The organism is Stenotrophomonas sp. (genome assembly GCF_032103445.1).
GTDB lineage: Bacteria > Pseudomonadota > Gammaproteobacteria > Xanthomonadales > Xanthomonadaceae > Stenotrophomonas.
This window is the reverse complement of record NZ_DAMDFR010000012.1, coordinates 1-91,401: the sequence shown is the minus strand read 5'-3', so window position 1 is coordinate 91,401 and position 91,401 is coordinate 1. Positions and strand designations below refer to the sequence as shown.

The 91,401-nt window shown below is 64.0% G+C and carries 96 protein-coding genes, 3 tRNA genes and 1 pseudogene; 71 read left to right on the top strand and 29 right to left on the bottom strand.

Annotated elements, in window-relative coordinates; all coding sequences use genetic code 11:
* From infB to RT551_RS06985, 6 genes are all read left to right on the top strand, one after another.
* Window positions 1–2,025 (top strand): translation initiation factor IF-2 (gene infB / locus RT551_RS07010; RefSeq protein WP_313456847.1); only part of this gene is annotated, 2,025 nt, incomplete at its 5' end.
* A gap of 61 nt (window positions 2,026–2,086) precedes the next feature.
* Complete coding sequence (gene rbfA / locus RT551_RS07005; RefSeq protein ID WP_282295075.1) at window positions 2,087–2,476, top strand: 30S ribosome-binding factor RbfA; 390 nt, start codon at window positions 2,087–2,089, stop codon at window positions 2,474–2,476.
* A 45-nt stretch (window positions 2,477–2,521) separates the two neighbouring features.
* Entirely contained in the window at window positions 2,522–3,430 is a 909-nt protein-coding gene (truB, locus tag RT551_RS07000) for a tRNA pseudouridine(55) synthase TruB (protein WP_313456844.1), read from the top strand.
* A 161-nt stretch (window positions 3,431–3,591) separates the two neighbouring features.
* Window positions 3,592–3,852: a 30S ribosomal protein S15 gene (rpsO, locus tag RT551_RS06995; RefSeq protein WP_005417886.1), complete on the top strand. Its 261-nt coding sequence runs from the start codon at window positions 3,592–3,594 to the stop codon at window positions 3,850–3,852.
* 151 nt (window positions 3,853–4,003) lie between these two features.
* Entirely contained in the window at window positions 4,004–6,112 is a 2,109-nt protein-coding gene (gene pnp, locus RT551_RS06990; RefSeq protein WP_282295073.1) for a polyribonucleotide nucleotidyltransferase, read from the top strand.
* A 379-nt stretch (window positions 6,113–6,491) separates the two neighbouring features.
* Window positions 6,492–7,661 carry a glycoside hydrolase family 18 protein gene (locus RT551_RS06985; RefSeq protein WP_313456843.1) on the top strand — a complete coding sequence of 390 codons (1,170 nt, stop codon included), beginning with the start codon at window positions 6,492–6,494 and terminating at the stop codon, window positions 7,659–7,661.
* A 426-nt stretch (window positions 7,662–8,087) separates the two neighbouring features.
* Here RT551_RS06985 and RT551_RS06980 read toward each other — a convergent pair whose 3' ends face one another.
* Genes RT551_RS06980 through RT551_RS06970 form a run of 3 tightly spaced genes read right to left on the bottom strand, consistent with a single transcriptional unit; the run spans window position 8,088 to window position 10,223 of the window.
* Window positions 8,088–9,653, bottom strand: coding sequence for a PepSY-associated TM helix domain-containing protein (locus tag RT551_RS06980; RefSeq protein WP_313456841.1), 1,566 nt, complete (start codon window positions 9,651–9,653; stop codon window positions 8,088–8,090).
* A 10-nt stretch (window positions 9,654–9,663) separates the two neighbouring features.
* Window positions 9,664–9,927: a hypothetical protein gene (locus tag RT551_RS06975; RefSeq protein ID WP_313456839.1), complete on the bottom strand. Its 264-nt coding sequence runs from the start codon at window positions 9,925–9,927 to the stop codon at window positions 9,664–9,666.
* On the bottom strand, window positions 9,927–10,223 hold the full coding sequence (locus RT551_RS06970; RefSeq protein ID WP_313456837.1) for a hypothetical protein: 297 nt from the start codon (window positions 10,221–10,223) through the stop codon (window positions 9,927–9,929). Before RT551_RS06970 ends, RT551_RS06975 begins: the two co-directional genes overlap by 1 nt.
* Before the next feature lie 304 nt (window positions 10,224–10,527).
* Here RT551_RS06970 and thrS point away from each other — a divergent pair, with 304 nt between their 5' ends.
* From thrS to RT551_RS06925, 9 genes are all read left to right on the top strand, one after another.
* Entirely contained in the window at window positions 10,528–12,432 is a 1,905-nt protein-coding gene (gene thrS, locus RT551_RS06965; protein ID WP_313456835.1) for a threonine--tRNA ligase, read from the top strand.
* Between the two features lie 48 nt (window positions 12,433–12,480).
* Complete coding sequence (gene infC, locus RT551_RS06960) at window positions 12,481–13,020, top strand: translation initiation factor IF-3 (protein WP_282296230.1); 540 nt, start codon at window positions 12,481–12,483, stop codon at window positions 13,018–13,020.
* 217 nt (window positions 13,021–13,237) lie between these two features.
* Window positions 13,238–13,435, top strand: coding sequence for a 50S ribosomal protein L35 (gene rpmI, locus RT551_RS06955; protein WP_024868243.1), 198 nt, complete (start codon window positions 13,238–13,240; stop codon window positions 13,433–13,435).
* Window positions 13,436–13,445: 10 nt separating this feature from the next.
* Entirely contained in the window at window positions 13,446–13,805 is a 360-nt protein-coding gene (gene rplT, locus RT551_RS06950; RefSeq protein WP_003484828.1) for a 50S ribosomal protein L20, read from the top strand.
* Window positions 13,806–13,959: 154 nt separating this feature from the next.
* Complete coding sequence (gene pheS / locus RT551_RS06945) at window positions 13,960–14,955, top strand: phenylalanine--tRNA ligase subunit alpha (protein WP_313456831.1); 996 nt, start codon at window positions 13,960–13,962, stop codon at window positions 14,953–14,955.
* Window positions 14,956–15,032: 77 nt separating this feature from the next.
* Entirely contained in the window at window positions 15,033–17,414 is a 2,382-nt protein-coding gene (gene pheT / locus RT551_RS06940) for a phenylalanine--tRNA ligase subunit beta (RefSeq protein WP_313456829.1), read from the top strand.
* Window positions 17,415–17,440: 26 nt separating this feature from the next.
* Window positions 17,441–17,740, top strand: a complete 300-nt coding sequence (locus tag RT551_RS06935) for an integration host factor subunit alpha (RefSeq protein ID WP_005410432.1) — start codon at window positions 17,441–17,443, stop codon at window positions 17,738–17,740.
* Window positions 17,721–18,077 (top strand): MerR family transcriptional regulator, encoded by a 357-nt coding sequence (locus tag RT551_RS06930; RefSeq protein WP_125361692.1) that lies wholly within the window; start codon window positions 17,721–17,723, stop codon window positions 18,075–18,077. The genes RT551_RS06935 and RT551_RS06930 overlap by 20 nt, the downstream gene beginning before the upstream one ends.
* 67 nt (window positions 18,078–18,144) lie before the next feature.
* Window positions 18,145–18,221 (top strand) — tRNA-Pro (locus RT551_RS06925).
* Window positions 18,222–18,444: 223 nt separating this feature from the next.
* Here RT551_RS06925 and RT551_RS06920 read toward each other — a convergent pair.
* From RT551_RS06920 to RT551_RS06885, 8 genes and pseudogenes are all read right to left on the bottom strand, one after another.
* Window positions 18,445–19,600, bottom strand: a pseudogene (locus RT551_RS06920) (IS3 family transposase).
* 143 nt (window positions 19,601–19,743) lie between these two features.
* The gene (locus RT551_RS06915) at window positions 19,744–20,841 is read right to left on the bottom strand and encodes a tyrosine-type recombinase/integrase (RefSeq protein ID WP_313456827.1); all 1,098 of its coding nucleotides are present in this window, start codon (window positions 20,839–20,841) and stop codon (window positions 19,744–19,746) included.
* Window positions 20,842–21,032: 191 nt separating this feature from the next.
* Entirely contained in the window at window positions 21,033–23,708 is a 2,676-nt protein-coding gene (locus RT551_RS06910; protein ID WP_313456826.1) for a hypothetical protein, read from the bottom strand.
* Window positions 23,709–23,830: 122 nt separating this feature from the next.
* The gene (locus RT551_RS06905) at window positions 23,831–24,136 is read right to left on the bottom strand and encodes a hypothetical protein (protein WP_282296223.1); all 306 of its coding nucleotides are present in this window, start codon (window positions 24,134–24,136) and stop codon (window positions 23,831–23,833) included.
* Entirely contained in the window at window positions 24,133–24,429 is a 297-nt protein-coding gene (locus tag RT551_RS06900) for a hypothetical protein (RefSeq protein WP_313456825.1), read from the bottom strand. Before RT551_RS06900 ends, RT551_RS06905 begins: the two co-directional genes overlap by 4 nt.
* Before the next feature lie 431 nt (window positions 24,430–24,860).
* Window positions 24,861–25,091, bottom strand: a complete 231-nt coding sequence (locus RT551_RS06895; RefSeq protein ID WP_313456823.1) for a hypothetical protein — start codon at window positions 25,089–25,091, stop codon at window positions 24,861–24,863.
* Entirely contained in the window at window positions 25,088–25,480 is a 393-nt protein-coding gene (locus tag RT551_RS06890) for a hypothetical protein (RefSeq protein ID WP_313456820.1), read from the bottom strand. Before RT551_RS06890 ends, RT551_RS06895 begins: the two co-directional genes overlap by 4 nt.
* A 141-nt stretch (window positions 25,481–25,621) precedes the next feature.
* Window positions 25,622–26,326 carry a helix-turn-helix transcriptional regulator gene (locus RT551_RS06885; protein WP_313456818.1) on the bottom strand — a complete coding sequence of 235 codons (705 nt, stop codon included), beginning with the start codon at window positions 26,324–26,326 and terminating at the stop codon, window positions 25,622–25,624.
* 72 nt (window positions 26,327–26,398) lie between these two features.
* Here RT551_RS06885 and RT551_RS06880 point away from each other — a divergent pair, with 72 nt between their 5' ends.
* From RT551_RS06880 to RT551_RS06755, 26 genes are all read left to right on the top strand, one after another.
* On the top strand, window positions 26,399–26,839 hold the full coding sequence (locus RT551_RS06880; RefSeq protein ID WP_313456816.1) for a hypothetical protein: 441 nt from the start codon (window positions 26,399–26,401) through the stop codon (window positions 26,837–26,839).
* A 238-nt stretch (window positions 26,840–27,077) separates the two neighbouring features.
* Window positions 27,078–27,605, top strand: coding sequence for a hypothetical protein (locus tag RT551_RS06875; RefSeq protein ID WP_313456814.1), 528 nt, complete (start codon window positions 27,078–27,080; stop codon window positions 27,603–27,605).
* Window position 27,606: 1 nt separating this feature from the next.
* On the top strand, window positions 27,607–27,837 hold the full coding sequence (locus tag RT551_RS06870) for a hypothetical protein (RefSeq protein WP_313456812.1): 231 nt from the start codon (window positions 27,607–27,609) through the stop codon (window positions 27,835–27,837).
* Between the two features lie 181 nt (window positions 27,838–28,018).
* Window positions 28,019–30,430 (top strand): DUF5906 domain-containing protein, encoded by a 2,412-nt coding sequence (locus tag RT551_RS06865; protein ID WP_313456810.1) that lies wholly within the window; start codon window positions 28,019–28,021, stop codon window positions 30,428–30,430.
* A 339-nt stretch (window positions 30,431–30,769) separates the two neighbouring features.
* Window positions 30,770–31,393 carry a hypothetical protein gene (locus RT551_RS06860; RefSeq protein ID WP_313456808.1) on the top strand — a complete coding sequence of 208 codons (624 nt, stop codon included), beginning with the start codon at window positions 30,770–30,772 and terminating at the stop codon, window positions 31,391–31,393.
* The gene (locus RT551_RS06855) at window positions 31,390–33,357 is read left to right on the top strand and encodes a phage terminase large subunit family protein (protein WP_313456806.1); all 1,968 of its coding nucleotides are present in this window, start codon (window positions 31,390–31,392) and stop codon (window positions 33,355–33,357) included. The genes RT551_RS06860 and RT551_RS06855 overlap by 4 nt, the downstream gene beginning before the upstream one ends.
* Window positions 33,357–33,689 carry a hypothetical protein gene (locus tag RT551_RS06850; RefSeq protein ID WP_313456805.1) on the top strand — a complete coding sequence of 111 codons (333 nt, stop codon included), beginning with the start codon at window positions 33,357–33,359 and terminating at the stop codon, window positions 33,687–33,689. The genes RT551_RS06855 and RT551_RS06850 overlap by 1 nt, the downstream gene beginning before the upstream one ends.
* Window positions 33,690–33,781: 92 nt before the next feature.
* On the top strand, window positions 33,782–33,997 hold the full coding sequence (locus RT551_RS06845; RefSeq protein ID WP_282296208.1) for a DUF6148 family protein: 216 nt from the start codon (window positions 33,782–33,784) through the stop codon (window positions 33,995–33,997).
* Window positions 33,997–35,529 carry a phage portal protein gene (locus RT551_RS06840; protein ID WP_313456803.1) on the top strand — a complete coding sequence of 511 codons (1,533 nt, stop codon included), beginning with the start codon at window positions 33,997–33,999 and terminating at the stop codon, window positions 35,527–35,529. Before RT551_RS06845 ends, RT551_RS06840 begins: the two co-directional genes overlap by 1 nt.
* A gap of 2 nt (window positions 35,530–35,531) precedes the next feature.
* Window positions 35,532–37,766 carry a ClpP-like prohead protease/major capsid protein fusion protein gene (locus RT551_RS06835; protein WP_313456800.1) on the top strand — a complete coding sequence of 745 codons (2,235 nt, stop codon included), beginning with the start codon at window positions 35,532–35,534 and terminating at the stop codon, window positions 37,764–37,766.
* A 70-nt stretch (window positions 37,767–37,836) separates the two neighbouring features.
* On the top strand, window positions 37,837–38,202 hold the full coding sequence (locus tag RT551_RS06830; RefSeq protein WP_313456798.1) for a DUF2190 family protein: 366 nt from the start codon (window positions 37,837–37,839) through the stop codon (window positions 38,200–38,202).
* Window positions 38,203–38,280: 78 nt separating this feature from the next.
* Window positions 38,281–38,712: a structural protein P5 gene (locus tag RT551_RS06825; RefSeq protein ID WP_313456797.1), complete on the top strand. Its 432-nt coding sequence runs from the start codon at window positions 38,281–38,283 to the stop codon at window positions 38,710–38,712.
* On the top strand, window positions 38,712–39,050 hold the full coding sequence (locus RT551_RS06820; protein ID WP_282296815.1) for a hypothetical protein: 339 nt from the start codon (window positions 38,712–38,714) through the stop codon (window positions 39,048–39,050). Before RT551_RS06825 ends, RT551_RS06820 begins: the two co-directional genes overlap by 1 nt.
* The gene (locus tag RT551_RS06815) at window positions 39,047–39,607 is read left to right on the top strand and encodes a lysis system i-spanin subunit Rz (RefSeq protein WP_313456795.1); all 561 of its coding nucleotides are present in this window, start codon (window positions 39,047–39,049) and stop codon (window positions 39,605–39,607) included. The genes RT551_RS06820 and RT551_RS06815 overlap by 4 nt, the downstream gene beginning before the upstream one ends.
* Window positions 39,608–39,616: 9 nt before the next feature.
* Window positions 39,617–39,940 (top strand): hypothetical protein, encoded by a 324-nt coding sequence (locus RT551_RS06810; RefSeq protein WP_313456793.1) that lies wholly within the window; start codon window positions 39,617–39,619, stop codon window positions 39,938–39,940.
* A complete protein-coding gene (locus RT551_RS06805; protein ID WP_313456791.1) occupies window positions 39,933–40,424 on the top strand; it encodes a hypothetical protein in 492 nt (163 codons plus the stop codon). Before RT551_RS06810 ends, RT551_RS06805 begins: the two co-directional genes overlap by 8 nt.
* A gap of 10 nt (window positions 40,425–40,434) precedes the next feature.
* Window positions 40,435–41,238: a hypothetical protein gene (locus RT551_RS06800; protein ID WP_313456789.1), complete on the top strand. Its 804-nt coding sequence runs from the start codon at window positions 40,435–40,437 to the stop codon at window positions 41,236–41,238.
* Window positions 41,239–41,320: 82 nt separating this feature from the next.
* On the top strand, window positions 41,321–41,926 hold the full coding sequence (locus RT551_RS06795; RefSeq protein WP_313456786.1) for a hypothetical protein: 606 nt from the start codon (window positions 41,321–41,323) through the stop codon (window positions 41,924–41,926).
* Entirely contained in the window at window positions 41,926–45,693 is a 3,768-nt protein-coding gene (locus RT551_RS06790; RefSeq protein WP_313456783.1) for a Laminin subunit alpha-2, read from the top strand. Before RT551_RS06795 ends, RT551_RS06790 begins: the two co-directional genes overlap by 1 nt.
* Window positions 45,690–46,106 (top strand): hypothetical protein, encoded by a 417-nt coding sequence (locus tag RT551_RS06785; protein WP_313456781.1) that lies wholly within the window; start codon window positions 45,690–45,692, stop codon window positions 46,104–46,106. The genes RT551_RS06790 and RT551_RS06785 overlap by 4 nt, the downstream gene beginning before the upstream one ends.
* Before the next feature lie 3 nt (window positions 46,107–46,109).
* Complete coding sequence (locus RT551_RS06780) at window positions 46,110–49,715, top strand: hypothetical protein (RefSeq protein ID WP_313456779.1); 3,606 nt, start codon at window positions 46,110–46,112, stop codon at window positions 49,713–49,715.
* Window positions 49,712–50,704, top strand: a complete 993-nt coding sequence (locus RT551_RS06775) for a hypothetical protein (RefSeq protein WP_313456776.1) — start codon at window positions 49,712–49,714, stop codon at window positions 50,702–50,704. The genes RT551_RS06780 and RT551_RS06775 overlap by 4 nt, the downstream gene beginning before the upstream one ends.
* 3 nt (window positions 50,705–50,707) lie before the next feature.
* Window positions 50,708–51,094 (top strand): hypothetical protein, encoded by a 387-nt coding sequence (locus RT551_RS06770; RefSeq protein WP_313456775.1) that lies wholly within the window; start codon window positions 50,708–50,710, stop codon window positions 51,092–51,094.
* A gap of 790 nt (window positions 51,095–51,884) precedes the next feature.
* Window positions 51,885–52,910, top strand: a complete 1,026-nt coding sequence (locus RT551_RS06765) for a hypothetical protein (RefSeq protein WP_313456773.1) — start codon at window positions 51,885–51,887, stop codon at window positions 52,908–52,910.
* Window positions 52,900–53,136: a hypothetical protein gene (locus RT551_RS06760; protein WP_313456770.1), complete on the top strand. Its 237-nt coding sequence runs from the start codon at window positions 52,900–52,902 to the stop codon at window positions 53,134–53,136. Before RT551_RS06765 ends, RT551_RS06760 begins: the two co-directional genes overlap by 11 nt.
* 143 nt (window positions 53,137–53,279) lie before the next feature.
* Window positions 53,280–54,071 carry a DNA adenine methylase gene (locus tag RT551_RS06755; protein WP_313456849.1) on the top strand — a complete coding sequence of 264 codons (792 nt, stop codon included), beginning with the start codon at window positions 53,280–53,282 and terminating at the stop codon, window positions 54,069–54,071.
* A 5-nt stretch (window positions 54,072–54,076) separates the two neighbouring features.
* Here the strand turns inward: RT551_RS06755 and RT551_RS06750 are convergent, their stop codons facing one another.
* Entirely contained in the window at window positions 54,077–54,742 is a 666-nt protein-coding gene (locus RT551_RS06750) for an SOS response-associated peptidase (protein WP_313456768.1), read from the bottom strand.
* 97 nt (window positions 54,743–54,839) lie between these two features.
* Between RT551_RS06750 and RT551_RS06745 the strand changes: the two genes are divergently transcribed.
* From RT551_RS06745 to RT551_RS06720, 6 genes are all read left to right on the top strand, one after another.
* The gene (locus RT551_RS06745; RefSeq protein WP_313456765.1) at window positions 54,840–55,268 is read left to right on the top strand and encodes a BLUF domain-containing protein; all 429 of its coding nucleotides are present in this window, start codon (window positions 54,840–54,842) and stop codon (window positions 55,266–55,268) included.
* A gap of 213 nt (window positions 55,269–55,481) precedes the next feature.
* On the top strand, window positions 55,482–55,784 hold the full coding sequence (locus RT551_RS06740) for a hypothetical protein (protein ID WP_313456763.1): 303 nt from the start codon (window positions 55,482–55,484) through the stop codon (window positions 55,782–55,784).
* 109 nt (window positions 55,785–55,893) lie between these two features.
* Window positions 55,894–56,310: a hypothetical protein gene (locus RT551_RS06735; RefSeq protein WP_313456761.1), complete on the top strand. Its 417-nt coding sequence runs from the start codon at window positions 55,894–55,896 to the stop codon at window positions 56,308–56,310.
* 282 nt (window positions 56,311–56,592) lie between these two features.
* A complete protein-coding gene (locus RT551_RS06730; protein WP_313456758.1) occupies window positions 56,593–57,306 on the top strand; it encodes a hypothetical protein in 714 nt (237 codons plus the stop codon).
* A 469-nt stretch (window positions 57,307–57,775) separates the two neighbouring features.
* Window positions 57,776–58,303: a hypothetical protein gene (locus tag RT551_RS06725; RefSeq protein ID WP_313456756.1), complete on the top strand. Its 528-nt coding sequence runs from the start codon at window positions 57,776–57,778 to the stop codon at window positions 58,301–58,303.
* Window positions 58,304–58,897: 594 nt separating this feature from the next.
* The gene (locus RT551_RS06720; RefSeq protein WP_313456755.1) at window positions 58,898–59,275 is read left to right on the top strand and encodes a hypothetical protein; all 378 of its coding nucleotides are present in this window, start codon (window positions 58,898–58,900) and stop codon (window positions 59,273–59,275) included.
* 35 nt (window positions 59,276–59,310) lie between these two features.
* Here RT551_RS06720 and RT551_RS06715 read toward each other — a convergent pair whose 3' ends face one another.
* Complete coding sequence (locus tag RT551_RS06715) at window positions 59,311–59,601, bottom strand: hypothetical protein (RefSeq protein ID WP_313456753.1); 291 nt, start codon at window positions 59,599–59,601, stop codon at window positions 59,311–59,313.
* Window positions 59,602–59,734: 133 nt separating this feature from the next.
* Between RT551_RS06715 and RT551_RS06710 the strand changes: the two genes are divergently transcribed.
* From RT551_RS06710 to RT551_RS06700, 3 genes are all read left to right on the top strand, one after another.
* The gene (locus RT551_RS06710) at window positions 59,735–60,736 is read left to right on the top strand and encodes an HWE histidine kinase domain-containing protein (RefSeq protein ID WP_313456751.1); all 1,002 of its coding nucleotides are present in this window, start codon (window positions 59,735–59,737) and stop codon (window positions 60,734–60,736) included.
* Between the two features lie 14 nt (window positions 60,737–60,750).
* Window positions 60,751–61,137 carry a response regulator gene (locus tag RT551_RS06705; protein ID WP_313456748.1) on the top strand — a complete coding sequence of 129 codons (387 nt, stop codon included), beginning with the start codon at window positions 60,751–60,753 and terminating at the stop codon, window positions 61,135–61,137.
* A 336-nt stretch (window positions 61,138–61,473) separates the two neighbouring features.
* Complete coding sequence (locus RT551_RS06700; RefSeq protein WP_311191962.1) at window positions 61,474–61,647, top strand: DUF1328 family protein; 174 nt, start codon at window positions 61,474–61,476, stop codon at window positions 61,645–61,647.
* 34 nt (window positions 61,648–61,681) lie between these two features.
* Here the strand turns inward: RT551_RS06700 and RT551_RS06695 are convergent, their stop codons facing one another.
* Genes RT551_RS06695 through RT551_RS06685 form a run of 3 tightly spaced genes read right to left on the bottom strand, consistent with a single transcriptional unit; the run spans window position 61,682 to window position 63,125 of the window.
* Complete coding sequence (locus RT551_RS06695; RefSeq protein WP_313456744.1) at window positions 61,682–62,104, bottom strand: hypothetical protein; 423 nt, start codon at window positions 62,102–62,104, stop codon at window positions 61,682–61,684.
* A 23-nt stretch (window positions 62,105–62,127) separates the two neighbouring features.
* Window positions 62,128–62,352, bottom strand: coding sequence for a hypothetical protein (locus tag RT551_RS06690; protein WP_282298244.1), 225 nt, complete (start codon window positions 62,350–62,352; stop codon window positions 62,128–62,130).
* A 2-nt stretch (window positions 62,353–62,354) separates the two neighbouring features.
* Window positions 62,355–63,125 carry a MipA/OmpV family protein gene (locus RT551_RS06685; RefSeq protein ID WP_313456742.1) on the bottom strand — a complete coding sequence of 257 codons (771 nt, stop codon included), beginning with the start codon at window positions 63,123–63,125 and terminating at the stop codon, window positions 62,355–62,357.
* A gap of 114 nt (window positions 63,126–63,239) precedes the next feature.
* Between RT551_RS06685 and RT551_RS06680 the strand changes: the two genes are divergently transcribed.
* From RT551_RS06680 to RT551_RS06655, 6 genes are all read left to right on the top strand, one after another.
* A complete protein-coding gene (locus tag RT551_RS06680) occupies window positions 63,240–63,914 on the top strand; it encodes a response regulator transcription factor (protein WP_311191959.1) in 675 nt (224 codons plus the stop codon).
* A complete protein-coding gene (locus RT551_RS06675; protein WP_313456740.1) occupies window positions 63,911–65,248 on the top strand; it encodes a HAMP domain-containing sensor histidine kinase in 1,338 nt (445 codons plus the stop codon). The genes RT551_RS06680 and RT551_RS06675 overlap by 4 nt, the downstream gene beginning before the upstream one ends.
* A gap of 83 nt (window positions 65,249–65,331) precedes the next feature.
* Window positions 65,332–66,045, top strand: a complete 714-nt coding sequence (locus RT551_RS06670; RefSeq protein ID WP_313456737.1) for a hypothetical protein — start codon at window positions 65,332–65,334, stop codon at window positions 66,043–66,045.
* Window positions 66,046–66,068: 23 nt separating this feature from the next.
* Window positions 66,069–67,130, top strand: coding sequence for a linear amide C-N hydrolase (locus RT551_RS06665; RefSeq protein WP_313456735.1), 1,062 nt, complete (start codon window positions 66,069–66,071; stop codon window positions 67,128–67,130).
* Window positions 67,131–67,423: 293 nt separating this feature from the next.
* Window positions 67,424–67,627 carry a hypothetical protein gene (locus RT551_RS06660; RefSeq protein WP_313456734.1) on the top strand — a complete coding sequence of 68 codons (204 nt, stop codon included), beginning with the start codon at window positions 67,424–67,426 and terminating at the stop codon, window positions 67,625–67,627.
* A 131-nt stretch (window positions 67,628–67,758) separates the two neighbouring features.
* On the top strand, window positions 67,759–68,292 hold the full coding sequence (locus tag RT551_RS06655) for a DUF3011 domain-containing protein (protein WP_313456732.1): 534 nt from the start codon (window positions 67,759–67,761) through the stop codon (window positions 68,290–68,292).
* A gap of 166 nt (window positions 68,293–68,458) precedes the next feature.
* Here the strand turns inward: RT551_RS06655 and dxs are convergent, their stop codons facing one another.
* From dxs to RT551_RS06630, 5 genes are all read right to left on the bottom strand, one after another.
* On the bottom strand, window positions 68,459–70,357 hold the full coding sequence (gene dxs / locus RT551_RS06650) for a 1-deoxy-D-xylulose-5-phosphate synthase (protein ID WP_313456729.1): 1,899 nt from the start codon (window positions 70,355–70,357) through the stop codon (window positions 68,459–68,461).
* Between the two features lie 113 nt (window positions 70,358–70,470).
* Window positions 70,471–71,130, bottom strand: a complete 660-nt coding sequence (locus RT551_RS06645; protein WP_313456727.1) for an HNH endonuclease — start codon at window positions 71,128–71,130, stop codon at window positions 70,471–70,473.
* 120 nt (window positions 71,131–71,250) lie between these two features.
* Window positions 71,251–73,041: an acyl-CoA dehydrogenase C-terminal domain-containing protein gene (locus RT551_RS06640; RefSeq protein WP_313456724.1), complete on the bottom strand. Its 1,791-nt coding sequence runs from the start codon at window positions 73,039–73,041 to the stop codon at window positions 71,251–71,253.
* A 51-nt stretch (window positions 73,042–73,092) separates the two neighbouring features.
* Entirely contained in the window at window positions 73,093–73,578 is a 486-nt protein-coding gene (locus RT551_RS06635; RefSeq protein ID WP_313456722.1) for an LEA type 2 family protein, read from the bottom strand.
* Window positions 73,579–73,692: 114 nt separating this feature from the next.
* On the bottom strand, window positions 73,693–74,229 hold the full coding sequence (locus RT551_RS06630; protein ID WP_313456720.1) for a lipocalin family protein: 537 nt from the start codon (window positions 74,227–74,229) through the stop codon (window positions 73,693–73,695).
* Window positions 74,230–74,439: 210 nt separating this feature from the next.
* Here RT551_RS06630 and RT551_RS06625 point away from each other — a divergent pair, with 210 nt between their 5' ends.
* Both RT551_RS06625 and RT551_RS06620 read left to right on the top strand, forming a co-directional pair.
* Complete coding sequence (locus RT551_RS06625) at window positions 74,440–74,703, top strand: DUF1902 domain-containing protein (RefSeq protein ID WP_313456719.1); 264 nt, start codon at window positions 74,440–74,442, stop codon at window positions 74,701–74,703.
* 634 nt (window positions 74,704–75,337) lie between these two features.
* On the top strand, window positions 75,338–76,243 hold the full coding sequence (locus RT551_RS06620) for an ADP-ribosylglycohydrolase family protein (protein ID WP_313456716.1): 906 nt from the start codon (window positions 75,338–75,340) through the stop codon (window positions 76,241–76,243).
* A 145-nt stretch (window positions 76,244–76,388) separates the two neighbouring features.
* Here RT551_RS06620 and RT551_RS06615 read toward each other — a convergent pair.
* Window positions 76,389–76,464: transfer RNA gene (locus RT551_RS06615), tRNA-Phe, on the bottom strand.
* 236 nt (window positions 76,465–76,700) lie between these two features.
* Window positions 76,701–77,879: a YbfB/YjiJ family MFS transporter gene (locus tag RT551_RS06610; protein ID WP_313456713.1), complete on the bottom strand. Its 1,179-nt coding sequence runs from the start codon at window positions 77,877–77,879 to the stop codon at window positions 76,701–76,703.
* A gap of 73 nt (window positions 77,880–77,952) precedes the next feature.
* Here RT551_RS06610 and RT551_RS06605 point away from each other — a divergent pair, with 73 nt between their 5' ends.
* Window positions 77,953–78,762: a helix-turn-helix transcriptional regulator gene (locus tag RT551_RS06605; protein WP_313456711.1), complete on the top strand. Its 810-nt coding sequence runs from the start codon at window positions 77,953–77,955 to the stop codon at window positions 78,760–78,762.
* A gap of 61 nt (window positions 78,763–78,823) precedes the next feature.
* On the opposite strand, the gene RT551_RS06600 is transcribed toward RT551_RS06605, so the two are convergent.
* Genes RT551_RS06600 through RT551_RS06585 form a run of 4 tightly spaced genes read right to left on the bottom strand, consistent with a single transcriptional unit; the run spans window position 78,824 to window position 81,537 of the window.
* Window positions 78,824–79,861 carry a cupin domain-containing protein gene (locus tag RT551_RS06600; RefSeq protein WP_313456709.1) on the bottom strand — a complete coding sequence of 346 codons (1,038 nt, stop codon included), beginning with the start codon at window positions 79,859–79,861 and terminating at the stop codon, window positions 78,824–78,826.
* Window positions 79,861–80,379 carry a DsbA family protein gene (locus tag RT551_RS06595; RefSeq protein WP_313456706.1) on the bottom strand — a complete coding sequence of 173 codons (519 nt, stop codon included), beginning with the start codon at window positions 80,377–80,379 and terminating at the stop codon, window positions 79,861–79,863. The genes RT551_RS06600 and RT551_RS06595 overlap by 1 nt, the downstream gene beginning before the upstream one ends.
* On the bottom strand, window positions 80,376–80,972 hold the full coding sequence (locus tag RT551_RS06590; RefSeq protein ID WP_313456704.1) for a peroxiredoxin: 597 nt from the start codon (window positions 80,970–80,972) through the stop codon (window positions 80,376–80,378). Before RT551_RS06590 ends, RT551_RS06595 begins: the two co-directional genes overlap by 4 nt.
* Window positions 80,973–81,003: 31 nt before the next feature.
* Window positions 81,004–81,537 carry a DNA starvation/stationary phase protection protein gene (locus RT551_RS06585; protein WP_313456701.1) on the bottom strand — a complete coding sequence of 178 codons (534 nt, stop codon included), beginning with the start codon at window positions 81,535–81,537 and terminating at the stop codon, window positions 81,004–81,006.
* Between the two features lie 244 nt (window positions 81,538–81,781).
* Here RT551_RS06585 and RT551_RS06580 point away from each other — a divergent pair, with 244 nt between their 5' ends.
* The 11 genes from RT551_RS06580 to RT551_RS06530 all read left to right on the top strand — a co-directional run bounded on the left by RT551_RS06580 (window position 81,782) and on the right by RT551_RS06530 (window position 89,804).
* A complete protein-coding gene (locus tag RT551_RS06580; RefSeq protein ID WP_313456699.1) occupies window positions 81,782–83,224 on the top strand; it encodes an ATP-binding protein in 1,443 nt (480 codons plus the stop codon).
* A complete protein-coding gene (locus tag RT551_RS06575) occupies window positions 83,221–83,844 on the top strand; it encodes a response regulator transcription factor (protein WP_311191940.1) in 624 nt (207 codons plus the stop codon). Before RT551_RS06580 ends, RT551_RS06575 begins: the two co-directional genes overlap by 4 nt.
* Before the next feature lie 109 nt (window positions 83,845–83,953).
* Window positions 83,954–84,307: a response regulator gene (locus tag RT551_RS06570; protein WP_313456694.1), complete on the top strand. Its 354-nt coding sequence runs from the start codon at window positions 83,954–83,956 to the stop codon at window positions 84,305–84,307.
* Window positions 84,308–84,399: 92 nt separating this feature from the next.
* A complete protein-coding gene (locus RT551_RS06565) occupies window positions 84,400–85,230 on the top strand; it encodes an alpha/beta hydrolase (RefSeq protein ID WP_313456691.1) in 831 nt (276 codons plus the stop codon).
* Window positions 85,231–86,091: 861 nt separating this feature from the next.
* Entirely contained in the window at window positions 86,092–86,442 is a 351-nt protein-coding gene (locus RT551_RS06560) for a hypothetical protein (RefSeq protein ID WP_313456689.1), read from the top strand.
* Window positions 86,439–86,747: a hypothetical protein gene (locus tag RT551_RS06555; RefSeq protein WP_313456688.1), complete on the top strand. Its 309-nt coding sequence runs from the start codon at window positions 86,439–86,441 to the stop codon at window positions 86,745–86,747. Before RT551_RS06560 ends, RT551_RS06555 begins: the two co-directional genes overlap by 4 nt.
* Before the next feature lie 20 nt (window positions 86,748–86,767).
* Window positions 86,768–87,112, top strand: a complete 345-nt coding sequence (locus tag RT551_RS06550; protein WP_313456687.1) for a HigA family addiction module antitoxin — start codon at window positions 86,768–86,770, stop codon at window positions 87,110–87,112.
* A complete protein-coding gene (locus RT551_RS06545) occupies window positions 87,109–87,519 on the top strand; it encodes a hypothetical protein (protein WP_313456685.1) in 411 nt (136 codons plus the stop codon). The genes RT551_RS06550 and RT551_RS06545 overlap by 4 nt, the downstream gene beginning before the upstream one ends.
* An 82-nt stretch (window positions 87,520–87,601) precedes the next feature.
* The gene (locus tag RT551_RS06540; RefSeq protein ID WP_313456683.1) at window positions 87,602–87,757 is read left to right on the top strand and encodes a hypothetical protein; all 156 of its coding nucleotides are present in this window, start codon (window positions 87,602–87,604) and stop codon (window positions 87,755–87,757) included.
* Window positions 87,758–87,924: 167 nt separating this feature from the next.
* Complete coding sequence (locus tag RT551_RS06535; RefSeq protein ID WP_313456681.1) at window positions 87,925–89,007, top strand: alpha/beta fold hydrolase; 1,083 nt, start codon at window positions 87,925–87,927, stop codon at window positions 89,005–89,007.
* Window positions 89,008–89,519: 512 nt separating this feature from the next.
* Window positions 89,520–89,804, top strand: coding sequence for a hypothetical protein (locus RT551_RS06530; protein ID WP_313456678.1), 285 nt, complete (start codon window positions 89,520–89,522; stop codon window positions 89,802–89,804).
* A 168-nt stretch (window positions 89,805–89,972) separates the two neighbouring features.
* On the opposite strand, the gene RT551_RS06525 is transcribed toward RT551_RS06530, so the two are convergent.
* A complete protein-coding gene (locus tag RT551_RS06525; RefSeq protein ID WP_313456675.1) occupies window positions 89,973–90,434 on the bottom strand; it encodes a hypothetical protein in 462 nt (153 codons plus the stop codon).
* A 90-nt stretch (window positions 90,435–90,524) separates the two neighbouring features.
* A tRNA-Ala gene (locus tag RT551_RS06520) sits at window positions 90,525–90,600 on the bottom strand.
* Between the two features lie 364 nt (window positions 90,601–90,964).
* On the opposite strand from RT551_RS06520, the gene RT551_RS06515 reads away from it, so the two are divergent.
* The coding region (locus RT551_RS06515) for a Cache 3/Cache 2 fusion domain-containing protein (RefSeq protein ID WP_313456673.1) at window positions 90,965–91,401 on the top strand (437 nt) is incomplete at its 3' end.

The following is a 91,401-nucleotide window of genomic DNA, read 5'->3' as shown; positions in this document are numbered from 1 at the left end:
TCGCGTCCGGCACCGCGCAGTGACGACCGTGGCAGCCGCGGCAACGACCGTGGTGGCAATGACCGTGGCGGCAACAAGCGCGACGACGACGGTGGCAACCGTTTCGCCGGCCAGCTGCACCTGTCGGCCGCCGATCGTGCCCGCCGTGGCAACAACAGCAACTCGCGTGGCCGTCCGGCGGCGCGTGGCCAGCAGGGCCGTCGTGGCAACGAGCAGTCGCGTGGCGGCTCGGGCAGCCATGGCTTCGAGCGTCCGACCGCACCGGTCGTGCGTGAAGTCGCCATCGGCGAAACCATCACCGTGGCCGATCTGGCCCAGAAGCTGGCCCTGAAGGGCGGCGAAGTGGTGAAGGCGCTGTTCAAGATGGGCGTGATGGCCACCATCACCCAGACCATTGATCACGACACCGCCGCCCTGGTGACCGAAGAACTCGGCCACAAGGCCGTGCGTGCCGACAGCAACGATGCCGAAGACGCACTGCTGGCGGCGACCGACAGCGCGCAGGGCGAAGCCGTGCAGCGTCCGCCGGTGGTCACCATCATGGGCCACGTCGATCACGGCAAGACCTCGCTGCTGGATTACATCCGCCGCACCAAGGTCGCCGGTGGCGAAGCCGGTGGCATCACCCAGCACATCGGTGCGTACCACGTTGAAACGCCGAAGGGCGTGATCAGCTTCCTGGATACCCCGGGCCACGCCGCGTTCACCTCGATGCGTGCCCGCGGTGCCAAGCTGACCGACATCGTGGTGCTGGTCGTGGCCGCCGACGACGGCGTCATGCCGCAGACCAAGGAAGCCATCCAGCACGCGCGTTCGGCCGGTGTGCCGCTGATCGTGGCGATCAACAAGATCGACAAGTCCGGTGCCGACCCGATGCGGGTGAAGAACGAACTGCTCGGTGAGCAGGTCGTGGCCGAAGACTTCGGTGGTGACATCCAGATGGTGGAAATCTCCGCCAAGGCCGGCACCGGCATCGACAATCTGCTTGACGCGATTTCGATCCAGGCCGAACTGCTGGAACTGAAGGCCGTGTCCGAAGGCCGCGCCAGCGGCGTGGTCATCGAATCCTCGCTGGACAAGGGCCGTGGCCCGATCGCCACCGTGCTGGTGCAGCAGGGTCAGCTCAAGAAGGGCGACTACCTGGTGTGCGGCATCCAGTACGGCCGCGTGCGTGCGCTGTTCGACGAAACCGGCAAGCAGCCTGACAGCGCCGGCCCGTCGATTCCGGTGCAGGTGCTGGGTCTGTCCGGCGTGCCGGATGCCGGCGATGACTTCGTGGTCGTCGACGACGAGCGCCTCGCCAAGGACGTCGCGCAGCAGCGCGATACCAAGCGCCGTGAATCGCGCATGGTCCAGTCTGCCGGCAGCCGCATGGAAGACATCATGGCAACCCTGGGCAAGGGCAATGGCCAGCAGGTGCTGAACCTGGTGATCAAGGCCGACGTGCAGGGTTCGGTGCAGGCCCTGAGCCAGGCACTGGTCGCGCTGTCCAACGAAGACATCCGCATCAACGTGATCCACTCCGGCGTGGGCGGCATCACCGAGTCCGACGCCAATTCCGCCGTGGCTTCCAAGGCCACCGTGATCGGCTTCAACGTGCGTGCCGACGCCTCGGCGCGTCGCATCATCGAAGCCAATGGCGTGGACCTGCGTTACTTCTCGATCATCTATGACGTGATCGATCAGGTGAAGCAGGTGGCCTCCGGTCTGCTCGGCGTGGAAATCCGCGAAGAGATCATCGGTATCGCCCAGGTCCGCGACGTGTTCCGCAGCTCGAAGTTCGGTGCGGTGGCCGGCTGTATGGTCATCGAAGGCGTGGTCAAGCGCAGCAAGCCGATCCGCGTCCTGCGCGACAGCGTGGTGGTGTTCGAAGGCGAACTGGAATCGCTGCGTCGCTTCAAGGAGAACGTCGAGGAAGTCCGCAACGGTACCGAATGCGGTATCGGCGTGAAGGCCTACAACGACGTCAAGGCCGGCGACCAGATCGAATGCTTCGAGCGTATCGAAGTGCCGCGTACCCTGTAATGCCCCGGGGCCCGACCAACGGTCGGGCCCCTTTTACCTGCTATCGAATCAAGAGATCCCCGTGCCCAAAACCTTCCATCGAACTGACCGTGTTTCCGCCCAGCTCCGCCGTGAACTGGGAACCCTCGTGCACAACGCGGTGCGCGAACACGGCCTGCCGTCGGTAAGTGTTTCGGACGTGGAAATCACCCGTGACATGGCCCATGCCAAAGTCTTCGTCACCGCGCTGATGCCGGAACGTTCGGCGGAAGCGGTCAAGGGCCTGAAGGAAATCGCCTGGGGTCTGCGCATGGAGCTGGCGCGTGCGATGAAGCTGCGTCACGTGCCCGAGCTGCACTTCCACTACGACGATTCGGTGGATCGCGGCGAGCATATCGACAACCTGCTGCGCGACCTGCCGGATACCGTTGCGGCGGAAAAGAGCCGCAAGGCGGAAGACGAAGAAAACTGATATCACGCCGGGCACCGCCCGGCGTTTTTGTATTGCACCTATTCTATGAATCGAATCACGTTCCGCCGCCTGGACGGCATTCTGCTGCTCGACAAGTCGACCGGCATGAGCTCCAACGCCGCGCTGCAGGTGGCCCGCCGCCTGTTCCGCGCCGAGAAGGGCGGCCATACCGGCAGCCTCGACCCGCTGGCCACCGGCCTGCTGCCGCTGTGCTTTGGCGAGGCGACCAAGATCGCCGGCCTGCTGCTGGGCTCGGCCAAAGCCTATGACGCCGACATCGTGCTCGGTCAGACCACCGACACCGATGATTCGGACGGCAGCGTGCTGCGTGAACGCCCGGTGCCGGCGATCTCGCCGGAGCAGCTGGAGGCGGCGCTGGCCCCCTTGAGGGGTCGTATACGACAACGCGCTCCGATCTATTCCGCGCTCAAGCAGGGCGGCGAGCCGCTGTATGTGAAGGCCCGCCGCGGGGAGGCCATCGAGGCCCCGGAACGCGAGGTCGAGGTGCATGCGATCGAGGTGCTGGACCAGCAGCCGACGCGGTTGCGCCTGCGCGTGACCTGCGGTTCAGGTACCTACATTCGCAGCATTGCCCGCGACCTGGGTGAAACCCTGGGCTGCGGCGCGCATATCGCCGGCCTGCGTCGGCTGTGGGTGGACCCGTTCCGCGACGCGCCCATGGTGACGCTGGACACCCTGCGCCAGCTGGTGGAGCAGGGTGACGAAGCGGCCATGGACGCGCTGCTGCTGCCGCTGGCAGAAGGGCTGGCGCATTACCCCCGCGTCGAACTGGATGCTGAACAGGCGCATCGCTTCTGCATGGGCCAGCGCCTGCGCAACACCGACTGGGCGCAGGGCGGGGTGGCTGTGTACGGGCCGGGGGGCCAGATCCAGGGTCTGGGGCAGGTCGATGAGGCCGGTCTGCTGGCTCCGCAGCGACGCTTCAACCTGTGACCTGACGCACCCGGCGCTTGTCCCGAAGCCCCCCGACCGTTACAATTTCGCGGCCTTTTCAAGGCAGCCCGCATCTGCGGGTTCATCTTTCCGTTCACGGCGAGTCACGCGGTACGCCACTGCGGCGTTTCTGCGGGCCACGCATCTAAAGAGAAAAAGACATGTCGATCGACACCCAGAAGGTTATTGAAGACAACAAGCGCAGCGCCGCCGACACCGGTTCCCCGGAAGTCCAGGTCGCCCTGCTGACCGCCCGCATTGAACTGCTGACCGGCCACTTCAAGACCCACAAGAAGGATCACCACAGCCGTCGCGGCCTGCTGCAGATGGTCAACCGCCGCCGCAGCCTGCTCGACTACCTGAAGAAGAAGGACGTCGAGCGTTACAAGGCCCTGATCGAAAAGCTCGGCCTGCGTCGCTAAGCAAGAATCCCGACCGCGGCGCAGGAATGCGCCGCGGTTTTGTTTTGGTAGTACCGCATCACATTGCCTGGACCGGAACAGCCGGTCACCCGCAGGCGGCAAGGGTCGCCGGCGGTCCATTCGCAGACAGCATCATCCAAGGAAATCCCCCGTGGCAAAAATCACCAAAACCTTCCAGTACGGCAAGCACACCGTCACGCTTGAAACCGGCGAAATCGCCCGTCAGGCCAGTGGTGCCGTCATCGTCAAGATGGACGACACCGTGCTGCTGGTCACTGCCGTCGCCGCCAAGAGCGCGCGCGAAGGCCAGGACTTCTTCCCGCTGACCGTTGATTATCAGGAAAAGTTCTACGCCGGTGGCCGCATCCCGGGTGGCTTCTTCAAGCGCGAAGGCCGCGCGACCGAGAAGGAAACCCTGATCTCGCGTCTGATCGACCGCCCGATCCGTCCGCTGTTCCCGGAAGACTACCGCAACGAAGTGCAGATCATCGCCACGGTGATGTCGCTGAACCCGGACGTGGACGGCGACATCGCCGCCCTGATCGGCGCCTCGGCCGCCCTGTCGCTGGCCGGCACCCCGTTCATGGGCCCGATCGGCGCTGCCAAGGTCGGTTACAAGAACGGTGAGTACATCCTCAACCCGACCGTGACCGAACTGAAGGATTCGGAACTGGAACTGGTCGTGGCCGGTACCTCCAACGCCGTGCTGATGGTCGAATCCGAAGCCGCGCTGCTGTCCGAAGAAGTGATGCTGGGCGCTGTGACCTTCGGTCACCGCGAAATGCAGAAGGTCATCAACGCCATCAACGAGCTGACCGTGGAAGCCGGCACCAAGCCGTCGACCTGGGTCGCCCCGGTGAAGAACGACGTGCTGATCAGCGCGCTGAAGGAAGCCATCGGCCCGCGTCTGGGCGAAGCCTTCCAGGTCCGCGACAAGCTGCAGCGCCGCGACGCCATCGCCGCGATCAAGAAGGACGTCACCGAATCGCTGGCCGGCCGCGTGGCCGCTGAAGGCTGGAACGGTGCCGAGCTGGCCAAGGAATTCGGCGAGCTGGAATACCGCACCATGCGTGACTCGGTGCTGGACACCAAGGTCCGCATCGACGGCCGCGCCCTGGACACCGTCCGCCCGATCACCGTGAAGACCGGCGTGCTGCCGCGTACCCACGGTTCCTCGCTGTTCACCCGTGGCGAAACCCAGGCCATCGTTGCCATCACCCTGGGCACCGCCCGTGACGGCCAGGTCATCGACGCCGTTGCCGGTGAGTACAAGGAAAACTTCCTGTTCCACTACAACTTCCCTCCGTTCTCGGTGGGCGAGTGCGGCCGCTTCGGCGCGCCGAAGCGTCGTGAAATCGGCCACGGCCGTCTGGCCAAGCGCGGCGTGCTGGCTGTGATGCCGTCGCTGGAAGCCTTCCCGTACACCATCCGCGTGGTCTCGGAAATCACCGAATCCAACGGCTCCTCGTCGATGGCCTCGGTCTGCGGTTCCTCGCTGGCCCTGATGGACGCCGGCGTGCCGGTGAAGTCGCCGGTTGCCGGTATCGCCATGGGTCTGGTCAAGGAAGGCGATCGCTTCGTCGTCCTGTCCGACATCCTGGGTGACGAAGATCACCTGGGCGACATGGACTTCAAGGTGGCCGGTACCGCTGAGGGCATCTCCGCCCTGCAGATGGACATCAAGATTGAAGGCATCACCGAAGAAATCATGAAGCAGGCACTGCAGCAGGCCAAGGCTGGCCGTCTGCACATCCTGGGTGAAATGGCCCACGGCCTGACCGCCCCGCGTGCCGAGCTGTCGGACTACGCGCCGCGCCTGCTGACCATCAAGATCCACCCGGACAAGATCCGCGAAGTGATCGGCAAGGGTGGTTCCACCATCCAGGCCATCACCAAGGAAACCGGCACCCAGATCGACATCCAGGACGACGGCACCATCGTCATCGCCTCGGTCAACGCGATCGCGGCGCAGGCTGCCAAGTCGCGCATCGAGCAGATCACCTCGGACGTCGAGCCGGGACGCATCTACGAAGGCAAGGTCGCCAAGATCATGGACTTCGGTGCGTTCGTCACCATCCTGCCGGGCAAGGACGGTCTGGTCCACGTCTCGCAGATCTCCAGCGAGCGCGTCGAGAAGGTCGGCGACAAGCTGAAGGAAGGCGATGTGGTCAAGGTCAAGGTGCTGGAAGTGGACAAGCAGGGCCGCATCCGCCTGTCCATGAAGGCCGTGGAAGAAGGCGAAGGCGCTTCGGCCGAATAATCGGCTGGCGTCATTGCTGCAATGAAAAAACGGGCTTCGGCCCGTTTTTTCTTTTTGGGCACGTCGCGGCGATGGACCGCCATCGCATCGGCCATTGGACGGACGGCTGGACCGCCATCGCATGGGCCATTGGACGGGCGGCTGGGAACTGGTAGGGTCGGTCGATAGACGACCGCCGATAACGGTGATCCGTTCTTTAACGCATGACCACGGAACGAAGCGACGCTGTTCCGTCCAAAGGTCATGCGTTACCGGACGTTGAACACTTCACGGCGGTCGTCTATCGACCGACCCTACCTCGCATTTCATGATCCCGCATTTCGCGATTCCCCATTTCGCGATCCCGTATTTCGTCATTCCGCATTCCGTGGAGCCCGCCATGTTTCGTGCATCGCCGCTTTCAGCTCTGCTGTTCCTCACCCTCGCGCTGTCATCGACCCAACTACACGCAGCCGATAAGCCGGCAGCCAAAGTGATCGGTGCCTACTACCCCGGCGGCTCCGCCGAGCGCTACCCGATCGCCACCATCCCGGCAGACACGCTCACCCACCTCTTCTACGCCTTCGCCCGTATTGAAGATGGAAAATGCGTGGTGGACGCCAACGCACCAGAGCACTTCAAGGCGCTTGCAGCGCTCAAGCGTGCACATCCCAACCTCAACAGCATGATCTCCATCGGCGGCTGGAACGCCGGCGGCTTCTCAGACGCCGCGCTGACCGAGGAGAGCCGCCAGCGCTTCGTTGCCTCCTGCGTGGAGCTGTTCTTCAAAAACCACGCCGGCAGCTTCGACGGCGTCGACATCGACTGGGAATTCCCGGTCTACGGCGGCCCACTGGAGATCGCCGACCGTCCCGAAGACCGCCACAACATGACCCTGCTGGTGCAGGAATTCCGTCGCCAGCTGGATGCGCTCGGTGGCCCGCACCGGCTGCTCACTGCGGCACTGCCGGCCGGTCGTGTGCAGACCGATGGCCCGTATGACCCGGCGCTGAGCTACGAATTGAAAGAACTCGGCCATGCGCTCGATTTCATCAACCTGATGACCTATGACATGGGCACCGGCTTCTCCAAGGTCTCCACCTTCAACGCGCCCATGCGCGAGGTCCCGGAAGATCCGCTGGACCCGGCGCAGCGTCGCTGGAACAGCGTGGAAGGTGCGGTACGCTACTACCGCGAGCATGGCGTGCCGGACGACAAGCTGGTGCTGGGCGTGCCGTTCTACGGGCGTGGTTTCAAACTCAACGCCAATGCCAGCAACGGCCTGCACCAGCCCTACAGCGCCCCGGCCGACGCCGGCGACTGGCGGCGCATCCGCGCCGACCTGCTCGGCAAGCCCGGCTGGCAGCGGCACTGGCATCCCGTGGCGCAGGCACCGTGGCTGTACAACCCAGCTGAGAAGGTGTTCATCAGCTACGAGGATGAAACCTCGATCGGCATCCGCGCCGATTACGCGAAGGCGCAGAACCTGCGCGGCGTGTTTACCTGGGAGCTGACCGGCGACGATGACGAAGGCAGCCTGCTGAAGGCGATGGCAGCACCCTATCGCTGAGGGAGGCGCGCCTTTCGCTGCCCGTGCGGGCGGGAATGGACGGAACGCACGGGATGGATGGCGGTAGAGTCGGTCGATAGACGACTGCCGATAGGAATTCAACGCCCGGGAACGCATGACCGGGGATCGGAGAGGTGTGCCCGACAGGGTCCATGCGTCAATGCGCCGATCACCTTTATCGGCAGTCGTCTATCGACCGACTCTACCGCCCCATCATCGCGCGCGATCGATCATCCGCGGGTGCCCCGGCATCGCGCACGATCATTCATCGGCGCATGGCCCGGCATCGCGCACGATCATTCATCGGCGCATGGCCTGGCATCGCGCACGATCATTCATCGGCGCATGGCCCGACATCGCGCGCGATCAATCATCCGCGCACACCCCGGCATCCGCGTAGCGACACGCCATGCGTGTCGTCGCCTGTCACCGCGCGATGGCCCACACGCTGTTCGGATCCCCCAGCACTGCACGTCGCCGCGTCGCCCGCGCCATCGCCGCAAACCCGACCGCCATCGCCACGGCGACACCATCCACCCAGAACAACGGCCAGTAGCCATGCTGCGCACTGGTCCACAGCCAAAGCCCACTCATCGCACCATGCGCCACCGGCACCAACGCGGTCACGATGGCAGCCGCCCACAACAGCTCCACCGCGGCCTTGGCAGGCGCACGCAGTGCAGCCCACAGCGCGCAACCACCCCAGACCAGGAAGCACGTCCAGCGCATGCCGGCCTCGGCCTGGGCCGGAGCCAGGTGTTCCAGTACCTGCACGCTCACGAACGCCGCCGACACCGCCACGCACAAGCCGATGCACACGCCCACGGTAGCCCGCGCCATGTTGATCTGCGCGCGGCCCTGGACCTGCTGGCGACGCTTGCGCCGCGACTCGATCCACAGCAGGTTGCCGGAGTAGAACAAGAACGCGCCGCCCAGCCCCAGTGCGAAGTACAGCCACGGCACCAACCCATTGCCGAACTCGCCAAAGTGCAGCGCATAGGCGGCCGCCAGGGTCGCGTGATTGGCATCGCGCTGGCCCGGCAACTGGGTGTGCAGCACTTCGCCGGAGTTGGCGTCCATCGCCACCGCGCCCAGCGGGCCCAGCGCCTTGCCGCCGTCACCGGTGATCTCGATGGTGGCGTTGGCATCGCCGGCGTTGGCCAGCTTCAGGTACGCGGGCTCGAACTCGGCCTGGCCCATCTCATTGGCCACCGCAATCGAACGTGCATGCAGCATCGCCAGGCTGCCGGGGCGTACCGCCTCGTTGGCCGGCGCGCGGATCGGCGCGGTGTCCATCGCCGCCGGCAGCGCCTGCATCAACTTGCCGTCGTAGATCAGTGGATTCAGCGCCGCCAGCTGCAGGAACACCAGGCAGAGCAGGGCGCCGGTCACCGCGAACAGCAGATGGAACGGCAGGCTGAGCACGCCGATCACGTTGTGTGCGTCCTGCCACATCTGCTTGAAGTTGCGGCTGGGTCGCAACGCAAACAGGTCGCCCAGCAGCTTGGGCAGGTGGATCACCAGCCCCGAGAACAGCGCCAGCCCGTACAGCAGGCTCACCACACCCATCAGATAGATGCCGGCCACCGGCAGCCCCAGCGTGTAGTGCAGTTCGTTCACCAACTCGGCCAGCCCGGCCTGCGGCGGGGTAGGGCTGCCATCGACGTGATCGGCCCAGGCGAACAGCCACGTGCCCTGCGCGTTCTGCCAGTACGCCACCGATTGCGGTGTTTCCGCACCGGGGAAGGTCATGCCGATGTGCTTGCGGGCGTCGGGATGCTTTTCCAGCACGCCATCCAGCAGACGCTGCGCGTCGTCCAGCGTTTGTGCCGGTTGCGACATGCCCTGCGGCGACTGCCATAACGGCAGGTCGTGGTGGAACACGGTGATGGCCCCGGCATAGAACGCCACGAACAGGGCGAAGCCAGCCACAAGACCGACCCAGGTGTGCAGGGTGGTGAAGGTGCGCAGGGTGAGCGAGCTGAATTTCATCGGTCGGGCCTCACTGCACCCAATGGAAGTGGCGCAGCAGCCACAGCAGAGCAAAACCGCCGGCGGCGCTGATGCTGAGCCAGGCCCAGGCGCGCGTACCGGTACGGAAGGCAAACGCCCACAGCGCGGCCAGCATCCAGAACGGAATGAAGGCGATCATGCTGGCCACGATGGCGCTCTGCCACGGGCCCGGCGGCAGCCAGGCGACCAGGCCGGCCGCGGCCGCGGCGACGAAGAAGCCGGCAAACAGGCCGGCCAGTGCACGTGCCCACATCAGCGCCGTGCCTCCGCGTCCGGGCGCGTCCAGGCCGCCAGATAGGGCAGCACCAGCGCGGTCAGCATCCAGCCACCCAGGGTCACGCACAGCCCGGTGGCCAGCCCGAGCTGGCCCATCCACAGCCACAACGAGGTGGCAAAGGCGACCAGGCCGATCTGCCGGCCCAGGCGGCCAGCGCGACGCAGGCGCGGCCAGCGGCAGTGCGGGGAAGCGGCGTAGAAGGCCAGCGCGGAGAACACGGACGCGCCGCCGGCCAGCACGCAGTACAGCGTGGCCAGGGTATCGGCGCTCATTCGGGCAGGCTCATGTGGGGCAACTCGTGGGAAGCGGGGCGGGGCGTAAGCTGCGCATGGTAATCATTGCCGTTTTCATCTGCCACAGGCGCGTATTCAGCCGGGCAAGCCCGGCTCTACCGGCGAAGTCCCGGTTTGGTTTACCATCAACGCATTCCAACCCAGGCAATCCAGGTGGCCCGCGCCAACGCGCCGGCCCAGCGTGCGACATGAGCACTACCACCGCCCACTGCTGACGTCCCCCGACGGCCCCTTGCCCAGGCGCCTTCGTGGCGCTTTTCTTTTATCTACGTATCCCAAAGACATGATCGCGATCACGCTTCCCGACGGCAGCCGCCGTGAATTCGAACACCCCGTCAGCGTCATGGACGTGGCCCAGTCCATCGGTGCCGGCCTGGCCAAGGCCACCATCGCCGGTTCCGTCGATGGCGTGCTGGTCGATGCCAGTGACGTCATCGACCGCGATGCCAGCCTGCGCATCATCACCGCCAAGGACGAGGAGGGCGTGGAGATCATCCGCCACTCCTGTGCCCACCTGGTCGGCCATGCGGTCAAGCAGCTGTACCCGGATGTGAAGATGGTCATCGGCCCGGTCATCGCCGAAGGCTTCTATTACGACATCTACTCCGAGCGTCCGTTCACCCCGGACGACATGGCCGCCATTGAAACGCGCATGGGCGAGCTGATCGCGCAGGACTACGACGTCATCAAGAAGATGACCCCGCGCGCGGAAGTGATCGAGATCTTCAAGGCCCGTGGCGAGGACTACAAGCTGCGCCTGATCGAGGACATGTCCGACGACATCCAGGCCATGGGCATGTACTACCACCAGGAATACGTGGACATGTGCCGCGGCCCGCACGTGCCCAACACGCGCTTCCTGAAGGCGTTCAAGCTGACCCGCATTTCCGGTGCCTACTGGCGCGGCGACGCGCAGAACGAGCAGCTGCAGCGCATCTACGGCACCGCCTGGGCCGACAAGAAGCAGCTTGAGGCCTACATCAAGCGCATCGAAGAAGCCGAAATGCGCGACCACCGCCGCATCGGCAAGCAGCAGGACCTGTTCCACCTGCAGGAAGAGGCCCCGGGCCTGGTGTTCTGGCACCCGAAGGGCTGGGCGCTGTGGCAGGTGGTCGAGCAGTACATGCGCAAGGTGTACCGCAACAGCGGCTACGGCGAAGTGCGCTGCCCGCAGATCCTGGACGTGTCGCTGTGGCAGAAGTCCGGCCACTGGGACAACTACAAGGAGAACATGTTCTTCACCGAATCGGAGAAGCGCACCTACGCGGTCAAGCCGATGAACTGCCCAGGCCACGTCCAGGTGTTCAACCAGGGCCTGCACAGCTACCGCGACCTGCCGATCCGCTACGGTGAGTTCGGTTCCTGCCACCGCAACGAGCCGTCCGGCGCGCTGCACGGCATCCTGCGCGTGCGTGGTTTCACCCAGGACGACGGCCACGTGTTCTGCACCGAGTCGCAGATCGAATCGGAAGTGACCGCGTTCCACCAGCAGGCACTGGCGGTGTACAAGCACTTCGGCTTCGACGAGATCCAGATCAAGATCGCGCTGCGCCCGGAATCGCGCCTGGGCGACGACGCCACCTGGGACAAGGCCGAAGGCGCGCTGCGCTCGGCGCTGGCCAGCTGTGGCGTGGAATGGCAGGAGCTGCCGGGCGAGGGTGCCTTCTACGGCCCGAAGATCGAGTACCACCTGAAGGACGCCATTGGCCGTACCTGGCAGCTGGGCACCATGCAGGTCGACTTCATGATGCCGGGCCGCCTGGGCGCGGAGTACGTGGACGAAAACAGCCAGAAAAAGCACCCGGTCATGCTGCACCGGGCCATCGTCGGCTCGATGGAGCGCTTCATCGGCATCCTGATCGAGCACCACGCCGGCCAGTTCCCGGCCTGGCTGGCCCCGACCCAGGTGGTGGTGGCCAATATCACCGACGCTCAGGCTGAATACGTAAGTGATGTGAGGAAAACCCTTGCGGATCAAGGCTTCCGCGTGAACGCCGATTTGCGCAACGAGAAGATCGGCTATAAGATTCGCGAGCATACGCTGCAGCGGGTCCCGTACCTGCTGGTGGTGGGCGACCGGGAGAAGGAAAACGGCGCCGTGGCCGTGCGTACGCGCTCCGGCGAGGATCTGGGCAGCATGTCCGTCCAGGCCTTCATCGAGCGGTTGCAGGCAGAACAGTCTGTATAAACAAGTCCCGGCCCTATGGACGCCGTGTCCAGGGCCGGTTTGATTCCTCTGGGAGATTGCAATATCAGTACCCCTGACAACAAACAGAACCGCCGTAACCAGGAAATCCGAGTGCCGCGCGTCCGCGTGATCGGCAGCGACGGAGAGATGGTGGGCGTGTTGTCGCGCGACGAAGCGCTGTCCATGGCCGAAGAAGAAGGCCTGGACCTGGTCGAAATCCAGCCGCAGGCCGATCCGCCGGTCTGCAAGATCATGGACTTCGGCAAGTTCAAGTTCGAAGCGCAGAAGAAGGCCAACGAGGCCAAGAAGAAGACCAAGCAGGTCGAAATCAAGGAAGTGAAGTTCCGACCGGTCACCGACGAAGGCGATTACCAGATCAAGCTGCGCAAGATGCGCGGGTTCCTGGAAGAAGGTGACAAGATCAAGGTCAACATCCGCTTCCGTGGCCGTGAAATGAGCCATCAGGAACTGGGTCGCGAAATGGCCAACCGGATCGAAGCCGATCTGGGCGAGGACATCGTGATCGAGTCCCGTCCGCGCCTGGAAGGGCGTCAGATGGTCATGATGATCGCGCCGAAAAAGAAATAACCGGATGAACGGGGGCGGCACGCCCCCAATCCCACCCAAATCAACCATTTGCATCCCTCCCCAGGGTCGTGCATAATGGGCGGCCCCGTATTGCGGGGTGAAGGACCCGCCGGGTTCCCATCGGGGAATCTGGCTTAAAAGCAGGCAAGGGCACGGACGGAAAGCGTGGCACAGCCACCGCCCTGGTCAGTAAAAAAACATCATCAAGGACATAGCAATGCCCAAGATCAAGACCAACCGGGCGGCGGCCAAGCGTTTCCGCAAGACCGCCTCCGGCAAGTTCAAGGCTGGCCACGCCAACCGCAGCCACATCCTCACCAAGAAAGCGACCAAGCGGAAGCGTAACCTGCGTCAGACGAACCACGTCCGCGCAGAAGACGCAGGCCGTTTGACCCGTATGCTTCCCTACCTCTGAGGACTGAACCATGGCTCGAGTAAAGCGTGGTGTACAGGCACGTCGCCGCCACAAGAAAATCCTGACCCTTGCCAAGGGTTACTACAACGCACGCCGCAAGGTCTTCCGCGTTGCCAAGCAGGCCGTCATCAAGGCACAGCAGTACGCCTACATCGGCCGTAAGCAGAAGAAGCGCAACTTCCGTTCGCTGTGGATCACCCGTATCAATGCGGCTGCCCGCATCAACGGCCTGAGCTACAGCCGCTTCATGAACGGCCTGCTGAAGGCTGGCATCACCCTGGACCGTAAGGTTCTGGCTGACATCGCCGTGCACGACGCTGCCGGTTTTGCGGCACTGGCTGAAAAGGCCAAGGGCGCACTGGCGGCATAAGTCCATTCCCCTGCCGTTGCCGTTCACGCGCAACGGCTGTGGGTAAGGCAATGCATGGGGAAGGGCGCAAGTCCTTCCCCATTCTTTTTTGTGGCGACGGGAGTCGGCCCGGCGTCCATCGCGAAGATCGACCGACGCGAGGTCCCGTTTATCCATGAGTGACATCCAATCCCTCACCACCCAGGCGCTGGCCGACGTGGCCGCCGCGCAGAGTCCCGACGCGCTGGAAGGCCTGCGCGTGGCGCTGCTGGGCAAGAATGGCAGCATCACCTCGCAGCTCAAGCAGCTCGGTGGCCTGCCGGCGGACCAGCGCAAGGCCGCTGGCGAAGCCATCAACCTCGCCCGTGACGCCGTCAGTGCCGCGCTGGGCGAGCGCAAGGCCGTGCTGGACAACGCCGCGCTTGACGCGCGTCTGGCCGCTGAAGCGATCGACATCACCCTGCCGGGCCGTCGTGGCGACCGCGGTGGCCTGCACCCGGTCACCCGCACTCTGGAGCGCATCACCGAAATCTTCGGCCGCCTCGGCTATGAGCTGAGCGAAGGCCCGGAAATCGAAGACGACTGGCACAACTTCGAAGCGCTGAACTTCCCGCCGCACCACCCGGCGCGTGCCATGCACGACACCTTCTACTTCGGCGACGGCCGCCTGCTGCGCACGCATACCTCCGGTGTGCAGGTGCGCTACATGGGCGACCACGCGCCGCCGCTGCGCATGATCGCCGCCGGCAAGGTCTACCGCAGCGACAGCGACCAGACCCATTCGCCGATGTTCCATCAGGTCGAAGGGCTGCTGGTGGACGAACATTCCACCTTCGCCGACCTCAAGGGCACCTTGTCCGAGTTTGTGCGTGCTTTCTTCGAGCGCGATTTCGAAATGCGTTTCCGCCCCAGCTACTTCCCGTTCGTGGAGCCGGGTGCGGAAGTGGACATCGCCTGGCAGCAGCCGGATGGCAGCACCCGCTGGCTGGAAGTGCTCGGCTGCGGCATGGTCCACCCGAACGTGCTGCGCAACGTCGGCATCGATCCGGAGCGCTACACCGGCTTCGCTTTCGGCCTGGGCGTGGAGCGTTTTGCCATGCTGCGCTACGGCGTGAATGACCTGCGCGCGTTCTTCGAGAACGACGTGCGTTTCCTCAAGCAGTTTGCGTAGAGCCGGGCCATGCCCGGCTGGAATGCGACAAAGACCATCAAAGCCAACGGCGCATGCGCCGGCTTACAAGGTGAACCATGAAATTCTCTGAAAACTGGCTGCGCAGCCACGTTCCCACCACGGTCTCGCGCGATGAACTGAGCGCGGTGCTGACCGCCATCGGCCTGGAAGTCGAAGAGGTCACCGACCTCGGGGCGAAGCTCGACCACGTGGTCGTGGCGCGCATCGTCTCGGCTGAGCGCCACCCCGAAGCCGACCGCCTGCAGATCTGCCAGGTCGATGCAGGGCAGGGCGAGCACCTGCAGATCGTCTGCGGCGCGCCGAATGCGCGCGCCGGGCTCGTTGCTCCGCTGGCGATGATCGGCGCGAAGTTCGGTGACTTCCTGATCAAGGCCGCCAAGCTGCGCGGCGTCGACTCCAACGGCATGCTGTGCTCGGCCAAGGAACTGGGCCTGGACAGCGACGCCTCGGGCCTGTTCGAACTGCCCGGTGACGCGCCGGTCGGCCAGTCGCTGGTCGAATACCTCGGCCTGCCCGACGCCAGCATCGAGATCAAGCTCACCCCGAACCGCGCCGACTGCTTCAGCGTGCGCGGCATCGCCTTCGACGTGGCCGCCGCGTGCGCCAGCGAAGTGGTGCCGTTCAATGCTGCGCCGGTCGCTGCCGTGGGCAACCGCGAACTGCAGATCGCGCTTAACGCCGGTGCCGAAGCGCCGCGCTACCTGGGCCGCGTGATCGAAGGCGTCAATCCGCGCGCCGCCACCCCGCTGTGGATGGCCGAGCGCTTGCGCCGCAGCGGCGTGCGTCCGGTGTCGCTGCTGGTCGACATCACCCAGTATGTGATGCTCGAACTGGGCCAGCCCATGCATGCCTACGACCTCGGCACCCTGCAGGGCAGCATCGGCGTGCGCCGCTCGCGTGCCGGCGAGCAGCTCAAGCTGCTGGACGGTCGCGACGCCGCGCTGGATGACAGCTTCCTGGTCATCACCGACGCCGACCGCCCGGTCGGTCTGGCCGGCCTGATGGGCGGTTGGGACACCCGCGTCACCGACGACACCACCGCTGTGTTCCTGGAAGCCGCGCACTTCGCCCCGGCCGCCATCATGGGCCGCGGCCGCAAGCTCGGCCTGCACACCGACGCCGGCCACCGCTTCGAACGTGGCGTCGACCCGGCGCTGCCGCGCACCGCCATCGAGTACGCCACCCGCCTGGTGCTGGACCTGGCCGGCGGAACCCCGGCCCCGGTCACCGAAGCGGTGAACGCCGCCGACCTGCCCGTGGCCGCCGTCATCACCCTGCGTCGCGCCCGTATCCAGCGTGTGCTGGGCATCCAGATTGCCGATGCCAACGTCGAGCGCATCCTGCGCGCACTGGGCATGGACGTGGCCGCCGCCGGTGAAGGCTGGCAGGTCACCGCGCCGAGCCGCCGTTTCGACATTGCCATCGAAGAAGACCTGATCGAAGAGCTGGCCCGCATTCACGGCTACGAGCAGATTCCGACCACGCTGCCCGGCGGTGCCGCGCGCGTGGCCATGCCCAGCGAAACCCGCCTGGACGAGCTCAGCACGCGTCGCCAGCTGGTCGCCCGCGACCTGCAGGAAACCATCAACTACGCCTTCGTCGACGCCGCCCTGCTGGGCAGCTGGCAGCTGGACCAGAACGTGGTAGCCCTGGCCAACCCGCTCTCGGCCGAGCTGGCGGTGATGCGTCCGGCGCTGCTGCCGGGCCTGGTGGCCACCCTGGGCCGCAATGCCGCCCGCCAGCAGGGCCGCGTGCGCCTGTTCGAACTGGGCCGGGTGTTCCACCCGCAGGCCGGCGACGACCGCCCGGCTCCCATCGAAACCACCCGCGTGGCCGTGGCCGTGTGCGGCGAGGCTGATCCCCAGCAGTGGGGCCTGGCCACCCGCAAGGTCGACTTCCATGACCTCAAGGGCGACCTGGAGTCGCTGGCCGCCGCCTCCGGTGCCGTGCTGACCTTCGTGCCCTCGACCCGTCCGTACGGCCACCCGGTCCGCTCGGCCGAGGTCCTGCGCGACGGCCAGACCATCGGCTGGATCGGCCAGATCCACCCGCGCCTGGCCCAGGCCATGGACATCGACGTCGACGTGTACGCCTTCGAGCTGGACCTGGCCCCGCTGGCTGCCCGTGAGCTGCCGCGTGCCAGCGAGCTGTCCCGGTTCCCCTCGGTGCGCCGCGACCTGGCCTTCCTGGTCCCGGAAGGGGCCGCCTGGGCCGACCTGGAGGCCACTCTGCGCCGTGCCGCCGGCCCGATGCTGCGTCAGGTGACCCTGTTTGACCGCTATGTGGGGCAGGGCGTCGAGCCCGGTTTCAAGAGTCTCGCTATGGGCTTGATTTTGCAGGACAAGTCGCGCACTCTGACGGACCGCGACGTGGACGCGGTGGTCACCGAGGCGGTGGCTGCCATGGAGCGTGAACACCACGCCCGGATCCGCGGATGAGCGGGAAGCATGGGGGGTAGCAGGCAATGGCATTGACCAAGGCGGAGATGGCCGAAAAGCTGTTCGACGAAGTCGGTCTGAACAAGCGCGAGGCCAAGGAATTTGTCGACGCGTTTTTCGATGTGCTGCGTGAAGCATTGGAACAGGGACGTCAGGTGAAGCTTTCCGGCTTCGGCAATTTCGACCTGCGGCGCAAGAACCAGCGCCCGGGCCGCAACCCGAAAACCGGGGAGGAGATTCCGATTTCCGCCCGTACGGTGGTCACCTTCCGTCCGGGCCAGAAGCTCAAGGAGCGGGTGGAGGCATATGCTGGATCCGGGCAGTAACCGCGAACTTCCGCCGATACCGGCCAAGCGCTACTTCACCATTGGTGAGGTAAGCGAGCTGTGCGACGTCAAACCGCACGTGCTGCGCTACTGGGAAACCGAGTTTCCCAGCCTGGAGCCGGCCAAGCGCCGCGGCAACCGTCGCTACTACCAGCGCCATGACGTGCTGATGGTGCGGCAGATCCGCGGCCTGCTGTACGAACAGGGCTACACCATCGGCGGTGCGCGCCTGCGCCTGGAAGGGGCGGGTGCCCGCGAAGAGTCGGCGCTGAGCAACCAGATCATCAAGCAGACCCGCATGGAACTGGAAGAAGTGCTGCAGCTGCTGCGGCGCTGATCCATTTTCTTCACAAAACGGGTATACTCGTCGGCCCGCTGCAAGGCGGGGACAACACCAGCATCATCGGGGCGTAGCGCAGCCTGGTAGCGCATCTGCCTGGGGGGCAGAGGGTCGTCGGTTCAAATCCGGCCGTCCCGACCATGCTGGTAAAGAAATCAAAGGCTTACGCAGGGATGCGTGAGCCTTTTTTCTTTATCACCCTATTCTCACCCTATTACCACCCTATAGAAGTACATCGGGGAGCTCTAGGACTGCCAGCTGCGCTCCCGTCTATGGCTTCCAAGACGTTTTGAAGCCCAGGGTGGCCATCATCTGGAAAGGAGTGCAGAACTTTACTCCGACCGAGGTACAAGCGTCCGGGGTTCTACCCCGATATCACGGACGGTTCTAAAAGAGCTGCAACTTTCTGATCCTGCTTGGCGACCCTTCTGCGCATCCTCGGGTTGTGGCGTCGCTCGATGAAGTCAAACACATCCGCTCGTGCCGCATCCAGTGTGCAGTAGCTCGTTCGATAGATCCGCTCACGCTTGAGCAGCCCGAAAAAGCCTTCGCAGGCTGCGTTGTCACCGCAATGCCCCACCACGCTCATTGAGCAGATCAGGCTGTTGGCGGCCAGATATCCCTGGTAGTCACCGCTGCGGAACTGGCTGCCACGGTCCGAATGCAGAATCACCGCACAACTTCCTTGCCGCTGCCACACCGCCATCTGCACCGCTCGGACCACCATCTGACGGTCCTGCCGATCGTGCATTGACCACCCCACAACGCGTTGGTCGTAAAGGTCCAGCACGATGCACAGATACAGCTTGCCCTGCTGGGTTTTGATCTCGGTGATATCTGTCACCCACTTGGTCTCCGGCTCCAGCGCGACGAAATCGCGTTCGAGCAGGTTGACCACGCCCGGTGGCGTCACGGCCGGACTGCCACGCTGCCCCCGGCGTTTGCGCCGAGGCCAACCCTGCAGGCCGTCGGCCGCCATCAGGCGTGCTACCCGGTTCAGGCTGGCAGTCTCGCCCTCCTCAGCCAGGTCTTCGCGCATGCGGCCAGCTCGGAGCGTACCCCGGCTGTCCTCATGAAGCTCACGCATTCGTACTACCAGGCGCTCATTGTCGAGCTGCCGGGCGCTGGCAGGACGCTTGCTCCACCCGTAATAACCGCTGACCGAAACCTTCAGGCAACGGCACATCAGACGAATCGGAAACTCATCGCGGCAACGTTCGATCACTTGATACCTCAGGATGATCCCTTTGCAAAGAACGTCGCCGCTTCTCGCAAAAAATCCCGTTCCTTCTTTACCCGCGCCAGCTCGCGCTTGAGGCGGGCCAGTTCCTCATCCCTGGGTGTCCCGGTGCCGCCGAAGGCGGTAGCTCCCGGGCTCGTGCCTCACGCTTCCAGCGGGTCAGCAGGGTGTCGCGAATCCCCAGCTCCCGGGCCACCTGGGCGCAGCTGACGCCGGGCTGGCTGGCCTGCTCAACCGCGCCACGCTTGAACTCGGCACTGAACTTCCTACGCTTTGACATGAACACTCCTCATGGCCTGGATCGGCCTTCTCGTAAGTGTCCGTGAAAACGGGGGTGAACCCGTGTGGTTGACAGCGCTTTAGTGGTCTCGGTAATCGCGCCGCGTCCTAATTGGCGCGATTTTGGAGTTGCCTCCGGACGCTCTATCGCAGCAGCACAGCGCCTGGCTCCACGCTGTGCCATGGCGCATCGTGCCCCTCCAGGTAGTGCTCCGTCATGCTTGCAGAGGTGTGGCCCATAAGGCGCTGGACCTGCTCGATCTGCCAGCCAGCCTCGGTAAGTAGCGCGCCGCCCAAGCTACGAATCTCGTGAAAGCTGGGAGGGTTATCCCCGGTGATTCCAGCCGCCTCTCTAGCGTCTTGAAACGCCCTAGTAAGTTGCTCTGGCATGACCTGGGTGTGGTGCTGGCGAGCGGAGGCCCGCATGTTTGAGGGCCTTGCCTTCTCCGGTAGCCGGTGGATGATGTAGGGCGAGAGGACACTATCGCGGGCCTGCGCCAGCAGGGCTCCCAGCTGATCCCCAATGCGTATCTTCAGCTTCACCAAGCTGCTTCCTTCGGTCTTCTGCGGGATGACCCACAACGCACCATCACGCATGTCGGTGAACTTCAGTGACACTACGTCGTCGCGCCGGAGGAGGGTGACTAGCGAAATGTCCATTGCCAGGCGCAGCCAAGGATCAGCCTTGTCCCAGACGGCGGCGTACATCTCTTTGGTAAGACGGGCTCGCTTGCGCTCATGCTGGAACCTACGAGTTGCCAGCACAGGATTGGAGTCGATCCAGCCTTCCTGTACCGCGCAGGCCATAATCCAGCCCAGCACCAGGCGGAACTGTTGCCTAGCGCGGTCCGACACGGTCACTGCACGAATGAACTCCGCGCAATCCTTCACCGTGACCTCCTCGACCGGCCGGCTTCCTATCCCGGCATTAATGCGCCGGATGACGCTTTCGTACACCTCAGCGGTCTTGGGTGCCCAATCACGAGCAGGGATGTCGTCGCGACGGAACACCTCGATTGCATCGGCGACGGTCTCGCGTGAGCCGACTACCCGTCCGACCAAGTCGTTGCCGGGAATCAGCACGGCGTTGAGCTTCTTCGCCGCAGCGAATGCCTTCGCCTTGTCGCGGCCCATGAACGTCTCGCGGCGAGTGACCGGGTGGCGGTACTTGAAGCCGTCCCGGTTCGGGTAAAGGTTGTCGGGCCACCCTTGGCGGCAAGCGCTACGCTTTCGTGGTGTCATTTCTTATCCTGCTTCCAATACTCGGGCAACGAGCTCGTCGCCGTCGGCCAGCCAGGCGTGCGCGTCAATGAACCACGTCCCGCCCACCTTCTTTCCAGGGATCTTCCCGTCCCTCAGCCATCGGTGCAGCTGCTGGATGCTTGGCTGGCTCGTCTGGTCAAAGTAGGTCTCCAGCCACCGTTGGGGGGTCATCAGATGCATAGTGCCGCTTCCCCGGACGTCCTAATGCCGTGCAATTTTTTGCTGATTTCGGCCGAATCTGTGGCGGAATTGCCCGGCCTCCGGTGCCAGCCCGGGCCAACCCAAAGTTGACATCTGGCCTGGCCTCCTTTCCTGTTGACCGTAGGCCGGTTTGCCTCGATGATCTTGGGTGCAAGGGGGAGGGTGATATGGCTCAAGAATTGAAGTTTGATTCTCTGGTAACGACTTGCTACGGCCACAACATTTATGTTGAAGCCTGCCAGCCGGAAGGTGGTAAAGCTGTCGTGTGTTACGTGGAAGTTGGGGAACTTCCCGTGGTTGACCAGCCCCGGTGTGGGCAGCACGAGAATTTGGTGGATGCGCTCGATGCTGGTCTGCGTTGGGCGATTGCTCGTCTCACCAAACTGCGAGTCGGCGAGGCGAGCTAGCAAGGGGCGTGAGAATGCGTGAGTGACGGTGTGGCGACGTATTGGCACTATCGAAGGTAAAGAAACTGAGTCTGTGGAATGCCCTTCAGGACAGAATTGAACTCCTACGGAATAGTTGTATCGGCAGTCCATTACGGTTGGTATTGGCGGGGCGTCGCGCATATTTTTCGGTCGGACAGTACGCACGTGCGAACCCTTGAAGCGACCGCACGGAGCAAGAGCATGGTTGAGGCCGAAGGAGAGGCCGAGCGGCTCGGAGGCTCCTACGTCAGCTCCCTGATAGGTGGCGCGACCAGCACCTGACAATTGGTCATGCGGCGCGCCAGGCAATTGCACGCCGTTTGTGTCGCGATCACCAGTGACCCTTGACGCCACCGGCGCATCGTCGCAGCGGCGTTGCAGGAGCGGCCTGTAGAAGCGCTCAGACCCGATTGACCCATCCACCGCCCGTGGGCAGATTGGGATCGGAAGAACACCCTCTTGAGCAGTTTCGTTTCCGGGAGCAGACTCCGCTGGTAGGCAGCGGCGGAGCGACGTATGGGTCTGCGAAGAGTCACGCTTTCCATTGGTCGGTACTCCTACACGTGTGAGCTTGTACGAGAGAGCGACACGAGTTGGAAGCTTCAGAAGGTCCAGGTCCACAATGTAGGAGTTGTCGGGCATATCGATTTCCATGCCGGCTCTTGCCTTGAGGCCCTTCAACAAGGGGAGGTTATTGCCAATGACATCATTGCGTCCGCCGGGGCGAAGTCGCCCGATCCAAAGCTGAATGGTTAAGATTTGGCCGGTTCTGCAGGGATACTGACACCGCTGCACCGCATTGACAGCATGCTGCGCGAGGAACACGATCCTGGGTGTGCGCCCTATGGGATTCGTGGGATGGGCGGGCGTTTCATACAAAAGGAATACATAGATTGCTCGTTGTTTGGCATCGCTTTCTCGGTGGAAGCGTGGCAGCCGAATGGAGAGCGTGCTTTCGTGCACGCCATCGAGATCGACGGACGGCCAGCTATCGAAGTCTCGGACCTGCCGGATGCGTCTACCCTGCAGCAAGCCTTGGATATCGGTGTGGGTTTCGCGGTAGAGCAGATCGACAGCTAGCAAGCGCGGACGCTGCAGTTCGTGAGAGAACGTTGCAGATGGTGTTGGCGAGGTGGCGATTTTCCTGGCGGTGCGCAGTGGCAACCAGCCAACTGCACAACTGCTCTCTTCAAGCTGCGTGCTGAGCCGAGGATGCGCAAAATGCGCATGATGCATAGGGATGTTGAATTGCACCTGGTCGTTGATCCGGTGGCTAGCGGCTTTCTGGCCACCGTGGTTCTGAAGTGGCCCGGTGGAACTGAGGGAAAAACGCAAGTTAAGGAGTTCGGACCTTTCGAAAGCATCATCCAAGCCATCACCGAAGGCGCACGCGAGGCGCGCGCCTGGGCTGACACGCTGCTGGATTCCGGTATCGCGCCTTGACGCGGTCTTGCGGCCTTGCAGCCACAATGCGCTCATAGCAGAATCGAATTGAGTGCAGTCGGAGTGCGAAAGATGGCAGTAGCAGTTGCTCCAGAATCGTTTCACAGCGTCGACTTGTCTGTAGATGGGAGGGCATACACGGTTCACTTGTGGCGCGGCGGTGCTCATCAGTGGCGCGTGCTGTCTGTTGATGTAGAGGGGATCGCAAGATCTGAGCGGCCCATGCCCGATGAGACTTCCTGCCAAGCCGCATTGGAGTCTGCCGAGCAGCTGGCGCGGGATTTGATAGAAAGCAGGGTTGCTCTGGCAGAAGTACGTCCCGGGCGCGTAGTTCGTTTTCGTTGAAGTGCACGGGTCCATCCGTCCTATGCTGAACGCGTTAGGGAAGGTGGCGGTGGTGGTAGGCAACTTGAAACGATCCACTTGGAAGGTGATTTCGCGAGCCATCAGGCTGCTCGATGTGCGGCCTTGGACGCCGCGAGAGAAATTGCCAGCCAACTGGACCCCGATGACTCCCTGGCAAGGCGGGCCATCGGCCGTTGAGGACGAACCCCGCACCTCCGGTGGCGTCATCAAACAACGTAGTGCAGATGCGACTTCCCGCTGAATGCATTCATCTGTAAAGTATGGCTGCCCATTCAGACAGCCTTTTCGATGCCTGCGGATTCCTCGCGCAAAACTCTCCGTGGCCTCATCAATGGGCATACGTTCGTTGTTACCGTGACCGAAATCGGCGAGGGGCTCTTTGACTACGCCCTCCAGGTGGATGGGCATGCCGTTTCCACCCCGAAGGTGAGCGTGATCACTAGCAAGGGTGATGGCTTTCAGCTCGGTGTGAGCGCAGCCGAACGACATATTGAGGGGCTTCCGCGTAAGCCCTGACGACGTGCAGCGCGTCATGCCGCCTTCCTCGCCGTGGCGTCCGGTGTAACCCGCACGCGCACGCCGTTCCTATCCAGCCAACGGCGGATGGTGTGCAGTGATGCGTTCGAGACGGCGAAGTTGTGGCCGCCCACGTTCAGCGTTCTGCGACCGACCTTGGCAGTGAGACGGGCCGACGCTGCAACTTCCGCCGGTGAGCTGCTATACGGGCTCGCGTACAGCCCCGCCCACAACCAGCCTGCACAGATCATCAGGACCAGAGTGGTTCCGTGGGAACCGGTGGCGAATGTCTTCTCGATTGGCAGTGCAGACGGATTCATGCCAGGCCCGCCTTGCTCAGCCCCTGTGCGACCAATGCATCCGCCTCAGCTTCGCCTCGGGCAGTGAGGGTGGCTTTTCCGGGGCAGTCCGGGTCGTCGAAATCAAGAAGCGCACGCTCGTAGAGCCAGTTCATCACGCGGCGGCTGAAGATGCGCGATGGCTGTTTGGCGGAGCAGAATCCGCCGCGCGTTCGCTTGAGGGTGCTGTTGCTGGAGCCACGGGCAACGATCAACGCTGCGCGTTCCATAGGCTTTAGTTCTGCGGCCATAATGTTCTCCACGTCAGGCAGCATTCTGAGAAGGCATCCGTGCCAGGACGCTTGCGCGAGCCCGAGCGAGGTGGGAAATGGCAATGAGCTCATCCCGCAGGCTCGGGTCGGTCCACCGCAGCTCGGCAATCGCGAGAGAAGCGCTTGGGACAGTGGCCAGCTGGCACTGGTGGCACTCGAAGTGAATCAGCGGCGGGCACGGTGCTCCGAGCTGGTGCCCTAGGGGAGCGCCAGTGGTTGTCACGATCTGCGGCCGATGCCCGGGGCGGCAGAGCGGAATGTCGGGCGGGGTAGGGCGGGCGGTCTGCATGGCAATCACCTGTTGGCCGGCACGGAAGCGACAAGCGCCTTGGTTTGGCGGGCTTCGTACGCCTGATGGATCTCTGTGATCCGGAGAGGGACTACGACGGCGGCTACAAGCGCCAGCACTGCCCACGCGGTTCGCATGCGGGCCTTCATGGCGCACTTCCTTCGCGCTGTTGCGCCTGGTACCTGAGCACCCCCAGGTCGTGCAGTTGTGCTGTCAGTAGCTCCTGCATCCACGAGCTTTTGGCAATGGACGCCGCGCAGAGCTCGCCCCACACCAGGATGATGTGGCGCTCGAGCTCGTCCAAGTTCGGGCAGAAAGTGTTGGGGTAGGGCAGATGCGTCTGGCTGCTGTCATCGAATGCCTGCGCCATGTTCATGCCCCCACCAGGTCGGCATTGCCCAGCTGCAGCATCGGTGAACGCAAATGCGCCCTGAGTGTGTCGCCTTGCAAAGCCAAGGCTGCGTCGGAGCCCTCAATGGAGAGCTGGGTCCACGTTTCGACGGGCAGCTTAAGGATTGCTTCCCCGCCAACGGACAGGACAACCGCGCCTCCGCTGGTGTCAGCCGCTGCGGCGACGGTTGCGCCTTCCGAGGAGTTGATCGAGACGGCTGCAGAGATAAGCCCACGCGCCAGCGCGAAGGCTTCCTGCGCGGAAAGGGACAGCAGGCCTTCGCCAGGCGTGCCGATTCGGACTACGACGGTGCCGTTGCTCGGGCGGGCGTCTGCCACCGGAACGCCAACAGCGCTGATGGTGAGATAAGCCATGAGTCTCCGTGCCCCGGCCCGGATGGGCGGTTACTGGGGCGACGAGGAGAGATTAGGAGTGGCTAATCTCCGTGTCAATAGGAGAGGCTAATATCTTTATTGAGAGAAGCTGGCGCTGTATGTTGTATCGGGGCTGTGGGGCTAGAACCGGCGGAGGCCAGCGTGCATCAGCGCCTTGCCCAGGATCGCCACTTCGCCTTCATCAGCGCGATAGGTTGGGAAGTCAGGGTTGATGCTGACTACGTACATGCCGTCGCCGCGCTTCTGCAGCATTTTGATCTGCGTCTCGCCGCCGATGTTGATCAGGTAGTAGTCGTCGCCGTCGAAGAAGTCGCAGGTGACATCGATCCAGACAATGTCACCGTCTTCGAGCTTGGGGCGCATGGACGGGCCGCGTCCGGTTATGAGTTGGATACGACCAGGTGCCGGCAGGTAGCCGAGCTTCTTGCGCACTTCCCATTCCGCGATCTCGATGGTGCGGACTACCTCTGGGAAGTCCTGATTCACCAACCCAACCCCCATTCCCGCACCCCCTTCGAACAATTCGAAGCGAACATAGCCGGGCGGGGTCTCAGTCTCTAAGATTGGTGAGATTGCGAAAGCTGCCGGGCTATCGTCCACGCGCCCGGCCGGCACCATTGCTCCCTTGCCGGTAGCCAGCCAACCTTCGTCTACGTCTAGGGCCTTGGCTGCAGCGAGCAGGTTCTCCCCTCGGAGGTACTTAGCCTTGCCGCTGAACCATCCGTTGATGCTGGGCGCGCTAATTCCGACTCGCCGCGCGAGCTCGGCCTTAGTGATCCCTGCGCGGGCGATGGCGGTGGTCAGGCGGTCGGCGAGTGTATTCATTAGGCAAGGCTAACTGTCATTGAGTTAGGACTGGCTATTGACTCAGTTATTAGCGAGTCCTAATCTAGCCGCATGGACAAGCCAACCGACTCAGAGATCATCGACCGCCTGGGTGGCACCACCGAGGTGGCCCGCATCTGCCAGATCAAACCGCCCTCCGTGAGCGAGTGGCGATCGACAGGCATCCCGCCGGCGCGCCGCCAGTATCTCGAACTGCTTCGCCCGGACGCTTTCGGGGTCGAATCGGGCGAAGCCCGGCAGGCCATCGGCGCGCTGGTCGATAGCCGCATGAGTAAGCGCGCGCTGCGCGCCCGTCTGGGCCTGAGCAGCGATGCACACCTGGCAAAGGTGTTGGGTCTCCCAACTGAAGATGTCGCGGCTTGGCCGGAAGAGAGCAGCGTGCCGGCGGTGCCGCAGGTGCTCAATCTGTTGGGCACCAGCGGACTGACCCGTGCGCCCGATCAACCTTCGGATCCAGATGCGGATCGTATTGTCGGGGTGGATGCGGCATGACCGTCGCTCCTTATCAGCTTCAGCTTCGAGCTCCGCGTTCCGCGCTGTGTCGGAGACAGAAGCGGAGTGAAGAGCACCGCCTCCACGCCTCCTATCCCGTTCGTCGCGCAATAGGCGCAGATGGCGGTAAATCGCATCTGTCGCTCGAATCCAATCAGTTCGCTCATGCTTCCAATCGTGCAGCGAGATGGGGCGCGAGAGGAACGATGAAACTCTGCGTCTCTCAGGGGATAGCCGTATGACCTGTGCCCGCTCGGACATCTACTGGCGCGATGCGGCCTACAACGCCGTCTCCCGCATGCCCGGCAGCGTCAACGCTGCTGCCGCCTATCTCACCAAGCGTCGGGGTGCCGCCATCAAGGGTGAGTCCCTGCGCAAGAAGCTGCGCGGCCTGGAGGGCGAATCGCTCTCCATGGAGATGATGGAGATGCTCACCGACTGGATGGTGGAGCAGGCGGCGGGCACGTCCGTGGCCACCGACTGGATTCTGTCCCTAGCCGCCCAGTTCAACCTGACCATCGACCACGTGCCAGTGGCACCGGATGCCGTGGCCGATGAGATCGCCGCCATTCGCGACAAGCTGCTGCACGTCTCCAAGTTCTGCGGACAGCTATCCGCCGTAGCCCTCGACGTACTGCAGGACGACAAGGTCACCCTGGAAGAAGCCGACCGCATGCTCGATGCCCTGCAGGATCTGCGTTCCATGTGTCACCGCATCGAGCGCAACCTGCGCCGGGCTTTGAAGAAGAGCAGGGCGCGGGTATGACATGGTCACCTATCGCGCGCCCCGGGCACCACGTGCACACGGCAAGCGCATCGTCAGCGCAGCGGCGCGTCGTGAGATGGAACGGATCGAGCAGCTGCTGTCCGGGTCTGAGCCTGGGCCAGTCGGTGATGCCGCGCTGGCCGAACGTGAGCGCACGTGGGCGGCGCTGGAATCTGTGGAGCAGAGGCAATGTTCCCTACAGCTTGAGGTCTGCCGCGATGGCGAGCCCTGATCGCGCCCCTTCCCCCCGGGGAGCAATGGAAACGCGGTCGCGTCGATTCAGTTCGGTCGCGCCTTCGAAGCTGAACGTCGAACCTGAACGAGCGCCGGTCGATGGGTCCTCCTGGGTCATGCGTTTTGCGGGTGATCAAGCGCGCACTGCTCGGGTACACAGCGGGTCTGGAACTTACTGAATGTCTGCGAATTACAATGATGTGCTCGGCCAGCTCACCGCTGCCGGCCTTATCCTCGACACCTTGGACGCCAGCGGGCGCATGGTGCGATGCCGGGTCGAAGGGTCACGCGAGCGCCGCGGCTGGTACGTGCTGCATGAACTCAACACCAGCAGCGGCGACACGCTGATCGTCGGCACCTTCGGCGTCTGGCACGGCAACGACAACGGCGCGCAGAAGGTCGAACTGCACAAGCGTGACAGCGCTTTCAGCCAGGAGCAGCGCGAGGCGCTCAAGCGTCGGCTGGCCGAGGACCGCCGCAGGGCAGAAGCGGCGCGGCTGGAGCAGAACAGACGCGCGGCAGCGCGGGCGGCAGCCGCTTGGAACAGAGCACTGCCCGAGGGCGAGGCCGAATATCTCATCGACAAAGCGGTGCAGGCATTCGGGCTGCGCTACGGGCGCAGCGGTGTGGCCCTGGTGCCGTTGCTGGATCCCAACGGTTCCGTGCACGGCCTGCAGGTGCTGCGCAGTGCCAAACAGGCCAAGGCCAGCAACAAGCCGGCCAAAGAGTTCTGGCCGCCTGGCCTTGCCAAGAAGGGCCACTTCCACCTGATTGGCGGCACGCCGCAATGGATACTGCTGGTGGCCGAAGGATATGCCACGGCCTCGACGCTGCACATGGCCACCGGCTACCCGGTCGCGGTTGCCTTCGATGCCGGCAACCTGATGCCGGTGGCCGCATCCTTGGCAAAGCGCTATCGCAGCGTCAAGGTGCTGGTCTGCGGCGATGATGACGTGCTGCAGAAGTGCCGGCGCTGCAAGTCGCGCCTGGTGTTGGCCGAGGCACCGGAAATCTGCCCGACTTGCGGCGAATCGCACGGCGCATCGAACGCCGGTTTGCTCGGCGCGGAAGCGGCTGCGATGGACGTGGGCGGCGCGGTGTTGTTGCCCAGCTTCGCGGACGACGAAGACCGGCGCGAGCGCTTCATCGATACCGGCCGCAAGATCAGCGACTTCAACGACCTGCACGTGCTCGAAGGACTGCACGTTGTGCGCAGCCAAGTCGAGGCCCGCATCACGGAGCTTTCGTGGCGTCCCCGTAGCGAAATTCGCGAGCCGTCGGCCACCACCACCGGGGGCGCGGGGCAGGCCAAGCTCAAACCCATCGATTCCCTGGACGAACTGCTGGAGCGCTTCGCACTGGTTTACGGGCAGGGCGGCACGGTGTTCGACCATAAAGAGCACATGCTGATCGCCTTAGCCGACATGGGCCATGCCTGCGTGCGTCGCGAGCTGCACCGGGCGTGGATGGAGCACCCGGGCAGATCCATCGTGCGGGTGCGTGAGGTCGACTTCGACCCATCCGGCACGAAGGAGGGCGTCACGTGCAACCTGTTCGCCGGCTGGCCGACGACACCCAAGGCCGGCGAATGCTCCAAACTGCTGCACGTGCTCTGGCACATGTGCGGGAACGAGTCCAATCAGAAAGCCCTGTACGACTGGGTGCTCAAATGGCTGGCGTACCCGCTGCAGCATCCCGGGGCCAAGATGAAGAGCACCATCGTCATCCACGGTCCGCAGGGCACCGGCAAGAACATGTTCTTTGACGAGTATATGAAGCTTTTCGGTGACTACGGCCGGGTACTTGATCAGGCCGCGCTGGAAGACAAGTTCAACGACTGGGCCAGCCGCAAGCTGTTCCTGCTGGCCGACGAAGTGGTGGCCCGCACCGAGGTTTACCACCTCAAGAACAAGCTCAAGGCGCTGATTACCGGCGACCGCATCCGCATCAACCCCAAGAACATCCAGGCCTACGAGGAGGACAACCACGCCAACCTGGTGTTCCTGTCAAACGAGGCCATGCCGGTCGTGCTCGAAGAGGATGATCGTCGGCACGCGGTGATCTGGACGCCGGACAAGCTGACGCAGGCGTTCTACGAAGAGGCGCTGGAGGAGATCCACAGTGGCGGCACTGCCGCCTTGCACGACTACCTGCTGCGGCTGGACCTGACCGGGTTCACCAACGGCACCAATCCGCCCATGACCGACGCCAAGCGCGAGCTGATCGGTCTGAGCCAAGACAGCCCACAGCGGTTCTTGGATGAGCTGTATGGCAACGACATACCCGGGGTGAAGCCCCGCCCGGCGCTGTCGAAGGAGTGGTATGAGCTTTACAAGGTCTGGTGCAACAAGGAGGGGGTGCGGCCTGCGCCCAACCCCAAGTTCGTCAATGCCCTGGTGCGCAAGCGACAGATCCTCCACCCGGATCGTGCGCGCAAGCGCTACACGGTGGGCCAGAACACCCTCGGCCCGCACGGGTTCTTGATGCTGGGACCGACCAAGCCGGAGGACGACCGCAGCGAACAGGCCTTCCTGGGCGATGAACTGGTTGCGTTCCGCAATGCCTTCAACGATTACCGGGGGCGTGCATGAGTCGCTCGCCTATGGACGTGCGGGACGTGCGGGACGATGTGCGGGCATCTGTGCGGGCATTTGCCCTAGTGGCAGTAGGGCTGTGCGGGACGTGCGGGGCTGCCCTAACGCACCTGCGCGGGCGTGCGCGTAGCGATGGCCCGACTACCGCCTGCCTTCATGCATGCGCCCGCGCGTATAGCTGCCCGCACGTCCCGCACGTCCCGCACAACGCAGGCGGCGCAAGCGATTCGCGGAGTTCGTTGCCCGCACGCCGCGCCGCACGTCCCGCACCCACGCTCGCGCGCGCGTTTTCTTCTGTCACTGCTCTTTTGAAAAAAAAGGAAGGGGAGGCTGTCGATGGCTTCTGAGGACGTACAGGTCACGGGCAAAGAGCTGGCGGTGCTGATCGGTTGTCGGCCGTCCTACATCGTGGAGCTGAAGAAGAAGGGCCGCCTGGTCAGCGCTGAAGACGGCAAGGGCTACCTGCGCGACGCCTCCCTGGCGCTGTACGGCCAGACTCAGGACCCCGCCTACAGTGCCGTCGCCGCCCGCCATGCGCAGGCGCGCGGCTCTTCGCTGGCAGGGGCGGGGGACGGGGCCGGCGTGGACGGCGATGACCTGGACGATGACAGCGACAGCGAGGCCAGCGGGGAGAGCACCGCTGCCCCAGCTACCCCGGATGCGAAGCGCAAGGCGAAGGCGCTGGCAGACAAAGCCGAGATTGATGCCAAGGCTGCCGCTCGCGACTACGAGGTCAGCATGGGCAAGCTGCTCGACGCCAGCCAGGTGGAGGCCGTGCTCGCTGAAGCCGCCACCGCGATTCGCGTTGAGCTGGAGCGTATGGCCGATGCCTTGGCACCGCAGCTGGCCGCAACGGCCGATGAAGCTCGGTGCCGGGAGCTGATCTGGAACGAGGTCAGCCATGCCCTGGAAGAGATGAGCCGGGGCTTCCGCTCTGCATCTGCGGTGGTGGTTGAATGACTGCACAGGCTCGCCTTCACACTGTGCTCGCCCGCTCGCTTCAGCCGCGCCGTCCCCTCACCGTGTCGCAGTGGAATGACGAACACATGCGCCTATCCAGCAAGGGCAGCAGCAAGCCCGGTCGCTGGGTGACCGCCCGCAACCCTCCGCTGCGCGAGCCGATGGACAACATGTCCGCGCGCAGCCCGGTGCACGACCAGGCCTGCATGTTCCCGATTCAGTTCGGGAAGAGCCAGATCGCCACCAACTCCATCGCCTACTGGATGGACTACGCGCCGGCCCCGATCATGTACGCGCTGCCGGGCGAGGCGTCCATGAACAAATGGGTGAATCAGAAGCTCAACCCGATGATCGAGGTGTGCAAGGCGGTGCGCAAAGCGCTGAGCAGCACCGCCAGCCGCGACAGCTCCAACCAGCGCACATTCAAAGACTTTGCCGGTGGTCAGCTCTATGTGGAGCACATGGGCAGTCCCCAGCGCCTCAAATCCACCACCGTCAAGAACCTGGTCGTGGATGAGATTGATGAAGCCCCGCAGGTGCTACTGACCGGCGATGACCCGGTGAAGATGCTGGACGGGCGAACGTCCTCTTTCCCTACCACCTACAAGCGCCTCTACATCAGCACGCCCGGCATCACCGGCTTGAGCCGGATTGCCAAGCTTTATGAAAAGTCCGATCAGCGCCGATACCATGTTCCTTGCCCGCACTGCGGCCACTTCCAGCACCTGCAGTGGAGCGGGCTGCACTGGTCGCCCGATGCGAAGCATGCCTGGTACGCCTGTAGCGAGTGCGGTGCATGTATCGAAGAGCACCACAAGGCCGACATGATCGCCGCCGGCCGCTGGGTGCCCGCCAATCCCGATTCGTCCATTCGCGGCTACCACATCAATTGCCTGTACTACCAGTTCGGCTTGGGGCCGCGCTGGATCGACCTAGTGGGTGAGTGGCTGGATGCGCAGAACGATCCGGCCTCGCTGAAGACCTTCGTCAACGACCGTCTGGCCGAGACGTGGGAAGACCCGAAGATGCGGGCGGTGAAGCACAACGTGATCGCCGACCGCGCTGAGGGCTACCGGCTGCGCCACGCGCCGCGCGGCGTGCTGGCGATCACGGTGGGTGTGGATACCCAGGACAATCGCCTTGCGGTTCACATCGTGGGGTGGGGAAGGGGGATGACCGCCTGGACGCTGGACTATTTCGAGCTGGCCGGCGACCCGGCTGAAGAAGACGTGTGGGTGGCACTGACCGATCTGCTTAACCGTCCCGTTGAACGGGAGGACGGGGTGCAGCTGCGGGCATCGGCCACGGCTATCGACGCCGGCGGCCACCGCACCGAGGCGGTGAAGAACTACGTGCGTCAGCGCAAGATAACCCGGGTCATGTGCATCTTCGGCGCGGTGCCCAACAACGCCCCAATCCTGTCCAAGGGCAAGCTGGCGGACGTGACCTGGAAGGACCGCACCGACAAGCGCGGCATCACCATTCATCACGTCGGCACTGTGGCGGCCAAGCACTACCTCTACAGCCGCTTGGCGGCTGATGCCGAGCGGCAGGCCGAGGCGCGACTGGTGCGCTTCAGTGATGAGTTGCCGCAAGAGTTCTTCCCTGGACTGGTCTCGGAGGTCTACAACCCGGTCAAGAACCGGTTCGAGAAGCGGGTCACGCGCAATGAACCGCTCGACACATGGGTGTACGCCTATGCCGCCGCGCATCACGCGGAGGTGCGTCTGCACCGATTTACCAAGTCCGACTGGGACGCTTTGGAGGCAAAGTTGGCAGCAGCGGTTGCAAGCGCGGGTACGGATTCCCGTGGAACACACGCGGGTGCCGAGAGCGGCCATGGCGATGCGCAAGGGCAGGGCACTATTGATTCCCGTGGAACAGGCGGTCAGCGGCCGGCACATGGCGGCTCCGGTGCGCGGCCGCGCACCGCAGGTTTCGGGCGTGACGGATGGGGGCTGTAATGGCAAAACGGCGAGAAACGCGTGACGAACTTCGGGAGCGCATTCTGGCGGCGATGCTCGCGGACATCGGCATCAGTGAGCGTATGGCCCAGCCCTTTGTAGACTCGGTAATGCAGTGCTTCGCTGGCGAACAACCGTACTTTCCTGCGGTGCAGAAGACCTATCCGGTGGACTCGATTCGCGCGGAGCTGAGGAAAGGGATTCCCGTGAAACACGTCATGAGACAGTTTGATGTTTCGCGTTCCAAGCTCCACGCACTGTTCCCAGGCGGCCTCCCAAAGCCGGAAAGTGCGAACGTGTCCGCCGACTCAATGAATGTGGAGACAAATTAGTTTCCGCGCGTTGAGAAATCAGCAACTTAGAGGCGTCGCTGTCCTCGACTTTATTGAAGTTCTGGACAGGCCAGCCTCTAGCCTATGCAGTCATGAAGACTGCTCAACAAATGCTGGATGCCTACATTGCCGCCGAGCAGGCTGTCCTACTCGGACAGACCTATCGTTTCGGTGAGCGACAGCTGACGCGAGCAGACCTGGCTGAGATCCGCGCAGGTCGAAAGGAGTGGCAGGCGGCAGTCACGAGGGCCGCGAGCGGTGGCCGGCGTGCGCGTTGGGCCAATGCTGATTTCGGTGGTACTACCTGATGTCGTCCGCGCTTACCGCGAAGACGCGACTGGCGGCTGCGCTCAGTGCCGACCGCGCGGTTGCAACTGCGCGCGCGCAGCTCGCTCACGTTCTGGCACGTGCGCATGAGGTCACCCGTCCGTCGCGCAATCGGAAGCTTGCCCGCGACTGGGGCAGCGGTAATGCCATCGCGAGCATGGATGCTCGCCAGCTACGCGACCAAGCACGCCACCTTGAGCGCGATCTCGATCTGGCCGATAACGCCCTGAACGTGTTAGTGCAGAACACTGTCGGCTCCGGTATCGATGTCTTGTCCGCGCCTCGCCTGCCAGGTCAGGCCATCAATCGCGAGCTTGCTCTGCAGCTGGATGAGCTTTGGGACGAATGGTGGGATGCCCCTGAAGTCACGGGTACTCACGACTACGGCATGTGCCAGCAACTGCTGGCTCGAAGCTGGTTCCGCGACGGAGACTCCTTCTACCAGGACCTGATCGGTCCGGTGCAGTATCTGGAGCACGGCACTGGCGTTCCCTACAGCATTGAGATGCTGGAGGCTGATCTTGTCCCGTTGGACTTCAACGATCCGGCGCGCAACATCAGCCAGGGCGTCGAATGCAATGCGTGGGGCAAGCCGATTGCCTACCACGTATTCAAGCGTCATCCGGGCGACCCGACCGGGAATCGCACCGAGACGAAGCGTGTGTCAGCCGAGTTCATGCACCGAATTGCCCTGGTCAAACGACTGCACCAGGTTCGCGGGTTGAGCGTTTTCGCCAGCGCGATGTCACGCTTTGAGGACGTGAAGGACTACGAAGAGTCCGAACGCATCGCGGCCAAGGTCGCCGCGTCCATGACCTTCCAAATCAAGAAGGGATCGGGTGAGGCCTACACCGGTGACTTGGGTGGAAACGCCCTGATTCAGCACGGAGTTCCGGTGCGCGAGCTGCGCCTGGCTCCGGGTGCGATTTTTGATGACCTGCTGCCCGGCGAGTCCATTGAGAGCCTCGGAACCGACCGGCCGAACCCTAATGCAGCGACGTGGCGAAAGGAGCAGTTGCGTGCCGCCGCCGGCGGCATTGGCGTCAGCTACTCCAGCCTTTCGCTGGACTACAACGGCACATACTCGGCGCAGCGCCAGGAGCTGGTGGAGAAGTGGGGTAGCTACTTGATGTTGGCTGAGCGCTTTATCGCGCTCAGTGTGCGGCCTCAGCGCGTGCGCTTCGTCCAGGCCTGCGTTCTGGCCGGACGGGTGAAGCTGCCTCGCGGCTGGACGTTGCGCAACCTCGCAGCGTCTACCTATGTGCGGCCGGTCATGCCATGGATCGACCCGCTGAAAGAAGCCTACGCCCGAGGCGAGGCAGAGGATCGCGGCTGGGTTTCGCCGCAGCAGAATACTTTGCAGTACGGCAACAACCCCGCAGAGGTCCTGCGCCAGCGCGAAGACTGGCAGGAGCAGAACCGCGACCTGATGCCGCCGGCATCCACCACCAGCGCTGAAGCCCGTGCCCGAGTAGTGGCCTCGCTACAGCACGATCTTTCGAGGAGCGAATGACCATGCACGCACGCCTGTTGGCTGCTGCCATTGCACGCTGCGTCCGAGCTGACGCAGGTAACAACCCCGAGCTGGGGCCGGCGCTGTATCAGGTGCGGGCCGAAGCCGATACGGCAGAGGTCATGATCTACGGCGCTATCGGCGGATTCCTGTTCGAGGAATCGGTGTCGGCCAGTGAGCTTGTGGAGCAGATCGGGCAGATCACCGCGTCCACCATTCACGTCAGGCTGAACAGCGTGGGTGGTGTGGTCGCCGATGGGCTGGCTATCCACAATGCGCTCAAGGCTCATGCGGCCCGCAAGGTCGTGACCGTAGAAGGCCAGGCGGCTTCCATTGCCTCTCTGATCCTGCAGGCGGGCGATGAGCGCCGGGTGTATGCCAGCTCCCTGGTGATGGTTCACGCCCCCCGCACCATTGCCGCAGGCAGTGCCACCGCCTTCCGCCAGAACGCTGATGCGCTCGATGCTCATGCCACTGCGATGTTGGAGGCGTACGCGGCCCGTTCCGGCCGCCGCGAAGAGATGGAGCGCCTGCTCACCGACGATGTGGATCACTGGTACTCCGGCCCACAAGCGGTCGATGCCGGGTTGGCTGATGTGGTGATCGATGCCGACGGCGGTGCCAGCGCTCGCCTGGCTAGCGCATCGGCGGTGGCCATCAGTGGCTACCTCCAGTCCATCGACGGCGCGGCAACCCCGGTCGTCGCTCAGCTGCGCCACCACATTGTTGCGTCCCTTTCTCCCACCGTATTCGCCTCTCTTTCTGAGGTCAGCCAGTCGGCCGTGATCGGCCATATCGAGGATCCCACCATGAACCAGCAGTACCGCCACATCCTCGCCAATGCCGGCCGCTCGACTCCGGCACCGGCAGGCGTCACCACCACCGCGCCGCCGGTCGCTCCCGTTGCGGTGAGTCCGGTACCGGTAGTTGCCGCTGCCGACCCCGTACAGGCAGCCATGGCCGCGCTGCGCGAGCGCAACACGCAGATCCAGGCGATGGCGACCCCACACATGGGCAATGCTCAGGTGCGCGAGTATGTCGATGGGGTGATGGCGCAGGCCGACTCCAACGTGACCGCTGACGCAGTGGGTCGTCACATCTTGGCCCTGCTGGCCAGCAACGCCGGTCCGCTCAACGGTGGCGCGCAGATCACCGCTGGCACTGATCAGCGCGAGCTGACCCGCGCTGCCATGTCCAATGCCATTCAGGCGCGAGCCGGACTGGAACAGCCGACCGATGGCAACCCGTATCGCGGCATGAGCATGACGGAGATTGCCCGCGCTTGTGTGCAAGCCACCGGCACCAATGTCGCTGGCATGGACCGCATGCAGATCGTGGGTCTGGCCTTCACGCACAGCACTTCGGATTTTCCGTCGTTGCTGGGCGATGCGTCGCGTCGCGCTGTGCTGCAGGGGTATCAGGAAGCGGAAGAGAACTTCGATCAGTTCACTCGCGCCGTCAATGTGTCCGACTTCAAGCCGACCAACCTGGTCGGTCTTGGGGCCTTCTCCGATCTGGACATCGTGCCGGAAGGCGGTGAATACAAGCAGGGAACCTTCAGCGAGCAGTCGCAAGCAATGAAGATCGTGACCTACGGCAAGCTGTTCACTATCACCCGTCAGGCGATCATCAACGACGATCTCGGCATATTCAGCGATGTCCCGCGCAAGATGGGTCAGGCCGCGCGCCGTACGCTGGCGAAGGCCGTCTTCGATCTGATCAACAAGAACCCGATCCTAGCCGACGGCAAGCGCCTGTTCAGTCCTGAGCATGGCAACTTGCTGCCGGCGGCGCTGATCAGCACCGCAAGCGTCGGCGCAATGCAGGCTGCAATGCGGCTGCAGAAGGATAAGAACGACAATCTCATTCAGGTGCCGATGAAAGGGCTGCTCACCCCCGTGGCGCTCGGACTGCAGGCTCGCGCTGTGCGCGAGGCAGAGTTTGCGGTCGGGACGGGAACGGGCGAGCGCGACCCCAACACCGTCCGCAACACCTTCGACGTATGGGATCACGGGCGTCTTGATGAGAAGGACGCGAAGGCGTGGTACGGCCTGGCCAACCCGTCGTTCGTGGACGGCATCGTGGTGGGCTACCTGGACGGCAACCAGTCCCCGTACCTGGAACAGGAGCAGGGCTTCACGGTGGATGGCGTTGCGTGGAAGGTCCGGCTGGACGCTGCGCCGGCCATTGCCGACTACCGGGGCATCTACAAGAACCCGGGCAATCCCCAGGCCTGACCTTTCGCTTGAACGGGCGTAGCAACTGCGCTGCGCCCGTCACCTTCCATCCTGTTTTGAGGAACGAACCATGAAGAACGCACATCAGGACGGCCGCGTGCTGGATGTGACCCTGACCAGCGACGCCAAGAGCGGCGAACTGGTGATCGAGGGCAAGCTCGTCGGTGTCGCCGTCACTGACGGCAAGGTCGACGATCTCATCGCCGTCCACGTTGAAGGCGTGTTCCTGCTGCCGAAGCTTCCTGCGGCAACTTTCGCCGTAGGCGCATCGGTGAACTGGGATACCGCCGCAAAGCAGGCGATCTCGGCAGAGGCCGGGGCGGACGAGGTCGCCAACATCGGCTTCGCCGTCAACCCCGCCGACGCGGGTGATCTGAACGTCTTCGTCCGCCTGACCCCTGGTACGGCGGAAGCCGGCGACGCCGGCGGGGCGTAACAGCTTGGCCGGCATCGCCCACATGCGCCGGGATGGCGTGGGCGATGCCGGCACTCCACTACGGTCAAGGGGATCACAATGAACAGCGCCGATACGCCGCGTGGCGTGCGCAACAACAACCCGGGCAACATCGACCGCACCGGCGTGGTGTGGCAGGGCGAAGACCGCTCCGCCGCCGCCCTGGCGAAGGAACGCCGCTTCTGCGTATTCAACACGCCCGAGGCTGGCTTCCGCGCCCTCGCAAAGACCTTGCTCACGTATCAGAAAAAGCATGGCCTGCGCACCGTCCGGGACATGATCAACCGCTGGGCACCGCCGGTCGAAAACAACACCTCGGCGTATGTACGCCAGGTTGCCAACGAGGTCGGCGTCGGTGCTACCGAGATCGTGTCTTTGTCGCGCCCGGTGACCCTTTTCCGCATGGTCCGCGCGATTGCCCGGCACGAGAACGGTGGACTGTTCTGGGCCGATTCCGTGATCGAGCAGGGTGTCAACGAGGCGCTGAACTGATGGCCGGCCCGGACGTAGGTGAAGGTGCGCCGTGGTGGTTGGCCGGTGGAATGGTCGCCTTCTGGCTCGCGCGCGAGGCGTGGGGAGCGCTGCTCTCGCGCCGGAAGGAGCGTTCCGAGACGGATGCGAACGTCGTCCTGATCGAGGGGCTGACCGGGCGCGTGAAGGCGCTGGAGGAGCGACTGACCAATCAGGACGCCCGACTGCAGCAGGAGATGGAGCTGAGACTGAAGGCTCAAGAAGATGCGAGCGCTCTGCGCACCCGCATTCGCCTCTTGGAATCCACGCTGCGCCAGCTTGGTGCTGTGATCCCCGATCCGGAAGGGGTGTCTGCATGATCCGCGCCCTCGCCATCGCCCTGGTTCTGCTGCTCGGCGTGATCGCCTGGCAGCGCGGCAGCGTCTGGAAGGCGCAGGCCAGCGCCACTTCTGCTGCTGCCGGCCAGAAGTCGGCCGAGGACGACTTGTCAGCAGCGCAGTCCGAGATCGGCCAGCTCACCACCGTGGTCGCGAAGGAGCGGGCCGACGCCAAGGCCGCCAACGCGCTGGCCGCCCGCTACGAGAAGGAGAAGACAAATGCCCAGACCGAATCCGACCGCCTGGTCGCTGAGCTGCGTGCTGGCAATAGCCGGCTGCACGACCGCTGGCAGGCCGCCGTCCACACCGCCGCACTGTCCCAGGCCGTCGCCAGCGCCAGCCAGCCTGATGGTGGAGCCGACGACCGGTACGAAAGTGCGGGCCGAATTATTGGAGCCGCCGACCAATGTGACGAAGGGCGCTGCAGGCATACGCACGACAGTGCGGAGGTGAGCCTTGATCGTCTTCCTCCAGATCCTGGCTTTCGTGGTCCTCGCCGTGGCGCTGGCGCTCTCGGTGGCTGGTCGCCGTGCCGATGAGGTAGGTCGATGAGCCAGCGTGAATTTCTGGCCGATCTGGACGCAGCCCTGCATGCGGGCTTTGCCAGTGTGGGCATGGCGGAAGTGGCTGAGTACACCGCGCCAGGTAGTTCCACGGCTGTTCCCTGCGAGGTCTATGTCGATAGAGATGTGGAAACCATCGGCGGGTTGCGGCAGTTCGTCGCCAACCGGGTCGAAGTTGCCTACGTGTGCAGGGACGGCCTCGTACTGGTTCAAGGGGGCAAGGTGAAGATCGACGGTATCACCTACACCAATTCCAAGATCGTCTCAGACGATGGCTCGCTGAGCCGCTGGACGGTGCGTCATGGCTGACCAAGTGGCGGTGCTGGCTGAGCCGGAGACCTGGCAGCTGGTCGAGTTCCTGGCTTCCCGCATCAGGTTGATCAAAGGCGACGGCTTCCGCACCACTCTCGGCGAAGGCTTGATCATCCTGGACGATGAAGATGCGCCGGCGAACATCGACACGGCTGCGACCGCGATCATCGTTGACCGCATCAGCGGCGCGTCTGCAAACCGCGTCCAGGCGACGTCGGACGTGGGGGTGGTCATCGAGTTCAGCGTGCCCCGCAATCAAGACGAAGCCCGCCCAACCCGCTTGGTACACCGCGCGCGTAAGGACCTGATGCGCGTCTTGATGATCGACGTCCGCGAACTGCCCAAAGGCTTCACCTCGTTCGAGGTTGTGGATTCCCAACTGGCCGAGGTCACCGACGACGCCGGTCATTCCAGTGTTGTCGCTCAGATCACCGCGCGGGCCGGTCTGACCGAACTGTTCCAGCCCGTGACCAACCCCTAGGAGATTCCCCATGGCTACCCAGCCCAAGGTTCGCAAGTTTGCCGGCGATCTGCGCCTGTATGAGTTCGGTGCCGGTGCGAACCGGATTCCCGTCATCCCTGACACTGACGACAAGTTCGGCAACAAGCCGCTGGAGCAAAGCTCGCTCACGTTCGGCTATGAAGCAGGCGATACCACCGAGATTAAGAGCAAGCGCCGGGATGATCGCTACAACCAGATCATTCATACCGACGCCAACCCCGGTGCCACCAGTGTGACCATTGGCGCGCTCGAAGTCCCGGCGGCCATCTTGGCACGCATGTTGTACGGCAGCGCGGTAACCGCGTCCGTGGAAGCCGGCTCCGTGAATGACCGGCCCATTACCGTCCACAGCAAGGATGCCCCTGTGAAGCTGCCCCACCGCTTCGTCACGGCGTCGCCTGTTCCGGTGGTCAAGAAGGGCAACGTTGAGCTGGAAGCTGGCACGGATTACGTGATCGACAACCGCCAGGGCATCCTGATTCCGGTGGCTGACGGGGAGATCGCGCATGGGGATGCGCTGACCATCAGCTACTCGTTCGACAGCTACCTGCACACCGCCATCAACGGCGGCGCGGTGCCCAACAAGTCGTTCATGATCCTGGGCGACGTGCAGGACCGCATTAGCGGCGAGAATGGCCTGCTGCGTATCCCGCAGGTCGATCTGACCGTGGACGGCGACGTGGACTGGTTCAGCGACGAACCGCTTCAGGTGACGCTGACTGGCCCGGTCATCTTCCGCTCGGAAGAGGACGCGCTGTACACCTTTGAGGTGTACGAGCAGACGGCGGGTTGATGGGCGCGCAGGCCGACAGCGGTCTGTTCCGGGCGGCACCCATCGTGGTGCCGTCCTGCTTTGACGTGAGCGGGGGCCGATAGTGGCGAAGTTCAACAGCTTCGGACAGACCGATATCGGCGCGTTGGCGCGGCTGGCCGCCCGAGTGGATGGCCTCTCGAAGACCGCCATCTCCAAGGCGGATTCACGCTCGATCGCGTCTGTTCGTCGTCGCTTTGAGCCGGCGGCGAAGAAAGCCATCCGGGAGGTCTACACGGTCCGTGCCGGTGACCTGAAGGGGCGCTTCAGCGTGCGGTCGGGGAAGGTTGAAGGCTCCGAGTATCTGTCGCTTCGAGCGTCCACGCAGAAGCTCTCCCTGATCGCATTCAACGGTCGTTGGGGTGGCCGAAAGACGCCGGGCGCGACCGCTGGCATCCAGGTAGGAAAGCGCAAGGTCTACACCTCGGCATTCATCGCACGCATTGGCGGCCAGCGCCGCATCGTGGTGCGCCAGTTCTCCCGAGACGCCACCGCTCCGTCTGGCCGTGATGGCCGTCGCAAGCTGCGGATTCTGGGTGGTGCGAGCGCTTTCCAAATGGTGATGGGTGAGAACGAGATCGTCGCCAGCAAGTTGGCGCGCGAGATGAACGAGTACCGCAGTAGCGAGTTGATCCGTCAGCTGCAGCTGGCACGAAAGAGGAAGCGTTGATGGCAGGCACGGCGGCATTCGAGGAAGCACTGCGGCTGGTCCTTGAGACCAGTGGCACCGAGGGCGTCGATCAGCTGCGGGTTGCCCTCGAGCAGATGGGCATCGCAACGGAGGATGCAGGCGCAGACACGGCCAAGCTGGTTGACAGGTTGGTCGAACTGAACAGCACCGCCGGCAAGGCCAATGCCTTTGACGGGATGATGCAGTCCCTGGCCGAGCTGGAGCAGCGCTACGACGCTAACCAGCGCGCCGCCTATTCGCTCAGCCTTCAGATCGCCGAGATGGCGCGGCCGTCGCGCGAACTGCTGCAGGAGCAGAAGTCGCTCCGGGCGGAAGGCGACAAACTGCAGGCGTCCCTCAACAAGCAATGGGAAGCGGTCGCCAAGGCCGATAGCGAACTGCGGGAGCTGGGCGTAGATACTGCCCAGCTGGCCGCCGGTCAGCAGCGCCTGCGCACCGAGGCAACCCGGACTGCGCAGGCGTTCACCGAACAGGCGAAGGCGTCGGCCCAGGCCGCCGCAGAGACGCGTCGGCGCAACCAGCAGATCCAGGACAGCGACGAACAGTTCCGGGCGCAGGCGCGTTCCAGCACCGCCGCGGCCGAATCACTGAAGGCTTACCGCGACCGTGCCAACCAGGCCACGCGGGACACTGTGGAGCTGGGAGCGGCCGCCGGTGCCACCAGCTCGGTGATGGACAAGCTCAAGGGCGTGGCAGCTGCTGCGCTGGGCTTCATTGGGTTCAGCAAGATCGTTGATGGCATCCGCAGCATCGTTACCGAGGGTAGCGATGCGGAGCAGGAACTTGCGCAATTGGAGGCGGCCCTGGCCGCGACCGGTCGCCAGGGTGAGTTCACCGCCGACCAGCTGGCCCAGATGCGCCGGCAGCTACAGGGCGGGCTGTTCGATGACGGCGAGATATCCAAAGCGCAAGTGCGCATGCTGTCCTACACCAACATCGTCGGCGAGCAGTTCCCGCAGGCGATGCAGATCACCATCGACCAGGCGCAGCGCCTGGGCATCAGCCTGGAGCAGTCGGCTGAGGTGGTGGGCAAGGCGCTGCAGACGCCTTCCAAGGCCATGGAGTCCCTGAGCAAACAGGGGTTCACGCTGACCGCCAGCCAGAAACAACTGATTACCCAGTTGGAGGCCACCGGCCGCGTGGCTGAAGCCCAGACCATCATTCTGGAGCTGCTGACGGAATCCTACGGTGGCGCGGCGGCAGCGGCGAAGGTGGGCACCATCGCTGGTCTGTGGAAGGCCGCAACCGAGCGCTTCAAGGACTGGAAGCAGGAGGTCGCCGACCAGGGCGTGCTGACGTACTTCAAGAGCCAGCTGCAGGAGATGCTGGAGCTGGCAGACCGGCTGGCGAAAGACGGCACCCTCACTCGCTGGGCAAGGCAGACGGCCGATGCCATCGTGGCGATGGCGAGTGCTGCCCGCACTGCGACCACGTGGGTAGTCGAGCACAGCAGCGCCCTGATTACCCTGGGCAAGGCGTTTGCCACATTCGCCATTGTCCGCGCGATTGTGCAGATGAACACCTGGCGCATCGCACTGATTGCGTCTACGAAGGCGCAGCTTGCAAGTGCTGCGGCCATGGATGCCACCGGTAAGGGCGCGCTGACCCTGGGCAACATCCTGCGCCGGTTGCCAGCTGCGGTACCGATCACCGTGGCGCTGCTGGGCGTGGAGCTGGTGACCAAGGGCCTGCAGAGCATGGGCGAAGCTCTGGGCGAGGAATTGGGTAAGAACAGCCAGGCCAGTAAAGAGGCCGGCGAGTTCATGCGCCAGATGCGGGAGCAGATGTATCTCCAGGGCATCGCCTACAAATCCTTGGCCGTGGAAGTAGCGTCGTTCGGACAGGTGTCGGTGAAGTCCATGGCGGAGGTGGCGGCCCTGGGTGAGCAGGAGCGCCAGTCCTATCAGACCCGTCTGGATGGTCTGAAGCAGTACCTGAGCGCCCAGTTCGGCTACCTGTATACCCAGCAGCAGATGGGGCTTGCCACTCAGGAGCAGCTGGCTCAGCTGGAACAGGTGCGTGCACGGCTTGCGGAAGTGGCTACTGGGTTCCAGGCACTCGCGGCCGGCTCGAAAGTCGCGGGGGATGCGCTCAAGGCAGGGATCGGTGCGGGTGCTCAGCTGGTGGTGGACCAGCTCCAGGGCATCGGCCGTGACTCGAAGCTGGCCGTCACTGAGATTGGCAAGCTCTTCCAGAGCCTGAACTACACCGACTCCAACGCGCTCGGCGACGTTGCACTGGCGCTGGCTTCCATCGCAGAAGAGGGAGCCGGGGCGGCCCGCAATGTCCGTGACGGCCTGATGGCCACTTTGCAGCAGCTCAGCGGCGAAGAGCTGTCCCGCTTCCAGGCCGCAGCGCAGGCGGCGTTCGCCTCGCTGCCATCGGCGGCCACTAACACCACCGTGGTGCTGGAACAGACCCTGTTGGCTGCAATGACGAAGCTGGGGGTTTCTGCAGAGCGGATGGGCATGAGCTTCACCGCCGCTGGGCGGAACGCCAATGCCGCGTTCGCGACGGTGGTGGAAAACGCGCTTGCCACCAGCGCCCAGATCGAGACGGCCTTCAAAGCCGCGCTTGGCAATGTCGCCACGCTGGACGAAGCCAAGGCGCTGGGCGCGCAGCTGCAGGCGGCGGGGCAGCAGGGCAAGTTGGGGTTCGACCAGGCGGAGCGTTCGGCAGCGGCGCTGAATGCCCGCATCCGCGAAATCACCAACGCGATGAATCCGCTGAACGATGAGTTCGGTCGGTTGGGGATCCAGTCCCAGGCGTCGCTGGACGCGGCGCGTGACGCGGCAAAAGACGCGTTTGAGGCCATCCGCAATGGCGCGGCGCGGGGGCAGGCCGCGATTGAAGACGTGCGGCGCGCGTTCGTCGCTTACTCCAATACGGCTCGCGCAGCAGTGGCAAACAGCGACAAATGGAAGCGCGACCAGGTGGATGCTCAGCTGGCTGTGCAGGGTGCCACCTATGCCACCAACCAAGAGCTGTCGCAGCAGGGCGAAGCCGGCGTGGCCGCAGGCCAGGCTGTCGCCCAGGGCGGTGCCCAAGCGACGCAGGCGATGGAGCAGGTGCAGACGGCAGCTGCGGAGGCGGCCAGCAGCGTGGCGTCGGTAGGGGCGGCGGCCGGCGGTGCCAGCGGCACGTTGACCAAGGCATCCGCCGCTGCCAGCGGCTTCTCGATGAACATGGGCACGATTTCCGCAAAGACCCGGGAACTGCTCAGCCAGATCGGCGGGCCACGGGGTTTGCAGCAGTTCGCCAACATTTGGAACAGTCTGGCTGCGCAGCGCCGTGAGCTGGAAGCCTATAAACAGGAGCAGGCGGAAGTTCTGCAGGGCATGGACGAACTGTCCAAGCAGCGCCGGCAGTTGGCGCAGCGCTTTGACTTGGTGGGCGAGGGGGAGCTGGAGGAAGTCCTCCAGATCGAGCAGCAGATCGAGGCCAAGCACGCCGAGCGCCGCCGCGCCGCTGCGGAAGAGCGCCGGGCCAGGCTGGATGCTGCCCAGGAAGAGGCGGCATTGCAGGCAGAGGCGGACGCCAAGCGCGTCAGCAAAGGCAGTGGTGGCAGCGCCGGCGGCGATGTCCTGCGAATCGAATGGTCAGCGCCCAGCCGGAGCGTGGCTGCAAGCGCCTCTGCGGCGGATCGTGAGCAGGCTGAGCGCATCGCGGGCCTGGTCGTGCCCATGGTCATGGACAAGCTGGCGCGCAGCAAGAGCGTGTCTGTCCGCGCCGGAGGCCACCGATGAGTCGCATTTTGTTGGCTGGAATCGTGCTGCCGGCGGACCTGCAGTGGATGGATGAATTCACCGCGTGGCGGGTGGGGCAACAGGTAAAGACCAGCCTGACCGGGGCGCGGATCGTCCAGGAATCGGCACTTCAGGCGGGCCGGCCGATCACCCTGCAGACCCAGACCGAGGGCAACACCTACATCGGCCCGGTCACCTTGGATGTGCTGCGCCAGCTGCAGGCGAGCGAGGAACAGCCCCGGGTTGGTTCCCTACAGCTGATGATGCCTGACCACAACACCGGGGAGCGGACGTTCGAGGTGCGCTGGCGGCGCTCGGAGGGCGCTGCGCTCGAAGCCGTCCCCATCAACTATGCCGTGCCCGCGTTGGACGGCGACTACTTCTCCATCACCCTGCGATTGATGACGGTGTAACCCATGACGATTTCCGCAACAGATATCAAGATGCGTCAGTCCCAGCGCCTGACCGATAACCCCGATGGGGGTGGTCGGATGGTGCAGGCCGAAGTGGTGGACGGGCAGATGAACAACCTGTTCCCCGACATCGGCGACGAAGAGCGCACCACCGGCCGCGCCACGCTGCGCAAGATGTTCGTGCACGTGGACACCCCTGGCACCGATGTGCTCAAGGATGTGATCGGCGTGCTGCTGGATCCGCCGGCGGACCCGAAAGTGCAGGTGAGCATGTTTGCCACCGGCAGCTACAGCGACGTGCGCCGCGATGCGCGTAACCGGGTGGAGGGCTACATCACCCGCAACGTCGAATCCCGCTACGTGCTGCTGAGCAACCATTACGCCGGGCAGATGTCCGTGCAGTTCTACTGCATGAAGGACGCGCCCAGCCCAGATATCAACGACAACCTGTGCCTATTTGTCAGTGCCCCCGGCTACACGGCCAACGAGCAGTACATCCGTGTAAAGAGTGTCCTCTCACGCACCACCAGTACCTTCCACGATGATCAGGGGGCGTTTGATCGCGACGTGATCATCATCGAGACCGTCACCGCACTGCTGTTTGACTTCCCGGGGCAGGAGGCCATTCGCCAGACCAGCATCAAGCCGCCGACCCGCATCTATGAAACCAACGTGGTTGACGCTACCAGCTATCACAGCGTCAAGCGCCTGACCGCAGCGGCCAAGCCGGGCGATCTGTCGGTCCAGGTCGATACCCCGTATGTGACCATCGTCCCCACCTCGACTGCTGAGACGCCCGTCAGTGACGTGCTGGCAGGTCTGGGGACGATCAGCTACGTACCGGCCGGTGCCGCCGGTGCGCTGACCCTTAACTTCTCCTCGGGCTTCTCCGCCGGTGTAGGTGTTACGCGTTTCCTCGGCACGCCCATGGTGCTCGGCTCGGTCAGGGTTGTGGCCGGCAGTGTCGAGTTGAGCGACGACGGCAGGGGGGCACTGGCCTCCACCGGTTCATCGCCCTGGTCGGGATCGGTGGATTACCAGGCCGGCTCCATCACGCTGGTCAGCGCCAATAACGTGGGTTCCACAGCCGTCAGTGTGACTGCGCGACCGGCTGGTGCCATCGTTGCTCAGGGCTTCTCCGACCAGGTGCAGGTCACCCGCAACAACCAGGGCTACAACTGGCTGTTCCAAATTGCCCCGCTACCGGCCCCTGGCACGGTGGTTGTGGATTACCGCGCCTTGGGGAAATGGAACCGCCTGCAGGACAACGGGCAAGGCCAGTTGGTGGGCAAGCCGGGGCAGGGCAGTGGCTCGATCAATTACGCGACCGGCGCGGTGGTGCTCACCGCCGGCGCGCTGCCGGATCTGGACAGCAGCGTGCTCACCAGCTGGGGCACGCCGGTGCTGGCTGAGGCTCGCGCCGGTGATGCGGCCATTGAGCCGCCCGCGCTGCACTTCCTGCTTGGCAACGACGGCGTGGTGCCGGGCACGGCGCGGTTCACCCTGCGCGTGGGTGGCAGTGACGTCCTGGTGACCGATGACGGTGCTGGCCGGTTGTTGATCGGGTCGTCCGTGCGAGGGTCGATCACCTACGCCACCGGCGAGGTGATGATCCGTCCGGTGTCGCTGCCTGACGCGGACAGTCAGCTCGCATGTGAGTACGACTATGGGCAGGCGTTGGCCCTGACCGTGCAGCCCGTGCCCGACGCGTCCGGCGTTGTTCCGATCCAGATTCCGGAGGGGCCGGTGTCGGCCGGCAGTCTCCGGTTGGACTGGTTGATCTCGGTCAACAAGGGCGCTGACGGCCTTCCCGGTGCGCCCCAGGTCATGCGTGTCACGGCACGTGACGACGGGCAGGGTAATGTCGTCGGGGTTGAGATTGATGGGCAGTCCCTGACGGCAACGCTCGGGTCGATCAACTACGCCACCGGTGCGCTGAACCTGCAGGCTGGCAAGTTCACCGTGCACGCTGTCTCGATACCGATTTATGAGGTGGTGACCGGACGCGGCCTGAAGGTCATCGGCTACTACCGCAAGGATGTGGAGGCGATCTTCTCGGCAGGCACTCTGATTTCGCTGGGCTGGATGGTCGCCGGTGAAACGCAGACGACCTCCACCGAGGCGCTTCCGTTGCCGCCGGTGCAGCTGCTGCTCACGCCAACGATCAGCGACAGCATCGTGCCTGGCAGCGTCCGCTTCACCTACAAGGGGCGGACCTACGTCGACCGCAATGGCGGCCTGTACTACAACATCGATCCGGTGTCCGGAGCGGGCACGTATGGTGGCTCCATCGACTATGCCGCAGGGGCGGTGAACCTCACCCAGTGGTCGGCCGGCGGTGCCAATACGGTGACCATCCAGTCGCTGCTTACGCGCGTAGCCGATCCGGGTACGGCCAGTGTGTACTTCCGCGCCCCAGGCTCGCCGCTGCGGGCGGGGGTGTTCACGATGCGGGCGGTCACCGTCGATGGGCAGCAGCTCATCGCCACGACTGACGTCAACGGCAATATCAGCGGGGGGCAGATCAGCGGAACGGTTGACTGGGAGACCGGTGTCGCCAAGGTTTCCTTCGGGCAGATGGTGCTCGCGGCTGGTAACGAAGGTCAGCCCTGGTTTGACCCGGCGACCGTGGTGGGCGATCAGGTCTGGAAGCCCACCTTGGTGCTGCCCGGCACGATCTTCATCGGCGCTGTGGTGTTCCGCTCGATCCCGCTCTCCGCCGTGGTGATCGGGTTGGAGTCGGTCCGACTCCCCGCCGATGGCCGCGTGCCTGCCTTCAAGGCGGGGCAGACGGTGCTGGTCCACCACACCGCCAAGCACAGCATCGCCTCGCCGCAGGCGAATCAGGTGGTGGCCTTCGGGCGCACGCGTGTCGCGGCCGTGGAGGTTGTGGACGCCCTGGGCGTCCCCGTAGACAGCGCCTGGTACACCTACGACCTGCAGCAGGGGAGGTTGACCTTCAGCAGCCCGCTGAACCTGTCCGCCTACCAGCTGCCTATCGTGGTGTCAGAGCGCATTGAAGACCGTCGCCTGGTGGTGCAGCCGCAGATCACCGGCGAGATCGAGCTGAACAACGGACTTAGCCACGACTATCCGGCCGGCGAAGCCATGATCAGCACGGCCCTGCGTCTGGGGGAGGCCAATGGTTCACTGGATCTGCAGGCCCGCGTCGTCAACCTGTTCGACCAGGCCGCGTGGAGCAACACGTGGAGCGACCTGCTGGCGGGCAGCTCCGCGCCCGGCACCTACAACGACACCGACTTCCCGCTGGTGCTCACCAACAGCGATGCCATCACGGAACGCTGGGCGATCCGGTTCACCAATGCCACCAGCTTTGAAGTGATCGGCGAGACGGTGGGTACCATCGCCACCGGCAGCATCAGCGTGGACTGTGCCCCGATTAACCCGCGCACCAACCGCCCCTACTTCACGATCCGCCGGCAGGGCTGGGGCGGCGGCTGGTCCACCAACAACGTCGTGCGGTTCAACACCATCGGCGGCTTGGCCCCGGTGTGGCTGGTCCGCACGACCCTTCCCGGCGCTCCCGAGGGCGTTGTGGATTCCACCCGCTTCCTCGTAGTAGGCAACGTTTCCGGAGATAACGCATGAGCTTGATTCCTACCGTTTATAAGAGTTCTGACCCTGGCGCGCCGCTGCTGTCCGGTGATCCCGGTGCGCTGGTGGCGTTGCTAGATCTGCTGCTGGTGGATGGGTATGGCAGCGGGGCAAATCGCAAAGCTGGGATGGGATGGACCAAGGCATTCACCGGCACAAACGTACGCGCATACCGCAATTCCGTTCTCAATGGGACGGGCTACTACCTGCGCGTGGATGACACCGCGCAACGCTCGGCGCTGGTTCGTGGCTTCTCTGCCATGACCGACATTGATACCGGCACTGATGCTACCCCCTCGGTGGCCCTAAAGGCGGCGGGATCGCGCTGGGAGAAATCCTTTGTCGCGAGTAGCGAGGGGCGCGCGTGGGTTGCGGTGGGCAACGAGAAGTTCTTCTATCTCTTCATCGATACCAGTAATGCATTTTCAAGTGCTGGATCTGCTGCTATGCATCCACACTATGCAGGCGATATCACTTCACTCAAGCCGGGTGACCGACACAACTTCGTGGTTTCGTACAAAGGCTCCGACACGGAAGGATCGAACAGCATTGGCTTCAGCTTACGGGCTGTTTCGACCATGAACACCGCTCCAACCTCGGACGCTACGACGTACTTGTTTCTGGCACGGAACTATCAGGCAGTGCCCGGCTCTATGCGGTCCTCGCTCTACTTCGATGGGCAGACTCAGACGCGAGGAATTGGAACAGACACCAACATGCCTACGTACCCATTCCCTGTGAACAACGGCCTGCTGTATTCCCCGGTGGTTGTTCTAGAGACAAATATGACGCCGCGTGGGTATCTGCCCGGTCTGTATGCCCCGTTGCACCTTCGTCCCTTCCCGGAGATGGCGTTGTTGCGTGACGTGGCGGGGTTCCCGTCCGGGACCGAGCTGCTCGCAAAGGGCTTTCAGGCCGATCAAATGACCTATAACCAAAGCTACTGCGGTCAGGTGCTGATTGACATTTCTAGCGAGTGGTAAGACATGCCGATTTCTGCAGCAAGAATGGGCTTCAGAACATCTCTCGTCCGATTGGTGCCGGCGACGCTAGGCGCTCGCTTCGGCATGCGCGCTTCGACTCGGCAACTGTTTGCCGGGCCGGGGTTCCTTGCAGGCGAGGGACCGGCGGGCACCGAACCAGACGAGATCGACGGGCGCTTCCGGATTCTGAATCAGCCGGCTCGTGGTCGGATCCACGTGCTGGAGCGGAGCACCGGTATCTGTATCGCCAGCACGATGAGTAATACCGACGGCACCTGGCGGATTGACCGCCTTGACCCAAGTCTGCCAATGACTGTGATCGGCTACGACGATACGGGGATGCAGAACGCGGCTATCCAGGACTGGGTGCTCCCAGCCGTCGAGGAGTAGCGCGGTGGCCACGGACGTGAAGCGCGTCTCCCTCAACCTTGGGCCGCTCTCGCTGGCCGCCGGCTCACACGTCGCACTCAACCTCGGCGTGGAGTGGAGCAGCGTGGATCCGCCCGAGCAGCCCGACGCTACCCTGCGCCGAGCGGTCGGTCTGTATTGGCAACCCGGCCACCGCATGGGCCGGGTTGCCACAGTTGCATGGTCGCAGGCCGGCTCAGGCCGCGCTTCTGCTTCGGTGGACTGGCGGTTGCAGCAGCCGTCGGCACGGTCGTCCGTGTCGTTGGCGTGGACGTTCGCCCCTTCTTCTGCTGGCGTCACCGGACTTCACTGGTCCGCCCGCATGGAACAGCGGCGCACGGCGGTGTCGGTCCCGTGGCAAGCCATGGACCGGCACCATGCGGCGGTAGGGTTCGCATGGCGCTCCAGCGGCCGAGTGCGGCAGGCGGTGCGCCTCCCATACCGAACCCTGCGCGCCACGGCGCAGCAGCTGCTGCTGCGGTGGGGCGGTGCCTCCATCACGTCCCGAGGGCATCAGGTGCCCTGGCAGTTGGCGTCTCGCTGGGAGAGCAAGCGAGACGTGCCGTGGGGGCCGGCGGAGCCCCTCCCGTGGATCGTACGGCCGCCGGTTATCCCGCCGGAGCCTGAGCCGGAGCCGCCGCCCTACGGCACTCCAGGTGCGCGCGTGGGACTCAACCTCAGCTGCCTTCCGCTTCGCACACGCGGCTTGGCGGCCCTGAACCTTGGCGTCGCTGCGTGCTACGTGGTGCGCCCTCATCAAAGGACATACGTTGTGATCAACAGTATTTCAGTGGTCCGCCTGCCGGACCGGCTGCCTATCGAGATGGCCGGGGTTGCCATCAACACCAGCTGCGATGCTTGGGGATCCACCTTCGACTTCGAGCTGGCCGACACCGCGCAGCTGCCGCTGCTCAAGCCCTCAGCGGCCGGCCCGCGTCAGGTGGAGGTCACCCTCAATGGCTATGTCTGGACGGCGCTGGTGGAGAGCTACAGCACTCGTCGCGAGTGGGGCGGCAGTGGCATCAGTCTGACCGGCCGGTCCCGCACAGCGCTGTTGGCCGCGCCCTACGCCCCGGGCCGGGTGAAGGTGACCACAGAAGACAGGTCGGTGGCCCAGTTGGTCAACGAGGAGCTGGCAGACACCGGGTTCACGGCGTCCTACGACACTGTTGACTGGCTGGTGCCGGCCGGAGCCTGGTTCTATGACGCGACCACCGCGCTGGATGCCATCAGCCGCCTCGCCGAGGCCAGCGGTGGGGTAGTGCAGTCAGACCCCGCTGCCCAGACGCTCCAGGTGCGCGCGCGCTATCCCCACAGCCCCTGGCACTGGAAGGAGCGCACGCCTGACCATGTGATCTATGAGGACGTGGTAAGCAACGAAAGCCTACAGATGCGCAGTGCGCCGCTCTACGACGCGGTTGTGGTCACCGGCGAGCTGGCCGGCAAGGGCGTCACCTGCAAGGTGCGCCGCAGCGGTGAGGCGGGGCAGCTGTACGCGCCGCAGTCCAGCAGTCCGCTCATCAGTACGGCGGCGGCCGGTACCGAGCGCGGTCGCAACATTCTGTCGGACAGGGGCGAGCAGGCGTTGGTCGAGCTTGTCATCCCGCTATTCGGCGGCCCGCTCCGGCCGGGTGAGGTGGGGCGAGTGAGGCCGCTCGACCTGGTGGAGGTGGTTGGGGAAGAGGGCACGTGGCACGGCCTTTGTATCGCCGCACGGACCGAGGCGCGAACCAACGATAAGGCCATCGTGATCGAGCAGACCATCACCCTGGAGAGGCACTACACCGATGCGGACTGAACTGTGGGACAACTTCAATGGGCTGCTGGGTGGTCAAGCGCGGTTGCTTGGTACCGTCACCGCGCACAATGCGGACGGCACCAGCAGCCTCACCACGTACGACGGCGCGCAGATGCGTGTAGTTGGCCAACTCAGCCAGGCGATTCCGTACAATGCATGGGTACGCGAAGGCCGAATGATCGAGGCCGCGCCAAACCTCCCGCTGATTGAGGTGGAGGTCGGATAGAAGACAGGGCTGTGGTCGAATGCCTGCAAGCAATTGACCACCGCCGCAACACAGGTGTTCTCACCACCTGGCTTTGGCTGAAGCCCTGCGCCCTCGAAGGAGCGCAGGGATTGTCGCCGTTACACATCGCAAAGGTTGAGAACATGCCAAACCCCATCATTTCGTGGCCGGGCGGTAAGCGTCGGCTGCTGAAACACCTTTACCCGCACTTCCCGGCGCACTCCACGTACGTCGAAGCATTCGCCGGTGGAGCGGCCGCACTCCTCATGCGACCGACCCCTGCACCGCTCGAAGTTCTGAACGACATCAACGGTGACCTGGTCACGCTCTACCGCTGCGTGCGGCACCATCTGGACGAATTCGTGCGAATGTTCCGGTGGGCGCTCGTCTCGCGCCAGATGTTTGAGTGGGCGCAGATGGAGCGGCCGGAAACACTTACGGACATCCAGCGCGCCGCGCGCTTCTACTACCTGCAGAAGCTCGCGTTTGGTGGGAAAGTGCAGGGGCAGAGCTTTGGCGTGGTCGCGTCCGGCTTGGGGCCTCGCCTCAACCTGCTCCGTATCGAAGAGGAACTGAGCGCAGTGCACCTGCGTCTCGCCTGTGTCGTCATCGAGCGCCTACAGTGGCATGAGTGTGTCGCGCGCTACGACCGGCCTGAAACGCTCTTTTACCTCGATCCGCCGTACTGGGAGACGGAAGGTTACGGCGTTGACTTCCCGTTCTCGGAGTATGAGCGCATCGCCGACCTGATGAGGTCCGTCCAAGGGAAGCTCGTGGTGTCGATCAACGACCACCCGGAGATTCGCCGTGTGTTCGAAGGCTTTGAGCTGGTGCCGCTGCAGATCGGATACACGATAGGTGGAGGGCAGGGCAGCAAGCTCGCAGGCGAGTTGATCATCAAGTCATGGGATGACCGGCAAGCCCGGCTGGTGTAGCGCCGTCACGCAACGGCCTGGAGGAGGTCATCTCGGTTGTTGCGAGGGGAGTTCACCGCGCGGCTGACGCGATAGGCCTCCATGGCCGGAGGCTCGGAGGCCAGAAGCATGCTCATGGCGTCGTCAGGATCAGCCGTAATCCATGCTTCGGCCAGGTCGAGTCCCAGCCACACCGGCATCCGGTCGTGGATATCGGCCGAAACGCCGCTGCTGTCCCCGGTGATGATCGTGAAGGTGCCCAGATTATCGGCGTCCAGCAGCGGGCTGGCGTCCTCCCAGAGTCCGGCCGCCCACAGCGGCTCGGACGCATGGATGAACCACGGGTCTTTCTTCCCGTCCTCGGCGTTGACCGACCATTCGTAGTAGCCGGCCATGGGCACCAAGCATCGACGCTTCTTGAACGCTGCCCGGAAGGCGGGCTTGGTGGCCACCGTTTCGATTCGGGCGTTGATGGTAGACCCCTGCAGGCTCTTGGCCTTGGCCCACAATGGCAGCAGTCCCCAGGCCATCCGGGTGAGCTGCGGCCCCGTTCCCCGATCCAGAAGCACCGACGCGCGTTGTGTGGGCGCAAGGTTGTAGTTGGCCGGCATGGCGACCAGGTCGCCCACCAGTTCGGGGAAGGCGAAGCTGCCTTTTGCCTTGATCGGGGTCTGGACGAACCGGCCGCACATGGCGGAACCATACCCTACCGTCTATCCAGATTCCGTCACATTGGCCCTTTAGGCCTGATAGCCTTGGCAGACAGGGGCGTTTAGATAGGGAGGAGGCATGATGCCTCTACGGTCGCTTGTCTATTGCAGTGAGGCAGTGCCAGGGCTGACCGTTGACCAGATTGACTATCTGGCGCGGGATGCCGCAGCCCATAACCGAATTGCTGGGGTGACAGGTGTCCTTCTGAGTGACGGCCGCCGGTTCCTTCAGTACATCGAGGGTCCCGAAGATGGGATGGCACTCACCTACTCACGGATTCTGAACTCGCGCAGCCACCGGGAGATCGTAGAGTTGGGCCATAGCCGAGGCAGTACACGGCGCTTTCCGTACTGGTCGATGCGCTGGATTCCAGTCAAGGAACGGGATTTCAGGATGGCCGCGCACAGCGAATGGCGGGGTCTCACTCAACGCCGGGAAGAGTCGGTATTTCAAGTACCGACGGGTATTGACCGAATGCAGGCCCTGGTCCGCCCGCACATAAACTGAGGTCTTGGGCATCTTCGCGCCGGCTTCACCGGGCCAGTCGCAGATTCAGCAGCAGCGCGGGGAGACATCCGCCTACGGGCCTAGTGCCCACCCTGGCAGGCTTCACCCGGATGCGTGGACACCCCCGCCGACTCCCTCGGCTTGACCACGGATCCGGGGCCAGGCTTTTCTCCCTCGCAGGATATGAGACGGCCGTCCGTAGGATTGCGCGCCATGCTCCCTCCCGACTTCCGCTGGCGTGCGATAGGTGCCGCCGACCACGACCAACCAAACCAATTGTTGCTCGACTCGGTCGAGGTAGCACGCCTGTACCAGCGAGTGGACGACCACACTTGGTGGATCAGCCTCAACAATCAGCGGGGCCGAGAGTTGAGAAAACAGAAGCTTTGTAGCGGTTATGAGCGTGGGAAGGCCGGCGCAGAACTTTGGGCTGAGCGGCATCAGGCGCGCCTGCGAGCCGAGGTCGACCAATACCTTCAGCGGCTCGAGGACCGGCGCTCGCAGGTGAGGCGCTGAACCGTGTCGCCTTCCAGCTTCCGGTCAAAGTGGCCATTCGGCCAGTTGAACTGAGAAGGTGTAGGATTCGGATTGGCCTGGACGTGCCGGGCTGACCAAGGAGATGGCGATGTTTACAGACCAGCAGTTCGTAGCGTTGCCGGCAGCACACGCGAAGCCGGGCGATTTGGTTCAGAAGGATGGTTACTGGCTGCTGGTGGTCGAGGGCCCCTTCTTTCTGGTTCTACATGGATCGGGCCGTGGGAGACTGCTAAACCTAGGGGAAGACTACATACTGGGGCTGAAGAAGGTCGGAAAAATTGAGATCGGCTTCAACGATATGCAACATGCGACTGGTCGAGCAGGCGCGGATAGCATTGCGGTCTTCACAGACCAGGGTCTACGTCTGGCGGGCCGCCATGAGGGTGACCCTTGGCTTCTCTTCGACGAGAGCGGAGTGCAGCTCGCGGAAGAGGGACGGATTCGGGGCGGCGAGTTTAACGTACGTGTAACACTCACGGATGGGTCAACGCAGCAGTTGATCTAGATCCCGAGCCGGTGAGCCGCATGGCCTAGGTTTGGCAGGTGCCAGCCCCTCCCAGTGGTCCAGGAAGCACCGTACCCCGGTGCGGATGCTGAAGGCACAGCGCTGAACCCCCATCCTTTGATGTGACCGGTCAAGTTGTGCAGGCCGTTGAAATGTCAAGGGATTGTGGGGTAGGGTGCCTCCAATGAACCTCTGGATTGCCCACCAAGGGAACCCGTGTGCGTTTCCCTTGTCCTACAATAGACCCAACCGAACAGAGAGAAAGCACGTGGAGTTCATGGAATGACTAAGAGTCTTGAAGGGATCCAGCTGGCTCTGTTCTTCGCCAAATCTCCCGACATCAACGTTGACGACCTTTGCCGCGCCGCGACCGGTAACGATCCGGACTCGACCGAGCGACAAAAGGCCACGGGCATAGTAACTGCGACGTTGCTAGAGGATAAGGTTCAGATCAGATTTGTTCTGTCCCCAGTGCGCTGTGACATATATTTCTCTCCTGAGATGGAGCCGAGCCAAGAATTTCCTCCGAAGAGTTCTGTGCCATTTGAGCAGGTTTTTTCTTTCGCGTCGCGGGTATGCACCGCTGCGTCCGCGTACTTGAAAGAAGCGCAACGTGTGGGGCTGGTTATAGCTACCGTCCAGGATTATCCGTCGCCGGCAGCGGCGTTGGTAGGGTTGAAGAAGGCATTACCCTTCAGTTTTGACGCCCCACCATCTTCGGAAGATGTGGTTGTCCAGTACAACGTGAAGCGGTCGGTTACGGCAGGGAAGAACACGTTTGAGCTTAATCAGCTATTTAATAAGCAGACTGGTGTTGTTCAGATGGTGCATGTCGGGCCCCATGGCGCAAATTTAACTATGAAGAGCGCCTTGAGGGAGACGGTCGATGTGAATACATATCCGCACCCAGACGCGCCGCCGCTCGCTGGTGGGCGTCTCGAGAGTGCTACTGGAGCGGTAATTGCTCAAGCTAAGTCTGTCCTGCAAACGGGCTGAATATGGACGAATCCTCGAAATCACTTCAGCTATGGCTATCAGGCGCTATCGGGCGTGATCCGCGGCAGAAGTTGCTGGCCAAGACAGGGCCTGCACTTCGCGTCATGTCTCGCGACCCAGAGGTGAATGCGGAGTCATTGCATGTGGCGGCGGCGTTTCTCACTTTGTTGGACGCCAGGGGCGTCACTGTTGCTCCTATCCCGTCAATCGACGCAGATGGAGATGTGGTTCTTACCTGGATCATAGGAGACACACAGGGAAGTGCATTCTTTAGCGGCAGGGCAATATCAAACGTTATCAGTCAGGGACGCCGCATAGCGCACGTGAGTGAGGAGATGCCGGCTAGCCAGGATTCGATTGAGCAGAATTCATTTATTGCGTTGGGAGGGGCGGGGCAAGGATGGCAGCCGAACATCAAGAATTCATCAGTGATGGCGATAGAGTCTGCAGGCAGATCTTTGAGCCCCGCATGCGAGAGCCCTATCCCAATGTCTCGGCCGCAGCTTATCCGTCTCAGTTCCAGTTCAAACAGGGAAGCAGCGGCAGGCGAGTCGAGTCGGTTCTCTGGGAGCGGCATTGCGACCAGGAAGCCTGCGCCGAGCTCGGCAGGGTAAAGGCGCAGGCGGACCGAGAGCGCAGGCTGTCCAGCCACCCCGAGACTCTTGAGGAGGACCTACCCACCTATGTAGGCTTTTTCGGCACGGAGGCAGGTCGAGTTCGCGGAACTTTTTGCGATGACGATTATTATTGCGAGCCGGGAGTCTTTTCCGTTGAGCACGAGCCTGAGAACGGCGTATTTGCGCACGCGCATATCGTTTTGAACGATGGATTCCTCGATTCTATGCGGCAGTCGGTGTCGCTCGATCTCGGGCCAAACGTTGCGGCCCGCCTTAGCGAAAAGCAGGCACGCCAGCATGCGATTCATATGCTTGTCAGGGTGTTTGAGCGTTTGGGGCTCTCTCAGATTGGTGGGCAGCTTGTACCTCTCGCGGGATAGCCGGCATGTGCAAATTGAACAAGCGCTACCGCTTCAGTGTGTGTCAGAATCCGTGGCAGGTTGCAATAAGCCGTTGAAATTGTTGAAATTGGTGCGGATTGCAAAGCCGTCTACGCCAGCCTATGCACACAGGTTCGCGGGTCGAGGGTCCTTGTCGCGAAGGCATCAGGAGCCTTCACCCTATGTGTGCGTAACCTCTTGATGCGTATAGGCCGAAATTTGCTATCTCGGCTGCGCCGTTAAGATGCGGAACTCCTTACGCATCAATGGCATGGCCCAGTCAGAAACGATGCCTGGGGGGCAGAGGGTCGTCGGTTCAAATCCGGCCGTCCCGACCATTGTTGGTGAAGATCAAGGGCTTGAACCTCGCGGTTCGGGCCCTTTTTCGTTGGGTTGGGAAATTCTTACAAGAATTTGAGGTTGACTGACCCGTCCGAACATCTAGTATTCGCCTTGAGGTCGGGTGTTCCGCCGTAGCGGGGCCCGAGAGCGAATGACTCTCCCGGCCTCCTTTCAGCGGTACACGCCGTAGACCACCACCGCCCGTTTGGGCAGCATGACTGGATCCCGGATCCACTTTCCGGCGGGTGAAAAATGGACCGTCGAGTTCCCCGCGCCTTGATGCTGTCAATTGCATTGCTGGTAGCAACACATGCGATTGCCATTTGGCAACTGGTCGAGGTTTCCAACACGTTGGGGGTAGCGCTTTGGCTGCCTTACACCGCGCTTGCTGTCATCTACCTGCTGGTGTTTGCCTGGCTGGCTCTGATTCTGTTGGGAAAACGCTGGGCACGTACGGTGTACACCGCCGTCGCGATCCTGGGTTTGTTTTCCTACATTCCGAGCCTTGATCAGCTCGACGTTCTCGACTGGTGCGTAGGTGCGATCAAGCTCGCGGCGCTGGGGCTGCTGCATCTGCCATCGAACGACTTCTGGTTCGGCAAGGCACAAGAGACTGAAGCCCTGACATAGCGCTCCAACTGCGATTCGCCTCGTACGATCAGGTACTACTCCCGCACCATCCGCATCCATCGGTATACGCCGTAGGCCACCGCGGCGACCGCTGGCAGCACGCCAACCCAGATTGGCAATCGCAGCGCCAGCACCATGAACGCACCGCAGATCAAGGCCAGCAGGCCCAGTCCGAGAAGCTGAAGGTCCAGCACGGCAACCTTTGTCGCATCTTCGCCGACCGAGCGGGCCGGTCGCCCGCGATTCGCCCGCAGCCGGCGTGCCACCCATACGTTGGTGACGAAGTCGACTATTCCTTCGATCAGCTCGCCGATGAGTCCCGACATGGTCCAACCTTGGCCCAGTTTATGAACAGAGTCATCTTCAAAGACGGCGGTCGTCCGGTCAAGTGGGCTGTGACCCTGATGCCCCGTTCACAGCCACCGCTCTAGATTCGGCCCATCCAAGGGGACCGAACACGTGCTCCAGCCGGAACAGGACACTCCAACCTGGCGCATCTACGAGACGCTGCTGCAGGCGACGCCCGATCTGTCGTACGTGTTCGATCTGCAGCACCGGTTCATTTACGCCAACAAGGTCCTGCTGACCATGTGGGGGATGAGCTGGGACGAGGCGATCGGCAAGACCTGCCTGGAGATCGGCTACGAGCCGTGGCACGCGGCCATGCACGACCGCGAGATCGAACAGGTGATCGCCACCCGACAGCCGATCCGCGGTGATGTGCCGTTCCCGCACGCCACGCTCGGCGTGCGCATCTACGACTACATCTTTACCCCGGTGATCGGGCCGGATGGGCAGGTCGAGGCCATTGCCGGCAGCACCCGCGACGTCACCGAGCGCAAGCGCCATGAACAGCACCAGCAACTGCTGATCAACGAGCTCAATCACCGGGTCAAGAACACCTTGGCGACCGTGCAGTCGATCGCGCGGCAGACCCTGCGTAGTGCGGCCGGGTTGGAAGATGCGAACGCGAAGATCGAAGAGCGCCTGGTCGCATTGGCCAGTGCGCACGACATCCTGACGCGTGAGAACTGGCACAGTGCCGATATCCGTGACCTGGCGCAGTCCACGGTGGATGCCTACGGTGCCCCCGGTCAGTTCCAGCTGGAAGGCGACAGCTGCCGGCTGGATCCGCGCCGTGCGCTGGCCCTGGCGATGGCGCTGCATGAGTTGGGCACCAACGCCGCCAAGTACGGCGCGCTGTCCTCCCGCGAGGGGCGGGTATGCCTGCATTGGTCCAGCACCGATCTGGACGGCGATCCACGCATTGAAGTGGTGTGGGAGGAGCACGGTGGCCCCGCCGTGCACGAGCCGGCGCAACGTGGCTTCGGATCTCGCCTGCTTGAACGGGGACTCAAACACGATCTCGGCGGTGGGGTCGAACTGGCATTTGCACCGGACGGCGTTCGTTGCCACCTGTGGATGCCGCAGCCGAACCTGGAGGAGGGACAGCTGATATGAGCAGGAATGTACTGGTGGTTGAAGACGAAGCGATGATCATGATGCTGATCGAGGATCAGCTCGTTGATCTGGGTTACGTGGTCCATACCGCGCCGAGTGTGCAGGCAGCCATGCTGATCCTGCGCGATCAGAGGGTCGACTTTGCATTGCTGGACGTCAATCTGTCCGGCACATCGTCAGAGCCGGTAGGGCATGAACTGGAGGCGCGCGGCATTCCGTTCGCGTTTGCGACAGGGTATGGGCAGCAAGGAGTGGGGGAAGCGTTCCGCGACCACTTGTGCCTGCAGAAGCCCTTCCGTGTGGTGGACCTGAAGCGCACCCTGGAGGCTCTGGAGCACCAATGCGCCGAGATGGGTCCTCAGGTCAGCGCGCGCACCACTTCCTCGATCAGGATGATGTAGCAGGCCAGGAAATAGACCTTCAGCAGGGCGGGGTGCTGCTTGGCAACGAAAGCGCGCATGGCGGTCTTGCTGTTGTGTGGGACGTCATCATTGTGACCACGGGGTGAAACTGAGGCAACGGTCACACATTCAGTGAAATGACGACGCATTTCACCAAAAGTCAATGCAATTCAAACACTTAATTCCGGCGCTCGATGAAGGGCACCTTACCGTTTGTCGGAAAATTCCTACATGACTTTCTTCACATGTCGCTGGCAACCGACTCACCGGGGCAGCACGGGCGACTGGCTACGGTAACGGTCACTTCTTACTCCCCGCAGAGGGAAAGGTTTCAGCATGATCAAGTGGGCCATCATTTTTGCCATCATCGGCCTGATTGCCGGTGCGCTGGGCTTCGGCGGTATTGCCGGCGGGGCCATCGGCATCGCCAAGTTCCTGTTCTGGGCCGGCATCATCATTGCCGTGGTGCTGTTCCTGCTGGGCATGACGGTGGCCAAGAAGGTCACCTGAGTTCGGCGTCCCCTGGGACACGCATGGCGTGTCCCTAAGCCGGGCGCGTCAACGCCAGCAACCCTTCCAACAACCGCTCGGCCCGCGGACCGCCATCATCGTCCAGCGGGTACGCCAGCGACTGCAGCCAGAACCCATGCGCGGCGCGGCGCGCGGCGGTCATGCGGTGATCCCGCCGCTCTTCGGGAAACTGCTCCAGCTTTTCAATAATCCACACCTTCAGCGCCTGCGCGATCTGCGGATCCGGTCGGCCGCCCGGCGCATCCGGGCCGGGCAGGCGCGGGGCCAGGCAGGCACGGAAGATCGCCGTGACATAGGCGCGCGAAAAGCGCCCATGCGGCACAGGGTCCAACCCCATCAGCACTGCAACAGCATGATCGAAATCGACCAGGGCCACGTCCAGCGCAGGGTCATTCGCTGCTTCGGCAATGCGCAACAAAGGGAAGGGGCGGGGCATGGGGGTCTCCTCAGGTGAAGGGCTCAATGCATCGCGGGCAGCTGTGCGGGGCGTTGGCCGGGCTGTGCCAGCAGCCCGTGCAGCAGCATCAACACGCGTTCGCCCTGGCCATTGCAGGCCAGTTCGAAGGTGGTCTTGCCCCCTCGAACCGGCAGCCGGGTATACACAATCCATTGCAGTACGCGCTGGCGGTCCGGCTCTATCTGCAGCGCCAGTTCCGCCACGCGGCGTACGATTCCCCGGCGCATGCTCAGAACCCGTAGCTCAGTGCGATCAGGGCACTGTCCATGTGCTTGCCTTCGGTCATCGGGCTGTCGGTGATCGCGTCGGACAGGCGCGTGCGTCGCAGCGACCCGGTGGCCACCCAGTGCGCACCCAGCGGCATGATCGCGGTCAGGTCGATGTACGGCGAAACGCCGCTGCCGGCCTTGTACGTGGCCAGGCCGCTGCGCGCGGATTCGCGTGCGCTCACGCCGAAGTAGTAGTCGTTGAGGTCGGCGCTGGCATAGCCGGCCCCGATCCCCGGAATCAGGGTCACCTTGCCGGTCGGAATGGGATAGGCGTACTTGGCATCGGCCGCGAAACCGCCACCGTGGCCGCTGACCTCGGCCTGCACATTGGCCTGCACGATGCCCCACGGCGCGGTGTGCCGCACGGCCACGCCGGCCATCGCCGACAGGCTGCGGTTGGACAGCTGGCGCAGCTGCACGTCGTCGGTGTCCTTGTGCTTGAAGCGCATCATGTACGGCGAAGCCAGCAGCGAAACCTCGGTGCTTTCGCTGTTGAACAGCTTCCAGCCGAGGCTGCCGCCACGCAGGTGGAACGACTTGCCTTCGTAGTTCACCACCGGAATCGGCAGCACGTCGGTGTCATAGCCGGCGTACGGCGATTTCTGCGCCGCCACCGCCAGCCCGACGCTGCTGCGCGGCTTGGCACCGGGTGCCACCTGGGCCTGCGCGGCGGTGCTGGCCAGCAGGGTGACGACCGCCACGGCGGGTAAAAGAAGGGGTTGAACGCGCATACACCTCCCACTTTGAGAATGCCAAGCCGCCATCCTGCCGGCCGGACATTGTGGGAACGTTGCGCCGCCGGCCGCGCTACCATGCGCGCCGGAACCCCCTGTACGCTCTGCCCCATGCGCATCCTGCTGCTTGAAGACGACCCCGAACTGGCCAGCGCCATCCAGGCCAGCCTGGGCCGGCACGGCATGGTGGTGGACCTGGTGACCTCCATGGCCCATGCCGCCGAGGCGCTCAAGGCCAATGTGCACCAGATCCTGCTGCTGGACCGCCAGCTGCCTGATGGCGACGGTGCCAACTTCGTCCGGGTGGCGCGCAGCCATGTCCCCAACCTGCCGGTGATCATGCTCACCGCGCGGGATTCAGTGGCCGACCGGGTGGTCGGGCTGGACGTGGGCGCGGACGATTACCTCACCAAGCCGTTCGCGGTGGAAGAGCTGCTGGCGCGCATCCGCGCCATTTCGCGGCGGCCCTCGCAGATCGCATTGCCCACCCTGACCCTGGGCCGGCTGCAGTTTGATTTCGTGGCGCGCGAGGCCACCGTGGATGGCACGCTGCTGGTGTTGCCGCGGCGTCAGTTGCTGGTGCTGGAAGCACTGGCGTTGCGCCAGGGCCGCACGGTGGCGCGTGAAGCGCTGCAGGAAGCCGTGTACGGTTTCGACGACGCCATTCAATCCAACGCGCTCGACGCGCACGTTTCAAAGCTGCGCAAGGCGCTGGCCGAAGCCGATGCGCGGGTGGAAATCCACGTGATGCGTGGCATCGGTTATCTGCTCAAGGACGTGCCATGAAATTCCTCAAACCCGGCTCGCTGAGTTTCAGCCTGGCCTGGAAGATCTGCCTGATCCAGGTGGCGATGGTGATCATCGCGCTGACCGGCATTGCGCTGGTCTATGGTGACCGCAGCACCGCCTACATCGACTGGAACACCAGTGAACTGGTCGCCGATGCGATCACGCTGCAAGGCGACGCCCTGCAGGTGGACTGGCCGGCCGTGGATGAGGCGGTGCCCGATCGAACCACAACCTTCTGGTTTGCTGCTGCCGACGAGCAGGGCCATCGCATAGAGCACGGCAACGTCCCCGAGGTGTACCGCCCGCTGGTCGAGCAGTTGGCCCATGTGGAGCCCACCGACGTGCGCACCCGCAGCCGCGGCATGGACCTGGCGATGCGCGTGTGGGTGTCGGATCGGGACGAAGGCCGGGTGCACGTCATGGTCGGCGGTGTGCCGCAGCGCGGCTTCTGGCGGCAGTTGCTGGTCATCATTGGCTATCTCGGCGGCTGGATCACCTTGCCGCTGATGGCCATCACCCTGGTGGTAGCCCCATGGGCCATTCACCGTTCGCTGCAGGGCGTGAACCGGGTCGCCGCGCAGGCCGCCGCCATCGAAATCAGCGAACGCGGCCGTGGGCTGGATACGCATGCAGTGCCACGCGAGATCGTGCCGCTGGTGGATGCGTTCAACGCGGCCGTGCGCCGCATCGGCGAAAGCTACGATGCGCAGGACCGCTTCCTGGTCGGTGCCGCGCACGAGCTGCGCATGCCGATTGCCATTCTGGCCACCCGCATTGGCGACCTGCCGCCGGGTACGGTACGCGCACGCCTGCAGCGCGACCTCGGGCGGCTGAGCAATATCGCCGAACAGCTGCTCGACCTGCGGCGGCTGGATCATCACCGCAGCCAGCAGCAGCGTATCGATCTGGCCGCGCTGACCCGCGAGGTGGCCGCCGACGTCGCGCCGCTGGTGGTGGATGCGGGTTACGAATTCGAAGTGGATGCACCGGAAGCACCCGTGTGGGTGCGCGGCGATCCCGACGCGCTGCATCGCGTGATCAGCGGCCTGCTGCAGAACGCCATCGCGCATGGCGGTGGCCACGGGTTGGTTGCGGTGGCGCTGCAACCGGGCGGGGTGCTGTCGGTCAGCGACGAAGGCGATGGCGTACCCGAACAGGCACGGCAATCGATCTTCGAACCGTTCCATCGCCTGCGCCCCAGTGGCAGCGGGAGTGGCCTGGGGCTGTATCTGGCGCGGGAAATCATGCTGCGTCATGCCGGCAGCATTGCGGTGGAAGAGGCCGCCGGTGGCGGCGCACGCTTCGTGGTGACGCTGCCGGTGGAGCGCTGACACGCACGGTTCACCCTCTCATCACCGTGCATGCGTTGTGATGATCCGGCACTGCCTTCGTTCCTTCCCCCCGAGGACCGCTGATGCGCCGGTATGGATTGCTGCCGTGGTTGCTGCTGCCTTCGGCGGCGTTTGCACAGGATGATGCATGGCGCGTCAGCGTCGTGCCTTACGTGTGGGGAGCCAGTCTGGAAGGCGACGCAAAGCTCGGGCCGCTGCCTTCGGTGTCGGTGCACCAATCCTTCAGTGACACCCTCGAACACCTGGACATGGCCGCAATGGCCGTCATCGACCTGCGTCGGGGGCGTTGGGGCCTGCTGTCCGACCTGACCTGGGTGGATACCAGCGAAACCGCACAGGTACCCCGCGTGGGCCTGGACGCAGAACTGCAGACGCGCATCGTGACCGGCTCGCTGATGGGCCAGTACCGCTTCATTGACGACCCCGTCTTCCGGATGGACGCCATCGCCGGCGCGCGTTACTGGCAGCTGCGCGGCGACGTCGACGTGCCCGCGCTGGGCCGCGATGCTTCCGTGTCACGCGATTGGGTCGATCCCGTGCTGGGTGTGCGCATGGCCTGGGTGTTCACTGAGCGCCAGGGCATCACGGTGTGGGCGCTGGGCAGCGCGGGCGACGAGGTCAGCTGGGACCTGATGGCCAGCTACGGCCTGCGCATGACCGAACACAGCTGGTTGCGGCTGGGGTACCGCTCGCTGTCGTTGCGCGAGATCAGCCCCGGCGTGGATCTGGATCTGACCCTGGCCGGTCCGGGCCTGGGCGTGGAGTGGCGCTACTGAGTTTCCCCCAAAGGAGGTTTGCGATGCGTTCGATGTGGTCGTTGCGGCCGGCGTTGCTGGCGTTCTCGTTGTCTCTGCTGGCCGGTGAGGCTGATGCCTGCACACGCGTGGTGTACCTGGGGGCGAATGACGATGTCATCACCGCCCGCTCGATGGACTGGAAAGAGGATGTCGCCACCAATCTGTGGGTGTTTCCGCGCGGCATGCAGCGCAATGGCGAGGTCGGGCGCAATTCCATCGAGTGGACCGCGAAGTACGGCAGCGTGATTGCCAGTGGCTACGACATTTCCACCACGGACGGCCTCAACGAAAAGGGCCTTTCGGCCAACGTGCTGTGGCTGGTGGAGTCGGAGTATCCGCAGCGTGGCAACGGCAAACCCGGGCTGGCGATTTCCCTGTGGGCGCAGTACGTGCTGGACAACTTCGCCACGGTCGATGAAGCGGTGAAGGCGCTGGAGCGTGAGCCCTACACGCTGGTGACGGACAAGCTGCCGGGAACGGATCGAACCGCCACGCTTCATCTGTCGATGTCCGATGCCAGCGGTGACAGTGCCATCGTTGAGTACATCGGCGGCAAACAGGTCATCCATCACGGCAGGCAGTACCAGGTGATGACCAACTCGCCGAAGTTCGACCATCAACTGGCGCTCAATACGTACTGGCAGCAGATTGGCGGGACGGTGATGTTGCCTGGTACCAACCGCGCCTCGGACCGTTTCGCGCGCGCCAAGTTCTACATCAATGCCATTCCGAAGAGCGAGGATCCGGTCGAGGCGCTGGCCAGCGTGTTCAGCGTCATCCGCAATGCGTCGGTGCCGTTCGGCATCACCACGCCGGAGGAGCCGAACATTTCCTCCACGCGCTGGCGCACCGTGGCCGACCACAAGCGCAAGCTGTATTTCTTTGAGAGCGCGCTGACCCCGAATACGTTCTGGGTGGATCTGAACAAGGTGGATTTCAGCCAGGAGACCGGCAAAGTGCTGAAGCTGGACCTGGGCAAGGACCAGCGCAATGTGTTTGCCGGTGATGCGTTGGCGCAGTTCACGCCGTCGCAGCCCTTTGCGTTCCTGGGCACCGGAGACTGACGGATGGCCTGGCACCGCGTTGACACGCATGGCGTGTCACTACAGGTCGCCCGACCAAGTGGCACCGGGCGACCCCCATTCCGGCCGACCAAGGATCGTAGTGACACGCCATGCGTGTCAAAGCCATGTTCCTGCGCACGCAATCCCGCCCTGCGTGGCTTCGCGGTGCCCAACCCGTTCGCAGCCACGCAGGGCGTGGCTCTACGGCGTATCTGACACCAAACTCAGATAAATCTGATAGCCCGACGGCCGTGGCAGACGTACTGTCCACTCATCCACCCGGAGATGCGCCGATGTTGATCACCGTGCAGCACCACGACCACCGCTGGCAGGTACTGCCGCCCGGCAGCGAAGACGCCGTGACCTTCGCCGAGGGCTCGGTCGCGTTCGATTTCGCCGATACCCTGGCCCGCGAACACCATGCAGAGACCGGCCGCAGCAGCCGCGTCCGGGTCGCCGTTGAAAACGCTTTCGTCGACGCCGTGCATTACGGCTGAGCCGGGCAGGGCGGTCAGCGCCACGTCGGGTAGTTGAATCGACCCTGAAATCAGGCCATCCGGCCTATAGGCGAACGCCAGCGTTTCGCAGATGCTGTGCCCATTCATCCAACCGGCACGAGGAGCATCGCATGACGCACGGAAAGCAGAACTGGCTGTGGGGTTTGCTGCCGGTGGCGGTACTGGCCCTGGCGGGCAATGCGCAGGCGCAGCGCTATGACGATGGCTACTACAACGATGGCCCGGTGCGCTGCGAATCAAACAAGAACCGCACGGCGCAGTGCCCCTTCGAAGGCCGGGCGCGCCTCGTGCGCCAGCTCTCCGGCTCGCCCTGCATCGAGGGCGATACCTGGGGTCAAAGTCGCGGCGGCATCTGGGTCACCCGTGGCTGCCGCGCCGAGTTCGTCGCCGAACGCGGGCGGCCCTCCCATGGCGGTGGTCACGGCTGGGGCGGCAACGGTGGGTACGGCGGTGGGCGCGGCGAAATCATTGGCTGCGATTCCAACGACAACCGTATGCGCCGCTGCAACGTCAGCATCCGCCGTGACGTACGCATGATCCGCCAGCGTTCGAATACGGCCTGTATCGAAGGGCAGACCTGGGGTTGGGACCGCAACGGCGTGTGGGTCAACCGCGGTTGCCGCGCCGATTTCGAAGTCCGTTGACGGCATCTGCGTCCGGGTTTCACATGGACACGCATGGCGTGTCCCTACAGATCGCCCGACCAACCAAACCCGTGCGACCCCAAAATGCGGGCGACCAAGGATCGTAGTGACACGCCATGCGTGTCAACGCCATGATCCTGCGCACGGAATCACGCCATGCGTGGCTCTACGCCACCTCGGTGCGTTCGCCCAGCTTCGGCCAGCGCTTCAACACCGCCGCCCGAATCCCCGCCGCATCAATACCGGCTTCCGCCAGCAGATCCTCACGGCTGGCGTGATGCTGGAAGCTGTCCGGCAGGCCCAGGTGCAGGAACGGGCGCAGCACGTCTTCGTTGTTCAACAACTCAGACACGCCAGACCCGGCACCACCGGCCACCACGTTGTCTTCCACGGTGACAAAGCCTTCGTGGGTGCCGGCCAGCTGCAGCAGCAGGGCACGGTCCAGCGGCTTGATGAAACGCATGTTGACCACGGTCAGGCCCAGCTCGCGGCCCACCGCTTCCGCGGCCGGCACCGTGCTGCCGAACGCCAGCACGGCGATCCGGCTGCCCTGTACGCGCACGTCCGCCTTGCCGATCTCCAACGTGGACAGATCCGTGCCGGCGGCCACGCCGGTACCGCTGCCGCGCGGGTAACGCACCGCGGCCGGACCTTCGTAACGCAGGCCGGTGGTCAGCATCTGCCGGCATTCGGCTTCGTCGGCCGGGGCCATCACCACCATGTGCGGCACGCAGCGCAGGAAGCTCAAATCAAGGTTACCCGCATGCGTGGCCCCGTCCGGGCCGACCACGCCGGCGCGGTCAATCGCGAACAGCACGTCCAGCTTCTGGATCGCCACGTCGTGCACCAGCTGGTCATAGGCGCGCTGCAGGAAGGTGGAGTAGATCGCCACCACCGGCTTGGCCCCCTGGGTGGCCATGCCGGCCGCCAGCGTCACTGCATGTTGTTCGGCAATGGCGACGTCGTAATAGCGCTCCGGGAATTCCTTGCTGAAGCGGACCAGGCCCGAGCCCTCGCGCATCGCCGGGGTAATGCCCAGCAGGCGCGGCTCATCGGCAGCGGCGTCGCACAGCCAGTCGCTGAACACATCGGTGTAGGTCGGCTTCTTCACCCCGCCCTTGGCCACCAGGCCCTTGTCCGGGTCGAACGGACCCACGGCGTGGTAGCCGATCTGGTCGCCCTCGGCACGCTCGTAGCCCTTGCCCTTGGTGGTCATCACGTGCAGCAGCTTCAGGCCCTTCAGACCCTTCAGCGTTTTCAGCGTGGATACCAGTGCCGGCAGGTCGTGACCGTCGATGGGCCCGGTGTAGTGGAAGCCCATTTCCTCGAAGAACGTGGACGGCACGAACATGCCCTTCCAGTGTTCTTCCCAGCGCTTGACGAAGCGCGCCGGCGGCGACTTCTTCTTGTCGCCCAGAATCCGCTTGCCACCTTCGCGCAGCGCATTGAGCGTGCGGCTGCCGGTGGCGCGGCCGAGGATCTTGGTCAACCCGCCCACCGCTTCGGAGATGGACATGTTGTTGTCGTTGAGGATCACCAGCAGGTTCGGCTCCTGGTCCATGCCACCGGCATGGTTCAGGGCTTCATAGGCCATGCCGGCGGTCATCGCGCCGTCACCGATCACCGCGACCACGCGGCGGTCATCGCCCTCGCGCTGACGCGCGATCGCCATGCCCAGCGCAGCCGAGATCGAGGTTGACGAATGGCCCACCCCGAAGGTGTCAAACTCGCTTTCCTCGCGCTTCGGGAACGGGGCCACGCCGTCCTTCTGCTTGACTGTGTGGATCTCGTCGCGGCGGCCGGTGAGGATCTTGTGCGGGTAGGTCTGGTGGCCCACGTCCCACACCAGCTGGTCGGTCGGGGTCTGGTACAGGTAGTGCAGGGCGACGGTGAGTTCGATCACGCCCAGCCCGGCCCCGAAGTGTCCGCCGCTCTTGCCCACCGATTCGATCAGGTAGGCACGCAGCTCGCCCGCGATGGCGGGCAGTTCGGACTCTTCAAACCGACGCAGGTCATCCGGATTCTGGATGCGCGACAGGCGGGGATAGCGGGCGGAATCGATCATGTTTTCTGCGCTTCTTCTCAAGCGCCTATTTTCGCCCCCAAACCGGGGTGGAGCAAGCAAACCGCGCCGGCGGTGAGCAATCGGTGAGGATGCCTGCGACAACCTGACGCAGGTCAGGCCGACAGTTTCGAGCGTTTGGGCAGCTGCGCCTTCAGGAACGCCATCTGGTCGGCCAGGATATTGCGGTTGGACAGGATCATGTGTTCGATCCAGCTGGGCCGGTAGGGCACCGCCAGCAGCGGCATGCTGGCTTGCTGCGGAGTCCGGTCGCTCTTGCGCGAGTTGCAGTGGAAGCAGGCGCTGACCACGTTTTCCCACACATCGCGGCCGCCCTTGGAAATGGGCATGACGTGGTCGCGGGTCAACTGCGGCCGGTTGAACTGCTGGCCGCAGTACAGGCACAGGTGGGCGTCACGCGCGAACAGCGCCTGGTTGGTCAGGTTCGGGGTGGGATCCAGCGCCCGCGATCGGGCATGGCCGCGCGCGGCGATGATCGGGTGCAGGTCCATGCCGCTGCGCAGCCCGGTGGTGCGGCAGGTGCCGCCATGGATGTGCAGGCAGGGGTCGCCCAGGGTCCAGGCCACGGCTTCGCGGGCGTACAGGCAGGCGGCGTCCTGCCAGGTGATCCAGTCCAGCACCCGGCCGTGGGCATCCAGCGACAACAGGCGCACGGTGCCAGGGCGATACAGGGTGGGCGACGGCGAAGCGTCGGCGACCGGCGCGGAAGACGCTCCGGTATCGATCAGACCTAAGCTTTTAGTGTCTGTCTCCATCGGGAAAACAGCTTATACCGGAACGGTGACAGTTTGTGTAGAGGCATCGCCTCTACGCAAACTGTCACCGTTCCGGTCCGCGAACCGGTAGGTGCCGACCGTTGGTCGGCACCGGGGGCTTTACGCCCCGAAACGCGCGTCTTCCATCGCCATCAGCGGCTCGGCACCGGCCTGGATGGCGGCGGCGTGGCTGAGCGTGCGCGGCAGCATGCGGCTGAAGTAGAACCGCGCGGTTTCACGCTTGGCCTGCTTGAACGCCTCGCTCTGCGCGGACGCATCCGCAGCGGCCACGCTGCGCGCCCACCAGTAAGCCAGCACCACGTAGCCGGAATAGAACAGGTAGTCGTAGCTGGCCGCGCCCAGTTCTTCCGGGTTGGCCGCCGCGCGCTGCAGGGTGGCCATGGTCAGCTGGCCCCATTCCTGCGCCTTGGCGCGCAGCGGAGCAATGAACTCGGCCAGCGCCTCGTTGCCTTCATTGGCCTTGGCGAACGCCTCGATCTCGGCCAGCATCAGCTTCAGGCCTGCGCCCTGGCTGGCGGCCGTCTTGCGGCCGATCAGGTCCAGTGCCTGGATGCCGGTGGTGCCTTCATACAGCGTGGTGATGCGTGCATCGCGGGCCAGCTGCTCCATGCCGTGTTCGCGGATGTAGCCGTGGCCGCCGAAGCACTGCAGCGCGTTGTAGGTGTTCTCGATGCCCCATTCGGTCTGGCAGGCCTTGGAAATCGGGGTGAGGAAGCTCACCAGCGTTTCCGCGCGTTCGCGCTCGCCCGCATCTTCAGCGTGGTGGGCCACGTCGATCAGGGTCGCCGCGTGCAGCGCCAGCAGGCGGCTGCCTTCCACCAGCGATTTGATCGACAGCAGCATGCGGCGCACGTCCGGGTGCACCAGGATCGGGTCGGCCGGCTTGTCCGGGTTCTTCGGGCCGCTCAGCGAACGCGACTGCAGGCGCTCGCGGGCGTACTTCAGCGCGTTCTGATACGCACGCTCGGACAGGCCGATGCCCTGCAGACCCACGCCCAGGCGTGCGGTGTTCATCATCGTAAACATCGCCTGCAGGCCCTTGTGCGGCTGGCCCACCAGGTAGCCTTCGGCACCATCGAAGTTCATCACGCAGGTCACCGACCCCTTGATGCCCATCTTGTGCTCGATCGAGCCGCAGCGCAGTGCGTTGCGCTCGCCGACGTTGCCGCTGCGATCCACCTTGAACTTCGGGGTGACGAACAGCGAAATGCCCTTGGCCCCGGCCGGTGCGTCCGGCAGCTTGGCCAGCACCAGGTGCACGATGTTGTCGGTGAGGTCGTGCTCGCCGGCGGTGATGAAGATCTTGGTGCCGGTGATCGCGTAGCTGCCGTCGGCGTTCGGTTCGGCCTTGGTCTTCAGCAGGCCCAGGTCGGTGCCGCAATGCGGCTCGGTCAGGCACATGGTGCCGGTCCAGCGGCCTTCGATCAGCGGCTTCAGGAACGCGTCCTGCTGCCACGCCTCACCGTGCTGCTTCAGCGCTTCAATCGCGCCGTGCGAGAGCAGCGGGAAGTTGCCCCAGGCCAGGTTGGCGGCGTTGATCATTTCGTTCAGCGGCACGCCCAGGGTGTGCGGCAGGCCCTGGCCACCCAGTTCCGGCGCAGCGGTCAGCCCGGTCCAGCCGCCTTCCACGAACTGGTCGTAGGCCTGCTTGAAGCCCGGCGGGGTGGTCACTTCGCCGCTGGCCTGGTCCAGCACGCAGCCGATCTCATCGCCCACGCTGTTCAGCGGTGCCAGCACGCCGGCGCTGAAGCGCCCGGCTTCTTCCAGCACCGCATCGACCACATCGGTGGTGGCATCGGCAAAGCCCAGTCGCGCGAACAGCGACTCGGCCTTGAGCACGTCGTGCAGGGCGAAACGGATATCGGAAAGCGGGGCGGTGTAGCTGCTCATCGTTGGGTCTCGATCACATGCTGGAAAGGGTGGGGCGGCGAGGGCCGTGGGTCAGCGCAGCACGCCCGGCAGGCCCGGAGCCTGGTTGAGCGTGCTGCGGCCGGTGATATCGAAGCTGCGTTGTTTCTTTTCTTCCGGCGTGGCCGCCACGGTGCCCTTGAGGCTGTAGCTCAGGGTGCGGTTGCCGGCCAGCGCGTCTGCGACCACGATGCGCGCGGCCGAGCTGGGCGTGAGTTGAACGTTGATCACATCGGCCGATACCCCGCCGATCGAGATGCCCGGGCTGGCGGCGAGCGTGCCGGCGTCCTGGTCGCCGACCTGCATCTGCAGGTTCACGTTGTCGAAGGTCATCGGCATCGAACTGAAGTTCTGCAGGCGCAGCGCCAGGGTCCAGCTGCCATCGGCCTGCACGGTCAACTGCTGCACGCTGGCGGCGGGCGGCGACACGCGCTTGACGGTCTTGTTGCAGGCGGTCAGCGCCACGGCGGTGGCGGCCAGCAGGGCCAGGGTCAGCAGGGGGCGAAGGCGGCGGAACATGGGCGCGAATCCTCGTGCAGGGTGAAGAGCATACTACGGCGTATGGTGCTTGTGGGGGTGTACGACACCCGGCCCATCCTAGGGCGGCTTCATGACGTTCACCATCCCCGCGCCTCACTCCACCGGTGCCATCACCTTCAGCGGCCCCAGGTCATACCCCATCGCCTCAGCCTTGCCCTTCAGCTCCGCAAACAAGCGCGCGTCCATCGACGGCGACCGCGACAGAATCCACAAATACTTATGCCCCGGATCCCCCACCACGACCCACTGGTAGTCCGGATCCAGCGCGATCACCCAGTAATCCGCCCACACAAACGGCACCCACGACAGCCAGTCCGGCGCGAACCGCACCTGCAATTGCCCGGGTTCCCCTTCCACCGGCCGCGCCACGCCTTCGGCGGCAATCCTGCCCTCGGCGGTACGGCAGGCGTTGTAGACACTGATCCGGCCATCCCCGCGCAGCGCGTACGTCGCGGTGATGTCGCCCAGGCACTTCTTCTGGAACGACACCGGCAGGTGCGCGATCTCATGCCACTGCCCGGCATAGCGGCCCATGTCCAGCGCCGGCACCGAGCGCACCGGTTCAACGGCACTGGCGGCAAATGTCGTCAACAAAAGGCTGAAGGACAGCAGGGCAGGGCGAAGGCGCATGAAGGTCTCCCGGCAGGAGGCCAGAGCTTAGGGGGCAGGGTGGAGCAGGATGTAAAAATTCTGTGTGCGTAGAGCGGGGCTTGCCCCGCTGCTTCACCAACACCGGGCCAATACCGCCAACACGTGTCGCGATCCCCAATCGTGATGCCCGCAGCTTCTACCTACCATCTCTGCCAGGGAGCAGCGATCTGTTCGCTGCAGGAGGCCGAAATGAATCTGCATTACCGGTTGGGCTGGCCACTTGGCCATTTCCTCGCGCGCTGTGGTTTCCCCACAACCATCCGCCTGGACATCACGCACAACGAAGAAGCCAACGTGTACGTCGGCACCAGTACCGATCTGCCTGGGCTGTTGGTTGAAGCAGCTACATACGAGGACGCCGCGCGTGAGGCAACGATGCGGGTTCCCGACATGCTGAAAGCGGTGGGTGTCTGTCGGCGCGGCGCGCCCACTGACTTCGAGCGCAGTCTGTAAGTCACTACGAACAATAAACGGCACGTAGGCCCGGTAGCGTCGGTCGACAGACGACGGCCGTGAAATATCCAACATTCGATAACGCATGACCCCAAATCCACACCGCTGCGTACGAATCATGTCGCGTTTCACTCTGGACGATACGAAGCTGCGGAGAGACTCTCTGTCGTCAATCGGACAAGGGAAACAGGAGAACAGTGATGTCGGTCAACAGGAGCGGAAGCTCATTCGTCAGAGGGTTTCGCTCGGCATTCGAACTCATGCCGACCGAGGCCAGGAAAGCGCATCGGAACACCATTCTTGAGGCGCATTCCGAGGGCATACGCAATCTTTGGGCGCAGGTGGGCGAAATGGTGAGAGGAGAAGAGCATGAAATCTCAGGGAAGAGCGCGGGTTCGAGGCAAGTCCAAGCGAAAACGGAAGCCCACACCAATCCCTACCTCTGGTGACTCGACCTGCGCACATTGCCGATGGCCACGGAGCCTGGTAGCGTCGGTCGACAGACGACGGCCGTGAAACAACCAACGTCCGGTAACGCATGACCCCAAATCGACGCCGCCGTTGATCAGCGCCAACAGCAGCCGGGCAAGCCCGGCTCTACAGATCCACGCGCCATTCGGTCCTAGAATGCCCCATGGACATACAAGACAGATATCGCGGCGCGCTCCTCGGCCTGGCCTGCGGCGACGCCGTCGGCACGACCGTGGAGTTCAGCCCGCGCGGCAGCTTCACCCCACTCACCGACATGGTCGGCGGTGGGCCGTTCGGACTCAAAGCCGGGCAGTGGACCGACGACACCTCGATGGCGATGTGCCTGGCGGAGAGTCTCGTGCGGTGTGGTGGCTTCGACGCGCGCGACCAGATGAACCGCTACGCCAACTGGTACCAGCATGGTTACTGGAGTTCGACGGGAACGTGTTTTGACATCGGCAACGCCACACGCGGTGCCCTGCACAACTTCCTGACCACCGGCCAACCGCTCGCCGGCAATGACGACCCTGGCAGCGCCGGCAACGGCTCGATCATGCGGCTGGCTCCGGTGGTGCTGCGCTACCTGGACGCGCCGGACATGCTGGAGATGGCGGTGCTCAGTTCACGCACCACTCATGCCGCCGCCGAATGCCTGGATGCCTGCCGTCTGTTCGCCACTGCGCTGGCGCGCGCGCTGCACGGGCAGAGCAAGGATGACGTTCTGAATCTGGGAACCGTCAGTGTGAGCAGCGAAGGCCTGCGCGGTATCGCCGAAGGCAGTTACCTCAGCAAGTCCCGCGATCAGATCCACGGTACCGGGTACGTCGTGCAGAGTCTTGAAGCCGCGTTGTGGTGTTTCGCCACCACCGACACGTTTGCCGATGCGGTACTTGCCGCCGCCAACCTTGGTGATGACGCGGATACCACGGCGGCTGTAGTGGGGCAGGTGGCAGGTGCGTTCTACGGTGCTTCCGGAGTGCCCGCGCACTGGCTCGAACGCCTGCATCAACGTGCGGACATCGAACAGCTGGCCGATGCGCTGTATGCGGCGGCAGGTGAAACACCGTAGAGCCGGGCTTGCCCGGCTGCTCTTGGCTCTCTCGATGAAAAGCAGCCGGGCAAGCCCGGCTCTACGAAATCTTCCGCATCAGATCGAGCGCGAACTGATCTGAAAAAGAAAAAGGGCTCGCATTTCTGCGAGCCCTTCAAAATTATGGTGGCCGAGGACGGAATCGAACCGCCGACACGGGGATTTTCAATCCCCTGCTCTACCAACTGAGCTACTCGGCCACTTCATCGCTGCGTTGCCGCTGGCGAGGAGGCGAACTATACGGAGGTCTGCGGATTTGGGCAAGCATTTCGCAAAAAAAATTTCACATTGATGGCTGGGCACTGCTCAGACGCGGGTAAGTGATTGATCGTTCGTTGTGGATGGCGCGGACGGCTCTCTTCGATCCGGGGTCATGCCTTCCCGGGCGTTGTACCGCTATCGGCGGTCGACTGTCGTGCGACCCCACCGGGCCTGTTCAGTGCGACGCGTGGTCTCGCGCATCATCCGGCATCGCCGCCAGCAGGAAGATGCCCACCGTCATCGCAATCGCCGCCAGCAGCAGCGACGCCTGGTAGGAACCACTGCTGCGTGCCAGGGTGCCGGCAATCGCCGGGGCCAGGATCTGCGCCACGCCGTAGCTCAGGGTGAGCGTCGCCATCGCCTTGGCCGGGTTCTGCGGGTAATGCCGACCGATCACGGTGAGGGTGAGGCTGACGATGCCGGCGAAGGTCAGCCCGAACAGCAGCGCGCTGCCCAGCCCGGCCCACAACCCATCGTCCAGCAGCGGCAGCACGAACGACGCCGCCTGCAGGGCGAAGGCCAGCATCAGGGCACGGATCAGGCCCATCGCCGACGCCACCCGATCCCAGGCGAACGTCGACGGCACTGCCGCCAGCCCGACCAGGATCCACACTGCACTGCCGTGCCCCCGGAAGGCCGGGGTCTGTTCCAGAATCGCCACGATGAAGGTGGCGCTGACCACGAAGCCGATACCCGCGCAGAAGTACGCGGCAATCAGCAGCTGCCGCCAGCGCCGGCTGGGTGGGGAAGGGGCGCTGGCTGCCTGTGAGGACGAGGCGGGTGCCGGCGCTGGCATCCACGCCCACGCTGGAATCAGGAACAGCGCGCCCACCGCGCCCAGCCAGCCCCATTGCGCGCTGGAGGTGGCATGCCCGGCCAACAGCCCGGTCGCGACGCCCGACACCACGATGCCCAGGCCCAGCCCTGCGAAATGCAGGCCCAGCCGTGGCCGGTGGCGGTGGGCCAGCAGCCAGTTCAGTACCAGCCCCGAGGCCAGCAGCAGGCCGGCGGTGCTGGACAGCCCCGCCACGAGGCGTAGCGCACTCCACAACGCGGGCGTCGTGGTCACCGCCATCAACGCGGTGCTGGCCACCGCCAGCAGCAGGCCGACCCGGTAGAAGCGGAATTTCAGCTGCATGTCGCCCACCCGGGCCACCAGCAGGGTGCCCAGCAGGTAGCCCACGTAATTGAAGGTGGCCAGCCAGCCGCCCATCGCCGGGCTCAGCCCGGCATCCACCCGCATCAACGGCAGCAGGGGGGTGTAGGCAAAGCGGGCAATGCCCACGCTGAGCACCAGTGCGCTGATGCCGGCACAGATCACCTGCCAGGGGCGCAGGGTGGGGGAAGCGGGCATGGTCGGTTCCATGGAAGGGTACGGCCATGCTCGGGCAGGCCGGGGCGGCTGTCTTTCGATAGAATGACCCATCATGTCGATCAGTCGCCACGCCGCTGACCATTCCCCCACCTGGCGCGAAGTGCCTGTGCCCACGCAAGGGGCGTTGTCGTGGCCGGTCGTGGCGCGCAGCCAGGAACTGGCGGCCGGGGAGCGCTTTCCCCCGCATGTGCATGCCTGGAACCAGCTGGTGTTCGCGACCGAAGGCGTGCTGCAGGTTACGGTCGCGCACGCCCGACACGTGATCTCGCCGCAGCAGGCGCTGTGGGTGCCCACCGGCACCGTGCACCACACCGGTGCCCTGGGGCCGGCGGCGTTCCGCAATCTGTACATCGGTGACGATGCCGCGCTTGGCATGCCAACGGAATGCGTGGTGCTGGAGGTGTCGCCGTTGTTGCGCGAGTTGATCGTGGAGCTGGGCCAGGTGCAGCCGGATCACGATGTCGCGTATTACCTGCAGTTGTGCACACTGGTGATCGCGCAGCTGCGCCGGCAACCGCAGCACACCCGGCATCTGCCGTGGCCGCAGGACGCGCGCCTGCAGCGCTGGTGCCAGGCGTTGTACGACCAGCCGGCGGATGCTCGTGGGGTGGAAGAGTGGGCGCGGCAACTCGGGGCCTCGGCGCGCACGCTGGCGCGCCAGTTCGAGCGCGAGACCGGGATGAACCTGCGTGCGTGGCGGACGCGGCTGCGGCTGCTGCGGGCGATCGAGTGGCTGGCGCAGGGGCGCTCGCCGACGGTGATTGCGCATGAACTGGGGTATGCGTCGGCGTCGGCGTTCAATTACATGTTCCGGGTGGAGACCGGTATGAGCCCGCTGCAGTGGCGAAAGGCCCGGGCGTAGAGCCACGCCCTGCGTGGCTTCGACCTTATTTGGGCACCGCGCAGCCACGCAGGGCGTGGCTCTACGTTGGGTCTACCGGATTGCGCCGGGCCACAATCAACGGATCCTCCACCACCTTCGGAAACGCCGGCAGCGCCGCCGCTTCCACCCCGAACGTGGCCGCCAGCACCCCCGGCGCGAACGCCGACGCCGCCAGCCGGTAACCCACATCACCCGGCGTGGGCTGATCAAAGAACACCAGGAAATGAATGTCCTCGCCCAGCGCCTCGATCTGGTGCGGATATGCACGCGGAATGAAATACACATCGCCAGGCTGCAGCAGATAGGTATCCACCGAACCGTCCGGATCGAGAATGCTCATCCGCGCATGCCCGCGATGCACATAGCCCAGCTCGGCGGTATCCGGGTGCCAATGCGGCTCGCGCATGCCGTCATCGGCAATCCGCAGCGAATACATGGACAGATTGCGCAGCGTCGGCCAGAACTGGGTGCGCGATACCCGCGCCTGGCCATAGGCGAAATCGACCGGCGGTGATTGCGCCTCAATATCAAAACGATGCGGATCGGCGCGGTCGGCACAGTCCGGCACCACGGCCGGCCCCACGCGCCGCACCAGATACGGTGAGGTGGTGTCGCGCGTGAGGTGGGCGAACGCGTCCGAGGCCAGATCGTAAGTGTTGCCCAGCACCGCGTTCGACATCGCCCCGAACGCCGCATGCAGCGAGAAGTCCTGCGGACGCTCATGACTGAACACGATGATCAGTTCCGCCTCGCCATCACCCACGTTCTCGATGGCATGCAAGGCGCCGCTGTTGATGTGGAACGTCTGCCCGGCCGTCACCCGTATCGTGCTGATGGCATCAGCGTTGTCCACAATCGTGATCAACACGCTGCCGGCCAGCACGTAGCCCAGTTCATTGGCATTGGCGTGCCAGTGCGGCTCGCGGATGCTGCCGGGTGCCAGCAGCAGGCGTTTGATCGACAACCGCTCCAGCAACGGCAGCTCATCAGCGGTGAGCCGGCGGATGGTACCCAGCGCATCGTCATGTACCGGCGTCGCGCCCCATAACGAGCGTACATGGCGCGAGGCGGCGTTCATCACGCCACCACGCCCAAGGCGTCGATCAGGCTTTCCACATCGCGCGGACCGTCATAGCGCCGGCCGTTGATGAACAGCGAAGGGGTGCCGTTCACGCCGCTGCGCACGCCGCCCATGAAGTCGCGCTCTATGCGTGGGTCGAAGTTGCCCTCGGCGGCCGCCTGCAGCAGGGTGTGGTCCACCCGCAGCTGGGCGGCGTAACGCAGCAGGTCATCGGGTTCCAGTGCCTGCTGGTTCTGGTAGAGCATGTCGTGCGCTTCCCAGAAGCGGCCGGCGATTGCCGCAGCTTCGGCGAAGCGCGCCGCCGGCAATGCGTTGGGATGGATTTCGCTGATCGGGAAGTTGCGGAACACGAAGCGCATGCGGTTGCCGAGCATGCGCTGTACTTCCTTGATCACCGGGTACGCTTCGCCACAGTACGGGCATTCATAGTCGCCGTATTCCACCAGGGTGATGGCCGCATCTTCCGGGCCCTGGATGTGGTCGAAGCTGCTGACGGGAACGAGAAGGCGGCTCATGAGAGGGCTCCGGTGGCATTTGTAGAGCGGGGCTCTGTCCCGCTGAGGGTGTCCGTGCGCGTCGGCGGGGCAGAGCCCCGCTCTACAACAGCAGGATCGATCGCATCGGTGTGCACGTTGCCACGCAGCGCCTCCAGCGCTTCGAGAATCCCATCCGCCCCAGGATTGATCCCCAGCGGCGACACATAGCTCCAACGCACAATGCCCTGCGCATCAATCACGAACAGCGCACGCTCGCACACGCCGTCCTGCTCGCGATACACGCCATACCGACGCGCCACTTCGCCTTTCGGCTGGAAATCCGCCAGCAGCGGAAAATGCAGATGCCGGGTCTCGGCAAATGCCGCGTGGCACCACACCCCATCCACCGAAATGCCGACCAGCTGTGCGCCGTACCGACGGAACTCAGGCAGCAGCTGGTTGTACAGCGCCAGCTGGTCGCCGCACACCGGGCTCCAGTCGGCAGGGTAGAACGACAAAATCACCGGGTGACCGCGCAGCTCCATCAGGCTCAGGCGCTGGTCGGCGGTGGCCGGCAGCGAGAACGCGGGCGCTGCACTGCCGGGCGGAACGGGAAGACGGGAGGCACTCATGGCACAGCTCCGTGGGGGAGGAGGTGAGGTATCAGCGACGGCTGCGGGTGGTCTCAAACAGGAACCAGCTGCGACGCTCGGCTTCGTCGATCCAGTTCTCGATCAGGCTGGCGGTGGCCACATCGTTGTATTCGCTGCACACGCCGTGGGTGCCGCGCAGGAAGCCGGTGAGGCGGCGGTTGTCGTCGGCCAGTTCGGCCAGCATGTCCTCGGCGGTCACGTAGTCCGCATCGTTGTCCAGCAGGCGCTGGATGCGGTGGATCTGGCCGATCGAACGCAGCGTGGTGCCGCCGACCTTGCGGGCACGCTCGGCGATGGCGTCGGTGGTGGCGAAGATCTGCTCGCCCTGTTCATCCAGCATCAGGTGGTAGTCGCGGAAATGCGGGCCGGACAGATGCCAATGGAAGTTCTTGGTCTTCAGGTACAGCGCGAACACGTCGGCCAGCAGCACGGTCAGCGCGGCCGCGATGTCCTTGGTGGCCTTGGGCCCCAGGTCGGTGGGCGTATTCAGCGCGGCGCGCTGGCGGGCAAGCGGCGAATCGGGGGTGTTGGCGAGGCTGTTCATGGGCATGCTCCGGGAAGGCGGGGGAGGGAGCGCTGGCAGGCAGCGCCGACATCGCCAGACTAGTCAGCCGCGGCCCCCCGCAACATTGCGCCATCGTTTCTCCGCCTCATACCAAAGTGTGTATCGGCCCGGCCCGGTGCAGCGGAGAATCACCCGATGGAGGGATCAGTCCGCCGCGCCCGCGGGGGATACTGCCCTGCGACTGCCGCACGGGTGGCGGTTGGCGCGCCCGGAGGCAAGGACCGTGTTTCCCACATCCCCCGCAATTGCCGTTGCCCTTGGCAAACCCCACCGCACCGCGTTCCGCGTGGCGGCGGCGCTGCTCACGTTAGGCATTTTCCTGATCGACGTGCTCTCCACCCTGGAAGGGGCGGTGGCCGTGCTGTACGTGGTGAGCGTGCTGCTGGTGGCACGCACCGGCCGGCGTGGCGACATCATGACCGCGGCGCTGGCCGGCATCGTGCTGACCGTGCTGGCCTACGTGGACTCGCACGGGCTGAACCACGTTGGCGTGCAGACCTTCCGCGCCGTGGTCAGCCTGGCCGCCATCGGCATCACGGCGATCCTTGCGCTGCAGCACCAGAACGCGATACAGCGCCTGAGCGCGCAGGCGCGCTTGCTGGATCTTTCGCACGACATGATCTTCGTGCGTGACCGTTTTGGTGTGATCACCTTCTGGAACCGCACCGCCGAGCAGGTGTACGGCTGGTCGTCCGAGCAGGCCGTTGGCTGCGTGGCCGACACCTTGCTGTCCACCCGCTACCCGCAGGCGCGCGAGTCGGTGGAATCGACCCTGCTGTCGCTGGGCAGCTGGGAAGGCACGCTGGAACAACGCACCCGTGAAGGTGAGTGGCGGGTGCTGGACAGCCGCTGGGTGGTGCAGCGCGATGGCCGTGGGCGGATCACCGGGGTGCTGGAAACCCATACCGATGTCACCGAGCGCCGGCGCGCCCAGGATGCGGCCATGCGTGCGCAGTCCGAGCTGGCGCATGCCATGCGCGTGGCCACGCTGGGCGAACTCACCGCCACCCTCGCACATGAAGTGAACCAGCCGCTGATGGCGGTGGTGACCAACGGCGAAGCCGGCCTGCGCTGGCTGCATCGCGCACAACCCGACCTGCAGGAAGTGGATGCGGCCATCACCCGCAGCGTGGCCGAAGCGCGCCGCGCCAGCGAAATCGTCAAGCGCGTGCGCGCGTTCCTGGCCAAAAGCAGTACGGTGCGCGAAGCCCTGGCGGTGCCGGCGCTGATCCACGAGTCAGTGCGCCTGGTGCAGCACGACCTGAACCGTGACGCGGTGCAGCTGCGCGTGGAGGTGGGTTCCGGCCTGCCGTCGGTGCACGGTGATGCCATACAACTGCAGCAGGTGCTGGTGAACCTGATGATCAATGCCAGCCAGGCCATGGCCGGGCAGCCGCACGCGCGCGAACTGCACGTGGACGCGCAGCGTGGCGAGCAGGGCGCGGTGGTCATCAGCATCCGCGACAACGGTCCGGGCATCGATGCGGCGCACCTGGAGACGCTGTTCAAACCGTTCTTCACCACCAAGCCGCACGGCATGGGCATGGGCCTGGCGATCTGCCGGTCCACCGCCGAAGCGCATGGCGGCCAGCTTTCCGTGCACAGCGCACCGGGGCAGGGGGCCACCTTCCGGCTGGTGCTCGGCCTTGCAGGAGATGCCGCATGAACAACCCCGCGCTCGCGGTCGTGGTGGACGACGACCCGTCCGTGCGTGATGCTCTGGACAGCCTGCTGCGCTCCATCGGGCTGCAGACGCAGGTGCTGGGCTCACCGGCCGAGCTGCTGCAGGCGGCGCTTCCGGATCTGCCTGGATGCATCGTGCTGGACGTGCGCCTGCCGGGGATCAGCGGGCTGGACCTGCAGGACCAGCTGGCGGCACAGGGCATTCACCTGCCCATCGTGTTTATGACCGGGCACGGCGACATTCCGATGACCGTGCGGGCGATGAAGGCGGGGGCGGTGGACTTTCTGTCCAAGCCCTTCCGCGACCAGGACATGCTGGATGCGGTCAGCGCGGCGATCGAGCGTGATCGCCAGCGCCGGCAGGAGAGCGCGGCCCGGGACAGCCTGGACAGCCGCTACGCCACGCTGACCCCGCGCGAGCGGGAGGTCATGGCGCACGTGGTGGCCGGGCTGATGAACAAGCAGGTGGCCGGGGTGCTGAACCTGAGCGAGATCACCGTGAAGATCCATCGGGGCAATGTGATGCGCAAGATGGGCGTGCGTTCGCTGGCCGACCTGGTGCGCCACGCCGAGGCCCTGGGCGTGCACGTCACGGGGCGCTGAACCGCCCGGCTACAAACCTGTGTATGGTTCCGCTGCCCGCCACCCTGGGGCATAAAGGCAGCGTCGGCCCAGGCCGGCCCGTGGCCCCAGGATGTAGCAGATGAACCCGATGTACCGAGTTGCAATCGTTGACGATGACGACGGCGTGCGCCAATCGCTGTCCAGCCTGCTGCGCTCGCTGGGCTATGAGGCGCGGACCTTCGCCTCTGCCGACGCGTTTCTGGCGACCTTGCAGGATCCCCCCGACTGCCTGCTGACCGACATCCAGATGCCGCAGATGAATGGCGATGTGCTGCAGCAGGAGTTGCTGGCGCGTGGGTGCACGTTCCCGATGATCTTCATGAGCGCGTTCCCCACCGATGCGATCCGCGAGCGGGTCATGGCGCGTGGGGCATTGGCGTTTCTGGCCAAGCCGGTGGATGCGGAAACGCTGGCCTGCTATCTGACCCAGGCATTGGAATGAGCGCGACGTCATACACAGGTATGAAGGTGTTTTAACCCCGCATTGCTTACTGTGGTCCGGTAATTCCCAACCCCCTTTCCGGAGACTGTTCCATGAGCACCATCACCACTTCCGACGGCGTTGAAATCTTCTACAAGGACTGGGGCCCGAAGGACGCCCAGCCGATCGTGTTCCATCATGGCTGGCCGCTGTCCAGCGACGACTGGGACAACCAGATGCTGTTCTTCCTGGGCAAGGGCTACCGCGTGATCGCGCATGACCGTCGCGGTCATGGTCGTTCGTCGCAGGGCAGCGAAGGCCACGACATGGACCATTACGTGGCCGACGCCACGGCGGTGTTCGATCACCTGGACCTGAAGAACGCGGTGCATATCGGCCACTCCACCGGTGGTGGCCAGGTGGCACGTTACGCGGCGCGCGCTGCGGCGGGCCGTGTGGCCAAGGCGGTGCTGATCAGTGCGGTGCCGCCGATCATGGTGAAGTCGGACAAGAACCCGGGCGGCCTGCCGATCGAGGTGTTCGACGGCTTCCGTTCGGCGCTTGCGGCGAACCGCGCGCAGTTCTACGTCGACGTGGCCAGCGGCCCGTTCTACGGCTTCAACCGTGAAGGTGCGAAGGTATCGCAGGGCGTGATCGACAACTGGTGGCGCCAGGGCATGACCGGCAGCGCGCAGGCGCACTACGAGGGCATCAAGGCGTTCTCGGAAACCGACTTCACTGAAGACCTGAAGGCGATCAACGTACCGACCCTGCTGCTGCACGGTGACGACGACCAGATCGTACCGATTGCCGACGCCAGCGAGCTGAGCATCAAGCTGCTCAAGCACGGCACCCTGAAGGTGTTCAAGGGCTACCCGCACGGCATGTGCACCACGCACGCCGACGACATCAACGCCGAGCTGCTGAAGTTCATCCAGGGCTGATGATCGGCGCGGTTGCCGGCGTGGAACTGCACGCGCCGGCAATCAACTGATTGCATGGATTCGCCCACGGACCTTCTGGTTGCACTGGATACGTAGAGCCGGGCTTGCCCGGCTGCTGTTGGACCCATGCGAACAGCCCTCGGTTCAAGGCATCTTTGGTTTGGCGGCTCGGGATGGGTTTGCGGGACACGCCGTAAACCCATCCATGGGGGCTCGTCAAAAACATCCATGTTTTTGACGGTCCCGCAAACCCACCCCGACCCACCTTCGACAGGTCATCGGTGGCCAACGAAAATCAGAACCCGCGCGCGGCCCCGGTGGGATCGGTCGACAGACGATCGCCGTGAAACAACCCGCGTTCTTTAACGCATGAACCCCGGATCGAAACGCGCTCTCCGCGTGATCCCATGACGCACTCGCCCCGATTTTTCGATGACCACCCACGCTGGTCGCTTCGACATGCGACGCAAATCAAAATTTCTCACGCCAGCACCCGGGCAATACCGACACCCCGTGCCGAAACGCAACTCAACACCCCCCAAACCTCCCACAACCACAACGCGCCAATTGCGTCGCACCATTTGCGAGCGCGTCAAAAATCCGCCACGATTCTTTCGCAATTGCCTGTTTTTTTAGCAATGCGCGTGCTGCAGGATGGCCCCCGGAGCGTAGAAACTCCTCAGAAACACATCAGGTGTCCTGCGTCGGAGCTGTTCGTGTCCAACGTCGGGAGGGTGGCTAATACAACACCCCCGCAAGGGGGGAATACGCCCGCCGGTGTTTTGTTTGTGTTTCTGACGGTTTCTAACCTCCCGACCCCTCGCCATTCCGGCAGGGGTCGCATCTCACAGGAGGTTTGCCATGCAGTCGCAGAGGTCGCACATTCCCGAAGAGACGTTCGAAGCCCCCGCACCGCGCTGTGCCGTATGCGGCGGCACCCCGCCCACACCGCCACCGCCCTACGACGAAGGCCTCGGCGGCGTCGAATACATGATGATGCGCGGCCGCTGGCTGCGTTACATGGGGCTGGGCAAGGGCACGTGGTTCAGAGTTGAGTTCGACGGCGAACGGATCATTGCCACGCCGGTGTATCCCCCGGGCTTTCGTATGCTGCACATCCCCACGGAAGTGCTGCGCGAAGTGCACTACACGCAGGTGCGCGAGTACCGCCAGCATCCACGGCCGCGCCGCAATCGGAGGACACGCCGATGAGAAAGCCGGTCTGGGTACGCACCAAGGTGGAAGACGATCTGCGTTGCCGCTTCAAGGGCGCGGTGAGGCAGGAGTACTACGCGCCAGCCGAGGCCATCCGCATGTTCATGGAGCGCGTGGTGGAGCTGAGTGAGAACCGGAACACGGTGGACCTCACGCTGTGGAGCAATGTCATCAACGACGCATCGAATGACGTGGCCGCCGAGATCTGCATCGGCCAGGAAGAACCGCCTTATGGCGAGGAAGACGAAGTGCAGCGAGCGCGCAGAGAAGGCTGGGCCAGCCCCGGCTTCGGCCGCGACTGAAGCGGATGGAAGACAGCGCCATGACCCCAACACCACCGCTGCACCCCGGCACCATCCTGCTGGAAGACTTCATGCAACCCAACGGCCTCACCCGCCGCGCACTCGCCGACGCCCTGCATGTCTCCAACACCCGCATCGTCAGCATCACCCGTGGCACCGCCGCCATCACCATTGACACTGCCATCCGCCTGGGCCACTACTTCAACACCTCGCCATGGTTCTGGATGAACCTGCAGGTACGCTTCGATCTGGAAATGGCGGAACAGCAAACACCCGCCCCGACCGAACGTATCGTCCCGCTGCCGCAGTTCATGGACCCGTCAGTGCCGTCCGCTGTAGAGGTAAAGGAGTGGGGCGCATGGTGACAACCTATCTCCGCCGCCTGCTGCCCGGGTACCCGAGGGCTCCAGTCCCGCCGCAGAAGCGCAGCACGCTGCCACCCATTCCCCGCAGCCTGCGCTCGCAGTTGAAGGACTACCCGGATCACATCGAGCGCCTGCAGTTAGCCCTGCACGGCGTCAGCGTGGCCCGCACAACGCGCCGGCCACGCATCGAAATGGCGGTGTGGGCCATCGACGACCGCCTGTCCCGCTTCCTGGCCGAGGCGCAGCACGAACTGGATGCCGCCCGCTGCAGCGGTGACCCGGAGCGGCTGGCGCGGGCCGAGGAGGTGGAGGCGGTGATGTTCAAGGTGAACCGGAAGAATGCGTGGATGGGCGATGAGGTGTTTGCTGCATGGTTCAGGGCGGAGGTTGGGCCCTCAAAGCGGTAGCGCCGGCCGTTGGCCGGCCCTCATGACCCCTACATCACGCCGTACTCGCTACGTTGCCCTCAACCCCCAACGCAGCACGGCCATGACCACCGAAAAGCAACCCGGCAAGCAGGAAGGCATCAAGGAATCCCAGCAGGACCGCAAGCAGGACGATGTGGCCAAGAGCCGCCCTGCCCAGACCGACCAGCAGATTCATGACGCCAACACCAAGCGTCCGCCCAGCAACCCCTCCCGGTAGAGTCGTCGACAGACGACTGCCGATGACGGTGATCGGCGCGGCGAACGCTTCTACCTCACCGCAAGGGACGCGCTGACCCGCCATCCCCCCTCCATGCCACAATCCCCTCAACAACACTGTTGAGGGGCAGTCCGTTGATCAAACCCATTCTTGTCGCGTTTCTCGCCGTGACAGCAGCCCTGTCCACCACCGCGAGCGCTCAGGCACCTGCGCCCACCAGCCGCGCCGAGGCGACCAAGATCGTCGCCGATATCCGCAAGGTAGTAGCTGACAACGGAATCGAACGTCTGGAATCCGTCCGCATCGGCGACATCGACCAATGGGTCTCAATTCGCGGCAACGACCCACGCAACCCGGTACTGCTGATGCTCCACGGCGGCCCCGGTTGGGTGGCAATGCCAACCAGCTGGTACTTCCAGCGTGGCTGGGAGGAGTACTTCACGGTAGTGCAGTGGGACCAGCGTGGCGCGGGCAAGACTTACGCAGCGAATGACCCGGCGGTCGTCGCCCCGACCATGACCCGCGAGCGCATGATCGCCGACACCGAGGAAATGGTGGCCTGGCTGCGCAAGGAGTTCGGCAAGGACAAGATTTTTGTCGTCGGACAGTCCTGGGGCAGCTATCTGGGTCTGGAACTGGCGCAGCGTCGCCCTGAATGGCTTCATGCATACGTAGGCATCGGCCAGATTACCAATGCGCCAGAAAGCGAGCGTCGCGGCTATGCCTGGACCCTGGAGCAGGCGAAGGCCGCAGGCAACGCTGAAGCGGTGGCCGAGCTGGAGGCGCTGGCGCCGTATGCGCAGGGCAGTGAACCGCTGCCGCTTGAAACGCTGTTCAAGCAGCGCAAGTGGCTCAACGAGTATGGCGGCATGGTGCACAACCGGACCGGGGGAAGTGCCGAGGCTGCCGCCATTCGGCTGTCACCGGAGTACAGCGACGACGACCTCGCCAAGGTGTGGAAAGCCAATGACTTCTCCATGCAGCATCTGTTGAGCGAAGTGCTGACCCTGGACATGAGTCGCGTGGATCGGTTGAAGACGCCCTTGTTCCTGTTCCTGGGCCGCCACGATTACAACGTGTCGTCCGAGCTGGCGGCCGAATGGTTCACGCGGGTCCAGGCACCGGCCAAGCAGCTGGTGTGGTTCGAGCAGTCCGCGCATGAGGTGATGATTGAAGAGCCTGGCAAGACGCTGCTCACGCTGGTGCAGCAGGTTAGGCCAATTGCTGAGCGGGCCGGGGATGTGCCATAAGGCGCATCGCTAGCGCTGCTTAGGTAGCGTCGGTCGCAAGACGACGGCCGATACCAATGATCCGTGCTTTAACGTCGCGCACCCGGACGGAATCGCGCTTCTCTCGGTCGCTGCGCGGCGTTCGTCGCGCCGATCACCGTTATCGGCCGTCGTCTTGCGACCGACGCTACCAAGGCGCGCAGCCGCTCATTGCGGCGCACGATGCAAACCCTTCGGTGACGTTGCGTAGAGCCGGGCTTGCCCGGCTGCTTGAACCATGGCGAATCCTGAGAGGTAGCTGCGCACGGACGTCGCGTTTGGCCCGGTCTCCCGCTGATTGAAACGGTTTATCAAGCGGATTTGTTGGCTACAAAGCCGCGCAGAAGTCGCTGTTGGCCTGCGGTGTCACGACGCAAATGCAGGGCGATAACCGGCGAAGCATGTGCCCCACGAACTCGACACCCGACCGAAACTACGATAACTCAGCGGCGGATACCGCAAGGGTTTACTACGCAACGCAAAGGAGCTCGGCCGTGCCGAAACCTGAGAAAGAATTGAGAATTCGCGATGAGCAGCGTGATCTGGGTGAAGAGCTATTGGAGGCGGTGCGTGCTTTCAAGAATGGACGGATTGGAAAGGTTCACGTGATGCGATTGGCGGAGGAAGGTGACGCCATCGATCGAGTGAGCTTCGCTTTGGCAGGTGACGAGTTCCAGCAATTTGTCGACCATCTTGATGCGCCTTTGGAGCGCAATCCCGGGCTTGATCGGCTGGTCAGGCTTATCCCTGTGTGGGATAAGGCGCGGGAGAAGGCATAAGAAGCGTTTCAGCGTGATGGGGCCGACAACTCAAGGATGGGCAGGCGGCCTGCTTCGGCGAGGTTGCTGCGTTCGTCGCGCAGATCATCGTTATCGGCCGTCGTCTTGCGACCGACGCTACCAAAACCTCTCGCCCCAATGCCGTTGGGATGCTCGACAGCATTGCAGCTAGGGCGTCAAAGCCTTCGTCACCAGTTCTGTGAGCAGTGGACTGGATTGGGAGCGCATCTGCGCCGCCACCTCGGGTTGAACCGCACTGAACTTCGCCGCATACGGTGAGCGCGTGCCTTCGCGGGTTAGTGAGAGAAGCTCTTCAGCAGTTAGATGCTGGGCATACAGATCGCCCAAGCGTTGATCCCATGCAGCCTGGAACTGTGGAAGGTGGCGGTCGAGCTGTGTCTGAACCTGCTGGTCCGCGGCGTCCTTCCCTAGTTGTTGTACCAACGACGCATAGGTGTTCGTTCCGCGTGCCGCATCCAGTGCCAGCCCGCGCAGGCCTTGGCCCATATTGAAGCGTTGCACCAGCGCTGCAGCGGGGTCGCCCGGTGTAGCGGGGTCAACGGCGGGCGGGGCCTGGGTGCAGGCGGCGAGGGTGAGCAGGGCGGTGATCAGCAGCGTCCGGTACGTCATTGCAGGTTCCTTCCTGGTCTGGAGAAAGCAGAACGCCACCCGAAGGTGGCGTTCTGTTGTAGAGCCGGGCTTGCCCGGCTGCTTGAATAGTGGTGGAGCCAAGGAGGATCGAACTCCTGACCTCGTCATTGCGAACGACGCGCTCTCCCAGCTGAGCTATGGCCCCACGAAGTACTGCTTCGCAGGCACCGCCTTGCGATGACTGAAGTGTAGCGCCGTGAAGGCCCGCCTGCCAAGCGCGGCAGGCTGACGCAGGGCGTGCTGACCGCAAAAATGAGAAAACGTTTCCATAAATTTATTGATGGAGCACCGAAGGCGGCAGCAAGGGTGTGATCTTTAGTGATTTACGAACTTTTCTGAACAACCGAGTTGGTTTGTGAACGCGGAGATCGATCTAAATTCAATGAAATCAATTAGATAGCGCTTGTGTCTATACGTTAATTTCTGGCGAAAAATACGTAAAGCGGACCGAAGTGGTGCCGATAAGAAATGTGACGCATCTCTCACACCCACTTTTCCGAGTTCCGACGATGACGACCCGTGCCGCCACCGTTTTCTCAACCTCCATCGGCGCGCGCCTTGCGCTGCTGATGGGCGTGATCACCACCGTGGCCTTTGTGATCCTGGCTGCTTTGATCTACCGCCAGGCTGCCACCAGCTACCAGACCCGCGTGGAAGCAGGGCTGCAGTCCTCCACCGACCTGATGCGCGATTCGGTCGAGCTGTACGACCGCAGCCTCAGCGAAAGCACCGAGCGCATGGCCGGCACCTTCCGCGCGATGCTGCCGGCCGGCGACATCACGGTGGATGCCACCAAGCCGGTCACTGTCGGCGAACGCGTCACCCCCCGCTTGTTGATGGGCACGGACACCCTCAACCTGCAGGAAGGCGTGGTGGACCGCTTCGCTGAAGCGGTAATCCCCCCTCAGAATAGAAGCAGCCATAAGTGGAATTTTCTCGTAATCTA

What these genes read in the sequence shown, in the direction of transcription:
- truB (WP_313456844.1), top strand. Translation starts at nt 2,522, where the DNA reads ATGAATCGAATCACGTTCCGCCGCCTGGACGGCATTCTGCTGCTCGAC.
- rpsO (WP_005417886.1), top strand. Translation starts at nt 3,592, where the DNA reads ATGTCGATCGACACCCAGAAGGTTATTGAAGACAACAAGCGCAGCGCC.
- RT551_RS06985 (WP_313456843.1), top strand. Translation starts at nt 6,492, where the DNA reads ATGTTTCGTGCATCGCCGCTTTCAGCTCTGCTGTTCCTCACCCTCGCG.
- RT551_RS06980 (WP_313456841.1), bottom strand. Translation starts at nt 9,653, where the DNA reads ATGAAATTCAGCTCGCTCACCCTGCGCACCTTCACCACCCTGCACACC.
- RT551_RS06975 (WP_313456839.1), bottom strand. Translation starts at nt 9,927, where the DNA reads ATGTGGGCACGTGCACTGGCCGGCCTGTTTGCCGGCTTCTTCGTCGCC.
- RT551_RS06970 (WP_313456837.1), bottom strand. Translation starts at nt 10,223, where the DNA reads ATGAGCGCCGATACCCTGGCCACGCTGTACTGCGTGCTGGCCGGCGGC.
- thrS (WP_313456835.1), top strand. Translation starts at nt 10,528, where the DNA reads ATGATCGCGATCACGCTTCCCGACGGCAGCCGCCGTGAATTCGAACAC.
- rpmI (WP_024868243.1), top strand. Translation starts at nt 13,238, where the DNA reads ATGCCCAAGATCAAGACCAACCGGGCGGCGGCCAAGCGTTTCCGCAAG.
- rplT (WP_003484828.1), top strand. Translation starts at nt 13,446, where the DNA reads ATGGCTCGAGTAAAGCGTGGTGTACAGGCACGTCGCCGCCACAAGAAA.
- pheS (WP_313456831.1), top strand. Translation starts at nt 13,960, where the DNA reads ATGAGTGACATCCAATCCCTCACCACCCAGGCGCTGGCCGACGTGGCC.
- pheT (WP_313456829.1), top strand. Translation starts at nt 15,033, where the DNA reads ATGAAATTCTCTGAAAACTGGCTGCGCAGCCACGTTCCCACCACGGTC.
- RT551_RS06935 (WP_005410432.1), top strand. Translation starts at nt 17,441, where the DNA reads ATGGCATTGACCAAGGCGGAGATGGCCGAAAAGCTGTTCGACGAAGTC.
- RT551_RS06930 (WP_125361692.1), top strand. Translation starts at nt 17,721, where the DNA reads ATGCTGGATCCGGGCAGTAACCGCGAACTTCCGCCGATACCGGCCAAG.
- RT551_RS06915 (WP_313456827.1), bottom strand. Translation starts at nt 20,841, where the DNA reads ATGACACCACGAAAGCGTAGCGCTTGCCGCCAAGGGTGGCCCGACAAC.
- RT551_RS06910 (WP_313456826.1), bottom strand. Translation starts at nt 23,708, where the DNA reads ATGCCCATCCACCTGGAGGGCGTAGTCAAAGAGCCCCTCGCCGATTTC.
- RT551_RS06905 (WP_282296223.1), bottom strand. Translation starts at nt 24,136, where the DNA reads ATGAATCCGTCTGCACTGCCAATCGAGAAGACATTCGCCACCGGTTCC.
- RT551_RS06900 (WP_313456825.1), bottom strand. Translation starts at nt 24,429, where the DNA reads ATGCTGCCTGACGTGGAGAACATTATGGCCGCAGAACTAAAGCCTATG.
- RT551_RS06895 (WP_313456823.1), bottom strand. Translation starts at nt 25,091, where the DNA reads ATGAACATGGCGCAGGCATTCGATGACAGCAGCCAGACGCATCTGCCC.
- RT551_RS06890 (WP_313456820.1), bottom strand. Translation starts at nt 25,480, where the DNA reads ATGGCTTATCTCACCATCAGCGCTGTTGGCGTTCCGGTGGCAGACGCC.
- RT551_RS06885 (WP_313456818.1), bottom strand. Translation starts at nt 26,326, where the DNA reads ATGAATACACTCGCCGACCGCCTGACCACCGCCATCGCCCGCGCAGGG.
- RT551_RS06880 (WP_313456816.1), top strand. Translation starts at nt 26,399, where the DNA reads ATGGACAAGCCAACCGACTCAGAGATCATCGACCGCCTGGGTGGCACC.
- RT551_RS06875 (WP_313456814.1), top strand. Translation starts at nt 27,078, where the DNA reads ATGACCTGTGCCCGCTCGGACATCTACTGGCGCGATGCGGCCTACAAC.
- RT551_RS06870 (WP_313456812.1), top strand. Translation starts at nt 27,607, where the DNA reads ATGGTCACCTATCGCGCGCCCCGGGCACCACGTGCACACGGCAAGCGC.
- RT551_RS06865 (WP_313456810.1), top strand. Translation starts at nt 28,019, where the DNA reads ATGTCTGCGAATTACAATGATGTGCTCGGCCAGCTCACCGCTGCCGGC.
- RT551_RS06860 (WP_313456808.1), top strand. Translation starts at nt 30,770, where the DNA reads ATGGCTTCTGAGGACGTACAGGTCACGGGCAAAGAGCTGGCGGTGCTG.
- RT551_RS06855 (WP_313456806.1), top strand. Translation starts at nt 31,390, where the DNA reads ATGACTGCACAGGCTCGCCTTCACACTGTGCTCGCCCGCTCGCTTCAG.
- RT551_RS06850 (WP_313456805.1), top strand. Translation starts at nt 33,357, where the DNA reads ATGGCAAAACGGCGAGAAACGCGTGACGAACTTCGGGAGCGCATTCTG.
- RT551_RS06845 (WP_282296208.1), top strand. Translation starts at nt 33,782, where the DNA reads ATGAAGACTGCTCAACAAATGCTGGATGCCTACATTGCCGCCGAGCAG.
- RT551_RS06840 (WP_313456803.1), top strand. Translation starts at nt 33,997, where the DNA reads ATGTCGTCCGCGCTTACCGCGAAGACGCGACTGGCGGCTGCGCTCAGT.
- RT551_RS06835 (WP_313456800.1), top strand. Translation starts at nt 35,532, where the DNA reads ATGCACGCACGCCTGTTGGCTGCTGCCATTGCACGCTGCGTCCGAGCT.
- RT551_RS06830 (WP_313456798.1), top strand. Translation starts at nt 37,837, where the DNA reads ATGAAGAACGCACATCAGGACGGCCGCGTGCTGGATGTGACCCTGACC.
- RT551_RS06825 (WP_313456797.1), top strand. Translation starts at nt 38,281, where the DNA reads ATGAACAGCGCCGATACGCCGCGTGGCGTGCGCAACAACAACCCGGGC.
- RT551_RS06820 (WP_282296815.1), top strand. Translation starts at nt 38,712, where the DNA reads ATGGCCGGCCCGGACGTAGGTGAAGGTGCGCCGTGGTGGTTGGCCGGT.
- RT551_RS06815 (WP_313456795.1), top strand. Translation starts at nt 39,047, where the DNA reads ATGATCCGCGCCCTCGCCATCGCCCTGGTTCTGCTGCTCGGCGTGATC.
- RT551_RS06810 (WP_313456793.1), top strand. Translation starts at nt 39,617, where the DNA reads ATGAGCCAGCGTGAATTTCTGGCCGATCTGGACGCAGCCCTGCATGCG.
- RT551_RS06805 (WP_313456791.1), top strand. Translation starts at nt 39,933, where the DNA reads ATGGCTGACCAAGTGGCGGTGCTGGCTGAGCCGGAGACCTGGCAGCTG.
- RT551_RS06800 (WP_313456789.1), top strand. Translation starts at nt 40,435, where the DNA reads ATGGCTACCCAGCCCAAGGTTCGCAAGTTTGCCGGCGATCTGCGCCTG.
- RT551_RS06790 (WP_313456783.1), top strand. Translation starts at nt 41,926, where the DNA reads ATGGCAGGCACGGCGGCATTCGAGGAAGCACTGCGGCTGGTCCTTGAG.
- RT551_RS06785 (WP_313456781.1), top strand. Translation starts at nt 45,690, where the DNA reads ATGAGTCGCATTTTGTTGGCTGGAATCGTGCTGCCGGCGGACCTGCAG.
- RT551_RS06780 (WP_313456779.1), top strand. Translation starts at nt 46,110, where the DNA reads ATGACGATTTCCGCAACAGATATCAAGATGCGTCAGTCCCAGCGCCTG.
- RT551_RS06775 (WP_313456776.1), top strand. Translation starts at nt 49,712, where the DNA reads ATGAGCTTGATTCCTACCGTTTATAAGAGTTCTGACCCTGGCGCGCCG.
- RT551_RS06770 (WP_313456775.1), top strand. Translation starts at nt 50,708, where the DNA reads ATGCCGATTTCTGCAGCAAGAATGGGCTTCAGAACATCTCTCGTCCGA.
- RT551_RS06760 (WP_313456770.1), top strand. Translation starts at nt 52,900, where the DNA reads ATGCGGACTGAACTGTGGGACAACTTCAATGGGCTGCTGGGTGGTCAA.
- RT551_RS06755 (WP_313456849.1), top strand. Translation starts at nt 53,280, where the DNA reads ATGCCAAACCCCATCATTTCGTGGCCGGGCGGTAAGCGTCGGCTGCTG.
- RT551_RS06750 (WP_313456768.1), bottom strand. Translation starts at nt 54,742, where the DNA reads ATGTGCGGCCGGTTCGTCCAGACCCCGATCAAGGCAAAAGGCAGCTTC.
- RT551_RS06745 (WP_313456765.1), top strand. Translation starts at nt 54,840, where the DNA reads ATGATGCCTCTACGGTCGCTTGTCTATTGCAGTGAGGCAGTGCCAGGG.
- RT551_RS06740 (WP_313456763.1), top strand. Translation starts at nt 55,482, where the DNA reads ATGCTCCCTCCCGACTTCCGCTGGCGTGCGATAGGTGCCGCCGACCAC.
- RT551_RS06735 (WP_313456761.1), top strand. Translation starts at nt 55,894, where the DNA reads ATGTTTACAGACCAGCAGTTCGTAGCGTTGCCGGCAGCACACGCGAAG.
- RT551_RS06730 (WP_313456758.1), top strand. Translation starts at nt 56,593, where the DNA reads ATGACTAAGAGTCTTGAAGGGATCCAGCTGGCTCTGTTCTTCGCCAAA.
- RT551_RS06725 (WP_313456756.1), top strand. Translation starts at nt 57,776, where the DNA reads ATGCGAGAGCCCTATCCCAATGTCTCGGCCGCAGCTTATCCGTCTCAG.
- RT551_RS06720 (WP_313456755.1), top strand. Translation starts at nt 58,898, where the DNA reads ATGGACCGTCGAGTTCCCCGCGCCTTGATGCTGTCAATTGCATTGCTG.
- RT551_RS06715 (WP_313456753.1), bottom strand. Translation starts at nt 59,601, where the DNA reads ATGTCGGGACTCATCGGCGAGCTGATCGAAGGAATAGTCGACTTCGTC.
- RT551_RS06700 (WP_311191962.1), top strand. Translation starts at nt 61,474, where the DNA reads ATGATCAAGTGGGCCATCATTTTTGCCATCATCGGCCTGATTGCCGGT.
- RT551_RS06695 (WP_313456744.1), bottom strand. Translation starts at nt 62,104, where the DNA reads ATGCCCCGCCCCTTCCCTTTGTTGCGCATTGCCGAAGCAGCGAATGAC.
- RT551_RS06690 (WP_282298244.1), bottom strand. Translation starts at nt 62,352, where the DNA reads ATGCGCCGGGGAATCGTACGCCGCGTGGCGGAACTGGCGCTGCAGATA.
- RT551_RS06685 (WP_313456742.1), bottom strand. Translation starts at nt 63,125, where the DNA reads ATGCGCGTTCAACCCCTTCTTTTACCCGCCGTGGCGGTCGTCACCCTG.
- RT551_RS06680 (WP_311191959.1), top strand. Translation starts at nt 63,240, where the DNA reads ATGCGCATCCTGCTGCTTGAAGACGACCCCGAACTGGCCAGCGCCATC.
- RT551_RS06675 (WP_313456740.1), top strand. Translation starts at nt 63,911, where the DNA reads ATGAAATTCCTCAAACCCGGCTCGCTGAGTTTCAGCCTGGCCTGGAAG.
- RT551_RS06670 (WP_313456737.1), top strand. Translation starts at nt 65,332, where the DNA reads ATGCGCCGGTATGGATTGCTGCCGTGGTTGCTGCTGCCTTCGGCGGCG.
- RT551_RS06665 (WP_313456735.1), top strand. Translation starts at nt 66,069, where the DNA reads ATGCGTTCGATGTGGTCGTTGCGGCCGGCGTTGCTGGCGTTCTCGTTG.
- RT551_RS06660 (WP_313456734.1), top strand. Translation starts at nt 67,424, where the DNA reads ATGTTGATCACCGTGCAGCACCACGACCACCGCTGGCAGGTACTGCCG.
- RT551_RS06655 (WP_313456732.1), top strand. Translation starts at nt 67,759, where the DNA reads ATGACGCACGGAAAGCAGAACTGGCTGTGGGGTTTGCTGCCGGTGGCG.
- dxs (WP_313456729.1), bottom strand. Translation starts at nt 70,357, where the DNA reads ATGATCGATTCCGCCCGCTATCCCCGCCTGTCGCGCATCCAGAATCCG.
- RT551_RS06645 (WP_313456727.1), bottom strand. Translation starts at nt 71,130, where the DNA reads ATGGAGACAGACACTAAAAGCTTAGGTCTGATCGATACCGGAGCGTCT.
- RT551_RS06640 (WP_313456724.1), bottom strand. Translation starts at nt 73,041, where the DNA reads ATGAGCAGCTACACCGCCCCGCTTTCCGATATCCGTTTCGCCCTGCAC.
- RT551_RS06635 (WP_313456722.1), bottom strand. Translation starts at nt 73,578, where the DNA reads ATGTTCCGCCGCCTTCGCCCCCTGCTGACCCTGGCCCTGCTGGCCGCC.
- RT551_RS06630 (WP_313456720.1), bottom strand. Translation starts at nt 74,229, where the DNA reads ATGCGCCTTCGCCCTGCCCTGCTGTCCTTCAGCCTTTTGTTGACGACA.
- RT551_RS06625 (WP_313456719.1), top strand. Translation starts at nt 74,440, where the DNA reads ATGAATCTGCATTACCGGTTGGGCTGGCCACTTGGCCATTTCCTCGCG.
- RT551_RS06620 (WP_313456716.1), top strand. Translation starts at nt 75,338, where the DNA reads ATGGACATACAAGACAGATATCGCGGCGCGCTCCTCGGCCTGGCCTGC.
- RT551_RS06610 (WP_313456713.1), bottom strand. Translation starts at nt 77,879, where the DNA reads ATGCCCGCTTCCCCCACCCTGCGCCCCTGGCAGGTGATCTGTGCCGGC.
- RT551_RS06605 (WP_313456711.1), top strand. Translation starts at nt 77,953, where the DNA reads ATGTCGATCAGTCGCCACGCCGCTGACCATTCCCCCACCTGGCGCGAA.
- RT551_RS06600 (WP_313456709.1), bottom strand. Translation starts at nt 79,861, where the DNA reads ATGAACGCCGCCTCGCGCCATGTACGCTCGTTATGGGGCGCGACGCCG.
- RT551_RS06595 (WP_313456706.1), bottom strand. Translation starts at nt 80,379, where the DNA reads ATGAGCCGCCTTCTCGTTCCCGTCAGCAGCTTCGACCACATCCAGGGC.
- RT551_RS06590 (WP_313456704.1), bottom strand. Translation starts at nt 80,972, where the DNA reads ATGAGTGCCTCCCGTCTTCCCGTTCCGCCCGGCAGTGCAGCGCCCGCG.
- RT551_RS06585 (WP_313456701.1), bottom strand. Translation starts at nt 81,537, where the DNA reads ATGAACAGCCTCGCCAACACCCCCGATTCGCCGCTTGCCCGCCAGCGC.
- RT551_RS06575 (WP_311191940.1), top strand. Translation starts at nt 83,221, where the DNA reads ATGAACAACCCCGCGCTCGCGGTCGTGGTGGACGACGACCCGTCCGTG.
- RT551_RS06570 (WP_313456694.1), top strand. Translation starts at nt 83,954, where the DNA reads ATGTACCGAGTTGCAATCGTTGACGATGACGACGGCGTGCGCCAATCG.
- RT551_RS06565 (WP_313456691.1), top strand. Translation starts at nt 84,400, where the DNA reads ATGAGCACCATCACCACTTCCGACGGCGTTGAAATCTTCTACAAGGAC.
- RT551_RS06560 (WP_313456689.1), top strand. Translation starts at nt 86,092, where the DNA reads ATGCAGTCGCAGAGGTCGCACATTCCCGAAGAGACGTTCGAAGCCCCC.
- RT551_RS06555 (WP_313456688.1), top strand. Translation starts at nt 86,439, where the DNA reads ATGAGAAAGCCGGTCTGGGTACGCACCAAGGTGGAAGACGATCTGCGT.
- RT551_RS06550 (WP_313456687.1), top strand. Translation starts at nt 86,768, where the DNA reads ATGACCCCAACACCACCGCTGCACCCCGGCACCATCCTGCTGGAAGAC.
- RT551_RS06540 (WP_313456683.1), top strand. Translation starts at nt 87,602, where the DNA reads ATGACCACCGAAAAGCAACCCGGCAAGCAGGAAGGCATCAAGGAATCC.
- RT551_RS06525 (WP_313456675.1), bottom strand. Translation starts at nt 90,434, where the DNA reads ATGACGTACCGGACGCTGCTGATCACCGCCCTGCTCACCCTCGCCGCC.